The 113,459-nt window shown below is 67.6% G+C and carries 104 protein-coding genes, 1 tRNA gene and 1 pseudogene; 51 read left to right on the forward strand and 55 right to left on the reverse strand.

The features are described 5' to 3' along the window. Nucleotides 1–113: 113 nt before the first annotated feature. The 11 genes from aspS to LMA02_RS14075 form a co-directional block, all read right to left on the reverse strand. A complete protein-coding gene (aspS, locus tag LMA02_RS14025) occupies nt 114–1,916 on the reverse strand; it encodes an aspartate--tRNA ligase (protein WP_011657896.1) in 1,803 nt (600 codons plus the stop codon). A 67-nt stretch (nt 1,917–1,983) separates the two neighbouring features. Then, nucleotides 1,984–2,634 (reverse strand): DUF502 domain-containing protein, encoded by a 651-nt coding sequence (locus tag LMA02_RS14030; RefSeq protein ID WP_006751501.1) that lies wholly within the window; start codon nt 2,632–2,634, stop codon nt 1,984–1,986. A 61-nt stretch (nt 2,635–2,695) separates the two neighbouring features. Next, on the reverse strand, nt 2,696–3,031 hold the full coding sequence (locus LMA02_RS14035; RefSeq protein WP_228905666.1) for an FmdB family zinc ribbon protein: 336 nt from the start codon (nt 3,029–3,031) through the stop codon (nt 2,696–2,698). A gap of 94 nt (nt 3,032–3,125) precedes the next feature. Continuing rightward, the gene (locus tag LMA02_RS14040) at nt 3,126–3,752 is read right to left on the reverse strand and encodes a TPMT family class I SAM-dependent methyltransferase (protein ID WP_228905672.1); all 627 of its coding nucleotides are present in this window, start codon (nt 3,750–3,752) and stop codon (nt 3,126–3,128) included. 17 nt (nt 3,753–3,769) lie between these two features. Then, on the reverse strand, nt 3,770–5,347 hold the full coding sequence (gene ubiB / locus LMA02_RS14045; RefSeq protein WP_228905674.1) for a ubiquinone biosynthesis regulatory protein kinase UbiB: 1,578 nt from the start codon (nt 5,345–5,347) through the stop codon (nt 3,770–3,772). 12 nt (nt 5,348–5,359) lie between these two features. Beyond that, nucleotides 5,360–5,986, reverse strand: a complete 627-nt coding sequence (locus tag LMA02_RS14050) for a ubiquinone biosynthesis accessory factor UbiJ (RefSeq protein ID WP_175730449.1) — start codon at nt 5,984–5,986, stop codon at nt 5,360–5,362. Nucleotides 5,987–6,148: 162 nt separating this feature from the next. After that, nucleotides 6,149–7,183, reverse strand: coding sequence for a Tim44 domain-containing protein (locus tag LMA02_RS14055; protein ID WP_228905678.1), 1,035 nt, complete (start codon nt 7,181–7,183; stop codon nt 6,149–6,151). A gap of 41 nt (nt 7,184–7,224) precedes the next feature. Further along, a complete protein-coding gene (ubiE, locus tag LMA02_RS14060) occupies nt 7,225–7,956 on the reverse strand; it encodes a bifunctional demethylmenaquinone methyltransferase/2-methoxy-6-polyprenyl-1,4-benzoquinol methylase UbiE (RefSeq protein ID WP_006751940.1) in 732 nt (243 codons plus the stop codon). A gap of 52 nt (nt 7,957–8,008) precedes the next feature. Beyond that, nucleotides 8,009–8,422 carry a gamma-butyrobetaine hydroxylase-like domain-containing protein gene (locus LMA02_RS14065; RefSeq protein WP_011657903.1) on the reverse strand — a complete coding sequence of 138 codons (414 nt, stop codon included), beginning with the start codon at nt 8,420–8,422 and terminating at the stop codon, nt 8,009–8,011. Further along, nucleotides 8,419–8,862 (reverse strand): HIT family protein, encoded by a 444-nt coding sequence (locus tag LMA02_RS14070; RefSeq protein WP_166725169.1) that lies wholly within the window; start codon nt 8,860–8,862, stop codon nt 8,419–8,421. The genes LMA02_RS14065 and LMA02_RS14070 overlap by 4 nt, the downstream gene beginning before the upstream one ends. An 85-nt stretch (nt 8,863–8,947) precedes the next feature. Then, complete coding sequence (locus LMA02_RS14075; RefSeq protein WP_228905680.1) at nt 8,948–12,970, reverse strand: DUF3683 domain-containing protein; 4,023 nt, start codon at nt 12,968–12,970, stop codon at nt 8,948–8,950. Nucleotides 12,971–13,545: 575 nt separating this feature from the next. On the opposite strand from LMA02_RS14075, the gene ilvA reads away from it, so the two are divergent. Continuing rightward, nucleotides 13,546–15,069 carry a threonine ammonia-lyase, biosynthetic gene (gene ilvA, locus LMA02_RS14080; RefSeq protein WP_166725167.1) on the forward strand — a complete coding sequence of 508 codons (1,524 nt, stop codon included), beginning with the start codon at nt 13,546–13,548 and terminating at the stop codon, nt 15,067–15,069. A gap of 12 nt (nt 15,070–15,081) precedes the next feature. After that, entirely contained in the window at nt 15,082–15,906 is an 825-nt protein-coding gene (gene queF, locus LMA02_RS14085; protein ID WP_228905681.1) for an NADPH-dependent 7-cyano-7-deazaguanine reductase QueF, read from the forward strand. 104 nt (nt 15,907–16,010) lie between these two features. On the opposite strand, the gene LMA02_RS14090 is transcribed toward queF, so the two are convergent. The 6 genes from LMA02_RS14090 to LMA02_RS14115 all read right to left on the reverse strand — a co-directional run bounded on the left by LMA02_RS14090 (nt 16,011) and on the right by LMA02_RS14115 (nt 20,594). After that, complete coding sequence (locus LMA02_RS14090) at nt 16,011–16,430, reverse strand: bleomycin resistance protein (RefSeq protein WP_228905682.1); 420 nt, start codon at nt 16,428–16,430, stop codon at nt 16,011–16,013. A gap of 97 nt (nt 16,431–16,527) precedes the next feature. After that, complete coding sequence (locus LMA02_RS14095; protein WP_228905683.1) at nt 16,528–16,878, reverse strand: DUF1493 family protein; 351 nt, start codon at nt 16,876–16,878, stop codon at nt 16,528–16,530. Beyond that, on the reverse strand, nt 16,878–17,312 hold the full coding sequence (locus LMA02_RS14100; RefSeq protein ID WP_228905684.1) for an STM2901 family protein: 435 nt from the start codon (nt 17,310–17,312) through the stop codon (nt 16,878–16,880). The genes LMA02_RS14095 and LMA02_RS14100 overlap by 1 nt, the downstream gene beginning before the upstream one ends. A 353-nt stretch (nt 17,313–17,665) precedes the next feature. After that, the gene (locus LMA02_RS14105; protein ID WP_006751946.1) at nt 17,666–18,052 is read right to left on the reverse strand and encodes a RidA family protein; all 387 of its coding nucleotides are present in this window, start codon (nt 18,050–18,052) and stop codon (nt 17,666–17,668) included. Nucleotides 18,053–18,174: 122 nt separating this feature from the next. Further along, nucleotides 18,175–19,656, reverse strand: a complete 1,482-nt coding sequence (locus LMA02_RS14110) for an N-acyl-D-amino-acid deacylase family protein (RefSeq protein ID WP_228905685.1) — start codon at nt 19,654–19,656, stop codon at nt 18,175–18,177. A gap of 2 nt (nt 19,657–19,658) precedes the next feature. Continuing rightward, nucleotides 19,659–20,594: a MurR/RpiR family transcriptional regulator gene (locus LMA02_RS14115; RefSeq protein WP_228905687.1), complete on the reverse strand. Its 936-nt coding sequence runs from the start codon at nt 20,592–20,594 to the stop codon at nt 19,659–19,661. A gap of 117 nt (nt 20,595–20,711) precedes the next feature. Between LMA02_RS14115 and LMA02_RS14120 the strand changes: the two genes are divergently transcribed. Then, on the forward strand, nt 20,712–21,992 hold the full coding sequence (locus LMA02_RS14120; protein WP_228905688.1) for an amino acid deaminase: 1,281 nt from the start codon (nt 20,712–20,714) through the stop codon (nt 21,990–21,992). Nucleotides 21,993–22,157: 165 nt separating this feature from the next. Next, on the forward strand, nt 22,158–22,739 hold the full coding sequence (locus LMA02_RS14125) for a DJ-1/PfpI family protein (protein ID WP_006751950.1): 582 nt from the start codon (nt 22,158–22,160) through the stop codon (nt 22,737–22,739). A gap of 139 nt (nt 22,740–22,878) precedes the next feature. Here LMA02_RS14125 and LMA02_RS14130 read toward each other — a convergent pair whose 3' ends face one another. Both LMA02_RS14130 and LMA02_RS14135 read right to left on the reverse strand, forming a co-directional pair. Next, nucleotides 22,879–23,325 (reverse strand): MarR family winged helix-turn-helix transcriptional regulator, encoded by a 447-nt coding sequence (locus tag LMA02_RS14130; RefSeq protein WP_166725161.1) that lies wholly within the window; start codon nt 23,323–23,325, stop codon nt 22,879–22,881. Nucleotides 23,326–23,360: 35 nt separating this feature from the next. Then, nucleotides 23,361–24,956: an MDR family MFS transporter gene (locus LMA02_RS14135; protein ID WP_228905689.1), complete on the reverse strand. Its 1,596-nt coding sequence runs from the start codon at nt 24,954–24,956 to the stop codon at nt 23,361–23,363. Nucleotides 24,957–25,063: 107 nt separating this feature from the next. Between LMA02_RS14135 and LMA02_RS14140 the strand changes: the two genes are divergently transcribed. Next, nucleotides 25,064–25,906 (forward strand): EcsC family protein, encoded by an 843-nt coding sequence (locus tag LMA02_RS14140; RefSeq protein ID WP_011657912.1) that lies wholly within the window; start codon nt 25,064–25,066, stop codon nt 25,904–25,906. Here the strand turns inward: LMA02_RS14140 and LMA02_RS14145 are convergent. From LMA02_RS14145 to LMA02_RS14165, 5 genes are all read right to left on the reverse strand, one after another. Beyond that, nucleotides 25,876–26,838 carry an alpha/beta hydrolase gene (locus tag LMA02_RS14145; protein ID WP_228905690.1) on the reverse strand — a complete coding sequence of 321 codons (963 nt, stop codon included), beginning with the start codon at nt 26,836–26,838 and terminating at the stop codon, nt 25,876–25,878. The genes LMA02_RS14140 and LMA02_RS14145 overlap by 31 nt on opposite strands. A 102-nt stretch (nt 26,839–26,940) precedes the next feature. Continuing rightward, on the reverse strand, nt 26,941–27,375 hold the full coding sequence (locus LMA02_RS14150; protein ID WP_228905691.1) for a CHRD domain-containing protein: 435 nt from the start codon (nt 27,373–27,375) through the stop codon (nt 26,941–26,943). A 289-nt stretch (nt 27,376–27,664) separates the two neighbouring features. Beyond that, nucleotides 27,665–28,438: a class II aldolase/adducin family protein gene (locus LMA02_RS14155; protein WP_228905692.1), complete on the reverse strand. Its 774-nt coding sequence runs from the start codon at nt 28,436–28,438 to the stop codon at nt 27,665–27,667. Nucleotides 28,439–28,682: 244 nt separating this feature from the next. After that, nucleotides 28,683–30,305: a phospholipase D family protein gene (locus LMA02_RS14160; RefSeq protein WP_228905694.1), complete on the reverse strand. Its 1,623-nt coding sequence runs from the start codon at nt 30,303–30,305 to the stop codon at nt 28,683–28,685. Nucleotides 30,306–30,509: 204 nt separating this feature from the next. Continuing rightward, a complete protein-coding gene (locus LMA02_RS14165) occupies nt 30,510–31,223 on the reverse strand; it encodes a FadR/GntR family transcriptional regulator (RefSeq protein ID WP_228907648.1) in 714 nt (237 codons plus the stop codon). A 140-nt stretch (nt 31,224–31,363) separates the two neighbouring features. On the opposite strand from LMA02_RS14165, the gene LMA02_RS14170 reads away from it, so the two are divergent. The 4 genes from LMA02_RS14170 to LMA02_RS14185 are packed head-to-tail and all read left to right on the forward strand — an operon-like array spanning nt 31,364 to nt 36,079. Then, nucleotides 31,364–32,164 carry a (Fe-S)-binding protein gene (locus LMA02_RS14170; protein ID WP_228905695.1) on the forward strand — a complete coding sequence of 267 codons (801 nt, stop codon included), beginning with the start codon at nt 31,364–31,366 and terminating at the stop codon, nt 32,162–32,164. After that, nucleotides 32,161–32,886, forward strand: a complete 726-nt coding sequence (locus LMA02_RS14175) for a LutC/YkgG family protein (protein WP_228905696.1) — start codon at nt 32,161–32,163, stop codon at nt 32,884–32,886. Before LMA02_RS14170 ends, LMA02_RS14175 begins: the two co-directional genes overlap by 4 nt. Next, on the forward strand, nt 32,883–34,328 hold the full coding sequence (locus tag LMA02_RS14180) for a LutB/LldF family L-lactate oxidation iron-sulfur protein (protein ID WP_228905697.1): 1,446 nt from the start codon (nt 32,883–32,885) through the stop codon (nt 34,326–34,328). The genes LMA02_RS14175 and LMA02_RS14180 overlap by 4 nt, the downstream gene beginning before the upstream one ends. A gap of 50 nt (nt 34,329–34,378) precedes the next feature. Continuing rightward, on the forward strand, nt 34,379–36,079 hold the full coding sequence (locus LMA02_RS14185; RefSeq protein WP_228905698.1) for a lactate permease LctP family transporter: 1,701 nt from the start codon (nt 34,379–34,381) through the stop codon (nt 36,077–36,079). A 113-nt stretch (nt 36,080–36,192) separates the two neighbouring features. Here LMA02_RS14185 and LMA02_RS14190 read toward each other — a convergent pair whose 3' ends face one another. The 5 genes from LMA02_RS14190 to LMA02_RS14210 form a co-directional block, all read right to left on the reverse strand. Continuing rightward, nucleotides 36,193–36,954, reverse strand: a complete 762-nt coding sequence (locus tag LMA02_RS14190; RefSeq protein WP_006751965.1) for a M48 family metalloprotease — start codon at nt 36,952–36,954, stop codon at nt 36,193–36,195. Nucleotides 36,955–37,104: 150 nt separating this feature from the next. Next, entirely contained in the window at nt 37,105–37,911 is an 807-nt protein-coding gene (locus LMA02_RS14195) for a glycosyltransferase family 2 protein (protein WP_228905699.1), read from the reverse strand. A gap of 125 nt (nt 37,912–38,036) precedes the next feature. Continuing rightward, entirely contained in the window at nt 38,037–39,326 is a 1,290-nt protein-coding gene (locus LMA02_RS14200; RefSeq protein ID WP_228905700.1) for an endoribonuclease L-PSP, read from the reverse strand. Between the two features lie 97 nt (nt 39,327–39,423). Further along, nucleotides 39,424–40,140: a 3-oxoacyl-ACP reductase FabG gene (fabG, locus tag LMA02_RS14205; protein WP_228905702.1), complete on the reverse strand. Its 717-nt coding sequence runs from the start codon at nt 40,138–40,140 to the stop codon at nt 39,424–39,426. Nucleotides 40,141–40,247: 107 nt separating this feature from the next. Continuing rightward, nucleotides 40,248–40,532 carry a phosphopantetheine-binding protein gene (locus LMA02_RS14210; RefSeq protein WP_006755109.1) on the reverse strand — a complete coding sequence of 95 codons (285 nt, stop codon included), beginning with the start codon at nt 40,530–40,532 and terminating at the stop codon, nt 40,248–40,250. A gap of 564 nt (nt 40,533–41,096) precedes the next feature. On the opposite strand from LMA02_RS14210, the gene LMA02_RS14215 reads away from it, so the two are divergent. The 10 genes from LMA02_RS14215 to LMA02_RS14260 all read left to right on the forward strand — a co-directional run bounded on the left by LMA02_RS14215 (nt 41,097) and on the right by LMA02_RS14260 (nt 51,494). Next, the gene (locus LMA02_RS14215) at nt 41,097–41,741 is read left to right on the forward strand and encodes a hypothetical protein (RefSeq protein ID WP_228905703.1); all 645 of its coding nucleotides are present in this window, start codon (nt 41,097–41,099) and stop codon (nt 41,739–41,741) included. 65 nt (nt 41,742–41,806) lie between these two features. After that, nucleotides 41,807–43,558 (forward strand): AMP-binding protein, encoded by a 1,752-nt coding sequence (locus LMA02_RS14220; protein ID WP_228905704.1) that lies wholly within the window; start codon nt 41,807–41,809, stop codon nt 43,556–43,558. Beyond that, complete coding sequence (locus tag LMA02_RS14225; RefSeq protein WP_228905705.1) at nt 43,555–44,529, forward strand: acyl-CoA synthetase; 975 nt, start codon at nt 43,555–43,557, stop codon at nt 44,527–44,529. Before LMA02_RS14220 ends, LMA02_RS14225 begins: the two co-directional genes overlap by 4 nt. Then, a complete protein-coding gene (locus LMA02_RS14230; RefSeq protein ID WP_228905706.1) occupies nt 44,526–45,182 on the forward strand; it encodes an outer membrane lipoprotein carrier protein LolA in 657 nt (218 codons plus the stop codon). Before LMA02_RS14225 ends, LMA02_RS14230 begins: the two co-directional genes overlap by 4 nt. Beyond that, nucleotides 45,182–47,662 (forward strand): MMPL family transporter, encoded by a 2,481-nt coding sequence (locus LMA02_RS14235; protein ID WP_228905707.1) that lies wholly within the window; start codon nt 45,182–45,184, stop codon nt 47,660–47,662. The genes LMA02_RS14230 and LMA02_RS14235 overlap by 1 nt, the downstream gene beginning before the upstream one ends. After that, on the forward strand, nt 47,659–48,543 hold the full coding sequence (locus LMA02_RS14240; protein WP_228905708.1) for a polysaccharide deacetylase family protein: 885 nt from the start codon (nt 47,659–47,661) through the stop codon (nt 48,541–48,543). The genes LMA02_RS14235 and LMA02_RS14240 overlap by 4 nt, the downstream gene beginning before the upstream one ends. A gap of 63 nt (nt 48,544–48,606) precedes the next feature. Further along, nucleotides 48,607–49,830: a beta-ketoacyl-[acyl-carrier-protein] synthase family protein gene (locus LMA02_RS14245; RefSeq protein WP_228905709.1), complete on the forward strand. Its 1,224-nt coding sequence runs from the start codon at nt 48,607–48,609 to the stop codon at nt 49,828–49,830. Then, nucleotides 49,827–50,645: a beta-ketoacyl synthase chain length factor gene (locus LMA02_RS14250; RefSeq protein WP_228905710.1), complete on the forward strand. Its 819-nt coding sequence runs from the start codon at nt 49,827–49,829 to the stop codon at nt 50,643–50,645. The genes LMA02_RS14245 and LMA02_RS14250 overlap by 4 nt, the downstream gene beginning before the upstream one ends. Continuing rightward, nucleotides 50,642–51,181, forward strand: a complete 540-nt coding sequence (locus LMA02_RS14255; RefSeq protein ID WP_228905711.1) for a hotdog family protein — start codon at nt 50,642–50,644, stop codon at nt 51,179–51,181. The genes LMA02_RS14250 and LMA02_RS14255 overlap by 4 nt, the downstream gene beginning before the upstream one ends. A 22-nt stretch (nt 51,182–51,203) precedes the next feature. After that, nucleotides 51,204–51,494 carry a hypothetical protein gene (locus LMA02_RS14260; RefSeq protein WP_228905712.1) on the forward strand — a complete coding sequence of 97 codons (291 nt, stop codon included), beginning with the start codon at nt 51,204–51,206 and terminating at the stop codon, nt 51,492–51,494. Nucleotides 51,495–51,575: 81 nt separating this feature from the next. Here LMA02_RS14260 and LMA02_RS14265 read toward each other — a convergent pair whose 3' ends face one another. The 4 genes from LMA02_RS14265 to phaP all read right to left on the reverse strand — a co-directional run bounded on the left by LMA02_RS14265 (nt 51,576) and on the right by phaP (nt 54,971). After that, a complete protein-coding gene (locus LMA02_RS14265) occupies nt 51,576–51,776 on the reverse strand; it encodes a hypothetical protein (RefSeq protein ID WP_228905713.1) in 201 nt (66 codons plus the stop codon). Between the two features lie 198 nt (nt 51,777–51,974). Next, complete coding sequence (phbB, locus tag LMA02_RS14270) at nt 51,975–52,718, reverse strand: acetoacetyl-CoA reductase (protein WP_228905715.1); 744 nt, start codon at nt 52,716–52,718, stop codon at nt 51,975–51,977. Between the two features lie 211 nt (nt 52,719–52,929). Next, on the reverse strand, nt 52,930–54,111 hold the full coding sequence (locus LMA02_RS14275) for an acetyl-CoA C-acetyltransferase (RefSeq protein ID WP_228905716.1): 1,182 nt from the start codon (nt 54,109–54,111) through the stop codon (nt 52,930–52,932). 278 nt (nt 54,112–54,389) lie between these two features. Beyond that, nucleotides 54,390–54,971 carry a TIGR01841 family phasin gene (gene phaP, locus LMA02_RS14280; RefSeq protein ID WP_228905717.1) on the reverse strand — a complete coding sequence of 194 codons (582 nt, stop codon included), beginning with the start codon at nt 54,969–54,971 and terminating at the stop codon, nt 54,390–54,392. A 223-nt stretch (nt 54,972–55,194) separates the two neighbouring features. On the opposite strand from phaP, the gene LMA02_RS14285 reads away from it, so the two are divergent. Next, nucleotides 55,195–55,446 carry a hypothetical protein gene (locus LMA02_RS14285; RefSeq protein WP_228905718.1) on the forward strand — a complete coding sequence of 84 codons (252 nt, stop codon included), beginning with the start codon at nt 55,195–55,197 and terminating at the stop codon, nt 55,444–55,446. A gap of 11 nt (nt 55,447–55,457) precedes the next feature. On the opposite strand, the gene LMA02_RS14290 is transcribed toward LMA02_RS14285, so the two are convergent. Further along, complete coding sequence (locus LMA02_RS14290) at nt 55,458–56,222, reverse strand: ParA family protein (protein WP_228905720.1); 765 nt, start codon at nt 56,220–56,222, stop codon at nt 55,458–55,460. A gap of 214 nt (nt 56,223–56,436) precedes the next feature. On the opposite strand from LMA02_RS14290, the gene LMA02_RS14295 reads away from it, so the two are divergent. After that, complete coding sequence (locus LMA02_RS14295) at nt 56,437–56,658, forward strand: hypothetical protein (protein ID WP_228905721.1); 222 nt, start codon at nt 56,437–56,439, stop codon at nt 56,656–56,658. A gap of 284 nt (nt 56,659–56,942) precedes the next feature. On the opposite strand, the gene LMA02_RS14300 is transcribed toward LMA02_RS14295, so the two are convergent. Next, complete coding sequence (locus LMA02_RS14300; RefSeq protein WP_228905722.1) at nt 56,943–57,512, reverse strand: single-stranded DNA-binding protein; 570 nt, start codon at nt 57,510–57,512, stop codon at nt 56,943–56,945. 103 nt (nt 57,513–57,615) lie between these two features. Continuing rightward, nucleotides 57,616–58,803: an MFS transporter gene (locus tag LMA02_RS14305; RefSeq protein WP_043173922.1), complete on the reverse strand. Its 1,188-nt coding sequence runs from the start codon at nt 58,801–58,803 to the stop codon at nt 57,616–57,618. Nucleotides 58,804–59,066: 263 nt separating this feature from the next. Between LMA02_RS14305 and uvrA the strand changes: the two genes are divergently transcribed. Both uvrA and LMA02_RS14315 read left to right on the forward strand, forming a co-directional pair. Next, nucleotides 59,067–61,952, forward strand: coding sequence for an excinuclease ABC subunit UvrA (uvrA, locus tag LMA02_RS14310; protein WP_166723790.1), 2,886 nt, complete (start codon nt 59,067–59,069; stop codon nt 61,950–61,952). A 258-nt stretch (nt 61,953–62,210) separates the two neighbouring features. Next, nucleotides 62,211–63,293 (forward strand): AI-2E family transporter, encoded by a 1,083-nt coding sequence (locus tag LMA02_RS14315; protein WP_228905723.1) that lies wholly within the window; start codon nt 62,211–62,213, stop codon nt 63,291–63,293. A 104-nt stretch (nt 63,294–63,397) separates the two neighbouring features. Here LMA02_RS14315 and purU read toward each other — a convergent pair whose 3' ends face one another. From purU to LMA02_RS14340, 5 genes are all read right to left on the reverse strand, one after another. Continuing rightward, a complete protein-coding gene (purU, locus tag LMA02_RS14320) occupies nt 63,398–64,282 on the reverse strand; it encodes a formyltetrahydrofolate deformylase (RefSeq protein ID WP_166723792.1) in 885 nt (294 codons plus the stop codon). A gap of 50 nt (nt 64,283–64,332) precedes the next feature. Continuing rightward, a complete protein-coding gene (locus LMA02_RS14325; RefSeq protein WP_228905724.1) occupies nt 64,333–65,190 on the reverse strand; it encodes an NUDIX hydrolase in 858 nt (285 codons plus the stop codon). A gap of 5 nt (nt 65,191–65,195) precedes the next feature. Then, nucleotides 65,196–65,810, reverse strand: coding sequence for a LysE family translocator (locus tag LMA02_RS14330; protein WP_212120918.1), 615 nt, complete (start codon nt 65,808–65,810; stop codon nt 65,196–65,198). 26 nt (nt 65,811–65,836) lie between these two features. Further along, complete coding sequence (locus LMA02_RS14335) at nt 65,837–66,403, reverse strand: adenine phosphoribosyltransferase (protein WP_228905725.1); 567 nt, start codon at nt 66,401–66,403, stop codon at nt 65,837–65,839. 79 nt (nt 66,404–66,482) lie between these two features. Further along, complete coding sequence (locus LMA02_RS14340; RefSeq protein ID WP_228905727.1) at nt 66,483–68,489, reverse strand: cation:proton antiporter; 2,007 nt, start codon at nt 68,487–68,489, stop codon at nt 66,483–66,485. Between the two features lie 125 nt (nt 68,490–68,614). On the opposite strand from LMA02_RS14340, the gene kdsD reads away from it, so the two are divergent. The 11 genes from kdsD to LMA02_RS14395 all read left to right on the forward strand — a co-directional run bounded on the left by kdsD (nt 68,615) and on the right by LMA02_RS14395 (nt 77,858). Beyond that, complete coding sequence (gene kdsD, locus LMA02_RS14345; protein ID WP_166723797.1) at nt 68,615–69,598, forward strand: arabinose 5-phosphate isomerase KdsD; 984 nt, start codon at nt 68,615–68,617, stop codon at nt 69,596–69,598. After that, nucleotides 69,598–70,134, forward strand: coding sequence for a KdsC family phosphatase (locus LMA02_RS14350; protein ID WP_228905728.1), 537 nt, complete (start codon nt 69,598–69,600; stop codon nt 70,132–70,134). Before kdsD ends, LMA02_RS14350 begins: the two co-directional genes overlap by 1 nt. A 3-nt stretch (nt 70,135–70,137) precedes the next feature. After that, nucleotides 70,138–70,752, forward strand: a complete 615-nt coding sequence (gene lptC / locus LMA02_RS14355; protein WP_228905730.1) for an LPS export ABC transporter periplasmic protein LptC — start codon at nt 70,138–70,140, stop codon at nt 70,750–70,752. A gap of 20 nt (nt 70,753–70,772) precedes the next feature. Further along, on the forward strand, nt 70,773–71,438 hold the full coding sequence (gene lptA / locus LMA02_RS14360; RefSeq protein WP_228905731.1) for a lipopolysaccharide transport periplasmic protein LptA: 666 nt from the start codon (nt 70,773–70,775) through the stop codon (nt 71,436–71,438). Then, entirely contained in the window at nt 71,435–72,211 is a 777-nt protein-coding gene (lptB, locus tag LMA02_RS14365; protein ID WP_166723800.1) for an LPS export ABC transporter ATP-binding protein, read from the forward strand. The genes lptA and lptB overlap by 4 nt, the downstream gene beginning before the upstream one ends. A 170-nt stretch (nt 72,212–72,381) precedes the next feature. After that, nucleotides 72,382–73,887, forward strand: coding sequence for an RNA polymerase factor sigma-54 (locus LMA02_RS14370; RefSeq protein WP_228905732.1), 1,506 nt, complete (start codon nt 72,382–72,384; stop codon nt 73,885–73,887). A 158-nt stretch (nt 73,888–74,045) separates the two neighbouring features. Then, nucleotides 74,046–74,405: a ribosome hibernation-promoting factor, HPF/YfiA family gene (gene hpf, locus LMA02_RS14375; RefSeq protein WP_006477786.1), complete on the forward strand. Its 360-nt coding sequence runs from the start codon at nt 74,046–74,048 to the stop codon at nt 74,403–74,405. A 169-nt stretch (nt 74,406–74,574) separates the two neighbouring features. Then, complete coding sequence (locus tag LMA02_RS14380) at nt 74,575–75,114, forward strand: PTS sugar transporter subunit IIA (RefSeq protein WP_006752627.1); 540 nt, start codon at nt 74,575–74,577, stop codon at nt 75,112–75,114. Between the two features lie 129 nt (nt 75,115–75,243). Further along, entirely contained in the window at nt 75,244–76,212 is a 969-nt protein-coding gene (gene hprK, locus LMA02_RS14385) for an HPr(Ser) kinase/phosphatase (RefSeq protein WP_010090664.1), read from the forward strand. A 75-nt stretch (nt 76,213–76,287) separates the two neighbouring features. Further along, nucleotides 76,288–77,196 (forward strand): RNase adapter RapZ, encoded by a 909-nt coding sequence (gene rapZ, locus LMA02_RS14390; RefSeq protein ID WP_228905733.1) that lies wholly within the window; start codon nt 76,288–76,290, stop codon nt 77,194–77,196. A 26-nt stretch (nt 77,197–77,222) separates the two neighbouring features. Then, entirely contained in the window at nt 77,223–77,858 is a 636-nt protein-coding gene (locus tag LMA02_RS14395; protein ID WP_228905734.1) for an LON peptidase substrate-binding domain-containing protein, read from the forward strand. A gap of 122 nt (nt 77,859–77,980) precedes the next feature. On the opposite strand, the gene mutY is transcribed toward LMA02_RS14395, so the two are convergent. Further along, nucleotides 77,981–79,087: an A/G-specific adenine glycosylase gene (mutY, locus tag LMA02_RS14400; protein ID WP_228905735.1), complete on the reverse strand. Its 1,107-nt coding sequence runs from the start codon at nt 79,085–79,087 to the stop codon at nt 77,981–77,983. Between the two features lie 35 nt (nt 79,088–79,122). Next, nucleotides 79,123–79,950 carry a bifunctional DNA-formamidopyrimidine glycosylase/DNA-(apurinic or apyrimidinic site) lyase gene (mutM, locus tag LMA02_RS14405; protein ID WP_006752632.1) on the reverse strand — a complete coding sequence of 276 codons (828 nt, stop codon included), beginning with the start codon at nt 79,948–79,950 and terminating at the stop codon, nt 79,123–79,125. Between the two features lie 86 nt (nt 79,951–80,036). Here mutM and LMA02_RS14410 point away from each other — a divergent pair, with 86 nt between their 5' ends. From LMA02_RS14410 to hisC, 8 genes are all read left to right on the forward strand, one after another. Further along, a complete protein-coding gene (locus LMA02_RS14410; protein ID WP_228905736.1) occupies nt 80,037–81,860 on the forward strand; it encodes a tetratricopeptide repeat protein in 1,824 nt (607 codons plus the stop codon). Then, complete coding sequence (gene lolB / locus LMA02_RS14415) at nt 81,860–82,480, forward strand: lipoprotein insertase outer membrane protein LolB (RefSeq protein WP_228905738.1); 621 nt, start codon at nt 81,860–81,862, stop codon at nt 82,478–82,480. The genes LMA02_RS14410 and lolB overlap by 1 nt, the downstream gene beginning before the upstream one ends. 27 nt (nt 82,481–82,507) lie before the next feature. After that, nucleotides 82,508–83,389, forward strand: a complete 882-nt coding sequence (gene ispE, locus LMA02_RS14420) for a 4-(cytidine 5'-diphospho)-2-C-methyl-D-erythritol kinase (RefSeq protein WP_228905739.1) — start codon at nt 82,508–82,510, stop codon at nt 83,387–83,389. A gap of 53 nt (nt 83,390–83,442) precedes the next feature. After that, nucleotides 83,443–83,519: transfer RNA gene (locus LMA02_RS14425), tRNA-Gln, on the forward strand. Nucleotides 83,520–83,563: 44 nt separating this feature from the next. Continuing rightward, complete coding sequence (locus LMA02_RS14430) at nt 83,564–84,526, forward strand: ribose-phosphate pyrophosphokinase (RefSeq protein ID WP_011657974.1); 963 nt, start codon at nt 83,564–83,566, stop codon at nt 84,524–84,526. Between the two features lie 162 nt (nt 84,527–84,688). Further along, the gene (locus tag LMA02_RS14435; RefSeq protein ID WP_228905740.1) at nt 84,689–85,297 is read left to right on the forward strand and encodes a 50S ribosomal protein L25/general stress protein Ctc; all 609 of its coding nucleotides are present in this window, start codon (nt 84,689–84,691) and stop codon (nt 85,295–85,297) included. Between the two features lie 118 nt (nt 85,298–85,415). Continuing rightward, complete coding sequence (gene pth / locus LMA02_RS14440; protein WP_006760396.1) at nt 85,416–86,015, forward strand: aminoacyl-tRNA hydrolase; 600 nt, start codon at nt 85,416–85,418, stop codon at nt 86,013–86,015. A gap of 125 nt (nt 86,016–86,140) precedes the next feature. After that, nucleotides 86,141–87,208 (forward strand): histidinol-phosphate transaminase, encoded by a 1,068-nt coding sequence (gene hisC / locus LMA02_RS14445; protein WP_228905742.1) that lies wholly within the window; start codon nt 86,141–86,143, stop codon nt 87,206–87,208. An 82-nt stretch (nt 87,209–87,290) separates the two neighbouring features. Here hisC and LMA02_RS14450 read toward each other — a convergent pair whose 3' ends face one another. The 3 genes from LMA02_RS14450 to rsmD form a co-directional block, all read right to left on the reverse strand. Then, nucleotides 87,291–87,557, reverse strand: coding sequence for a YfhL family 4Fe-4S dicluster ferredoxin (locus tag LMA02_RS14450; protein WP_006760398.1), 267 nt, complete (start codon nt 87,555–87,557; stop codon nt 87,291–87,293). Nucleotides 87,558–87,616: 59 nt separating this feature from the next. Continuing rightward, nucleotides 87,617–88,114 carry a pantetheine-phosphate adenylyltransferase gene (gene coaD / locus LMA02_RS14455; RefSeq protein ID WP_006398238.1) on the reverse strand — a complete coding sequence of 166 codons (498 nt, stop codon included), beginning with the start codon at nt 88,112–88,114 and terminating at the stop codon, nt 87,617–87,619. Nucleotides 88,115–88,225: 111 nt separating this feature from the next. Continuing rightward, a complete protein-coding gene (gene rsmD, locus LMA02_RS14460) occupies nt 88,226–88,840 on the reverse strand; it encodes a 16S rRNA (guanine(966)-N(2))-methyltransferase RsmD (protein WP_228905749.1) in 615 nt (204 codons plus the stop codon). A gap of 201 nt (nt 88,841–89,041) precedes the next feature. On the opposite strand from rsmD, the gene ftsY reads away from it, so the two are divergent. Beyond that, nucleotides 89,042–90,202, forward strand: a complete 1,161-nt coding sequence (gene ftsY, locus LMA02_RS14465; protein ID WP_228905751.1) for a signal recognition particle-docking protein FtsY — start codon at nt 89,042–89,044, stop codon at nt 90,200–90,202. Between the two features lie 104 nt (nt 90,203–90,306). Here ftsY and maiA read toward each other — a convergent pair whose 3' ends face one another. Beyond that, complete coding sequence (maiA, locus tag LMA02_RS14470) at nt 90,307–90,951, reverse strand: maleylacetoacetate isomerase (RefSeq protein ID WP_006760402.1); 645 nt, start codon at nt 90,949–90,951, stop codon at nt 90,307–90,309. A gap of 190 nt (nt 90,952–91,141) precedes the next feature. Between maiA and ybiB the strand changes: the two genes are divergently transcribed. Together ybiB and leuA are read left to right on the forward strand one after the other, a co-directional pair. After that, nucleotides 91,142–92,116: a DNA-binding protein YbiB gene (gene ybiB / locus LMA02_RS14475; protein ID WP_228905753.1), complete on the forward strand. Its 975-nt coding sequence runs from the start codon at nt 91,142–91,144 to the stop codon at nt 92,114–92,116. Between the two features lie 410 nt (nt 92,117–92,526). Further along, nucleotides 92,527–94,173 carry a 2-isopropylmalate synthase gene (leuA, locus tag LMA02_RS14480; protein WP_228905754.1) on the forward strand — a complete coding sequence of 549 codons (1,647 nt, stop codon included), beginning with the start codon at nt 92,527–92,529 and terminating at the stop codon, nt 94,171–94,173. A 143-nt stretch (nt 94,174–94,316) separates the two neighbouring features. Here the strand turns inward: leuA and LMA02_RS14485 are convergent, their stop codons facing one another. Both LMA02_RS14485 and LMA02_RS14490 read right to left on the reverse strand, forming a co-directional pair. Further along, on the reverse strand, nt 94,317–94,700 hold the full coding sequence (locus LMA02_RS14485) for a nuclear transport factor 2 family protein (protein ID WP_228905756.1): 384 nt from the start codon (nt 94,698–94,700) through the stop codon (nt 94,317–94,319). 45 nt (nt 94,701–94,745) lie between these two features. Continuing rightward, nucleotides 94,746–95,315 (reverse strand): acyloxyacyl hydrolase, encoded by a 570-nt coding sequence (locus tag LMA02_RS14490; protein ID WP_228905758.1) that lies wholly within the window; start codon nt 95,313–95,315, stop codon nt 94,746–94,748. Between the two features lie 360 nt (nt 95,316–95,675). Here LMA02_RS14490 and rpoH point away from each other — a divergent pair, with 360 nt between their 5' ends. From rpoH to LMA02_RS14520, 6 genes are all read left to right on the forward strand, one after another. Beyond that, complete coding sequence (rpoH, locus tag LMA02_RS14495; protein WP_166723814.1) at nt 95,676–96,611, forward strand: RNA polymerase sigma factor RpoH; 936 nt, start codon at nt 95,676–95,678, stop codon at nt 96,609–96,611. A 328-nt stretch (nt 96,612–96,939) separates the two neighbouring features. Further along, nucleotides 96,940–97,218, forward strand: a complete 279-nt coding sequence (gene cydP / locus LMA02_RS14500; protein ID WP_416378709.1) for a cytochrome oxidase putative small subunit CydP — start codon at nt 96,940–96,942, stop codon at nt 97,216–97,218. Then, on the forward strand, nt 97,208–98,785 hold the full coding sequence (locus LMA02_RS14505) for a cytochrome ubiquinol oxidase subunit I (RefSeq protein WP_228905759.1): 1,578 nt from the start codon (nt 97,208–97,210) through the stop codon (nt 98,783–98,785). The genes cydP and LMA02_RS14505 overlap by 11 nt, the downstream gene beginning before the upstream one ends. A 31-nt stretch (nt 98,786–98,816) precedes the next feature. Further along, nucleotides 98,817–99,953: a cytochrome d ubiquinol oxidase subunit II gene (cydB, locus tag LMA02_RS14510; RefSeq protein ID WP_228905760.1), complete on the forward strand. Its 1,137-nt coding sequence runs from the start codon at nt 98,817–98,819 to the stop codon at nt 99,951–99,953. A 54-nt stretch (nt 99,954–100,007) separates the two neighbouring features. After that, nucleotides 100,008–100,130: a cytochrome bd-I oxidase subunit CydX gene (gene cydX, locus LMA02_RS14515; protein ID WP_124615840.1), complete on the forward strand. Its 123-nt coding sequence runs from the start codon at nt 100,008–100,010 to the stop codon at nt 100,128–100,130. Between the two features lie 584 nt (nt 100,131–100,714). Further along, nucleotides 100,715–103,198 carry a family 20 glycosylhydrolase gene (locus tag LMA02_RS14520; RefSeq protein ID WP_228905761.1) on the forward strand — a complete coding sequence of 828 codons (2,484 nt, stop codon included), beginning with the start codon at nt 100,715–100,717 and terminating at the stop codon, nt 103,196–103,198. A gap of 200 nt (nt 103,199–103,398) precedes the next feature. Here LMA02_RS14520 and nagE read toward each other — a convergent pair whose 3' ends face one another. From nagE to LMA02_RS14550, 6 genes and pseudogenes are all read right to left on the reverse strand, one after another. After that, a complete protein-coding gene (nagE, locus tag LMA02_RS14525) occupies nt 103,399–105,162 on the reverse strand; it encodes an N-acetylglucosamine-specific PTS transporter subunit IIBC (RefSeq protein WP_228905762.1) in 1,764 nt (587 codons plus the stop codon). Nucleotides 105,163–105,249: 87 nt separating this feature from the next. Beyond that, entirely contained in the window at nt 105,250–107,832 is a 2,583-nt protein-coding gene (gene ptsP, locus LMA02_RS14530; RefSeq protein WP_228905763.1) for a phosphoenolpyruvate--protein phosphotransferase, read from the reverse strand. Between the two features lie 15 nt (nt 107,833–107,847). Continuing rightward, nucleotides 107,848–108,855, reverse strand: a complete 1,008-nt coding sequence (locus LMA02_RS14535; protein ID WP_228907650.1) for an SIS domain-containing protein — start codon at nt 108,853–108,855, stop codon at nt 107,848–107,850. Further along, nucleotides 108,848–109,951 (reverse strand): N-acetylglucosamine-6-phosphate deacetylase, encoded by a 1,104-nt coding sequence (gene nagA, locus LMA02_RS14540; RefSeq protein WP_175656256.1) that lies wholly within the window; start codon nt 109,949–109,951, stop codon nt 108,848–108,850. The genes LMA02_RS14535 and nagA overlap by 8 nt, the downstream gene beginning before the upstream one ends. A gap of 107 nt (nt 109,952–110,058) precedes the next feature. After that, nucleotides 110,059–110,793: a GntR family transcriptional regulator gene (locus LMA02_RS14545; protein ID WP_228905764.1), complete on the reverse strand. Its 735-nt coding sequence runs from the start codon at nt 110,791–110,793 to the stop codon at nt 110,059–110,061. Between the two features lie 328 nt (nt 110,794–111,121). Then, nucleotides 111,122–113,134 (reverse strand): annotated as a pseudogene (locus LMA02_RS14550) (error-prone DNA polymerase); the annotation flags it as partial. Between the last annotated feature and the right edge of the window lie 325 nt (nt 113,135–113,459).

The following is a 113,459-nucleotide window of genomic DNA, read 5'->3' on the forward strand; positions in this document are numbered from 1 at the left end:
GAACGTGCGGCAAGTGGTGCGACTGTACCGCAAAAAACGAAACAGGCGCATCGCGGCGCCTGTTTCGTTGGGCGTCGTGCGCGCGTCGCCGCGCACACGACCTGCGACAGGCGTTACGCCTTCGGCTGTTCCGGCTGACGCAGACGGATGTGCAGTTCGCGCAGCTGACGCTCGTCGACCGGGCTCGGCGCCTGCGTGAGCAGATCCTGCGCACGCTGCGTCTTCGGGAACGCGATCACGTCGCGGATCGAGTCGGCACCGGCCATCATCGTGACGATGCGGTCGAGACCGAACGCGATACCGCCGTGCGGCGGCGCGCCGTACTGCAGCGCGTCCAGCAGGAAGCCGAACTTCAGCTGCGCTTCTTCCGCGCCGATCTTCAGCGCGCGGAACACCTTGCTCTGCACTTCCTCGCGGTGGATACGCACCGAGCCGCCGCCGATTTCCCAGCCGTTCAGCACCATGTCGTACGCCTTCGCGAGGCAACGGCCCGGATCGGTCTCGAGGTATTCGAGGTGCTCGTCCTTCGGGCTCGTGAACGGGTGGTGCGCCGCGACGTAGCGCGCGTCTTCGTCGTCGTATTCGAACATCGGGAAATCGACGACCCACAGCGGCTTCCAGCCGGCCTGGACGAGGCCGTTCGCCTTGCCGAATTCCGAATGGCCGATCTTCAGGCGCAGCGCGCCGAGGCTGTCGTTGACGACCTTCGCGCGGTCGGCCGCGAAGAAGATGATGTCGCCGTCTTCAGCACCGGTGCGCTCGAGGATCGCCGCGATCGATGCGTCGTGCAGGTTCTTGACGATCGGGCTCTGCAGGCCGTCGCGGCCCTTCGCCTTCTCGTTGACCTTGATCCATGCGAGGCCCTTCGCGCCGTAGATGCGCACGAATTCCGTGTAGCCGTCGATGTCGCCGCGCGACAGCTCGCCGCCCTTCGGCACGCGCAGCGCCGCGACACGGCCGTCCTTCGCGTTGGCCGGCGTGCTGAACACCTTGAAGTCGACGTCCTTCATCGCGTCGGTCAGCTCGGTGAATTCGAGCTGCACGCGCAGGTCCGGCTTGTCCGAACCGAAACGCGCCATCGCTTCCGAGTACGGCATCACCGGGAATGTCGCGTCGAGTTCGACGTCGATCGTCGTCTTGAAGATGTGACGGATCATGTCTTCGAACAGGTCACGGATTTCCTGCTCGCCGAGGAACGACGTCTCGCAGTCGATCTGCGTGAATTCCGGCTGGCGGTCGGCGCGCAAGTCTTCGTCGCGGAAGCACTTGGTGATCTGGTAGTAACGGTCGAAGTTCGCGACCATCAGCAGCTGCTTGAACAGCTGCGGCGACTGCGGCAGCGCGAAGAACTGGCCCGCGTTCACGCGCGACGGCACGAGGTAGTCGCGCGCGCCTTCCGGCGTGCTCTTCGTCAGCATCGGCGTTTCGATGTCGATGAAGCCCTGCTCGTCGAGGTACTTGCGCGCTTCGATCGCGACGCGGTAGCGCAGGCGCAGGTTGTGCTGCATCTGCGGACGGCGCAGGTCGAGCACGCGGTGCGTGAGGCGCGTCGTTTCCGACAGGTTGTCGTCGTCGAGCTGGAACGGCGGCGTGACCGACGCATTCAGCACGTTCAGTTCGTGACACAGCACTTCGATCTTGCCGCTCTTCAGGCCGGCGTTGACCGTGCCTTCCGGACGGTTGCGCACGAGACCCTTGATCTGCACGCAGAACTCGTTGCGCACGCCTTCGGCGGTCGCGAACATTTCCGCGCGATCCGGGTCGCACACCACCTGCACGAGGCCTTCACGATCGCGCAGGTCGATGAAGATCACACCGCCGTGATCGCGGCGGCGCTGCACCCAGCCGCACAGCGACACGGTTTGGCCCAGCAGGTGTTCGGTCACGAGACCGCAGTATTCAGTACGCATCGACATGATGTTTGCTTTCGTTCGGTTTGATCAACGGGTGCCGCAACGCGCGGCCCGGGCGATGATTCTTTACTTACAGCGGCGGCTCGACGGGGCGGCGGGCGGGCACCGGAGCCGGCGCCGAAGGCGCCACGACGCCCATCGAGACGATGTACTTGAGCGCGGCATCGACCGACATGTCGAGTTCGATGACTTCGCTCTTCGGGAGCATCAGGAAGAAGCCCGACGTCGGGTTCGGTGTCGTGGGCACGTACACGCTCACGTACTCTTCCGTCAGATGGTTGACCACGTCGCCGCCGGGCGCGCCGGTCAGAAACGCGATCGTATACGAGCCGCGACGCGGGTATTCGATCAGCAGCGCCTTGCGGAACGCGTTGCCGCTGCTCGACAGCAGCGTGTCCGACACCTGCTTGACGCTCGTGTAGATCGGCCCGACGACCGGGATGTGACGCACGACCGCGTTCCACCACGTGACGAGCTTCTGGCCGATGAAGTTCTGCGTGGCCAGCCCGACGACGAAGATGAACGCGAGCGTCAGCACCGCGCCAAGCCCCGGCAAGCGGAAGCCGAGCGCCCGCTCCGGCTGCCACGATTCGGGCAGCAGCAGCAGCGTCTGGTCCATCGTGCCGATGATGAGACCGAGCACCCACAGCGTGATCGCGAGCGGGACGAGAACCAGCAGGCCGGTCAGAAACACCGATTTCAGGGTCGTCTTTTTCATCATCTGCCGTCAATGAACCGCGCCGGAAGCGCGGTGTGGACGCGGCCCGGACGGACCGCGACTGTCAACTGCCGGCGGCGGGCGCCGCAGCCGGGGCCGGCGCGGCGCTCGTCGTCGTACTCTCGGAACTCGTGGCGGCTGCCGCCGGCGCCGCGGCGGCAGGTGCCGCAGCTCCTGCATCGCCCGTCGCCGTCGACGGCGCGCTGGTGCCGCCCGAGCCACCGCGGAAATCGGTGACATACCAGCCGGAGCCCTTCAGCTGGAAGCCGGCGGCGGTGACCTGCTTGCGAAAAGCATCCTTCCCGCATTCGGGGCACTGCGACAGCGGCGCATCGCTCATCTTCTGGAGCATGTCCTTGGCGAAACCGCACGCTTCGCATCGATAGGCGTAGATCGGCATGATATTTTTCCCGCGGAAACTGGAAACGGCTTGCAAAACCTTGAATTATATCCGAAACCCAGGCGCGCTCCGGCAACGGCCGCGACGCCCGGCTTCAGCGACGGCGCCACGTGAGCCAGCGCTCGTGCCCTTCGAACACGGCCAGCGAATCGGTCACGGGCAGATCCTCGATCAGCTCGAAGTGCGGCGCGAGCAGCGCATCGAGTTCGGCACGCTCGATGCCGAACGGCGGGCCCTTCGGTTTCTTCGCCACGAAGAAATAACCGGCCAGCAACGCGCCGGCGGGCAGCAGTTCGGCCATCCGCGCCGCATAGCCGGCGCGCAGGCTCGGCGGCAGCGCGCACAGGAACGCGCGCTCGTACATCCACTGCACGTCGAACGGCGGCCGGTACATGAAGAAATCGGCCTGCTCGACGACGTCCGCATGCGCGCCGAGCTGCGCCTTCGCGGCCGCCACCGCCTGCGCGGCGAAATCGATCGCGCGCACGGGCCAGCCGGCCTGCGCGAGCCAGCCGGCCTCCCGCGCACTGCCGCAGCCGGGAATCAGCACCGCGCACGGCCCGAGCCGCTGCGCAAACGCGCGAAACCCGTCCGGCACGCCGCTGAATTCCCACGGCGTCACGCCGCGCGCGAAACGCTCGTCCCAGAACGATGCATCGCCGGGGTCGCGCGTCGCGAAATCGGCGGCGCCCGGCGCGGACGGCTGTTTCGGTTCGGACATCGCGCGGCTCCTTTCGGTCACGCGCCGTACGCGAGCGCGAGCAGCACGCGGGCGACGAGCGCCCCGACGCCGACGGCAAGACCGAAGATCAGCAATGCCTGCAACAGCCGGTTGGTCCGTTTCTGCTCGACGAGGACCTGACGCATCAAGTCCTCGCTCGCCGCACGCGGCGCATCGTGGCGCGCCGCCATCGCGTGGTGGATCAGGCGCGGCAGTTGCGGCAGCGTCTTGCTCCATTGCGGCGCCTCGACCTTGAAACGCTCGTACCAGCCGCGCAGGCCGATCTGCTCGGTCATCCAGCGCTCGAGATACGGCTTCGCGGTCTTCCACAGGTCGAGTTCGGGGTCGAGCGAGCGGCCGAGCCCCTCGACGTTCAGCATCGTCTTCTGCAGCAGCACGAGCTGCGGCTGGATCTCGACGTTGAAGCGGCGCGACGTCGAGAACAGGCGCATCAGCACCTGGCCCAGCGAGATGTCCTTCAGCGCGCGGTCGAAATACGGCTCGCACACCGCGCGGATCGCGCTTTCGAGTTCCTCGACGCGCGTCTCGGGCGGCACCCAGCCCGATTCGAGGTGCAGCGTCGCGACGCGGTGGTAATCGCGCTTGAAGAACGCGAGGAAGTTCTGCGCGAGGTAGTTCTTGTCGAAATCCGACAACGCGCCGACGATCCCGAAATCGAGCGCGATATAGCGACCGAAAGTCTTCGGGTCGAGACTCACCTGGATGTTGCCCGGGTGCATGTCCGCATGGAAGAAACCGTCGCGGAACACCTGCGTGAAGAAGATCTCGACGCCTTCGCGCGCGAGCTTCTTGATGTCGACGCCCGCGGTGCGCAGCGTCTCGACCTGGCTGATCGGCACGCCGGTCATGCGCTCCATCACCAGCACCTGCGACGTCGAGAAATCCCAGAACATTTCGGGCACGAGCAGCAGGTCGAGGCCCGCGAAGTTGCGGCGCAGCTGGCTGCCGTTCGCGGCCTCGCGCATCAGGTCGAGCTCGTCGTGCAGGTACTTGTCGAATTCGGCGACGACTTCGCGCGGCTTCAGGCGCCGGCCGTCGGCCCACATGCGCTCGGTCCACGTCGCGATGTCGCGCATCAGCGCGAGGTCGGAATCGATCACCGACAGCATGTTCGGGCGCAGCACCTTGACCGCGACGGCCTTGCCCGCGTGCACGCCCTGCTTCAACTTCGCGAAATGCACCTGCGCGATCGACGCGCTCGCGATCGGCTCGCGCTCGAATTCGTCGAACAGCTCGTCGACCGGCGCGCCAAGCGACTTCTCGATGATCGCTATCGCGACAGCCGAATCGAACGGCGGCACCTGGTCCTGCAGCTTCGCGAGTTCGTTCGCGAAATCGACCGACAGCAGGTCGCGGCGCGTCGACAGCACCTGGCCGAACTTCACGAAGATCGGGCCGAGGCTTTCGAGCGCGTGACGCAGCCGCACGGCGGGCGGATCGGAATAGCGGCGGCCGATCGTCGTGATCCGCAGCAGCAGCTTCACGCGCCGGTCGTCGATCCGGGACAGCATCACCTCGTCGAGGCCGAAGCGGATGACGGTGTAGACAATCTTGATGAAACGGAAAATGCGCATGCCCTGCGGCCCTCAGTGCGCGCCGCGCGGGCCGGAACCCGTGCGCGCGCCGATTTTTTGTTCGAGTCGCTCGATCCGTTTTTCGACCCGCGCGAGCGCATCGCGCGCACGCGCCAGTTCGGCGTCGAAGCCGCCGAGCACCGTGCGCCGAACGACTTGCGGGTTCTCGTCGAGCCAGTACTCGGCGACGGAATCGAGCACGTTGCGGCCGGTGCGGCGCGCGCGCGCGCCGGCGTCGCGCACGACCGTCGCGATCCGGTGCGCCGCCGCGTCGCCGACCAGCTTCGCGAGATCTTCTTCAGGTTCCCAGCGCAGGTGCTCGGCCAGCTTCGCGATCTGCGTCGCGAACTCCGCGTCGCCCTCGATCTTCACGTGCTTCATCACGGCGGGCTGGCCGCCCTGCAGGAATGCGGCGACCGTGTCGCCCGCGAGCGCGATCGACACGTCGACGTGTTGCGCATCGTGCGCGTCCACCGCGGACAGATAACCGTCGGGCTGCACGAGCAGCGTGAGCGTGACGGGCGGCACGTCGAGCCGAGCGGTCTTGCCCGCGTAGGGGATCAGGCGGTCGCGCGCCCACGATTCGCGCGCGAGCAGGTGATTGACAGCAGCAGCAAAAGGCTTGGCGGCAAAGGTCATCGGGCTGGGAAAGAAAAACCCGCGCAGGCCGGGCGCCTACGCGGGTTTCTATTGTAACGTCGGATCGTCGGCAGACCGCGGCCAACCGCACACCCGGGCGGCAAGCGGTCGCAGTGCGGCGACCATCGCCCGGGCAGCCGGCAAGCCGGCCGCCGGTCACGCTCAGTGCGTGTTGATCTGCTGGATACCCGCGAGCAGCCAGCCCTGGCTGCCCGACTTCGACAGGTTCCACACCTCGTCGAGCGGCGCGGCCGGCGCATTCGCCGACTCGCGGATCAGCCCGTGGAAGCGCACGCTCGCCGACTGCTCGATACCGCGATCCTCGATCGCGACCAGCTCCGCGTCGAGCTGCACGACATCGGTCTGGTTCGCGTCGTTGCCGCGCGAATCGAGATCGATCTTGATCTCGGCGAACATTTCCGGCGTCGTGAACTCGCGGATGTCGGCCAGGTTGCCCTGGTCCCATGCCGCCTGCAGGCGCACGAAGTAGACCTTCGCGCTACGCAGGAACGCTTCGGTGTCGAAGCCGGCCGGCACCTGCAGCGGTGCGGCCGCCATCGCGCCCGCCGCACCGGCAGCCGCTGCGCCGCCGCCGAACACGCCTTGCGCTTCGTTCGCATAGCTGCTGCCGCTGCCCGCATAGTTGTTGCCGGTGCTGCCCTGCTGGAACGACGGGCTTTGCGAGTAGCTGCCCGACGACGATGCCGAGCCGCCGACCGAATACGCCGGCTCCTGCGAACGGCGGCGGTTCATGAACTTGCGAACCAGCCAGATGCCGACCATCGCGAGCAGTGCGATCACGATGACGTTCGCCATCATGCTGGCGAACGCGCCGCCCAGGCCGAAGTGCGACAGCAGCGCCGCGATGCCGAGGCCGGCCGCGAGACCGGCGATCGGGCCGAGCCAGCGCGAGCGGTTCGGCTGCGCGGCCGGCGCCGGTGCGGCCGGGTTCGCGCGCTGCGCCTGCGCCGGTGCGGCCTGCTGCATCGGCTGCTGCGCGGGCGGCGTGGCCTGGCGCTGCGTGACGGTGGAATTCTGACGGCCGATGCTGCGCCCGCCGCCCATGCGCTTGGCCTCGGCGTCGAGCGATGCGAACGTGCCGGCCGTGAGCAGGCCGACCATCAGCAGCGTGCCGGCCCGTCGAGCCCACGGCTTCGACGGCTTGCTACGGTTGAACAACGAACGCGATGCGGACATCAGCTTCTCCAAATGTAAGGCGAATGTATGGGAAGAACCCCTTAGTACTTGGTTCCTAGGTGTAAAGCTACCACGCCACCTGACAAATTGTAATATTTGACGGCATCGAGGCCCGCTTGTTCCATCATCGTCTTCAGCGTGTCCTGATCGGGGTGCATCCGGATAGATTCAGCAAGATACCGGTAACTTTCAGCATCTTTCGCGAACTTGTCGCCAAGCCACGGTAATACTTTGAAAGAATACAGATCGTACGCTTTTTTCAGCGGATCCCACACTTTCGAGAATTCCAGCACCATCACGCGGCCGCCGGGCTTCGTCACGCGGCGCATCTCGGCGAGCGCGGCGTCCTTGTGCGTCATGTTGCGCAGCCCGAACGCGACCGTGACCACATCGAAGTAGTTGTCCGGAAAGGGCGTTTTCTCAGCGTCGCACAGCAGCGACGGCGTCACGATGCCCTTGTCGAGCAGCCGGTCGCGGCCGACGCGCAGCATCGATTCGTTGATGTCGGTATGCCAGACTTCGCCCGTCGGCCCGGCCGCCTTCGCGAACGACTTGGTCAGGTCGCCCGTGCCGGCCGCGATGTCGAGCACCTTGAAGCCGGGGCGCACGTTCGCCTGCGCGATCGTGAATGCCTTCCACGCGCGGTGCATGCCGGCCGACATCAGGTCGTTCATCAGATCGTAGTTGCTCGCGACCGAATGGAACACGCCCGCCACTTTCTTCGCTTTTTCGGTTTCCTCGACGCTTTCGAAGCCGAAGTGGGTTTTACTCATCGCGTTGATCCTCAGTAAATGGCAAGACGGCGCCGAGCGGGCGCCGTCGCTTTCAGTGGCAGTGGCCGTGCGGCGCGGGTGCCGCCTGCATCGGCGCGTCGCGCTCGACGCCCGCCGCCTTCAGTTTGTCGAAATAGTCGCGCCACAGCGCGTCCTGCTGCGTCGCCAGTTCGTACAGCAGATCCCACGAGTAGATGCCGGTCGAATGGCCGTCGGAGAACGTCGGCTGCAGCGCGTAGTTGCCCACGCCCTCGAGCGCGGTGATCGTCACCTCGCGCTTGCCGGTCTGCAGCGTCTCCTGGCCGGGCCCGTGGCCGCGTACTTCGGCCGACGGCGAATAGACGCGCATCAGCTCGAACGGAATCCGGAAGTTCTCTCCGTTCGGGTACTGCAATTCGAGCACGCGCGACACCGCGTGCACGACGACGCCGGACGGAATCGGCGTCGTGGAAGTCAAACCGCTCATGGCTGCCTCGGATCGGTCGTTCGTTGAATTTCCTCGCGCACCGCATTGTGCAGCAGCGAGGCCTGCGCCGCGCGCGAGCGCAGCAGCGCCTCGGACACGCTGCGCTGGCGCGGCGCCCACACGGGCTGCGGGAAATGGGCGTCGTTCGAGAAGCGCGGGATCACGTGCCAGTGCACGTGCGGCACCATGTTGCCGAGGCTCGCGAGATTCACCTTGTTCGGCTGCATCACGCGGCGCACGGCACGCTCCACCGCGTACACGATGCGCATCAAATGTGCCCGCTCGGGCTCGCCGAGATCGGAGAACTCGGCCACGTGCGCGCCCCAGATCACCCGACAGAAGCCCGGGTAGTCGTGCTCGCCCGCCGCGAGGACGACGCGCAGCATGTCGTCCTGCCAGAGCACCTCGCCGCCGTCTTCACGGCAAAACACGCATTCCATCGTCGCTCCCATGTGGACGGGCGCCGGCGCTGGTGCGCCGGCGCCCGCTCATCCCAAGCCCGGCCGGGCGGTCGTCATGCCCGCATTAGACCAGCACGCGCTCGATCCCGCCATTGTTCGCGTGGGCGACATAGTCGGCCATCCAGTTCTCGCCGAGCACCTGGCGCGCGATTTCGACCACGATGTAGTCGGCCTCGACGTTCGCGTCCTCGTTGTAGCGCGACAGGCCCTGCAGGCACGACGGGCAGCTCGTCAGGATCTTCACGTCCGGGCCGTTCGCGGCCGCGGCCGGCGCCGGCGCGTTGCCGGCCACGACCGGGATGCTGCGCAGCTTCGCGGCACCCTTGCGGATTTCCTCTTCCTTGCGGAAGCGGACCTGCGTGGAGATGTCCGGACGCGTGACCGCGAGCGTGCCCGATTCGCCGCAGCAGCGATCGTTCTTCTCGATCTTGTAGCCGTCCTTCTCCGCGCCCATCAGCTCGTTGACGAGCTTGACCGGATCCATCGTCTTGATCGGCGTGTGGCACGGGTCGTGATACATGTAGCGCGTGCCCGTCACGCCGTCGAGCTTCATCCCCTTCTCGAGCAGGAACTCGTGGATGTCGATGATCCGGCAGCCCGGGAAGATCTTGTCGAATTCGTAGCCTGCAAGCTGGTCATAGCAGGTGCCGCACGACACGACCACCGTCTTGATGTCGAGGTAGTTCAGCGTGTTGGCGACCCGGTGGAACAGCACGCGGTTGTCGGTGACGATCTTCTCGGCCTTGTCGTACTGGCCCGAGCCGCGCTGCGGATAACCGCAGCACAGGTAGCCCGGCGGCAGCACCGTCTGCACGCCCGCTTCCCACAGCATCGCCTGCGTCGCGAGGCCGACCTGCGAGAACAGGCGCTCGGAGCCGCAGCCCGGGAAGTAGAACACCGCTTCCGAATCGACCGTGGTCGACTTCGGGTTGCGGATGATCGGCACGATCTTGTTGTCCTCGATGTCGAGCAGCGCGCGCGCCGTCTTCTTCGGCAGGTTGCCCGGCATCTTCTTGTTGACGAAGTGGATCACCTGCTCGACGACAGGCGGCTTGCCGACCGTCGCCGGCGGGTGCTGCGTCTGCTTCGTCACGACCTTCTTCAGCATGTCGTTCGCGAAGCGCTGCACCTTGTAGCCGACGCCCATCATCGCGCCGCGCGCGATGTTGATCGTCTGCGGGTTGGTCGCGTTCAGGAAGAACATGCCCGCCGCATTGCCGGCGTTGAATTTCTTCTTGCCCATCTTGCGCAACAGGTTGCGCATGTTCATCGTGACGTCGCCGAAGTCGATCTTCACCGGGCACGGCGTCGCGCACTTGTGGCACACCGTGCAGTGGTCGGCCACGTCGTTGAACTCGTCCCAGTGCTTGATCGACACGCCGCGGCGCGTCTGTTCCTCATACAGGAACGCCTCGACCAGCAACGAGGTCGCGAGGATCTTGTTGCGCGGGCTGTACAGCAGGTTCGCGCGCGGCACGTGGGTCGCGCACACCGGCTTGCACTTGCCGCAGCGCAGGCAGTCCTTCACCGAATCGGCGATCGCGCCGATGTCGGACTGCTGCATGATCAGCGACTCGTAGCCCATCAGCCCGAAGCTCGGCGTGTACGCGTTGCGCAGGTCGGCGCCGTCGAGCAGCTTGCCCTTGTTGAAGCGGCCGTGCGGGTCGACGCGCTGCTTGTACGCGCGGAATTCGGCGATCTCGTCGTCGGTCAGGAACTCGAGCTTCGTGATGCCGATCCCGTGTTCGCCGGAGATCACGCCGTCGAGCGAGCGCGCGAGCTTCATGATGCGTGCGACCGACGCGTGCGCGTCCTGCAGCATCTCGTAGTTGTCGGAGTTGACCGGGATGTTGGTGTGGACGTTGCCGTCGCCCGCGTGCATGTGCAGCGCGACGAACACGCGGCCGCGCAGCACGCGCTTGTGGATCGCCTGCGCTTCGTCGAGGATCTGCTTGAACGCGCCGCCATTGAAGATCGCGCGCAGCTCCGCGCGGATCTCCTGCTTCCACGAGATGCGGACCGTGCGGTCCTGCGTGATGTGGAACACGGTCGCGCCCGGCTGCTCGTCCGCCCGATCGGCGAACTTCTCGGCGAGCGCCTCGTAGCCGAGCTGCACGAGGTAGTGCTGCGCCTCGCGCAGCGGCTGGTCGAGCCGGTCGCGCACGAATTCCCAGCGTGCACGCACGCGCTTGAGCAACTCCAGCGCCTGCTGGACGCGATCCTCGAGCAGTTCGGCGCTCGGGATCTCGTTCGCGTCGTCGGTCTTGCCGAGCGGCAGGTTGCCGGCGCGGAAGAACGCCTCGAGCGCGTCGACCAGTTGCAGCTTGTTCTTCAGCGACAGCTCGATGTTGATCCGCTCGATGCCGTCGGTGTACTCGCCCATCCGGTTCAGCGGGATGACGACGTCCTCGTTGATCTTGAACGCGTTCGTGTGCTTCGCGATCGCGGCCGTGCGGCTGCGGTCGAGCCAGAAGCGCTTGCGCGCCTCCGCGCTGACCGCGACGAAGCCTTCGCCGCTCTTGCCGTTCGCCATCCGGATCACTTCGGACGTCGCTTGCGCGACCGCATCGGCGTCGTCGCCGACGATGTCGCCGATCAGCACCATCTTGGGGAAGGCGTTGCGCTTGCTCTTGGTCGCGTAGCCGACCGCGCGCAGGTAGCGCTCGTCGAGGTGCTCGAGGCCCGCGAGGATCGCGCCGCCCTGCTTCGACGTCTCGAACAGGTAGTCCTTGATTTCGACGATGCTCGGGATCGCCTCGCGCGCCTGGCCGAAGAATTCGAGACAGACGGTGCGCGTGTGCGCGGGCATCTTGTGCAGCACCCAGCGCGCGGACGTGATCAGCCCGTCGCAGCCTTCCTTCTGCACGCCCGGCAGGCCGGCGAGGAACTTGTCGGTGACGTCCTTGCCGAGGCCTTCCTTGCGGAACCGGCGGCCTTCGATCTCGAGCATCTCGCTCTTCAGCAGCTTCTCGCCCGGCGCATACGCGCCGTCGAACCACTTCAGCTCGAAGCGAGCGACCGGGATGTCGTGGATCTTGCCCTGGTTGTGCTCGTGGCGCGTGACTTCGAGCCAGTTGCCGTCCGGGTCGACCATCCGCCACCAGGCCAGGTTGTCGAGCGCGGTGCCCCACAGCACGGCCTTCTTGCCGCCGGCGTTCATCGCGACGTTGCCGCCGATGCACGATGCATCGAGCGAGGTCGGATCGACCGCGAACACGTAGCCGGCCGCTTCGGCCGCTTCCGTCACGCGGCGCGTGACGACGCCCGCGCCGGAGAAGATCGTCGGCACCTTGTGCGCGACGCCCGGCAGTTCGGTGAGCTCGACCGCGCCGAGCTGTTCGAGCTTCTCGGTGTTGATCACCGCGGAGAACGGCGTGAGCGGCACCGCGCCGCCCGTGTAGCCGGTGCCACCGCCGCGCGGGATCACGGTCAGGCCGAGCTCGAAGCAGGCCTTGATCAGTGCCGCGATCTCGGCTTCGGTATCGGGGGTCAGCACGACGAACGGGTATTCGACGCGCCAGTCGGTCGCATCGGTCACGTGCGACACGCGCGACAGCCCGTCGAAGCGGATGTTGTCCTTCTGCGTGCAGCGGCCGAGCGCCTTGGTCGCGCGGCGGCGCAGGTCGGCCATCTTGTCGAATTCGTCGGCAAATTCGTCGACCGCGCGCTGCGCGGCGGCCTCGAGCATTTCGACACGTCCCGCGCGTTCGCGGCCCGCGTCGTCGTGGTGCGCGGTGAGGTCGGCGCGGCGGCGCTTGCCGATCTCGGTCAGACGGTGGTTCAGCGCCTCGATCAGGAGCGCGCGGCGCTTCGGGTTGTCGAGCAGGTCGTCCTGCAGGTACGGGTTGCGGCGCACGACCCAGATGTCGCCGAGCACTTCATACAGCATCCGTGCCGAGCGGCCCGTGCGGCGTTCGGCGCGCAGCTCGTCGAGCACCGACCACGCCTCCGCGCCGAGCAGGCGGATCACGATCTCGCGGTCGGAGAAGGACGTGTAGTTATAGGGAATCTCGCGCAGTCGGGGCGCGGGTTCGGCGGCGACGGCGGCGGCCGCGCCATGCGGATCGAAAACTTGTGGTGCGTTCATGTTCGGACGACTCGGAGGGCCGATACACCGTGCACGGGCGTCGGCAAGCGCGTAGGCGCAATCTTGGGGAAATCTGTTCTGGTGCCAGGCGCGCGACTATCTCGCATGGGGCCGGAGCGGGTCTGGACTCACCGTTCCGGGTTGGCAGGGCCTGGCGGCACTCGGAGCCATCAGCACGATCGCGCGCGGCGCGCATGCCGCTCCGCCGCAGGGCTGGCTGCGCGCGGCGTCGGCTTCAACGGGGCGATCCGAGGGTGCCTCTGCATCTTCCGATCCTTGATTCAAAACAGAATTCTAACCCATGATCGGCCCGTCCGTGACAGGCCGGACAGGTCGTGGGGCTTTCGCCGCAACCCGCACCAGGCCTGGTTCGGCACGATTTCGCGGCGGCATTTGCCGTCCGTCCGGTCGGTAACCATGCGGTTAAGCCGGTAAACAGGGACGCGTCGCGCGGCAAACACGCCCGCCGGCGCGGTTTCGCGACGGGGCGCCCGGCATGCCGCTTGCATGCGGGCGGACCCTTGGCGCTATCATTGATCCTTTACCGTCTGCTTCCGCACCGCACGCGAGCGCCCATGGCATCCCACGATTACCTGAAGAAAATCCTCACCGCGCGCGTCTACGACGTCGCGCTCGAGACGGAACTCGAACCCGCCCGCAACCTGTCGGCCCGGCTGCGCAACCCCGTGTACCTGAAGCGCGAGGACAACCAGCCGGTGTTCTCGTTCAAGCTGCGCGGCGCGTACAACAAGATGGCGCACCTTCCGGCCGACGCGCTCGCGCGCGGCGTGATCACGGCATCGGCCGGCAATCATGCGCAGGGCGTCGCGTTCTCGGCGGCCCGGATGGGCATCAAGGCGGTGATCGTCGTGCCCGTCACGACGCCGCAGGTGAAGGTCGACGCGGTGCGCGCGCACGGCGGCCCGAGCGTCGAGGTGATCCAGGCGGGCGAGTCGTACAGCGATGCGTACGCGCACGCCGTGAAGGTACAGGCCGAACGCGACCTCACGTTCGTCCACCCGTTCGACGATCCGTACGTGATCGCCGGCCAGGGCACGATCGCGATGGAAATCCTGCGGCAGCACCAGGGCCCGATTCACGCGATCTTCGTGCCGATCGGCGGCGGCGGCCTCGCGGCCGGCGTGGCTGCGTACGTCAAGGCGGTGCGGCCGGAGATCAAGGTGTTCGGCGTGCAGGCCGAGGATTCGTGCGCGATGGCGCAGTCGCTGCAGAAAGGCGAGCGCGTCGAGCTGAGCGAGGTCGGGCTGTTCGCGGACGGCACCGCGGTGAAGCTGGTCGGCGAGGAAACCTTCCGGCTCTGCCGCGAATTCCTCGACGGCGTCATGACGGTCGACACCGACGCGCTGTGCGCGGCGATCAAGGACGTGTTCCAGGATACGCGCAGCGTGCTCGAGCCGTCCGGCGCGCTCGCGGTCGCGGGCGCGAAATGCTACGCGGAACGCGAAGGGATCGAGAACCAGACGCTCGTCGCGGTCACGTCCGGCGCGAACATGAACTTCGACCGGATGCGTTTCGTCGCTGAACGCGCGGAAGTCGGCGAGGCGCGCGAGGCCGTGTTCGCGGTCACGATCCCCGAGGAGCGCGGCAGCTTCAAGCGCTTCTGCTCGCTCGTCGGCGAACGCAACGTCACCGAGTTCAACTACCGGATCGCCGATGCGCAAGCCGCGCATATCTTCGTCGGCGTGCAGATCAAGCGGCGCGGCGAATCGGCCGAGATCGCCGCGAATTTCGAGTCGCACGGCTTCAAGACCGTCGACCTGACGCACGACGAGCTGTCGAAGGAACACATCCGCTACATGGTGGGCGGCCGCTCGCCGCTCGCGCTCGACGAACGCCTGTTCCGCTTCGAATTCCCGGAACGGCCGGGCGCGCTGATGAAGTTCCTGTCGTCGATGGCGCCGGACTGGAACATCAGCCTGTTCCATTACCGCAACCAGGGTGCGGACTACAGCTCGATCCTCGTCGGGCTGCAGGTGCCGCAGGCCGATCGCGCCGAGTTCGAACGCTTCCTCGCGGCGCTCGGCTATCCGTATGTCGAAGAGAGCGCCAATCCGGCGTACCGGCTCTTCCTGTCGTAAAGGCTTCGTGCAATGAATCCCGAACACTCCCCGCTCGGCAAGGCCACCGTCTATGCCGCCCAGTACGACGCGTCGCTGCTGTTCCCGATCCCGCGCGCCGGCGCGCGCCAGCAGCTCGGCATCACGTCGGCGCCGCCGTTCTTCGGCACCGACATCTGGAACGCGTACGAACTGTCGTGGCTCAACGCGCGCGGCAAGCCGCAGCTCGCGGTCGCGACGTTCTACGTGCCGGCCGAATCGCCGAACATCGTCGAATCGAAGTCGTTCAAGCTGTATCTCGGCTCGTTCGCCCAATCGAAGTTCGACTCGGTCGACGCGGTGCGCGACACGTTGAAGCGTGACGTGTCGGCCGCGTGCGGCGCGAGCGTGTCGGTGCAGCTCGTGTCGCCGCACGACTTCGGCAAGCTCCAGATGGAAGAGCTCGACGGGCTGTCGCTCGACCGGCTCGACCTCGACACCGACGTGTACGAACCGGATCCGTCGCTGCTGTCGGCCGCCCAGGACGAAGCGCCGGTCGAGGAGACGCTCGTGTCCGACCTGCTGCGCTCGAACTGCCCGGTCACCGGCCAGCCCGACTGGGGCAGCGTGCAGATCCACTACGTCGGGCCGCAGATCGACCATGCGGGCCTGCTGCGCTACATCATTTCGTTCCGCAATCACACGGGCTTTCACGAGCAGTGCGTCGAGCGCATCTTCCTCGACATCCTGCATGCGTGCAAACCGTTGAAGCTGGCGGTGTATGCGCGCTATACGCGCCGCGGCGGGCTGGACATCAACCCGTTCCGCACGAATTACAACCAGCCGATGCCGGATAATGCGCGGACCGCGCGGCAGTGAAGGCGGCCTGCGCCGCCGCAGTTCACGGCACGCGAGGCAACCACGAAAAAGAGCAGCCCGGCCGGGCTGTTTTCAATGCAAGGAGAAGCGCAGCCGGCCCCCGGTCATCCGCTCACCGGACGCTCCGAAAGGATCTCCACTAGGCGCAACAGGTAGCCGTCGGGGTCCTGCACAAGCATCTCGATCTGGCCGTGCTCGATATCGTCCTGTCGGTACCAGGACACTCGCGGTTCGACAAACAGCGCCACGCCTGCGCTGCGGGTCCGGTCAAGGATGGGATCAAGCGAATCAACCTCGATCTGAAGATTGATCCCGCGCCCGAACGGCCGTTCCAGCCGGCCGATCAGCCAGCCGTCCCGGCTGTACTGCTCGAGCATGAGTTGAGCCCGCCCGATTTCAAGATACGCGAACCCGTCTTCCGGACGCTCGAAGCGAATCCTGAATCCCAACACGTCACGATAGAAGCGAACGCTTTCGGCCAGGTCCGAGCAGATCAGCTCCGGTACCAGGGCAGCCCATTCCATGCTTTTCCTCTCGGTATGGCCAGGGGCATACTACGGAAACGGGCGGGATGCATTGTGGCGGTCGCTGCCTCGATACGCGCCGAAACCTGCCCTTTCACTACAGTGCGGCCAATCGTGCGGCATCCCATCTTCCTTCGACGGCCGCACGATGCAGCATCGCGAGCGTAATCGCTTCCCGCTTGAAGTCGTGTGGCTTTCGAAGCACCCATCGCTGGAATAGCGAATAGAGCAACCCCTCGCCTTCCATCAAGAAATACCGGTGGAAATCGAAATCGCCCGTGTCAACGGCAAACCGCTCAAAATAGCGTCCCATGAAGTCATTGGCTTCATCGCCGGTTTGCCCCAGATCTTCCCAGAGACGAGTGCCGGCGGAGAGCGGCTTCGACGGGCCGAGCCCTACCTCCGACCTGGCAAAGGCTTCGATCTCGTCCCAACTCACGTTTTCCATCAGAACACCCTATCCTCAGGCTTGACGAGGCCGTTGTATCGGAAGACGGTGCCGCGAACGATCCCGAACACGTCGCGCGCAAGCAGCGTCCAGCCGAGGCCCGGAACGGCACGCCCCACGAATACACTGAGCTTGCGCGTCAGGATGATGCGAAACGACTTGATACTTTGAAGCGTCACGGTTGGCAGAATCTTCCTGCCGAGCTGGTAGCGAAAAATCGAGCGAGCCATCACGGATGCTACGGACGTCCCTTTCGTCGCGCCGCCGAATTTTTGCCGCGTTGGCAAAACGGGCCATCCGGCCAGAATCAGGATCACGGCTTCGACATCGTCGATCCCGATCCGCGCGCATGTCTCTTCCACTGCGACGAAAAAGAAAAGCTCGGCGGGCGTGAGATCCGCATGAACGCCGTAGCGGTATGTATTGCTCGTCATGATTCGATTTCACAAAATCGTTGATCGGAATGACAACCATACCCAGCGATCCACCTGATTTGCCCTATCGAAAATCATCGACGCTATTCGAGTACTACGCGGCAATCACCACCGCCGCCCGCCTGACGGACGTATCGCGTCGCGCTCTCGTCGCGAAGATTCTATTCAAAGTGTGAAAATCCGGCACCACTCGCATCAATAGCGAACGTATTTCCACGCGCATTATCGCGACTGTCACGAGACGTGACACTCGCGATACCAAGCGCCGGCGACGCATCGCTTCCGCCACAACACAACAAGGCCGGCGCACGCCAATGCACCGGCCTTGTTGTAGAGTCTTTTCCCTTGCCGCGTTACTTCGCCGGCGCCTTGTAAGCGATGCAGTCGACCTCGACCTTGCAGTCGATGACCATGCTCGACTGCACGCACGCGCGTGCCGGCGGATGCTCGCCGAAGTACGACACGAACACCTTGTTGAACGACGCGAAATCGCGTGCGTCGTCGAGCCACACGCCGCAGCGCACAACGTGCTCGAGGCCGTAGCCGGCTTCCTTCAGGATCGCGATCACGTTCTCGATCGTCTGCTTCGACTGCGTGACGATCCCGCCTTCGACGACCTCGCCGTTCACCATCGGCGTCTGGCCCGACACGTACAGCCAGCCGTCGGCCTCGACCGCGCGTGCAAACGGCATCACCTGGCCGCCGGTACCCTTCGCTTCGCCCACGCCATATCGCTTCATCGTTTCACTCCTGGTTTGTCGACCGGCATCGGCACGTCAGCGCCCGCGCCAGCCCATGCAACGCACGGTTGCGGATGCGCGCGCCGACATGGCGCACGCGGCAAATCGGTTGGAGACCGCGCTCAGAACGCGGCGTCGGCACTCGCCGGCACGCGCTCGCCGCGTGCGACGAAACCGCCGGCGCGCTCGCCGGTCGGCTGGCCGTTCTCATAGGTCAGCACGCCGTTCACCCACACCGCGTCGATCCCGTGCGCGGGTTGCTGCGGCTTGTCGAACGTCGCGGCATCGATCACGCGCGCCGGATCGAACAGCACGAGATCCGCGTGGTAGCCGACATGCACTTCGCCGCGCCCCGCGATCCCGTAGCGGCGCGCGGACAGCGACGTCATCTTGCGGATCGCTTCCTCGAGCGGCAGCAGGTTCGTGTCGCGCACGTAATGGCCGAGCACGCGCGGGAACGCGCCCCACAGCCGCGGGTGCGGCAGCGGATCGTTCGGCAGGCCGTCCGAGCCGACCATCGTCGCCGGGTGCGACAGGATCCGGCGCACGTCGTCCTCGGACATGTTGTGGTACACGGCGCCGGCCGGGCGGATCCGCTGCGCGGCCTCCTGCTCGGTCACGCCCCAGTCGGCCGCGATCGCCTTCAACAGCTTGCCGGCGACTTCCGGATGCGGCTCCGACCACGTGATCGTGATGTCGATGTCGCCCGTCACCTGCTTCAGGTCGAGCGTCGACGAGCTGCGGCTGTACGGATAGCAGTCGCAGCCGACCGGCTGGTAGCGGCGCGCGCCCTCGAGCGACGCGAGCACCTCGGTGCTGCGCCCCCAGTTCGACGGGCCCGCGCACTTCAGGTGCGAGATCACGACCGGCACCTGCGCGTGACGGCCGACGCGATAGGCCTCGTCCATCGCGTCGAGGATCGCGTCGAACTCGGTCCGCATGTGCGTCGTGTACAGCGCGCCCGCATTCGCGAGCGGCTCGGCGAGCGCCATCACTTCCTCGGCCGGCGCCGCGAACGCGGAGCCGTAGGCCAGGCCCGACGACAGCCCGAGCGCCCCGTTCGCGAGCGCCTCCTCGAGCTGCGTGCGCATCCCGGCGATTTCGCCGTCGGTCGCCGCGCGGTCGAGGCGATCCATCTGGTTGTTGCGCAGCGCGGTGTGCCCGACGAGCGCCGCGACGTTGACGGCCGGACGCGCATCGTTCACGGCCGCGACATAGGCGGCGAAGGTCGGGTAGCGGAACGCGTCGCGATCACCGAGCAGGTTCATCGGATCGGGCGGATCGCCCGCGAGCGTCACCGGCGACGCGCTGATCCCGCAGTTGCCGACGATCACGGTCGTCACGCCCTGCGAGATCTTCGGCAGCATCTCCGGCGCGCGGATCACGTGCGTGTCGTCGTGCGTGTGCACGTCAACGAAGCCCGGCGCGAGCGCGCGGCCGTTCGCATCGACGACGGTTTCGGCGAGCCAGTTCGACAGGTTGCCGATCGCCGCGATCACGCCGTTGCGGATCGCGACGTCGCGCGTGACGGGCGGTGCGCCGGTGCCGTCGTACAGCTGCGCACCGACGATCAGCGTATCGGCGGCTTCGGGATGCGAATGCATGGTCAGTCTCCTACCGGTTGACGGTCTCCGCCGCCGCGGTGCGCATCGAGCGCATGCTTGATGCGGCGCAGCGATTCTCGGCCCGCATCGCCGAGCCGCAGCGCGACTCCGGTGACGAGCACGTCGATCGCCATCATCATCGCGTAGCGCGATGTCGAAGGCTTGTAAATGAAATCGGTTTCGAACGCGACGACCGGGATCAGGTGGTCGGCGAGCTTCGCGAGCGGCGAAGCCGGCGCGCTGATCGCGATCAGCGTCGCGCCGTAGCGCTTCGCGAGGCGGCAGCTCTCGAGCAGCTCGGGCACGCGCCCGCTCACCGACAGCGCGACGACCACGGCGTCGCGCGACAGCGTCGCGGCCACCATGCGTTGCAGCAGGCTGTCCTGGTAGCTCGCGACCGGCCGGCCGAAGCGCACGAGCCTGAAGCGCAGTTCGTCGGCGAGCGCGGTCGAACCGCCGCCCTGCCCGTACACGTAGACCATCTTCGCGCCGGCCAGCCGGTCGGCCGCCGCGTCGAACGACGTGTTGCGCAGCAGCTGGTGGTTGTGCGCGAGCGCCACGCGGATCTCGTCGTAGACGACCGACGCCGGGCTCGCGTCTTCTTCGGGATGCGCGTCGGACGGCACGAGGAAGCGCTGACCGACGGCCGCGGCCTGCGCGACGAGCACCTTCAGTTCGCGCACGTCGCGGCAGCCGACGGCCTTCGCGAAACGCGTGACCGTCGCGACGCTGACCCCCGCGTCGCGCGCCAGCGCGCCGATGCTCGCATGCGCGGCGCGCGCGAGATCGGCGAGGATGAATGCCGCGACCTTGCGTTCGGCTTCGCGCAGCTCGGGCGCGCATTCGGCGATCCGCGCGACGATGTCGAGGAGCGGCTGGGCGGCCGGAGCCGGGTGCTCGGCGGCGAATGGCGCTGACGGGGTGGCGGGCGAATTCATCTGCTGAAAGGGTGGGCGCTTTATGTTACTAAATAACATCACCGCGCCGATGCTACTTTCTGTACCATCGGCATGTCAACTTTAGTGCAATGCATAGTGATGATGGAGCGGGATGACATGAAAGTTACAAACTATCAGGAACCGACAATCAATCCGTTGGGCAAGGGCCTCGGCAACCTGCCGAGCGCGAGCGTGCCGCTCGGCGACGCAAGCCGCCTCGAGTGGAACCTGCTCGCGGAAGACGTCAGCCTGCCGGCCGCGGTGCTGTACGCGGATCGCATCGAACACAATCTGAACTGGATGCAGGCGTTCGTCCAGCAGTACGGCGCCCAGTTCGCGCCGCACGGCAAGACGACGATGGCGCCGCAACTGTTCCGCCGCCAGCTCGCCGCCGGCGCATGGGGCATCACGCTCGCGACCGCGCACCAGACGCTGGCCGCGTATCACGGCGGCGTGCGGCGCGTGCTGCTCGCGAATCAGCTGGTCGGCCGTCAGAACATGACGATCATCGCGGAGCTGCTGTCCGACCCCGACTTCGAATTCTTCTGCCTCGTCGATTCGGCCGACAGCGTCGACCAGCTCGGCCGCTTCTTCGGCGACGCGAAGAAGACGCTGAACGTGCTGATCGAGCTCGGCGTGCCGGGCGGCCGCGCGGGCGTGCGCGATGCCGCGCAGCGCAAAGCCGTGCTCGACGCGATCGCGCGCTATCCGGACACGCTGAAGCTGGCCGGCATCGAACTCTACGAAGGCGTGCTGAAGGAGGAAGGCGAGATCCGCGCGTTCCTGCAGGACGCGGTCGCGCTCACGCGCGAGCTGGCCGAAGCCGGCCGTTTCGCGCGCACGCCGGCGATCCTGTCGGGCGCCGGCTCGGCGTGGTACGACGTGGTCGCGGAGGAATTCGCGAAGGCGTCCGACGCCGGTTTCGCGGAAGTCGTGCTGCGTCCGGGCTGCTACCTGACGCACGACGTCGGCATCTACAAGAAGGCGCAGACCGACGTGTTCGCGCGCAACCCGATCGCCCGCAGGATGGGTGAAGGGCTGCTGCCGGCACTGCAGCTGTGGGCGTACGTGCAGTCGGTGCCGGAGCAGGATCGCGCGATCATCGCGCTCGGCAAGCGCGACGCGGCGTTCGACGCGGGCCTGCCCGAGCCGGCGCGCCACTTCCGCCCGGGCCGCGACAGCACGCCGCGCGACGTCGCCGCGAGCGAAGGCTGGGCCGTCACCGGGATGATGGACCAGCACGCGTACCTGCAGATCCCGCCGGGCGCAGACGTGAAGGTCGGCGACATGGTCGCGTTCGACATTTCGCACCCGTGCCTGACCTTCGACAAGTGGCGCCAGCTGCTCGTCCTCGATCCGCAATTCCGCGTGACGGAAATCGTCGAAACCTTCTTCTGACACATTTGCGCACGCCGCCCCGCCGCCGCGCGGGGCGGCCGTCACGCGCGCTTCAATCTGCCGGAGTACACTGCGCTTTCGTCCTCGGGGCCGCTTCGCCGCCGTAGCGCCCGTCTGCCGCACACGGCGCGAACGGACCCTCAACGCTGTTCAATGGAGAAAGCCATGGCCGCGAAGAAGATCCTGTTCCTGACCGGTGATTTCGCCGAAGACTACGAAACGATGGTGCCGTTCCAGGCGCTGCAGGCCGTCGGCCATCACGTGGATGCAGTCTGCCCGGGCAAGCGCGCGGGCGACAAGATCAAGACCGCGATTCACGATTTCGAGGGCGACCAGACCTACACCGAAAAACCCGGCCACCAGTTCACGCTGAACGCGACGTTCGACGACGTCGATGCGTCGGGCTACGACGCGCTCGCGATCGCGGGCGGTCGTGCGCCCGAATACCTGCGCCTGGATTCGAAGGTGATCGCGCTGGTGCGCGCGTTCGCGGAAGCCGGCAAGCCGATCGCCGCGATCTGCCATGCGGCGCAGCTGCTCGCGGCCGCCGACGTGATTCGCGGCAAGCGCATCTCGGCCTACCCGGCCTGCGCGCCCGAAGTGAAGCTCGCGGGCGGCGAATACGCGGACATCCCGGTCGATGCGGCCGTGACCGACGCGCCGTTCGTCACCGCACCCGCGTGGCCCGCGCATCCGGCATGGCTCGCGCAATTCCTCGTGCTGCTCGGCACGCGCATCGAGCTGTAAATGAAGTTGCAATGAGATGAAGTGAAACGCTGGGCGGCGGCGGGTTGGTGCGCCCTGTGCGCCCCGCCCGCCCCAGGTGCCGCGCCGGCCGCGATCTGCCGACGCGTGCGCGCCGTCGCGTTGCTTGCCGCGCGGCGCTTCAATGCGATGCCGGCGGCGAGCCGACATCCGCGATCCGCGACTCCAGCATCGCCAGCGCGCCCGACAGCGCATTCAGCACGTCGTCCGGCAGTTGCGCCATCGTCTGTTCGAGGAACGCCTTGCGACGCGGCAGGCACGCGTCGAACGCGGCGCGGCCGGCGTCGGTCAGCGTGACGTTGGTCACGCGGTTGTCGCGGGCATCGGACGCGCGCTCGATCCAGCCGAGCGCATCGAGCGATTTCAGCTGGCGCGTGAGCGCGCCCGGATCGATGCGCAGCACTTCGACGAGCTTCTTCTGCGACGAATGCCCGCCCATCGTGTGCAGCGCGACCATGATCCGCCAGCGCGGCATCGGCTGCCCGACGTTCGTTTCGAACGCGGTCATGAACGCGCGATACGTGCGTCCGAATTGCTGCAAGATCGCGACGCGGTCCTGTTCTTCCATGCGCTGAATTCGTGTCCGGTGAATCGTTGAATCGGTCAATCGGCCGCGACATGCGGCTCGATCTTGTGCCGCAGCGCGATCGGCGGGACGCGGCGGCACTGCCACACCGACACCACGGCGACGACGGCCGCCATCGCGACCCCCAGGTGAATCGCGCCGACCAGCGATTCGCGGGCCGCTTCCAGCAGCAGCGCGCCATTATGCCCGGCGCGGGTCAGCTCCGCGACGAGACCGCCTTGCGCGGCGCGGTCGATCAGGATCTGCGGATCGGCGAGCCGCGCATGCCATTGCAGCGCGTGGTCGCCCGACAGCGCATCGCGCACGCCGCTCGAATACATCTGGTTGACGAGCGTGCCCGTCAGCGCCGTGCCGAGCATCCCGCCGACCATCCGCAGCGACTGCAGCAGCGCGGTCGCGATGCCGAGGTGCTCGCGGCCGGCCGTCTGCTGCGCGAACACGGTGAGGTTGGGCAGCACGAAACCGAGACCGATGCCGCCGGCGACCATCAGCGCCATCAGCATCCAGGTCGGCGTCGCGTGCGTCGACACGACGATGCCCGCGCATGTGATCGCGAACAGCACGAAACCGACGTGCAGCATGGCGTTCGGATTGCGGATGCGCGTGACGACGCGGCCGTTCATGATGCTGCCGATCGTGATGAACACGACGAGCGGCGTGATCACGAGCCCCGCCTCCTTCGGCGACATCCCGAAGCCGCCCTGGAACAGCAGCGGCGCGTAGAACAGCAGCGAGAACATCGAGAAGCCGGCGAGGATCGCGAGCACGAACAGCGCCGACAGCGCGCGGTTGCCGAACATGTCGAACGGCAGGATCGGCTGCGCGCAGCGCTTCTCCCAACGCCACAACCCGACGCCGGCGCCGACCGCGACGACCAGCAGCAGCGACGCCCAGCTCATGACGCCGTACTTCGGTAGCCATTCGACGAACAGCTGCAGCGCGCCGAGCGACAGCGCGATCAGCAGCGCGCCGGGCCAGTCGAGCCGCATCTTGCGGTCGTGCTCGACATGCCGCAGGTGCGGCAGGTAGCGCCACACGAAGAACAGCGACAGCAGGCCGACCGGCAGGTTGACGTAGAACACCGAGCGCCAGCCGAACGACTGGGTCAGGATCCCGCCGAGCGACGGCCCGACCGCGTTCGCGATGCCGAACGCGGAACTCATCAGCACCTGCCAGCGCAGCCGCACGACGGAATCGGGGAACAGGTCGGGAATGCATGCGAACGCGGTGCCGACCAGCATCCCGCCGCCGATCCCCTGCAGCCCGCGCGCGAGCACCAGGTACAGCATGTCGTTCGCCATTCCGCACAGCACCGACGCGCAGGTGAACACGACGATCGACACGACGACAAACGGCTTTCTGCCGTAATAGTCGCCGAGGCGGCCGAAGATCGGCACGGTGATCACGGAACTGAGCAGGTACGAGGTCGCGACCCACGCGTACAGGTCGAAGCCCCTGAGTTCGGCGACGATGGTCGGCAACGCGGTGCCGACGACCGTCTGGTCGAGCGCGACGAGCATGGTGACGAACGAGATCCCGATCATCGCCAGCAGCGATTCACGGAACGGCAGGACTTGCCCGCTCGAATGGTGGGCGGCAGTATGGACGGCCATTTTTTGCTGATGCAACTTTTGACGAGTCAAACAATCTCAAAATTCTAGCACGCCGGAGTAATCTAGGCTGGCGACGGTTCAACCCGCCCCGGCCGCCAAGGAGAAAGATGGAACCGATTTCAATCACGCCTGCCGCGACGCTGTCGCCGGAAGATCAGGACGCCCTGCGGCGCGCGAAGCAGGTGCTGGAAAGCCCGTCGCTGACGATGAAGCTGACGGGCATGCTGGGCGCGCCGGTCGAGAAGATGATCGCGCGGCTGCCGGACTTCGCGACCGGCAAGATCAACGACGCGACGCAGCTCGCGTTGCGCAAGTGCCTGAACATCGCGCTGCGCACGCTCGGCAAGCCGCAGACGCCCGATGCCGAGCCGGACAAGCCAAGCAATCTGCTGCACAAGCTCGCGGTCGCGACCACAGGCGCGGCGGGCGGCGCATTCGGCTTCCTCGCGCTGCCGGTCGAGCTGCCGGTGACGACGACGCTGATCTTCCGCTCGGTCTGCGACATCGCGCGCAGCGAGGGCGAGGACCTTGGGTCGGTGGATACGCAGCTGCAGTGCCTGGCCGTGCTCGGCATGGGCGGCAACCCGGACAAGGACGAAGAGGACGCCGATCTCGGCTATTTCGTGCTGCGCGGCGCGCTCGCGCAGGCGATTTCGAAGGCGTCGTCGGACATCACGACGAAAGGGATCGCCGCGCACAGCTCGGCGGCCGTGTTCAAGCTCGTGCAGACGGTCGCGTCACGCTTCTCGGTGCAGGTCACCGAGCAGATGGCCGCGAAGTCGATCCCGGCGATCGGCGCGGTGCTCGGCGCGACCGTCAACACGCTGTTCATCGACCACTTCCAGCAGATGGCGCACGGCCACTTCACCGTGCGCCGGCTCGAGCGCAAATACGGCTCGGTGGCCGTGAAAGCCGCGTATCAGGCGATCGACGGCTCGCCGACGCGCTGAACCGCGCGCTCGACCGCGACGCGGCGCAGGAACGCGGCCGCCCGGTCGAGCGCGTCGCGCGCCTCGGGCACCATCGGCGCGTACAGCTGCCACACGTGCGGCATGTCGGGCCACACCTCGATCTCCACCGGCACGCCGGCCGCCTTCGCCTTGTCGGCCACGCGGCGCGAATCGTCGAGCAGCACCTCGGTGCTGCCGACCTGGATAAAGAGCGGTGGCAGCCCGGTGAAATCCGCATAGAACGGCGACGCGTACGGATGCGTCGCCGAGGCATCTCCCAGATACAGCTTCGCCGCCTTCGGCAGCGCCGCGCCCGCGAACATCGGGTCGGGGCCGTCGTTGCTGCGCATCGTGCCGCCCGTGCCGGCCAGGTCGGTCCACGGCGAGAACAGGATCGCGCCGGCCGGCAACGGTTCGCCGCGATCGCGCAGCGCAACGAGCGTCGCGAGCGCGAGGCCGCCGCCTGCCGAATCGCCGCCGAACACGATCGATTCGGGCGGCGTGCCGAGCGCGAGCAATTGCCGGTAGGCGGCCAGTGCGTCGTCGAGCGCGGCCGGGAAGCGGTTTTCGGGTGCGAGCCGATAGTCGAGCGAGAAGGAGCGCACGCCCGCGCGCTTCGTGAGGCCGAACACGAGCGGCCGATGGGTTTTCGTCGAACAGAAGTAGTAGCCGCCGCCATGGAAATACAGCAGCGTGCGGCCGGGCCCGCGAGCGGCGACGGCGTCGGTGCGTTCGAGCCATTCGCCCCGCAGCGGCGCGTCGCCGGGACCGTAGCACTCGCGCAGCCGGTAGCCCGCCGGCGCGCGACGCGGCACGATCATTCTCAGGTCGGTGAAGCGCCGCGCGCGGGCAGGATCGAGCACCGGGCGCGTGGTCTCGGGACGAAACTGCCAGCGCAGCAGCCAGCACGCGAACTTGCTTTGCCAACTCATCGAACATACTCCGTCATCGCAGTGTGACGATGGTACGTGCGATCGCCGCCGCGCCGCTCGACGGGAGCCTCTATATCAAACGCCGGCGCGCGCGTGGCCGGCTCAGTTCGCCGGCATCATCTGGCCGCGGATCTCGCCGGACGGATGCTCCTTCGTGTGCACGTTGAAGTACCACTTGCCGCCCATCAGGTCGGTCACCTGCGCGTCGGTGAGCTCCTTCGCGCCCTTCATCGGGCTCGCGAGCTCGTCCTTCGGGACCGGCACCTGCACGCCGGCGTTCTGGCCGACCGGCGCGGGCCCGTGGAAGTGCGCGGCGGTCGCCGGCCCCGTGAGGTGTTCGTACTTCGCCGTCCAATGCAGCATGTGGGTGGCGGTGTCGTAGGTGGCGTCGACGGCGCCGGAGCCCTTCGTCGCGGTGGGCGGCACTTCGCTCGACGGCTGCAGGTTGGCGGACAGGCGCACCGTTTCGGCAGCGGCACCGCCGGCGGCCAGCACGCCCGCGAGCAACGCCACCTGGAGCAAACGCAGCTTCGGCATGAATCCTCCTTGAACGACGTGGTACGCCACCCGGACGGGGACGTGACATGATGGTAGTCGATCGCCGCCGATCCGGCAGCCCCGCGCGTCGTCGGCGAGCCTGCCGGAACCTGGAAGAGACCTTTGCAGCGGGAGCCCTGAATCCGCGCACGGCCTTTCGCTACACTTCGTCTCACAGTTGCTTGTTTCCTTCGTCCGAAGGAGTCTGCGAGTATTCACGCGGCCATCCGGCCGCGTTTTTTTTGCCTGCACGGCATGCGCGCATCGTCACCGGCGCGCGCCGCCTGCATCACGCGCGATAGCCGGGATCGATGCGATCGACGATGCGCTGCAATGCGTCGAAAGCGTCCTGCCCCGCACCGTGCTTCGGATCGAAATTCAGCGAATCGCGCACGCAGCCCTCGAGCACCGGCGGCGCGATCGGCAGTGCGTCGCCGATCGCATGGGTCGCGACCTGCACCTCGCACGCGCGATTGAGCAGCCACATCAGCGAGAAGGTCTGCGCGAGCGTCGCACCGATCGTCACGGGCCCGTGGTTGCGCAGCAGCAGCACGGGCCGCCCGCCGGCGCTCTCGACGATGCGCCGCCCTTCCTCGAGATGCACGGTGATGCCCTCGAAATCGTGATACGCGATCTTCCCGTACAGCTGCGCCGAATAGAAGTTCGAGAACGACAGCCCGTCGCGCGAGCAGCACACGGCCATCGTCGGCGTCGTATGCACGTGCATCACGCAGTGCGCGTCGGGCAGCGCCGCATGGATCGCGCTGTGGAACGTGAAGCCCGCCGGGTTGATCGGCCAGTCGGAATGGCCGATCACGTTGCCGTCGATGTCGATCTTCACGAGGTTCGACGCGCATACCTCACGGTAATGGAGCCCGAACGGATTGATCAGGAAATGGCCGTCCTCGCCCGGCACGCGCAGCGAGATATGGTTGTAGATCAGCTCGGTCCAGCCGAGATGGTCGAAGATCCGGTAGGCGGCCGCGAGCTGCACGCGCGCCTGCCATTCGGCGTCGGAGAAACGGGCGGGACGCGTGAACGGCTGGTTCGGTACACGTTGCATGGGGCACTCCGGTGGCGGACTGGCGTGGCCGCGCGGGCGGCTGCACGCATCGTCGGTCGTCTGGTGGCGTCGCACGCGGCGCGGGCTGCGTGGCGGCTCGTTCGGCGTCGTTCGGCGCCGGTCCGGCCCGCATTGCGCGAGCCGTCCGCCGGTGCCGTCACGATGCGTATATCGTTGCGCACACAACCATATCACCTTTCCCCGCGCACCGGAATCGCGGGTTTGGCCTGAGTCGTTCCGGCCCTTACAACTGGTCGTCGACCGGCAGCAACATGAAGATGCCGGTCATCACGTTGCGCTTCAGCCCGGCATGCGGATCGACGTGATAGGTGGCCGGCTGACCGTCGTCGACGCCGGTCCATTCGAGCGCGGGCCGGCCGCCGTCAGTCTGCTTCGCGAGCGTGACGCGATAGCTTTCGTCGGGCTGCGTCACGCGCGCGAAGATCGCCGCGGCCTGCTGCGCGAGCACCGGGCTGTGGATCACGAGCGCGAGCTCGGTGTTGAGGTGCGCCGAGCGCGGGTCGAGGTTCAGCGACCCGATCACGAGGATTTGCCGGTCGATCACGTACGCCTTCGCATGCAGGCTCGCCCGCGAGCGCGAGCCGAACAGCCGGGTCGGCTGCTGGTCCGGCTGCGCCTTGAATTCGTACAGCTCGACGCCGCGCTGCAGCAACGGGACGCGATAAGGCGCATAGCCGGCCTGCACCGCGACCGCGTCGGTCGCCGCGAGCGAATTCGTCACGATCGCGACGCGCACGCCGCGCGCGGTCGTATCGCCGAGGATCTTCACGCCGGCGTCGTGCGGCACGAAGTACGGCGAGAACGCGAGGAATTCCTTGCGCGCGCCGCGCGTCAGCTCGGCCAGGCGCTGCATCGGCGGGCTCACGTACGTGTCGGTCGGCCGCGCGACCTTGTCCGGCGCATCGACCTTGAATTCGGCCGGCGCCCACACGAGTTCGAGTTCGTTGCGCGCGATCTGCTGCGCGAGCGGCGTCGCGTTCAGCGGCTTCGCGTTGTACGGATCGGCGTTCTTGCGCCAGTGGTCGCGCAGCTCGTCGCGCATCGCGTCGAGATCCTTCGGATCGAACTTCTGATGATTCAGCGCGCGCAGCGGATAGCTGCTCGCGCTCGCCCAGTAGTCGTCGAAGCTCTTCGAGATGTCGTTCGTCACGGGGCCGGCCGCGAGCACGTCGAGATCGCGGAACTGCAGCGTCGGGCTCGCGCTGAAGTATTCGTCGCCGAGATTGCGGCCGCCGACGATCGCGAGCTGGTTATCCGCGATCATCGCCTTGTTGTGCATCCGGCGCGTGAAGCTGTCGATCCGCGTGAAGAAGTTGGCCGTGCGCTCGGCCACGCCGCGCTGCGACGCGCCGAACGGGTTGAACACGCGGATCTCGATGTTCTGGTGCGTATTCAGCGCGGCCATCACGCGGTCGATGTCGTGGAAGTTCAGGTCGTCGACCAGCATCCGCACGCGCACGCCGCGATCGGCCGCGTACAGCGCCGCGCCGAGCAGCAGCTTGCCGGTCGTATCCTCGGTCGCGATGTAGTACTGCATGTCGAGCGTCTTCGTCGCCGCGCGCGCGAGCGCGATGCGCATCTGCAATGCGGTGGCGCCGTCGGCCAGCAACCGGAAGCCCGACTGCCCCGCATGCGCGGCTTCCGGCGCGGCCAGCGCATCGCGCAGCGGGGTCGCGGTATCGGCAGACAACGCGTGGGAGACGGGGCGATCGAGCGAGGTGGCGGGCGGGTGCGTCGCGCAGGCGACGAGCGGCAGCAGCGCGCAGACGATCAGCGCGCGGGCCGGGCGGCACACGGCGCGCCACGACAGCGCGGCCGGCGCGCGCCGAATCAAAGACGTAAGCACGGAAGCTTCCTCGACAGGCGGATCAACGGGTCCGCGATCGCCGCGGCGCGCGGCTGACAGGCGGTTCCAGCCGATTCTAGTGGGCGCCGGATGAACCGGTCAATCGCGCGGCCGGCGCAGGCGGCGCCGCGCAGCAGCCAAACGCGCGTCGCCCGCGGCGCGCGCCCGGCACGGCGGCCTGGGGCGGCCATGGTCCAACCAATCTCACGGCGCGTCGCCGCTTCGCTCGAAGTGGCTGCGCACGTAGTCGATATGCGTCTGCATCGCGGTGCGCGCCTCCTCGGGCCGCTGCGCGCAGATCGCGTCGCAGACCACCCGGTGCTGCTGCAGCAGCAGCTCCGATGCCTGCTCGTGCGTCGTCATCCCCGCGACGTTGATCGAGATGTGCTCGCGCAGCATCCCGATCACGCTCGTGTGCAGGTGCAGGAACATCGTGTTGTGCGACGCGAGCGCGATCGCCTCGTGCAGCTTCGCGTCGGCCGACGCCTCGACGGCCGCATCGTCGTTCGCGTGCGCGGTTTCGAGCTCGCGCAGCAGGTTGCGGATCCGGCGCCGGTCGTTCGCGTCGGCGCGCAGCGCCGCGAAATACGCGGTCGCGCCTTCGAGCACGCGACGGAATTCGAGAATGTCGTCGCGCAACGCCGGGTGGTCGGCGACCAGCTGACCCCACGGCGACGCGATGCCCGCGCGCAACTGGTCCGTCACGTACACGCCCGCGCCGCGCCGGCTCTGCAGCAGCCCGCGCGCGACGAGCCGCTGAGTCGCCTCGCGCACCGTATTGCGCGCGACGCCGTACTGCTGCGCGAGCACGCGCTCGGCCGGCAGCCGCGCGCCGGCCTGCCACGTGCCGTCGAGCAACGCCGTCTCGATCTTGCGCATCACCACTTCGGTCCGGCCCCGTGCCGTCATCGCCGCCATCACCGTCTCCCTATCCGCCATACCCGTCGCGCCGATTGGCCCAACCAATTTGAGCTTCGGCGTCGTCGCGGGAATTATGCAGCGAAAGCGAAATCGTCGTCCCGCATGTGCATGCCGGGCCGCCGCCCCTGGAGCGAGACATGAACGAAAGGCACTACCCCACCGCCGCCCCCGCGCACGTCTACCTGTTCGCGACCTGCCTGGTCGACCTGTTCGTCCCCGAAGCCGGGCTCGACACGGTGCGCCTGCTGGAACGCGAAGGTCTGACCGTGCACTATCCGCGCGGCCAGAGCTGCTGCGGGCAGCCTGCCTACAGCAGCGGCAATCCCGACGAGGCACGCCGCGTCGCGGCCGCGCAGCTCGACCTGTTCGCCGAGCCCTGGCCGGTGATCGTGCCGTCCGGCTCCTGCGCGGGCATGATCCGGCACCATTGGCCGGCGCTGTTCGCCGACGATCCCGTGCACGGCCCGAAGGCCCGCGCGATCGCGGAGCGCACCTATGAACTCGCCGAATTTCTCGTCCATGTGCTCGACGTGCGGCTCGACGCCGTCACCGCGAACGCCGGCCCGGACGAACGCGTGGTCCTGCACACGTCGTGCGCGGCCCGCCGCGAGATGGGCACCCGCGTGCACGGCGTCGCGCTCGTCGACGCGCTGCCGGGCGTCACGCGCATCGAACACGAACGCGAATCCGAATGCTGCGGCTTCGGCGGCACGTTCTCGCTGAAACATCCCGACATCTCCGGCGCGATGGTGAGCGACAAGGTCGCATCGGCCTGCGCGACGGGTTGCGAGCGGCTCGTGTCGGCGGACTGCGGCTGCCTGCTGAACATCGGTCACGCGGCCGAGAAGGCCGGCGCCGCGCTGCCCGTCGAGCATCTCGCGAGCTTCCTGTGGCGCCGCACGGTAGGTGCCGGCTCGCTGCGCGGGGATTCGCAATGAGCGCGCGCGACGCCATCCTCGCGCGCCTGCGCGCCGCCGCGCCCGGTGTCGCCACGAACGCCGCACCGGCGCTCGATGCGCGCATCGACACGCATTACGCCGCGCGGCGCGCGCCGGCCGCACCCGACCCGCTTGCGCTCGCGCAGACGATGCAGGCCGCGCTCGCCGCGTCGCATGCCGACGTCTGGTGCGCCAGCGCCGACGCGTGGCCCGCGCAGCTTGCCGCGCGTCTCGCCGACGCCGGCGTGCGCCGCCTGCTGCTGGACCCGGCCCGCCCCGAATCCGCGGCGCTCGCGCGGGCGCTGCCCGACGCGGTCGCGCCGGTGCCGTTCGACCGGCCGATCGATGCGTGGAAAGCCGAGCTGTTCGACACGATCGACGCGGGCTTCACCGTCGCGCGCTCGGGCATCGCGACGACCGGCACCGTGGTACTCGCGCCCGATGCCGGCACGCCGCGCACGGTGTCGCTGGTGCCGCCGCTGCACGTCGCGCTCGTCCATGCGAACACGCTGCATGCCGACCTTCACGCGGCCGTGCACGCGGAGCGCTGGCACGCCGGCATGCCGACCAATGTCGTGCTGGTGTCGGGCCCGTCGAAGACGTCCGATATCCAGCAGACCCTCGCGTACGGCGCACACGGCCCGCGCCACCTCTGGGTCGTGATCGTCACCGAACCGGCCGCCGAACCGACCGCAACCGCCTGCGAGGACCTGCCGCGATGAGCGACCAACCGCTGCAATTCGTCGCCCCCGGCGACTTCAAGGCCCGTGCGCGCGCCGCGCTCGACGATCCCGCGCTGCGCCAAAGCTTTCGCGGCGCGATGGACTTCCTGCAGGGCAAGCGCGCGACCCAGTTCCCCGACGACACCGAGCTGCAGCAGCTGCGCGATCTCGGCGAAGCCGTGCGGCAGCACGCGCTCGCGCAACTGCCCGCGCTGCTCGAGCGGCTGGAGGCAAAGCTCACCGCCGCCGGCGTGCAGGTGCACTGGGCCGAGACGGCCGCCGACGCGAACGCGATCGTGCTCGGCATCGCGCAAGCGAACCACGCGCGCCGCGTGATCAAGGGCAAGTCGATGGCGAGCGAGGAAATCGAGCTGAATCATTACCTCGCGGATCACGGCGTCGACTGCATCGAGTCCGACATGGGCGAGTTCATCGTGCAGCTCGCGGGCGAGAAGCCGTCGCACATCGTGATGCCGGCGATCCACAAGACGCGCGGCGACATCGCCGAGCTGTTCGAGCAGCACATCCCGGGCACGCGCTACACGGAGGACGTCGACGAGTTGATCCAGACTGGCCGGCGCGCGCTGCGCCGCGCGTTCGCCCAGGCCGACATCGGCCTGTCCGGCGTGAACTTCGCGGCGGCCGACACGGGCACGCTGTGGCTCGTCGAGAACGAGGGCAACGGCCGGCTGTCGACCACCGTACCCGACACGCACGTCGCGATCATGGGGATCGAGAAGGTCGTCGAGAAGCTCGAGCACATCGTGCCGCTGTCGAGCCTGCTGACGCGTTCGGCCACCGGCCAGGCGATCACGACCTACTTCAACCTGATCTCGGGCCCGCGCCGCGACGGCGAGCGCGACGGCCCGCGCGAGCTGCATCTCGTGCTGCTCGACAACGGCCGCACGCAGGCCTACGCGGACGAACAGCTGCGCGCGACGCTGCAGTGCATCCGCTGCGGCGCGTGCATGAACCATTGTCCCGTCTATACGCGCATCGGCGGCCACGCCTACGGGACGACCTATCCCGGCCCGATCGGCAAGATCATCTCGCCGCACCTGCTCGGCCTCGACGCGACGGCCGACCTGCCGACCGCGTCGACGCTATGCGGCGCGTGCGGTGAGGTGTGCCCGGTCCGGATTCCGATCCCGCAGCTGCTGGTGCGGCTGCGCACCGAGGCGAACCGCAAGCCCGACGAACCCGTCGCGCATCCGCTGCGCGGCCAGGGCGCGAACTACAACCGCGCGGAAGACCTCGTGTGGCGCTTCTGGTCGGGCGCGTTCGCGCATCCGCGCGCGTATCGCGCGTTCCGCTGGACCGCGACCCGGCTGCGCGCGCTGACGCCCGCGAAGCAGTTGGGCTGGACGCAGCATCGCACGCCGCTCGCGCCGGCGCCGCGCAGCCTGTCCGACCTGCTGCGCGCGCGCGGCCAGCCCGAATAGACACCCCGCTTTCAAACCCGTACCCCGATAAATCCATGGAGGAGACAACCATGCAGGTTTGGCATCAGATCTACACGCCGCTCGGCAGCCTCGGGCTGTCGGCGTTCGTCGCCGCAATTCCGATCATCTTCTTTTTCATCGCGCTCGCCGCCCTCCGGATGAAGGGGCACGTGGCCGCGGCGATCACGCTGCTGCTGTCGCTCGGCGTCGCGATCCTCGCGTACGGGATGCCCGTGCCGCAGGCGCTCGCGGCGGCCGGCTTCGGCTTCGCGTACGGCCTGTGGCCGATCGCGTGGATCATCGTCGCGGCCGTGTTCCTCTACAAGATCGTCGTGAAGACCGGCCAATTCGACATCATCCGCGCCTCGGTGTTGTCGATCACCGACGACCAGCGGCTGCAGATGCTGCTGATCGGCTTCTCGTTCGGCGCGTTCCTCGAAGGCGCCGCCGGCTTCGGCGCGCCCGTCGCGATCACGGCCGCGCTGCTCGTCGGCCTCGGCTTCAAGCCGCTGCACGCGGCCGGACTGTGCCTGATCGCGAACACCGCGCCGGTCGCGTTCGGCGCGATGGGCATTCCGATCATCGTGGCCGGGCAGGTGACGGGCATCGACCCGCTCCACATCGGCGCGATGGCCGGCCGCCAGTTGCCGCTGCTGTCGCTCGCGGTGCCGTTCTGGCTCGTGTTCATGATGGACGGGCTGCGCGGCGTGCGCCAGACGTGGCCCGCCGCGCTCGTCGCGGGCGGCAGCTTCGCGATCACGCAGTACTTCACGTCGAACCACATCGGGCCCGAGCTGCCGGACATCACGTCGTCGCTCGTCAGCCTCGTGTCGCTGGCCGTGTTCCTGAAGGTGTGGCAGCCGAGCAGCGCGAAGCAGACGGCAGGCGGCCTCGTCGCGTCCGGCGGCGGCGCGGCGCTCGCGGGGTTCGGCGCGGGCGGCAACGGTTCGGGCGCAAGCCGCCAGGCGTCGCCGTACACGCTCGCGCAGACCGTGCGCGCGTGGTCGCCGTTCCTGATCCTGACGGCCGTCGTCACCGTGTGGAGCATCGCGCCGTTCAAGGCGCTGTTCGCCGCGCACGGCGCGCTCGCGTCGACCGTCCTGAAGTTCCACGTGGCCGGGCTCGACCAACTCGTCGTGAAGACCGCGCCGATCGCCGCGACGCCGAAGGCACTCGACGCGGTGCTGAAGCTCGACCTCGTGTCGGCGGTGGGCAGCGCGATCCTCGTGACCGCGCTGATCTCGATGGCGCTGCTGCGCATGAAGCCGCGCGACGCGCTCGTCACGTTCGGCGAGACACTGAAGGAACTCACGCGCCCGATCCTGTCGATCGGCCTCGTGCTCGCATTCGCGTTCGTCGCGAATTACTCGGGGATGTCGTCGACGCTCGCGCTGATGCTGGCCGGGACCGGCGCCGCGTTCCCGTTCTTCTCGCCGTTCCTCGGCTGGCTCGGCGTGTTCCTGACCGGCTCGGACACGTCGTCCAACGCGCTGTTCTGCTCGCTGCAGCAAGCGACCGCGCACCAGCTCGGCGTGCCCGAGACGCTCGCGGTCGCCGCGAACACGACGGGCGGCGTAACCGCGAAGATGATCTCGCCGCAGTCGATCGCGGTGGCATGCGCGGCGACCGGCCTGGTCGGCAAGGAGTCCGATCTGTTCCGCTTCACGGTGCGCCACAGCCTGCTGTTCGCGGTGATCGTCGGCCTGATCACGCTCGTGCAGGCCTACGTGCTGCCGGGGATGGTGCCGTAAGCAAGCGGCGCGGCCGCTTTCCGGAGCCCCCGAAAAACAAAACCCCACGCCCGAAAGAGCGTGGGGTTTTGTTCATCCGGGGCGCCGGACGAAGCCGGCGCCTCGATCGGCGATCAGCTGCCCTTCGCGATGCGATCCTGGATGTGCTGCGCACGGCTCGACGACGACGGGTGCGAGCTCATCATCGAGCTCTTGCCGCCATCGAGCTGCGCGAGTTTCTGGAACGCGGTGACGAGGCCCTTCTGGTTCATGCTCTTTTGCTTCATCAGGTCGAACGAGTAGTCGTCGGCCGCGCTTTCCTGCGTCTGCGAGAACTGCGCGTTGATGAACTTCTCGGTGATGTCGCCGAGCTGCGAGCTCGTCAGGGTCGCGACGCCCGGCGATGCCGCGCCGGCCGCGGTGCGCGCCGCGCTGACCGCGTAGGCGGTCTGCATCGCCTTCTTCGAGTGACCCAGTGCGACGTGGCCCATTTCATGACCGATCACGCCGCGCAGTTCGTCGTCGTTCATCATGTCCATCAGGCCGCTGTACACGCGCACGCAGCCGTTGCCCATCGCCCACGCGTTGACGTCCTTGGTCATGTAGACCTTGTAGTTGATCTTCTGGCCGTTCAGCGTCATGTCGCCGAAGCCCTTCATCACCTTCGTCAGGCGCTTCGCGTACGCGCTGTTCGGCGCGGCGATCTTCGATTCGGCGTCGCTCGTCTTGCACGAGTCGTTCGACAGTGCCGCGATGTCGCTGTCCGACAGCGTCGCCGCCTTGTACAGGTTGGTCCCCGCCGACGTCAGGCTGTTCGCGTCGAGATTCTGCACGCCGCCGCATGCGCTCAACAGGAACGCCATGCCACATGCTGCCGCCGCTTTCTTGATATGCATCCCGGATCCCTCGGTAGTTGTAGTTGGGAGCGGCGATTTTGCATAATCCGGCAGAAAATTACCAGATGTTTACATCGAATGACAGGTTGATTACCGACCGATACGGCATGAACGGCGCGATTGCTTAACGGATTGCTGACAAAAGGGTAGTCAATCGCCGCGGCCGTGCGACCGGCTGAACGCGGAACGCGGCCGGCGCATCAGCCGCCGCGCGGCCAGCATCGGCAGCCGCACCACGAAACCGGCGAACAGCCGCAGGTGCATCCACGCGAGCAGCGCGTTGTCGCGGCCGTAGTGGAAATGCGACACCCCGCCCTCGTGCGCGCCGAAGTAGCGCACCGGCGCCTCGATGCGGATCGGCCGCACGCCGGCCCAGCACAGCCGCACGGCCGCTTCCGGATCGAAGTCGAAGCCGCGCATCCACGGCTGCCGATGCATGATCGCGGCGAGCGGCGCGACCGGATACACGCGAAAGCCGTACAGCGAATCGCCGATCCCGGCCCATAGCGTCTCGAGGTCGGCCCATCCGTTCGACAGCCGCCGGCCCTGCACGCGCAGTTGCGGCGCGCTCGCGTCGAACTTCGGCAGGCCCAGCACCATCGCGTCCGGGCTCGCCTGCGAGGCGGCCATGAATTCGGGAATCAGCTCGGCCGGATGCTGGCCGTCGGAATCCATCGTCAGCACGTGCGTGAAGCCGCTCGCAGCGGCCGCGTCGAGGCCGGCCAGCACCGCCGCGCCCTTGCCGCGGTTCTCCGGCAGGACGATCACGCGCAGCCCCGGATCGCGCTCGGCCAGCGCCTGCAGCCGCTCGGCGCTGCCGTCGGTGCTGCCGTCGACGACGACCCACACCGGGTTCCACTGCGCGCGGGCGTTGCGCACGGTCGTGTCGACCTTGATGCCCGGGTTGTAGCTCGGAATCAACACGAGATGGGTGGACGAGGCGTGCAGCTTGGACATGGGAACGGCCGATTGCGAAGACGATGATCCTGACAAAAGTTTATGACCTGCGGGTGAGCGCCGACAGGCTTCCTCGACGTCGCCCGCATGCGGCGACGGTTCGCGCAGCGACAGGCCCGCGCGCTTCACGACAGTTGCTCCAGCGAATGGCCGGCGCTCGCCTCGATCTCGACCAGCAGATCGTCGCGGCACACGTGCGCGTGGACGAACAGGGTCCGCACGTCGGAGCCGGCCGCATCGCGCAGCACGCGTTCGATCGCGGCGAGCGCCGCGGCATCCCCCGCGTCGCGCACGTAGACGCGATAGCTCAGGTCCGCGAGCGTGAACGGGCCGTGCCCCTGCCGCGCGGCCTGCTCGAGCACGGCCGTCAGGTTCGCGATCGTCTCGCGCGTTTGCGCGACGACGTCGCCACGATGCAGGGTGCGGTGCCCGACGATGCTGGCGGTGCCCGACACGAACAGCAGCGGTGCCGCAGCGCCGTCGGTCCATGCGGCCGCGCGCGCGAACGTCGGGGCACGCGGGCCGTACTCGGCCGGGTAGTGATACGCGCTGACCTGGCGCGGGTTCTCGACCGGATCGGCCGGCGTGCGGCTCGCGATGAAATGGATCGCGAGCGGCGCGGCCGGCGGCGCGTCGCCCGCGACCGGCACGACCGAACCGAGCGCGCAGGCGGCCGGCACGCCGCCCGTCAGCGCGCGGCGGCACGCGTCGAACGCGCGCTGCCGGCCGATATTGAACTGACGATAGCGTTCGATCCCGAACTGCTGCGCATTGATCGCCGGCACTGTATTCCAGATCCGCAGCGGATGCGGGAGACCGAGCGTATCGAGCACGTCGAACAGCGCGCGGTAGGCATCGTATGTCGCGCGTTCGAGCGGCGTGCCGCCGTCGCGATCCATGTCGGTCGTTTCCTGCGTTTCCTGCACGACGATGCTGCCGAACACGAGCCCCGCGGTTTCGCTGTAGCGATACTGCAGCGGGCCGTGTCGCGCGCTGCGCAGGTCGGGCGCGTCGCACTGCCAGATTTCGCAGACCGCGCCGGCGCGTGCGTGGCCGCCGACATCGAGCAGCGTCATCGGCACCGGTGCGAGCGGCAGGTCGGGCGCGGCGACGGCGAGCATGCGTGCCATCGCATCGGCCGGCGAGCCGGCCGCGCCGATGCACACCGCGCCCAGCGCACCGGGAAACAGGTGCTCGAATGCGTCGCCCCGCTGCTGCGCGGCGTGCAGCAGCGCGGCCAGCCGTGCGTGATCGATCCGGGCGAGCCGCAGCGCACGGCTGCCGCCGTTCGCCGCGCGCGGGATGCCCGCTCGCGATGCGGCAGGCGCGGCTGCCGTGTGTCCGGGCGCGACCACGGTCGGGGCGGACGACAGGGAACACGCTCGCCGTTCGGCGTCGACTGGATGCACTGACACTTCGATTTCCTCACTATGCGGCGCAGGCTCGCGGCACCGGGGCCACGCGCCGCGTTGCGCGCCGTTGCTTCGCGTCAGGCCGACGCTGCGCGCGTCGTCATGCGAGCCCGCCGTTGACGGACAGCACTTGTCCCGTCACATAGGCGGCCGCATCGGATACCAGATACGCGACCATCGCCGCGACTTCGTCGGGCCGGCCCGCGCGTTGCGCCGGCACGAGCTGCTTGATCCGTTCGGCGGGAAACGCATGGTCGGCCATCGGCGATTCGATGATGCCGGGCGCGACCGCGTTCACCGTGATGCCGCGCGACGCAAGCTCCAGCGACAGCGACTTCGTCGCGCCGATCAGCCCCGCCTTCGCGGCCGCGTAGTTGACCTGTCCGCGGTTGCCGGTCACGCCCGCGACCGACGCGATGTTGACGATCCGTCCGCGCCGCGTGCGGATCATCGGCAGCAACAGCGGCTGCGTGACGTTGAAAAAACCGTTGAGCGTCACGTCGATCACGCTGTGCCATTGCTGGCGCGACATGCCGGCCATCGGCGCGTCGTCGTGAATGCCCGCGTTGTTGACGAGGATCTGCACCGGCGCGTCGTCGACGAACGGCGCGAGCGCGGCGAGCGTCGCGTCGCCATCGGTCACGTCGAACGCGATCGCGTGCGCGGTACCGCCGGCCACGACGATCTGCTGCGCAACCGCCTGCGCCTGCGCGAGGTTCCGGTTCGCGTGCACCCAGACTTCGTGACCGGCCTGCGCGAGCGCCGTGCAGATCGCCTGCCCGAGTGCGCCGCTGCCGCCCGTTACGAGCGCCCGCATCGAATTGCTCCGTTCATCGCGTTTCACCTCGATCGACGCGGCGGCATGTCGTCCAGCGACGGCCGCCGCGTGCCGTAATCATCTGTGTGCCGCGCCGTGTACGCCCGTCACTTCGTGCGATGCGCGGCGACGTACGCGGCAAGCGCGCCGAGCGTCGCGAAGATCTGTTTGTTGTCCGGATTGTCCGAGCGCAGCTCGAAGCCGTATTTCTTCGAGATCAGCAGCGCGATTTCCAGGATGTCGATGGAGTCGAGCCCGAAGCCCTCGCCGTACAGCGGGGTCCCGGCCGTCACCGTTTCGAGCGGGACGTCTTCGAGATTCAATTCGCCGATGATCAGCGTGGCGAGCTCTTGTTCCAGTGCGTTCATCATGCTTGCGGGCAGGCGGCCCATGGCAGCGGGAGGCACCCGGAAACGGCAACCGTCATGCATGCCCGGCGCGTGCGAAGCACGCGCGAATCTCCGTCCCTCCGGCGTCTGCCGGCTTCCCCGCCTGCGTTATTGGGGGTCGTTTGTAAAAGTTACGCGGATTCTAGACGATGGGTATCGGTGCGTATACCGCGAATGGTTACAGACTGAAGGGCCGCGCCGCGGCCGGTTTCGGGCCCCGATCGCAGCAGACGCTTGAGCCGCTTCGGATGGAAATGGATCGCCGTTGCGAAAGCGTCAGTGCGCTGCCATACATTCGGTTACAAAACCCGGCCGCGCCCCTCTCGAACCGCCACGCCGCGGCCCTAAAATGGCGTGCACGACAGCCGGCCCGGACAAGCGTCCCGGCCGCCATTCATATGATGTTTGACGGCCCGACGAACGCGTCCGGCCCCCGATACGCCCGATGTTTCCAGCACCCATGCCGCGCCCGTCCGTTTGCCTCGCCGCCGTTTGCCCGCCCGTGCGCCGCCCTGCCGCGGCCGCCGGGGGCGATGCGCGCCCGCATCGCGCGCCTGGAGCGGCGCGATGAGCACGCCGCTCGCCATCGTGCGCGGCGTCGGCGCGGTCGCCGCGGTGGCGGCGTACCAGGTCGGCGCGCATTACGCGGCCGCGACGCCCGGCGCGCATGGCTTCGGCCTCGCGATGGCGCTCGTGCCGCCGCTGCTGCTCGCGCTCGGTGCGGCATGGCGCTCGCCGAGGCGCGCGTGGCTCGTGCCGGCGTGGCTATTGATCACCGCCGCGCTGTGGGCCGCGCGCATCCCGCTCGCGCGCCATTTCGAATGGGGGCTGTATCTGGAACACGCGAGCTTCAACCTCGCGATGGCGCTGCTGTTCGGCCGCACGCTCGCGGCCGGCCAGGTGCCGCTGTGCACGCGTTTCGCGACGATGATCCACGGCACGATCACGCCGGCCGTCGCGCGCTACACGCGGCGCATCACGCTCGCGTGGACGCTGTTCTTCGTCGCGATCGCCGCCGTGTCGACGCTGATGTTCGCGACCGCGCCGATCGTCGCGTGGTCGACGTTCGCGAACTATCTGTCGCTGCCGCTCGTCGCCGTGATGTTCGCCGCCGAGCATGCGTGCCGGCGCTTCGCGCTGCCGCACGAAGCGCGGCCGCGGATGGTCGACGCGGTGCGCGCGTACCGCGCGTCGACGCAACCGTCACGATGAATTCATGGCCGGCGCGGCACCGCATCGCGGCCGCGCAGGTCACCGCTTCCCGCTCTAGCCGATTTATGCCGACTCACCCGCTGGTATTCCATTCCTCGCCGGACCAGACGATCGCCTGGCGCGACGGCACGCCCGTCACCGTGCGCGCGTTCGTCGCCGACGTCGCGCGCGTGGCCGCCGCGCTGCCCGCCGGCGGCCACGTGTTCAACGTGTGCCGCGACCGCTACCGCTTCGCGGTCAGCCTGTGCGCGGCGCTCGTCGCCGGCAGGATCAGCCTGCTGCCGTCGACGCACACGCCGGAGATGGTGCGCCAGCTCGCGTCGTTCGCACCGGACGCGTTCTGCCTGCACGACGCGCCGGACTGCACGATCGACCTGCCGCGCTTCGCGTATCCGGACGCCGCTGCCGGCGACCTCCCCGACGACGCACCCTGCGTGGTGCCGCAGATCGACGCGGCGCGGATCATGGCGTACGTGTTCACCTCCGGCTCGACCGGCGCGCCGGTGCCGCACCGCAAGACCTGGGGCTTCCTGGTCGGCTGCGTGCGCGCCGCGGCCGACCGCCTCGGCCTGCTCGACGGCCGCGCGGCCACGCTGATCGGCACCGTGCCCGCGCAGCACATGTACGGCTTCGAGTCGACGGTGCTGCTCGCGTTGATCGGCGGCCTCGCGTTCAGCAACCGCCAGCCGTTCTATCCGGTCGACATTCGCGACGAACTCGACGCGATCCCGCAGCCGCGCGTGCTCGTCACGTCGCCGATCCACCTGCGCGCGCTGCTGTCGGCCGGCCATGCGCTGCCGCCGGCCGCGCTCGTGCTGTCGGCCACCGCGCCGCTGTCGGAAAAACTCGCGTGCGAAGCCGAGGCCGCGCTCGGCGCGCCGCTCGTCGAGATCTACGGCAGCACCGAGACCGGCCAGATCGCGACGCGCCGCACGTCGCAGGGCGCGACCTGGCAACTGTTCCCGGGCATCCGGCTCGATGCGCATGACGCGCCGGATCGCGACGCCGCGGGCGACGACAGCGGCCCGACCGTGTGGGTATCGGGCGGACACGTCGAGGCTCCCGTGCCGATGGGCGACGCGCTCGAGTTGCTCGGCGACGGCCGGTTCCTGCTGCACGGCCGCAAGGCGGACCTCGTCAACATCGCCGGCAAGCGCACGTCGCTCGCCTATCTGAATCATCAATTGAATGCGATTGCCGGCGTCGTCGACGGCGTGTTCTTCATGCCGGACGAAATCGCGCCGACCGACGCCGATACGACCCGCGAACCGGTCACGCGCCTCGTTGCGCTCGTGGTCGCCCCGACGCTCGCCGCGGCCGATCTGCAACGCGCGCTGCGCGAACGGATCGATCCCGCGTTCATGCCGCGTCCGCTCGTGTTCGTCGATGCGTTGCCGCGCAACGAAACGGGCAAGCTGCCGCGCGACGTGCTCGCCGCGCTCGTCGCACGGCACACGCGCGCCGCCGCGGCCGACGTGCGCGATCGCAGCGAGACGGATGCGCTGCTCGCGTTCACGATTCCCGCCGATCACCCTGCGCTGCCCGGTCATTTCCCCGGTCATCCGATCGTGCCGGGCGTCGTGCTGCTCGATCACGCAATCGCCGCGCTCGGCGCATCGCTGAACCGCCCGCTGGATACGTGGCGGCTGGCTTCCGCGAAATTCCTGAGCCCGGTCGCGCCCGGCGAACCGCTCGATCTCGCGTTCGATGCGGCGGCCGGCGGTGCGATCCGCTTCACGCTGCGCGCCGGCGCGCGCGACGTCGCGACCGGCGTGCTGTCCGCGCCGCCGGCCGCACGGGAAGGCGCGCAGCCATGAAGCGCACCGCATGGGCCGAGCGCGAAGAACGCAGCAACGAGGCGCTGCTGCGCGCGATGACCTGGATCTCGCTGCGGTTCGGCCGACGGCCGTCGCGCGTCGTGCTGCACGCCATCGCAACCTATTTCGTGCTGTTCTCGCCGGTCGCCCGCGCGGCGTCGCGCGACTACCTGCGTCGCGTGCTCGGCCGTCCGGCGCGCTGGCGCGACGTGTACCGGCACGTGTTCACGTTCGCGGCGACGATCCACGACCGCATCTACCTGATGAACGGCCGCTTCGACCTGTTCGACATCCGGCTGCACGGCGAAACGCGGGTGGACGACGCGCTCGCCGGCGGGCGCGGCGCATTCCTGATGGGCGCGCACCTCGGCAGCTTCGAAGTCGTGCGGGCGATCGGCCGCACGCGTCCGGACCTGCGCGTCGTCGTCACGATGTTCGAAGAGAACGCGCGCAAGATCAATGCGACGCTCGCCGCCGTGAATCCGGCCGCGAAGCCGGAAGTGATTCCGCTCGGGCAGGTGGACTCGATGCTGAAGGTGCGCGAGCGCCTCGACGCGAACTGCATGGTCGGGATGCTCGCCGACCGCACGCTGCTCGATGACGCGGCCGCGTCGCTGCGGCGGCTGCCGCTGCTCGGCGCGCCGGCCGCGTTCCCGCTCGGGCCGCTCTACATGGCCGCGATGCTGCGGCGCCCGGTGCTGTTCATGACCGGCCTCTATCGCGACGGCAATCGCTACGATGTGCACTTCGAGACGCTCGCCGATTTCTCCGACGTGCGCCGCGACACGCGCGCGGCGGCCGTCGACGCGGCGCTCGCGCGCTACGTCGCGCTACTCGACCGGTATTGCCGCGCGGCCCCGTACAACTGGTTCAACTATTTCGATTTCTGGCAGACCGGCAACGCCGCCGCGCGCCGCGACGATGCGCGCGCGTGCACCGGGCTGTCCACCCCGAGGGATTCCGACGCATGACCGCCGTTCGCCGCTTCCTGCCGCCGTTCCAACTGCCGCTCCCGCTGTCGTTCCTGCTTGCGCCGCGCCGCGCCGCGCGCCTGTTCGCCGTCACGGCCGCCGTCGCGCTCGCGCTGCCCGCGCATGCAGCCGACACCGGTTCGGCATGGACCCTCGACCGGCTGATGTCGACGCTCGCGCAGCACAAGTCCGGGCGTGCAACCTTCACCGAGACCAAGACGCTGTCGATCGCCGCGCAGCCGCTCGAATCGTCGGGCGAGCTCGTGTTCGTCGCGCCCGACCATCTCGAGAAGCACACGCTGAGCCCGAAGCCCGAACATCTGGTCGTCGACGGCGACATGCTCACCGTCGAGCGCAACAACCGCAAATTCACGCTCGCGCTCGCGCGCTACCCCGAGCTCGGCGCCTTCATCGACAGCATCCGCGCGACGCTCGCCGGCAACCGCTACGCGCTCGAGCAGGTCTACAAGGTCGCGCTCGCCGGCCGTGGCGACGACTGGACGCTGACGCTCACGCCGCTCGATTCGCGGATGCTGAAGGTCGTCAGCACGATCACGCTCGACGGCACGCGCGACGTGTTGCGCAGCGTCGCGATCCGGCAGGCCGACGGCGACCATTCGACGATGCGCCTGCAACCCGTCCCGGCGAACTGATGGACGAACGCACCCGGCCGACCGCCCCCGTCACCCGGCGCCTGCCCGCGTGGCGGCAACGCGCGGTGCTCGTGTGGCTGCTCGCGCTCGTCGCATGCGGGATCGCGATCGCCCGCGCGAATTTCACGGCCGACCTGTCCGCGTTCCTGCCGCGCGCGCCGAGCGCCGGGCAGCGCGTGCTCGTCGATCAACTGCGCGACGGCATCGTGTCGCGGCTGATCCTCGTCGCGATCGACGGCGGCGACGCGGCCGCGCGCGCCGCGCTGTCGCGGCGCGTCGCCGGCACGCTGCGCGCCGACCGGCAATTCTCGGCGATCAACAACGGCGAGGCCGTGAACGACGCACGCGACCAGCAGTTCGTGTTCGCTCATCGCTACCTGCTGAGCCCCGCCGTCACGCCGCGGCGCTTCAGCGCGGACGGCCTGCACCAGGCACTCGGCGACAGCCTCGACCTGCTGGGCTCGTCGGCGGGCCTCGTCGCGAAGGCGATGCTGCCGCGCGACCCGACCGGCGAAGTGACCGCGCTCGTCGACCCGCTCGACAGCGGCGCGCAGCCTGCCGTGCGCGACGGCGTGTGGGCGTCGCGCGACGGCACGCGCGCGGTGCTCGTCGTGCAGACGGCCGCCGCCGGCTCCGACACCGACGCGCAGGCACGCGCGATCGACGCGGTGCGCCGCGCGTTCTCCGCCGCGACGCAAACGCTGCCGAACCCGGCCGCGTACACGCTCGCGATGACCGGCCCCGGTGTGTTCTCGGTCGACACGCGCGATACGATCCGGCACGACGTCGAGCGGCTGTCGACCGCGAGCATCGTGCTGATCGTCGCGCTGCTGCTGACGCTGTATCGCTCGCCGCGCACGCTCGCGCTGGGGCTGCTGCCGGTGCTGACGGGCATCGCGGCCGGCATCGCGGCGGTCAGCGTCGCGTTCGGCACCGTCCACGGGCTGACGCTCGGCTTCGGCACGACGCTGATCGGCGAGGCCGTCGACTATTCGATCTACCTGTTCGTGCAATCGGCGCAGGCCGGCTCGCGCGGCGCCGCGCGGCCCGCCGACGCGATGCGCGCGTGGCTCGCCGCATACTGGCCGACGATCCGGCTCGGCGTGCTCACGTCCGTGTGCGGCTTCGCGTCGATGCTGTTCTCCGGCTTTCCGGGCCTCGTGCAGCTCGGGCTCTATTCAATCGTCGGGCTGACGGCCGCCGCGCTCGTCACGCGCTACGTGCTGCCGCACCTGCGCGGCGAGCACGTCGCGATTCGCGACGTGTCGCGCATCGGCGCGGTGCTCGCGCGTGCGGCCGCTGCGGCGCCACGGCTGCGCTGGCCGCTCGCCGTGCTCGTGCTCGCCGCGTGCGCGACGCTCGTGCTGCATCGCGAATCTCTGTGGAGCCGCGAGCTCGCGGCGCTCAGCCCCGTTCCCGCCCGCGCGCAGGCACTCGACGCGCGCCTGCGCGCCGATGTCGGTGCACCGGACGTGCGCTACCTCGTCGTGATTTCCGCGCCGACCGAACAGGCCGCGCTCGAACGCGCGGAACGGGTCGCCGCGCAATTGCAGCCGCTCGTCGATCGCGGCGCGCTCGCGGGTTTCGAAAGTCCCGCGCGCTACCTGCCGAGCGACGCCGCGCAGCGCGCGCGCCAGGCGAGCCTGCCGGAGGCCGACGAGCTTGCCGCGCGCATGCGCGCGGCCGTCGCGAACCAGCCGATCTCGGTCAGGCCCGAGTTGTTCGCACCGTTCGTCGCCGATGTCCAAGCCGCGCGCCACGCGCCGCTGCTCACGCGCGCCGACCTGCGCGGCACGTCGATGGCGCTCGCCGTCGACGCGCTGCTGACCGAGCGCGCGGGCCGCTGGAGCGCGATGCTGCCGCTGCGCGCGCCGGACGCCGCTCGCACCGCGTCAACGGCCGCGCCTGCACTCGATGCGGCGCCGATCCGCGCGGCCGTCGCGCGCGCCGGCGTACCCGACGCGCTGTTCGTCGACATGAAGGCCGAGGCCGACCGCCTGTACGTGAACTACGTGCACGAGGACATCCGGCTGTCGCTCGCGGGTTTCGCGGCGATCGCCGTGCTGCTGCTGATCGCGCTGCGCTCGCCGCGCCGCGTCGTGCGCGCGCTCGCGCCGCTCGTCGCGGCCGTGTTCGTGGTGACGGCCGGCTTCGCGCTCGCCGGCGTGCAACTGACGATCCTGCACCTCGTCGGGATGCTGCTGATCGTCGCGGTCGGCTCGAACTATGCGCTGTTCTTCTGCAAGCGCGACGACGCGCAACCGGTCACGCCGTACACGCTCGTCTCACTGCTGATCGCGAACCTCGCGACGGTCGCCGGCTTCGGCCTGCTCGCGCTGTCGCGCGTGCCGCTGCTCGAAACTTTCGGGCTGACCGTCGGCCCCGGCGCGATGCTCGCGCTGGCGTTCGCGGCGATTCTCGCGCCGCGCGCCGCGGCCGCGAACGACCGCCCCCATGATCCGACAGGAGCTCGCGCATGAACGCGCCGTCATCCGTTTCACCGCGGCAGCCCGGCGATACGCGCCGCTGGAAACCGACGCCGCTGATCGCGGGCACGGCCGCGCTGCATGCGGGCGCGCTCGCGGCCGTCGTCGCGCAGCCGGCCGCGTGGCCGTGGGCCGCCGGCGGCGTGGTCGCATCGCATCTCGCGCTGACGGCCGCCGGCCTGTGGCCGCGCAGCGCCTTGCTCGGGCCGAACTGGACGCGGCTGCCGGCCGATGCCGGCCGCCGGATCGCGCTGACGATCGACGACGGCCCGGACCCCGACGTCACGCCGCGCGTGCTCGACCTGCTCGATCGTTACGACGCACGCGCAACGTTCTTCTGCATCGGCGATCTCGCGCGCCGCCATCCGCAATGGATCGAAGCGATCGTCGCGCGCGGCCACGCGGTCGAGAACCACAGCCAGCGGCACCGGCATACGTTCTCGCTGTCGGGCCCCGCCGCGCTGCGGCGCGAAATCGCCGCCGCGCAGCAGACGCTGACCGAGATCGCCGGCACGCGACCGCGCTTCTTCCGCGCGCCGGCCGGCCTGCGCAATCCGTTTCTCGAGCCGGTGCTCTGCGAGCTCGGCCTGCACCTCGCCAGCTGGACGCGACGCGGCTTCGACACGCGCGCGCACGATGCGGACACCATCACGCGCCGCCTGCTGAACGGCCTGGCGCCACACGACATCCTGCTCGTGCACGACGGCCACGCGGCGCGCGATGCGCGCGGCGAACCGGTCGTGCTCGACGTGCTGCCGGCGCTGCTGCGCGCGGCCGCCGACGCGCGGTTGCAATGGACCACGCTGCGCGCCGCGCTCGCGCCCGAACCGCCCGGCCAGCCGGGCGTGCCGGCACCCCCGTTTGATAAAATCTGACCATGCCCGGCGCGCCCGCCAGCCCTGCTGCGGCGCCCGTTCCGGCCACCGGATGCGACCCTCGTGAAACCTCTGCTGCTCTCGCACTTCACCGCCACCAGCTGCATCGGCCGCGGCCTTGATGAGACCCTCGACGCGCTGCGCCACGCGCGCGGCGGGCTCACGCCGTGCGACTTCGAACGCGCCGAACTCGACACCTGGATCGGCTCGGTGGACGGCGTCGATGCGGAGCCTGTGCGCGCGGATCTCGCCGACTTCGACTGCCGCAACAACCGCCTCGCGCAGCTTGGCCTCGTCCAGGACGGCTTCGACACGCGCGTCGCTGCGGCCGTGTCGCGCCATGGCGCCACACGCGTCGGCGTGTTCATCGGCACGAGCACGTCTGGCATCCTCGAAACCGAACGCGCGTACGAGCAACGCGATCCGGCGAGCGGCGCACTGCCCGCCGGATTCCACTACGCGCACACCCACAACCCGTATTCGCCGGCCGCATTCGTGCGCGCGTATTTCGCGCTGCGCGGGCCGGCGATGGCGATCTCGTCCGCGTGTTCGTCCGGCGCGAAGGTATTCGGCTCCGCGCGCCGGATGATCGAAGCGGGGCTGATCGATGCGGCCGTCGTCGGCGGCGTCGATTCGCTGTGCCTGACGACGCTGTATGGCTTCAATTCGCTCGAACTGTTGTCGCGCCGGCCGTGCCGGCCGTTCGACGTCGCGCGCGACGGCATCTCGATCGGCGAGGCCGCCGCGTTCGCGCTGCTCGAACGCGTGTCGGACGCACGCGCCGCGCTCGACGATGACGCGATCCTGCTGCTCGGCGTCGGCGAATCGAGCGATGCGCATCACATGTCGTCGCCGCATCCGGACGGGCTCGGCGCGCGCCTCGCGATCGAACAGGCACTCGCATCGGCCGGCCTCGATGCGAGCGACATCGACTACGTGAACCTGCACGGCACCGCGACGCCCAGCAACGACGCCGCCGAAAGCCGCGCCGTGGGCGCGCTGCTCGCGCGCACGCCGTGCAGCTCGACGAAGGGGGCGACCGGTCACACGCTCGGCGCCGCCGGCGCGCTCGAAGCGGTCGTCGCCGCGCTCGCGCTGCGCGAGCAGTTCGTGCCGGCCGGAGTCAACACGACGCAACCCGACCCGGCGCTGACCGCCGACTACGTGCTCGCGAGCCGCGACGCGCACCTGCGTGCGGTCCTGTCCAATTCGTTCGGCTTCGGCGGCACGAATTGCAGCCTGATCCTCGGCCGCGCCGAGCACGCCCGCCGCCGGGAGCCGACATGACACTCACCGCCTTCATCGAAAGCGTCGGCCTCGTCGGGCCGGGACTGAACGACTGGCCGCACGCGGCCGACGTGCTCGCGGGCCGCACGGCCTATGCGAGCGCGCGCACCGTGCTGCCGCCGCCGGCCGGCCTGCCGCCGGCGGAACGTCGCCGCACCGGCCCCGTGGTGCGCGTCGCGCTCGCGGTCGGGCTCGAAGCGGCAGCCGCGAGCGGGCGCGATGCCGCCACGCTCGCGACCGTGTTCAGCGCGTCCGGCGGCGACGGCCAGAATTGCCACGCGATCTGCGAGACCCTCGCCGGCGACGACCGCCACCTGTCGCCCACGCGCTTTCACAACTCCGTGCACAACGCGCCGGCCGGCTACTGGAGCATCGCCACCCGGGCGATGGCGACGTCGAACGTGCTGTGCGCGCACGACGGCAGCTTTGCCGCGGGCCTGCTCGAGAGCCTGTGCCAGGTCGCGGTCGATCGCGTGCCGAGCCTGCTGATCGCCTACGACACCGACTATCCGGAGCCGCTGCGCGCGGTGCGGCCGATCGTCGACGCATTCGGCGTCGCGTTCGTGTTCGCGCCCGACGCAAGCGAACGCACGCTCGCGCGCATCGATGTGCAGTTGACCGACGCGCCGGCGACGACGCTCGCGAACCGCGAACTCGACGCGCTGCGCACCGGCAATCCGGCCGCGCGTGCGCTGCCGCTGCTCGACGCGCTCGCCGCGCGGCGTACGACGCGCGTTGTGCTCGACTATCTGGAAGACGCGCGCGTGCAGGTCGATATCGCGCTGCCGGATGCCGCCGCGGAGCACGCGCCATGACGACGCCCGTCTCGACGCCGATGCAGCCGCCGCCGACGATGACGACGCTCGATCGCGCATGGATCGCCGCGCACATTCCGCACGACGGCGCGATGTGCGTGCTCGATCGAGTCGAAGCATGGGATGCCGCACGCATTCGCTGCAGCGCGACGAGCCACCGCGATCCGCACAACCCGCTACGCTCGCGCGGCCGGCTCGCGTCGGTCTGCGGGATCGAATATGCGGCGCAGGCGATGGCCGTGCACGGCGCGCTGCTCGGCGCGCAACAGGAGCAGACGGAACAAACGCGGCCGCGCGCCGGCTATCTCGCGAGCGTGCGCAACGTCGACGCGTTCGTCGATCGGCTCGACACGTTCGCGCTGCCGCTGATCGTCGACGCCGAACGCATCGGCGGCGACGCTTGCACCGTGCTGTACGGCTTCGCGCTGCGCTGCGGCGATCGCGTGCTGCTCAGCGGCCGCGCCGCGGTGATGCTCGATGCATCGGCGGCCGGCGCACTCGTTCCGCCGCCGGCCGGCCACGCGGGCCCCCGATGAATTTGCCCAAGGAAACCAGGTCGTGAAAGCACGTCAGTTCATTTACACCGCAATCGTTCTCGCACTGATCAGCCCGATCGCGCACGCGGACATGTCGGAAGTGAAGCAGGACATCAAGCGCGATTCGAAGGAAGCCGCGCACAAGACCGGCGACGCCGCGCGCAGCTTCGGCCATGCGACCGCGAGCGCCGCGAAGACAGTCGGCCACGGCATCGCGCATGTGTCGCGCGAGGGCTGGGATGCCACCAAGCGCACGACGAAACGAATCTTCCACAAGAACGATTCGGGCGAAGGCGCGCAGAAGGGCGATTGAGTGTGAGCGTCCCGCGCACCGCAGACGGGCTGCGCGGGATGCGGCACGACGCTTGAGTACGCCGCTGCCGCACCGCCACCGTCATCGCGCGCCGCTGCGCGTGCGGTGCGCCGGCCTGCGCGCGAGGCACTTGCCGTACGCGACGAACCAGCAATCGCGATGATCGAAATTTCGCAGCAGCCGCGCGCGGCGCCGCTCGAGCCAGTGAAGCGCGATCGCCATCGTCAGCGCGACGGCCAGTGCCGAGCCGCCGATCGCGAGTCCCATCCAGGTTTCACCCATGCCTCCTCCGGAATGCGAGGCCGGTGCGGCACGCATGCCGCGACGCGGTGGCCGGAGCGCGGACGCATACGGCCCGCCGCCTGTACGGCGAACCTGCGTCCGTGATCCATCACCGCGTGCGTGCGCGCTGCCCCGGCGCTGGATACAGCGGGAGCACGGCCCGGACGCGCGCGCGAACGCCGCCCGGGCCGTCGCGCGTCAGTGCATGTGCTGGCCGCCGTTGATCGCGATGTTGGAGCCCGTCACGAAGCCGGCCTCCTCCGAGCACAGATATGCGACCAGCGCCGCGACTTCCTCGGGCTTGCCGAGCCGGCCCGCCGGAATCTGCGGGAGGATCTTCGTATCGAGGATGTCCTGCGGGATCGCCGTCACCATCTTCGTCGCGAGATAGCCCGGCGACACGGTGTTCACCGTCACGCCCTTGCGCGCGGTCTCGAGCGCGAGCGATTTCGTGAAGCCATGCATGCCGGCCTTCGCGGCCGCGTAGTTGGTCTGGCCGACGGAACCCTTCGAGCCGTTGACCGACGCGATGTTGACGATGCGTCCCCAGCCGCGCTCGACCATGCCCTCGCAAACCGGCTTCGTCATGTTGAACACGGAATCGAGGTTGGTGCGGATCACCGCATCCCAGTTGACTTTGTCGAGCTTGCGCAGCGTCATGTCGCGCGTGATGCCCGCGTTGTTCACCAGGATGTCGACCGGGCCGACTTCCCGGACGATTTTCTCGATGCATTGCTGGCACGAATCGTAATCGGCCACATCCACCGGATACGCGTGGAATTCGCGACCGGCCGCGTGCATCTCGGTCAGCCAGCGATCGGCACCGGTATTGTTCGGCGAATACGTGACAACGACCTGGTAGCCAGCGTCGTTCAACCGGATGCTGATCGCTTCGCCAAGACCGCCCATCCCACCCGTCACAACTGCAATTCGCTTAGTCATCCTATGAGTTACCGAGAAGAAAAGTAATCAATGGTGCGCAGCGACGGCATGGCACCTGCCGCCGCCCCACCGCTTCGGTGCGCCCGCGTCGCTGACGCGGCGCGCACCGGAACATCACACCTGTTGCGGGTTGCTCGTTCCGCGCGAACGCTGCTTCGCGCGTGCGCGGCGCAGGCCTGCGCCGTACGCTTGCATGCTCGTCAAGCCCCGCTCAACCGCGCTCGACCGCGAGTGCGACACCCATCCCGCCGCCGATGCACAGCGACGCCAGCCCGCGCTTCGCATCGCGCTTGACCATCTCGTGCAGCAACGTCACCAGGATCCGGCAGCCCGACGCGCCGATCGGGTGGCCGATCGCGATCGCCCCGCCGTTCACGTTCACCTTCGACGTGTCCCAGCCCATCTGCTTGTGCACCGCCAGCGCCTGCGCCGCGAATGCCTCGTTGATTTCCATCAGGTCCAGGTCGCCCGGCGTCCAGCCCGCACGCTCCAGGCAACGGCGCGATGCCGGCACCGGACCCATGCCCATCACGCTCGGATCCACCCCCGCATTCGCGTACGCCTTGATCCGCGCCAGCGGCGTCAGCCCCAGCGCCGCCGCCTTCTGCGCCGACATCACCAGCACCGCCGCCGCGCCGTCGTTCAGCCCCGACGCGTTCGCCGCCGTCACCGTGCCTTCCTTCGCGAACGCCGGCTTCAGACCCGCCAGCGATTCCGCCGTCACGCCGTGACGCACGAACTCGTCGGTCGCGAACTGCAGCGGCTCGCCCTTGCGCTGCGGAATCGACACCGGCACGATCTCGTCGTTGAAGCGGCCGGCCTTCTGCGCGGCTTCCGCCTTGTTCTGCGACAGGGCCGCGAACGCATCCTGCTCGTCGCGCGTGATCCCGTATTCCTTCGCGACGTTCTCCGCCGTGATGCCCATGTGGTACTGGTTGTACACGTCCCACAGGCCGTCGACGATCATCGTGTCGACCAGCTTCGCGTCACCCATCCGGAACCCGTCGCGCGAGCCCGGCAGCACGTGCGGCGCCGCGCTCATGTTTTCCTGGCCGCCCGCGATCACGATCTCCGCGTCGCCCGCCGCGATCGCGTTCGCCGCCAGCATCACGGCCTTCAGGCCCGAGCCGCACACCTTGTTGATCGTCATGCCCGGCACCGCGCTCGGCAGGCCGGCCTTGATCAGCGACTGACGCGCCGGGTTTTGCCCCGAGCCTGCCGCCAGCACCTGCCCCATGATCACTTCGCTCACCTGCTCGGGTTTCACGCCCGAGCGCTCCAGCACCGCGCGAATCACCGTCGCGCCCAGTTCCGGTGCCGCGATCTTCGCGAGCGAGCCGCCGAATTTGCCGACCGCGGTCCGCGCGGCCGATACGATCACTACGTCCGTCATGTTCAGTTCCTGCTTTGAAATCAGTGGGTCGATCTGAAAATTGTGTGCCGGTGCCGGTACGGCACTGCGGCCGGCGACGGCGCGTGAGCGCCGCGCGGCTCGCGATGCGGCAGCACGTTCGCGCGCGCATGCGCGCGGCACATCCGCGTGTTCCGGCCGTGCCCGGGCACGCCGCGGCGAGCCGGAAGATTGCCGGCCGCCACGCGGCACACGCGGCGGCCGGCGCCTCACGGCGCCGCTCACTCTTCACTCGTGTCGCGCTTGCGCGCGACACGCGCTCATGCAGCGGATTCGCGCGAAGCCGCGTCCTTGCGTGCGGCGGTGGCCGTCTGCTTGGCACCGCGCGCCGTCGTTTCGCTGACCGCGTCGAAACCGCTTTGCGCGGCCTCGATCGCCTGCCCCGCCGCTGCGCGCACGGAGTCGGCCGCGGCCGTCGCCGCGGACAGCGCCGAGTTCAGCGCGGCGACCACCGGGGCCGAGCCGGCCGGCGCGTGCTTCGACAGTTCGCCGAACACGTCCTTCATGCGCTTGTCGTTCTGCTCGTACTGAACCTGCGCGACCTTCGCCCACTCGGCCTGCGTCGACACCGCGATGTCGAACAGGTGGCGGCCGTACGCGACGGCCTTGCCGGCTGCTTCCTGCGGGACGGCAACCTGCTGCGCGAAGCCCACGGCCGGGTTGCTGGTGTTGAACGCGTTCTTCAGCTTGTCCTCGTACTCCTCCAGCGCCGTCTTGGCCGCCTGTACATTGAGTTCGACGACAGCCTCGAAACCGTTGATCGCCGGACGGGCAAGTGCGAACCATGCGGCGATTCCGGACTGATAATCGGCGGCGAATTTTTCGGGGGCAAATACGGACATCGGGTATGCTCCTGTTGGCAATTGCGAGAGACGACACAAAGGAAATGGAAGTCAGATCGACAGCCTGCTCCCTTATTTTCAACCCGCAGACGGCATTGAATGCGAGAAGTTGAAGAAGGCATTTTAGATGCATTAATTGTCAATTAAATGGCATTAATGCTAGGTAAAAACCCTTAAGGGTTGGAATAACCGCCTCGCGGCGGACGCATGCGCAGGTGGGGTCATGCTGCAACGCCTTGCGCCAAAAAGATTTTTTACTTTCTTACAGCAGCACGCGCCGTCCGACCCGCAATATTTACCCCGTCACCATTTCCGTTATTGGAAAAAAGGTGCGCATGAAAACAGAACAACCATCCGTGTAATCGTTTTTCTGCGGATTTATTCTGAAATCGTTACCAGGATTATTTCCGAAATCGGAATCGGAATCGGAATTATTAACAACGAATTAAATTATCGGATGAATTGCCGCACTTAATGGCGCGGATCTCACTCGACCAGCTCGCGATGCAGCGCGCGAAACTCCTGCGCGAGCTTGTGCGCCGGCTCGAGATGGATCACCGGCGTCGACTGCTGATGCGACTCGCGGATCTTCACCGAAGCCGACAGCCGCGACGCCAGCACCGGCAACCCTTCCTCGATGAGTTCGTCGACCAGCCGCTGCGGGAGACTCGCGCGCGGCTGGAACTGGTTGATGACGATCCCTTCGACCTCGAGCGCCGCGTTATGGTCCTGCTGGATTTCCTTCACGTTCTCGAGCAGCGTGTACAGCGCGCGGCGCGAGAAGTCGTCGCAGTCGAACGGAATCAGGCAGCGCTCGACCGCGATCAGCGCCGAGCGCGTGTAGAAGTTCAGCGCGGGCGGCGTGTCGATGTAGACGGCGTCATAGGTGTCGAGCTCGTTCAGCGCGTCGCGCAGCTTGTAGATCTTGTAGCGCGACTCGAGCTTGCCGTGCAGCGTGTCGAGATCCGGATGCGCGGGCATCACGTCGAGCCCGTCGAACGGCGTCGGATGGATAAACGACGCGACGTCGACCGGCCGGAAGTTGAACGTCAGCGCCGTCTCGAAGAATTCGGCGACGCCGGGATGCACGTCGCTCGCGCGGTCGCCGAGCAGATAGCGCGTGGAATTCGCCTGCGCGTCGAGGTCGATGACGAGCGTGCGTATTCCTTCGCTCGCGCTGATCGCCGCCAGGTTGCAGACGATCGTCGATTTGCCCACGCCGCCCTTCTGGTTGAATACGACCCGCCGCATGGTGTCTCCTTCGATCGAAACGTCGAAAGAAGCAGTTTAGCCGGTCAATCATGGCGACGGGGTGACATAAGTCAGATGCGCGGCACTGCACCACAAATGAAAACGTTGCCGGCACGCCGCGCGCCCTCGGCGCAAGGGGCCGAAATGTTGCAGTGCCGCATGCGCGATGCTAAACTAGGGAAAACCCTTAGTTCAAGCTCGCGAAGGAGCAATCGTGTACCCCGTATTTTCGTTCCTGATGGACATGCTGCCGGGCCGCAGCAAGGCGTCGTTTGCGCCCGCGGCCAAAGTGAACCGCGTCACACTCACGGGCACGGTCGACCGCAGCGACGGTGTGGTCCTGTCGATCGATGGCGGCGACGCCTTGGTTCGCTGGCCGAAGGGCGGAAAGTCGGTTGAGCGCGTCAGCAATCTGGTCGCGATCGCGGAAGCGTAATTCGCTGGTTCTCCGGCGCGCTCGGCGCCAGTTAGTTCAGCGTGCACGCGCGACGCCATCGCATCGATGGCTCCGCCCAAGGCCTTGGTCAATGCCATCGGCACTTCACGACTTGCGTATCGAGTCACGTCAGGCTCCATTCGACGGAACGGAATCATCCGGTTAGGCACGTTCCAGCCGAATCGAAAAACGTGCACACGCAAAAAGACCCGAAGCTCCAGGCCAAATCACTGATTTAGCTCGGAAGTTCGGGCCTATCCGTACAGCGGGAACTAACGTTCCTCTTAGAACGGAATATCGTCGTCCATCTCGTCGAAGCCGCCGCCTGCCGGCGCGCTCGGGCGGCTCTGGCCACCGCCTGCACCGCCGCGCGGTGCGCCGCCGGCACGACCGCCAGCACCGCCGCCACCGCCGCGCTCCATCTGCTCGCCGCCGCGACCGCCGCCGCCGCCGCCACCACCACCGTAGCCGCCGCCGTAACCGCCTTCGTCACCGCCACCACCGCCGCCGCCCGCGCCGCCACGGCCGCCGAGCATCTGCATCTGGTCGGCGACGATTTCGGTCGAGTAGCGATCCTGGCCGTCCTGGCCCTGCCACTTGCGCGTGCGGATGCGGCCTTCGATATAGACCGACGAGCCCTTCTTCAGGTATTCGCTGACGATTTCGGCGAGACGGCCGAAGAACGCCACGCGGTGCCACTCGGTCATTTCCTTGAAATCGCCGCTTGCCTTGTCCTTGTAGCGATCGGTCGTCGCGAGACGGATGTTCGCAACCGCGTCGCCGCTCGGCAGGTAACGGACTTCAGGATCGGCGCCGAGATTGCCGACGAGGATGACCTTGTTGACGGATGCCATGTGTTTCTCCAGTAAATTCGATGCCGGGCCGCCCGCGAAAGTCGTCGGAGCGGCCCGCCGGACAAGCCGGCGAGCGCCGCCCGTGCGTGTCCGAAAAGAAGGTTCAGGCCTTGCGCGGCGGCGCTTTCATGCTGGCCGCGATTATAAGCCACGCCGCCACGAGCCCAGAACACGCATAGAAGACGGTGTTCGCGCCGCCGTGTTTCAGCAGCCAGCCGCCTACGATGCCGCCGAGCGCGAGCCCGATCGATTGCGTGGTGTTGTAGACACCGGTGGCCGCGCCCTTGCGCGAACCGGGCGCGAGCTTCGACACGAGCGACGGCTGCGATGCTTCCAGGATGTTGAAGCCGAGGAAGTACACGAACAGGATCGCCGCCACAATCAGAATGGTATGCGGTGCGCTGCCGAGCAACAATTGGCCGATCAGGATAGCGAGGATCCCGCCGAGCAGCACCGGCTTCATCTTGCCCCGTTTTTCCGCGACGATGATCGCCGGGACCATCATCACGAACGCGAGCCCCATCACCGGCAGGTAGATCTTCCAGTGCGCGGCGACCGGCAGCCCGCCGTCGACCAGCAGGCGCGGCACGACGAGGAACAGCGCCGTCTGCGTCGCGTGCAGCACGAGCACGCCGAAGTTCAGGCGCAGCAGCTCACCGTTGTGCAGCACCTCGGCGAACGGCGCCGGCACGTGCACGGGCTTCGCCGCGTCGGGCACGATCCACACGACGACGCCGATCGCGAGGATCGACAGCACGCCGACGATCGCGAACAGCCCGCTCATCCCGACCCAGTGGAACACGATCGGCGCGCCGACGATCGCGACCGCGAACGACACGCCGATCGAGCCGCCGACCATCGCCATCGCCTTCGTGCGGTTCTGCTCGGAGGTCAGGTCGGCGATGAACGCGAGCACCGCGGACGACACGGCGCCCATCCCCTGGATCACGCGACCGACGATGATCCACGTGATGTCGTGCGCGAATGCGGCGACGAAGCTGCCGAGCGCGAAGATCACGAGGCCCGTGGCGATCACCGGCTTGCGGCCGAACTTGTCGGACGCCCACCCGTAGAAGATGTAGAACAGCGACTGCGTGACGCCGTAGGCCCCGAGCGCGATGCCGACGAGCAGCACGTTGTCGCCGCCCGGGATGGTTTTCGCGTAGACCGAGAACACCGGCATGATCATGAACAGACCGAGCATGCGCAGCGCGAAAATCGCCGCGAGCGACGTGGTCGCGCGCAGTTCGGGCGCACTCATGCGGGAAGACGTGGCGGACGGATTGGACATCGGGAATGAATTTCGAATGATCGGAATGTCCGCCCGGCGGCGGGCGGCGGAAGATCAGGGCCACCGGCCCGGCAGGCCTGGCAGGCGCTTTCCGGGACGTCCCACGGGCAGCCTGCGGGCCGCCCGAAGCCGTGCGGCGCGGCCGCTTCCCCGGCGTGGGCACCGCCTTGCTGCCAGTTGCTGCAAAGGCTGGGGGCCCCCAACGACGGCCTCGAAAAGCCGTTATAGTAGCAGGTTTGGTTCCCTCCATTTTCGCCAGGTTCATGGAACAGATCCGTATCCGTGGGGCACGCACCCACAACCTGAAAAACGTCAATCTCGACCTGCCGCGCCACAAGCTGATCGTGATTACCGGGTTGTCCGGGTCGGGCAAGTCGTCGCTCGCGTTCGACACCCTTTATGCAGAGGGCCAGCGCCGCTACGTCGAAAGCCTGTCCGCATACGCCCGCCAGTTCCTGCAGTTGATGGAGAAACCCGATGTCGACCTGATCGAGGGCCTGTCGCCCGCGATCTCGATCGAGCAGAAGGCGACGTCCCACAACCCGCGTTCGACCGTCGGCACGGTCACCGAGATCCACGACTACCTGCGACTTTTGTTCGCACGTGTCGGCACGCCGTACTGCCCCGACCACGACATCCCGCTCGAGGCGCAGAGCGTGTCGCAGATGGTCGACGCGGCGCTCGCGCTGCCCGAGGAAACCAAGCTGATGATCCTCGCGCCCGTCGTCGCGAACCGCAAGGGCGAGCACGCCGAGCTGTTCGAGGACATGCAGGCGCAGGGCTTCGTGCGCTTTCGCGTGCGCTCGGGCGGCGGCACCGCGAACGAAGGCGTCGCGAAGATCTACGAGGTCGAGTCGCTGCCGAAGCTCAAGAAGAACGACAAGCACACGATCGACGTCGTCGTCGACCGCCTGAAGGTGCGCCCGGACATGAAGCAGCGCCTCGCGGAATCGTTCGAGACCGCGCTGCGCCTCGCCGACGGCCGCGCGATCGCGCTCGAGATGGATACCGACCACGAGCACCTGTTCAGCTCGAAGTTCGCGTGCCCGATCTGCTCGTACTCGCTGCAGGAGCTCGAGCCGCGCCTGTTCTCGTTCAACAACCCGATGGGCGCGTGCCCGGAATGCGACGGCCTCGGCCAGATCACGTTCTTCGACCCGAAACGGGTCGTCGCGCACCCGTCGCTGTCGCTCGCCGCGGGCGCCGTGAAGGGCTGGGACCGCCGCAACCAGTTCTACTTCCAGATGCTGCAGAGCCTCGCGGCGTTCTACGAATTCGACATCGACGCCGCGTTCGAGGATCTGCCGGAAAAGATCCGCAAGGTGCTGCTGTTCGGTTCGGGCAAGCAGACGATCCCGTTCTCGTACATCAACGAGCGCGGCCGCACGACGATCCGCGAGCACGTGTTCGAAGGGATCATCCCGAACCTCGAGCGCCGCTACCGCGAGACCGATTCGGTCGCGGTGCGCGAAGAACTCGCGAAGTACCAGAACAACCAGCCGTGCCCGTCGTGCGAAGGCACGCGGCTGCGCCGGGAGGCGCGCCACGTGCGGGTCGGCGCGGGCGACTACGCGCGCGGCATCTATGAAATCAGCGGCTGGCCGCTGCGCGATGCGCTCGGCTATTTCGCCGGCCTGTCGCTCGACGGCGCGAAACGCGAGATCGCCGACAAGGTGATCCAGGAAATCGTCGCGCGCCTGACCTTCCTGAACAACGTCGGCCTCGACTACTTGTCGCTCGAGCGCAGCGCCGAGACGCTGTCCGGCGGCGAGGCGCAGCGGATCCGGCTCGCGTCGCAGATCGGCTCGGGCCTGACCGGCGTGATGTACGTGCTCGACGAGCCGTCGATCGGCCTGCACCAGCGCGACAACGACCGCCTGATCGCGACGCTCAAGCACCTGCGCGACCTCGGCAACTCGGTGATCGTCGTCGAGCACGACGAGGACATGATCCGCACGGCCGACTACGTCGTCGACATGGGCCCCGGCGCGGGCGAGCACGGCGGCGTGGTGGTCGCCGAAGGCACGCCGAAGCAGGTGCAGTCGAACCCGCAGTCGCTGACGGGCCAGTATCTGGTCGGCAAGCGCACGATCGAGTATCCGGACGAGCGGCTCGCGCCCGATCCCGAGCGGATGCTGCGCATCGTCGACGCGCACGGCAACAACCTGAAGCACGTCGACCTCGAGTTGCCGGTCGGCCTGCTGACCTGCATCACCGGCGTGTCGGGCTCCGGCAAGTCGACGCTGATCAACGACACGCTGTATCACGCGGTCGCGCGCCACCTGTACGGCTCGTCGGCCGAGCCGGCGCCGCACGAGGCCATCGAGGGCCTCGAGCACTTCGACAAGGTGATCAACGTCGACCAGTCGCCGATCGGCCGCACGCCGCGCTCGAACCCGGCCACCTACACGGGCCTGTTCACCCCGATCCGCGAGCTGTTCTCGGGCGTGCCGACCGCGAAGGAGCGCGGCTACGATCCGGGCCGCTTCTCGTTCAACGTGAAGGGCGGCCGCTGCGAGTCGTGCCAGGGCGACGGCGTGCTGAAGGTCGAGATGCACTTCCTGCCGGACGTCTACGTGCCGTGCGACGTGTGCCACGGCAAGCGCTACAACCGCGAAACGCTCGAAGTGCATTACAAGGGCAAGAACATCAGCGAAGTGCTCGACATGACGGTCGAACAGGCGTACGAATTCTTCAGCGCGGTGCCGGTGATCGCCCGCAAGCTGAAGACGCTGCTCGACGTCGGCCTCGGCTACATCCGCCTCGGCCAGTCGGCCACGACGCTGTCGGGCGGCGAGGCGCAGCGCGTGAAGCTGTCGCTGGAGCTGTCGAAGCGCGACACGGGCCGCACGCTGTACATCCTCGACGAGCCGACCACCGGCCTGCACTTCCACGACATCGCGCTGCTGCTCGAGGTGATTCACCGGTTGCGCGACCAGGGCAACACGGTCGTGATCATCGAGCACAATCTCGACGTGATCAAGACGGCCGACTGGGTGATCGACCTCGGCCCCGAAGGCGGCGCCGGCGGCGGCCAGATCATCGCGCAGGGCACGCCCGAGGAGGTCGCGAAGACCAAGGCGAGCTTCACCGGCAAGTACCTCGCGCCGCTGCTCAAGCGTTCACCCCGCAAGGCGGCAGCCGGTTGACCGCTTCCGTTCCCGCGCGCGGCCGCCCCGGCCGCGCCCCTGCCGGCGCCCGCCGCGGCGCCGGTCTCCTCGTTTTCCCTTGTGCGGTTTTCCCTTCTGCGTTTACACCACGAGCCAAACTGTCCCGTGACAGACCATAATGGCAGCTATACTTTACGGTCGTAAGGTTCGCTATCCGCACCAATCCGGTGCGACGCCGGGCGAGCACCGTCCTGCCGCCCACCGCGCGGCGCGACACACGAACGACAGGAATCCACGATGGAGAAGCAACAAGAGTCGCGCGACGCGCAGAGCCGCGAGCCCCACCTGCGCAGCGTGCGGCTGACGAGCGACTTCAGCCTGCCGAAGCTGTCGGCGATCGAGGGCGGCAGCTATCTGTTCGCCCTCGTCTCGATGGTGCTCGTCATCGAACTCAAGCTGCTGGGCGGGCTGCTGGCCGGCCTGCTGGTCTATCAGCTGATCCACACGATCGCCCCGGTGATCGAACGTCACACGACGAGCATGCGCGCGCGCTGGGTCTCCGTCGTGCTGCTGTCGATCGCGATCGTCGGCGGGCTCACGGGCCTGACGATCGGCATCATCGATCACTTCGAGCACACGGTGCCCAACCTGCAGAGCCTGCTCGGCCAGCTGATGCAGATCGTCGAGCAGACGCGTGCCCGCACGCCGGCCTGGATCGCGAACCTGCTGCCCGTCGACGTCGAACAGATGAAAACCAAGGCGGCGCTGCTGATGCACTCGCACATGGATCAGCTCCAGCAAGGCGGCAAGAGCGTCGCGCGCGGCTTCGGCCATGTGCTGTTCGGGATGATCATCGGCGCGATGATCGCGATCGGCGTCGAGCACGGCAAGGTGCGCCGGCCGCTGTCGACCGCGCTCGTCACGCGCGTGTCGCGCTTTGCCGAATCGTTCCGCCGGATCGTGTTCGCGCAGATCAAGATCTCGGCGATCAACGCGGCCTTCACCGGCATCTACCTGCTCGTCGCGCTGCCGATCTTCCACCAGCGGCTGCCGTTGTCCAAAACACTCGTGCTCGTCACGTTCATCGTCGGGCTGCTGCCGGTGATCGGCAACCTGATCTCGAATACGCTGATCGTCGCGGTGTCGCTGTCGGTCAGCATGGGCACCGCGATCGCATCGCTCGCGTTCCTCGTCGTGATCCACAAGCTCGAATACTTCCTGAACGCGAAGATCATCGGCGGCCAGATCGAGTCGCGCGCGTGGGAGCTGCTGCTCGCGATGCTGATCATGGAAGCCGCGTTCGGGCTGCCGGGCGTGATCGCCGCGCCGATCTTCTATGCCTACCTGAAACGCGAGCTGTACATGCTGCGGCTGATCTGACGCGCCGCGCATCACGCGATAAAAAAAAACGCCGCGCCCCATCCAGGGCGCGGCGTTGTTACTTGCGGGCCGGCTGACGGCTAGCGGCCGACGCGAACCGCCGATCAGCGGAACACGACGGTCTTCGTCCCGTTCAGCACGATCCGGTGCTCGACGTGCCACTTCACCGCCCGCGCGAGCGTCACGCACTCGACGTCGCGGCCGATCGCGGTGAGCTGGTCGGGCGTCATGCTGTGGTCGACGCGCTCGACTTCCTGCTCGATGATCGGGCCTTCGTCGAGGTCGGTCGTCACGTAGTGCGCGGTCGCGCCGATCAGCTTCACGCCGCGGTCGAACGCCTGGTAATACGGCTTCGCGCCCTTGAAGCTCGGCAGGAACGAATGATGGATGTTGATCGCGCGGCCGGCGAGCTGCTGGCACATGTTCGGCGACAGGATCTGCATGTAGCGCGCGAGCACGACGAGATCGGCCCGGTGCTCGTCGATCACTTCCAGCACGCGCGCTTCCTGCGCGGCCTTCGCCGCATCGGACGAGCCACCCACGAGCGGGAAGTGATGAAACGGGATGTTGTAGCTCGCGGCGAGCTGGTAGAACTCCTTGTGGTTCGACACGATCGCCGGGATCTCGATCGGCAGCTGGCCGGTGCGGTAGCGGAACAACAGGTCGTTCAGGCAGTGGCCGATCTTCGACACCATGATCACGACGCGCGGCTTCACGGCCGCGTCGTGCAGCTCCCAGCGCATCGCGAACTGCTCGGCGAGCGGTGCGAATTCCTGGCGAAGCGTGTCGAGCGCCGACGCGGCATCCGCGCCGTCGGCATCCTGCTCGAAGTGCACGCGCATGAAGAACTCGCCGGTGCGGCTGTCGCCGAACTGCGCCGAGTCGAGAATGTTGTTGCTGCGCTCGAACAGGAAGCCCGAGACCGCGTGAACGATGCCGTGCCGGTCGGGGCACGACAGTTTCAAGATAAAGCTGTGATCGGTCGACATGACCGCTACTCCCTTCGTTTCGGTATTCGTCAAATAGGCCGTTCGGCGCGTTACGCGGCCGGCGCGAACAGCGCGTCGATGCCCGCCGCGTCGGCCGCCGCGAGCCAGCGGTGGCGCAGCAGCGTGTCGAGCATCGCGAGGCTCGCATCCATCGTCGCGCGGCCTTCGCGCAGCCAGCCGATCACCTCGGGCACACCGGCCAGCACGTGCTCGGCCACTTCGCCGTCCTGGTTGTGCGGCGCGAAGTCGCGCGGCAGCGGCAGGTCGTACACGAAGATCAGTTCGGACTGCGTGCCTTCCGGCAGCGAGCACAGCACCTGCACAGCCCGGCCCGCGATCGCGCGCGCCGCCAGTTCGGCCGGCATGCCGGCCTCTTCCCAGCATTCCTTCGTGAGCGTCTCGTGAACGCTCAAGCCCCAGCCAATGCCGCCCGCGACGACGTTGTCGAGCATGCCGGGGTCGGTGGCCTTGGTCGCGCTGCGGCGGCCGAGCCACATCTGCGGCGCGGCGGGCGAACCCGGCGCAGCCGCATATTCTACGATGCCGTTCAGGTGCACCGCATAAGTCTGCGTGCCGAAAAAACGCGACGCGGCGCGCTCGATATACGCGAGCGGCGGATCGTCGAAGCGGTTGCGGATCGCATAGATCTCGTCGCGCCAACCGGGAATCGCGCCTTCGGCCGCCAGCGCGCCGATCGCGCTCGCGAGCGCCATGCTGCGTGCATCGACCGTGTCATAGCGCGCCGACAGCACGACGCGCTCGTCGGTCAGCTCGAACACGTCGGGCCAGCGCTCGAGCTTCGCGACGTCCCGGCGACGCACCCAGCCGACCTGCTCGCCCGCGATCTCGAAACGCAGGTGCGCGAGCGGATCGAAGCGGCGCGCGGCCGCAATGCACGGAAACGTCATCGGGTTCAGTCCTTCAGCGCGACGCGAATGCCGATCGCGATGAAGGTCGCGCCGGCAATGCGGTCGAGCCACACGCCGGCCTTCGGACGGCGCTTCAGCCATGCGCCGATCGCGCCCGCGCCGACGCCGAACAGCGAGAAGATCGCGGCCGTCTGCAGCATGAACAGCGCACCGAGCTCGAACATCTGCAGCGTCACGCCCTGCGCGCCGTGCGGATCGACGAACTGCGGCAGGAACACGACGAAGAACAGCGTGACCTTCGGGTTCATCAGGTTGCCGATCACGCTCTGCCGGAAAATCGCGCGAAGCGGCTGCGGCGCACGCGCATGCGCATTCGCGAGGCCCTGGCTGCGCAGCGCCTTGATGCCGATCCACACGAGGTACGCGGCGCCCGCGAGCTTCAGCGCCTGGAACGCGACCGGCGACGAGCGCAGCACGGCCGCGACGCCGAGCGCCGCGAGCGTCGTATGGAACAGGATCCCGGCCGTGAAGCCGAGCGCCGCGACGAAGCCGGCCGCACGGCCCTGCGAGATGCCGCGTGCGAGCACCTGCAGGTTATCGGGACCGGGCGCGAACGTGATCGCGATCGACGTGGCGAGAAACAGCATGAAGTTGGGCATCGTGACCTCGTGGCGTAGGCCGGCGTTCAGTGACCGGGGAATTCGGTGACGGTATAGACGGGCAGCCCCGCGTTGCGCAGCAGCGTCGAGCCGCCGAGATCGGGCAGGTCGATGATCGACGCGCCCTCGACGACGACCGCGCCGAGCCGCTGCAGCAGGTTGCGCCCCGCCATCATCGTGCCGCCGGTCGCGATCAGGTCGTCCATGATGATCACGCGGTCGCCGGGGCGACACGCGTCTTCGTGGATCTCGACCGTCGCGCTGCCGTATTCGAGGTCGTAGGATTCCGAGCGCGTCTTGTACGGCAGCTTGCCGACCTTGCGGATCGGCACGAAACCGACGCTCAGCTCGTACGCGACGATCGGCGCGATGATGAAGCCGCGCGCGTCGAGCCCCGCGACGTAGTCGAGCTTCGCATCGACATAGCGTTCGACGAACAGGTCGACGAGGATGCGCAGCGCCTTCGGGCTCTGCAGCAGCGTCGTAATGTCGCGGAACATCACGCCCGGCTGCGGCCAGTCGGGCACGGTGCGGATCTGGCTGTGGATGAAGGCGACCGGATCGAGCGGTGCGCCCGACGACGAATGCGGCATGAAACTCTCCGAAAAAAACGGTGCGCGAAGATCGGGCACCGTTTCGAATCAATACGGGTCAGGTCAACGAAATCGCGACTCAGGCGACCGCGGCCGGCGGCTCGCGCCGATGGCGCGACAGCCGCTCCTCCGCGAGCGCGAGCGCCTCGGGCAGCCCGCGCAGCACGACGATGTCGCTCGCGCGCAGCTTGGTCAGCGGGTCGGGTTCGACGCCGCGAATCCCGTGCCGGCGGATCGCCGTGACTTCCAGCCCGAGCGCATACAGCCCGAGCTCCTCCAGCGAGCGCCCGACCGCGTCCGCGCGCGCGTCGACCGGCACCGATTGTAGCCGCACCTGCTCGTGATCGTCGTCGTCCGCGTCGTCCGCGCCGTGGAAATAGCCGCGCAGCAGCCGGTAGCGCTCGTCGCGCATCTCCTCGACGCGCCGCACGACCTTGCGCATCGGCACGCCGACCAGCACCAGCGTGTGCGACGCGAGCATCAGGCTGCCCTCGACGATTTCCGGAATCACCTCGGTCGCGCCGGCCGCGAGCAGCTTCTCGAGATCGGCGTCGTCGACCGTGCGCACGATCGCCGGCAGCGTCGGCTCCAGCTCGTGCACGTGGTGCAGCACGCGCAGCGCGGACGGTGTGTTCGCATACGTGATCGCAACGGCCGCCGCGCGATGGATACCGGCCGCGACCAGCGACTCGCGACGCGCGGCGTCGCCGAACACGACCGATTCGCCGGCCGTCGCGGCCGCGCTCACGCGATCGGGATCGAGGTCCAGCGCGACGTACGAAATGCCTTCCTGCTCGAGCATGCGCGCCAGGTTCTGGCCCGCGCGGCCGTAGCCGCAGATGATCACGTGGCCGCGCTGCTTGAGGCTTTGCGTCGCGATCCGCGTCATCTGCAGCGACTGCTGCATCCATTCCGTCGACGACAGCCGCATCACGATCCGGTCGGCGTTCTGGATCAGGAACGGCGCGGCCAGCATCGACAGCAGCATCGACGCGAGGATCGCCTGCAGCAGCGTCGAATCGACGAGATGCCGGTCGAGGATCAGGTTCAGCAGCACGAAGCCGAATTCGCCGGCCTGCGCGAGCCCGATGCCGGTACGCATCGCGACGCCCGGCGTCGCGCCGAACAGGCGCGCGAGCCCCGCGATCATCGTCCCCTTGAACAGGATCTGCCCGACGAAGAAGCCGAGCACGAGCAACGGGTGCTCCCAGATCACGCGCGGATCGAGCAGCATCCCGGTCGTCACGAAGAACAGCCCGAGCAGCACGTCGCGAAACGGCTTGATGTCTTCTTCCACCTGGTGACGGAACGGCGTCTCGGAGATCAGCATCCCCGCGATGAACGCGCCGAGCGCGAGCGACAGGCCGAAGCGGTCGGTGATGAACGCGGCGCCGAGCGTGATGAGCAGCAGGTTCAGCACGAACAGTTCCTGCGAGCGGCGCCGCGCGACCACGTTGAGCCAGCGCGTCATGAAGCGCTGGCCGATGACGAGCAGCAGCGCGAGCGCGATCACGATCTTGACCGCCGCGAAGCCGAGCGTGATCGCGAGATCCTTCGACGACTCCGCGCCGAACGCGGCGATCACGATCAGCAGCGGCACCACCGCGAGATCCTGGAACAGCAGCACGCCGAAGATGTTGCGGCCGTGCTCGGTCTCGATCTCGAGCCGCTCGGCGAGCATCTTCGACACGATCGCCGTCGACGACATCGCGAGCGCGCCGCCGAGCGCGACACTGCCCTGCCACGTGATGTGCACCCAGCGCTCGAACAGCGCGCCGAGCGCGACCGCGAGCACGAGCGTCACGACCACCTGCAGCAGCCCGAGTCCGAACACGAGCCGCTGCATCGCCCTCAGCTTCGCGAGCGAGAATTCGAGGCCGATCGAGAACATCAGGAATACCACGCCGAATTCCGCGAGGTGCTCGGCCCGCTCGAGGTCCGCGGCGATGCCAAGTGAGTGCGGGCCAACCAGGATGCCGACGGTCAGGTAGCCGAGCATTGGCGGCAGATTCAACGAGCGAAAGACGACGACGCCCACCACCGAGGCCAGCAGCAGCAGCAGGGTCATTTCGAGCGGGGAAATCACGGGCAAAGCGTCCTCGTTCGTCGGGGCCACGGCAATGCGGGCGCGGGTGGTGGCGGGGGGCAAGCGACCTCGGACGAGTCCGAAGGTGCGGCGCGGCGAACAAACGCCTTTGCTATACTCCGCGCATGATAGCGAAAATCAATGATGATCGGGCGCTCGCGCTCGCCCGCGACGTGCTCGACATCGAGGCGGACGCCGTGCGCGCGCTGCGCGACCAGCTCGACGGCGACTTCGTGCAGGCCGTCGCGCTGCTGCTCGGCTGCCGCGGGCGCGTCGTGGTATCCGGCATCGGCAAATCGGGGCACATCGCCCGCAAGATCGCGGCGACGCTGGCGAGCACCGGCACGCCGGCCTTCTTCGTCCACCCGGCCGAGGCCAGCCACGGCGACCTCGGCATGGTCACATCGGACGACGTCTTCATCGGCATCTCCTATTCCGGCGAGTCGGAAGAGCTCGTCGCGATCCTCCCGCTCGTCAAGCGGATCGGCGCGAAGCTGATCGCGATCACGGGCCGTGCGGAATCGAGCCTCGGCACGCTTGCCGACGTGAACCTGAACGCCGCGGTGTCGAAGGAAGCGTGCCCGCTGAACCTCGCCCCCACCGCGAGCACGACCGCCGCGCTGGCGCTCGGCGACGCGCTCGCCGTCGCGGTGCTCGACGCGCGCGGCTTCGGCTCCGAGGATTTCGCGCGCTCGCATCCGGGCGGTGCGCTCGGCCGGCGCCTGCTCACCCATGTGCGCGACGTGATGCGCTCGGGCGACGACGTGCCGCGCGTCGGGCTCGATGCCACGCTGTCGGACGCGCTGTTCCAGATCACCGCGAAACGGCTGGGCATGACGGCCGTGGTCGACGCCGACGGCCGCGTGGCCGGCATCTTCACCGACGGCGACCTTCGCCGCGTGCTCGCGCGCGAAGGCGATTTCCGCACGCTGCCGATCGTCGACGTGATGACCCGCGAACCGCGTACGATCGGCCCCGAACATCTCGCGGTCGAGGCCGTGGAACTGATGGAGCGCCACCGGATCAACCAGATGCTGGTGGTCGATGCCGACGGCGCGCTGATCGGCGCGCTGAACATGCACGACCTGTTTTCGAAGAAGGTGATCTGATGAGCGCAGCGCTGACTGCGGCCGAACGCGCGAGCCGCGTGAAGCTGATGATTTTCGATGTCGACGGCGTGCTGACCGACGGCGGCCTGCTGTTTACCGCGTCCGGCGACGCGATGAAGTCGTTCAATTCGCTCGACGGCCATGGCGTGAAGCTGCTCGGCGAGGCCGGCATCGCGACCGCGATCATCACCGGCCGCCGCTCCGAGATCGTCGCGGCGCGCGCGAAGGAAATGAAGATCGCGCACCTGTTCCAGGGTGTCGAGAACAAGCTCACCGTGTTCGCCGACCTGATCGCGTCGCTCGACATCGGCGCCGACGCATGCGGCTACATGGGCGACGACTGGCCCGACCTGCCGGTGCTGCTGCGCTGCGGCTTCGCGACCGCGCCGGCCAACGCGCACCCCGAAGTGATCGCCCGCGCGCACTGGGTGGCCGAGGCCCGCGGCGGCCACGGCGCGGTGCGCGAAGTCTGCGACGCGATCCTGCGCGCGCAGCGCCGCTACGACGCGCTGCTCGCGGCTGCCTGCGGAGCCTGACGGATGAACACGCATTTCCGCTGGACCCAGTTGCTGCCGCTCATCGCGGTCGCCGCGCTCGCGGGCATCACGTGGTGGCTGCTGCAGGCAACGCTGCCGCCGCCCGGCGAGGGCACCGCGCAGCCGAAGCGCCATACGCCCGACTATTTCGCGGACAACTTCTCGGTCACCGAGCTCGACCAGTCGGGCACGACCCAGTACCGGCTGACGGCCGCGAAGCTGATCCACTATGAAGACACCGACAACAGCGACCTGACCGATCCGGCCATGCGCGCATTCCAGCCCGGCAAGCCGGTCGTCACGACCACCGCGAAGCGCGGCACCGTCAACGGCGACGTGTCGATCGTCGACTTGTACGACGACGCGCGCATCCTGCGCGTGGCCGGCGGCGGCGATCCGCAGATGCAGGCCGATTCCCAGCATTTCCGGATCTTCGTCAATGACGATGTGATCAAGACCGAAAAGCCGGTTAAACTTCAGCGCGGCCTGTCGCTCGTCAACGCGACCGACGGCATGAAGTACAACAACGTCACCCGGGTCATCGAGCTTTACGGCAACGTGCGCGGCACGATTGCCGCGGCGGACACGTCCGGCGGCTCGAAAGGTCAATCCAGGTAACGCATCCCTCACGTGACTGCATGAACGAACCGTTCCCTCGACAGAATTCCGGCGGCGCTGCGCGCGCCGTCCGCGCCGCGCTCGCCGCGACGCTCGTGGCGCTCCCGCTCGTCGGGCTGGCGCCGCTCGCCCATGCCGAGAAGGCTGACCAGAACAAGCCGATCAACGTCGAGGCGGACAACCTCACCTACGACGACCTGAAGCAGGTAACGGTCGCGACCGGCAACGTCGTGATCACGAAGGGCACGATCATCATCAAGGGCGATCGCGTCGAAGTGCGCCAGGATCCGGAAGGCTATCAGTACGCGACGTCGTTCGGCAGCGGCAAGAAGCACGCGACGTTCCGTCAGAAACGCGAAGGTCTCGACGAGTACATCGACGGCGACGCCGAGCGCATCGACTACGACGGCAAGCAGGACCTGACGACCCTGACGACCGCCGCGACCGTGCGCCGCCTGCAGGGCTCGTCGACGATCGCCGACACCGTGCACGGCAGCGTGATCACGTACGACGGCCAGCGCGACTTCTACACCGCGAAGGGCGGCAAGGACGTCGCGGCGCCGGGCAATCCGAACGGCCGCGTGCGCGCGATGCTGTCGCCGAAGAGCGGCGGCCCCGGGCAGTTGAACGGCGCGCCGGCGAAGCTGTCGCCGTCGACCACGATCCAGGGAGCGCCGGGACAATGAACGCGCTACCGAACCGCCAGCCGGCCGGCACGACGAGCTCGCTCGTCGTGCGCAACCTGAAGAAACGCTACGGCTCGCGCACGGTCGTCAAGGACGTGTCGCTCGACGTGAAGAGCGGCGAAGTCGTCGGCCTGCTCGGCCCGAACGGTGCCGGCAAGACGACGTCGTTCTACATGATCGTCGGCCTCGTGCCGCTCGACGCGGGCGAGATCTCGCTGAACGGCAGCTCGATCAGCCTGCTGCCGATCCACAAGCGTGCATCGCTCGGCCTGTCGTACCTGCCGCAGGAAGCGTCGGTGTTCCGCAAGCTGACCGTCGAGGAAAACATCCGCGCGGTGCTCGAGCTGCAGCACGGCGACGACGGCAAGCGACTGTCGAAGGACGCGATCGCAGCGCGCACCGAGGAACTGCTCGACGAGCTGCAGATCGGCCACCTGCGCGAGAACCCGGCGCTGTCGCTGTCGGGCGGCGAACGTCGTCGTGTCGAGATCGCGCGTGCGCTTGCGACCAGCCCGAACTTCATCCTGCTCGACGAACCGTTCGCCGGCGTCGACCCGATCGCGGTGCTCGAGATCCAGAAGATCGTCAAGTTCCTGAAGCAGCGCAACATCGGCGTGTTGATTACCGATCACAACGTCCGCGAAACGCTCGGCATCTGCGACCACGCATACATCATCAGCGACGGTTCGGTGCTCGCCGCCGGCGCGCCGAGCGAAATCATCGAAAACGAAAGCGTGCGCCGCGTGTACCTCGGCGAACACTTCCGCATGTAACCTCCCCCTTTTATGGCTGGCTGCACCCCGCCCGGCATCGCCGCGCGGGGCTGCGCCCGCGTGCCCCGCGCGGCGGCCCTGCCCGCGGCCGGGCGCCGCGCCGCGCGTAATCGCCGATGGCTCAATGCGGCTCGGTCGTGGCAAACTGCCGGTATGACTCCCTCTCTGCCATGAAAGCCAGCCTTCAACTCCGCCTGTCGCAACACCTGGCGCTGACCCCGCAACTGCAGCAGTCGATCCGGCTCCTGCAACTGTCGACGCTCGAACTGCAGCAGGAAGTCGCGATGGCCGTCGCACAGAATCCGCTGCTCGAGAACGAAGACGAATGGATCTCGAGTCCGCTGCGTGTCGCGTCGGACGGATCGCTGATTGCGCAGGCGCCTTCCGGACAGAACATCGAGCCGGGCCCCGCGAACAGCAGTAGCCAGTCGAGCGATCGCGCCGAGCGCGACGAGCCGGCCGGCGCCGACGAATACGACGGCTACGGGTCGGGCGACGCCGGCGACGGCCCGCAGTGGAATCTCGACGAGTACGGCCGCTCGAGCGGCGCCTCGGACGACGACGACCTCCCGCCGCTGCAGGTGCAGGAAGCCGCGACGTCGCTGCGCGACCACCTGTCCGCGCAATTGCGCGTCACGCAGGCTGGCCCGCGCGATCGCGCACTCGTGATGTTCCTGATCGAATCGCTCGACGACGACGGCTATCTGACCGCCTCGCTCGACGAAGTGCTCAACGACCTGCCGCCGGAACTGGAAATCGACTGCGACGAACTGAATGCGGCGCTCGCGCTGCTGCACAGTTTCGACCCGGCCGGGGTCGGGGCCCGCTCGGCCTCCGAGTGCCTGAAGCTGCAGTTGCTGCGCCTCGATCCGTCCCCCACCCGCACGCTCGCGCTGGAGATCGTGTCGCAGCACCTCGAGCTGCTCGCCGCGCGCGACTTCACGCGGCTGCGCAAGCACCTGAAGGCGAGCGACGACGCGCTGCGCGACGCACACGCGCTGATCCGCTCGCTGGAGCCGTTCCCCGGCGCCGCATACGGCAAGGCCGAGGCCGACTACGTCGTGCCCGACATCATCGTGAAGAAGGCCGGCCAGGGCTGGCTCGCGGAACTCAATCCGGAAGTGATGCCGCGCCTGCGGATCAACAACCTGTACGCGAACATCCTGCGCAACAGCCGCGGCGATCCGTCGGCCGGATCGCTGAAGCAGCAGCTCCAGGAAGCACGCTGGCTGATCAAGAACATCCAGCAGCGATTCGACACGATTCTGCGTGTCGCGCAGGCCATTGTCGAACGTCAAAAGAATTTCTTCGCGCATGGTGAAATTGCCATGCGCCCCTTGGTTTTGCGGGAAATAGCTGATACGCTGGGCCTACACGAGTCGACTGTCAGCCGTGTGACAACAGGCAAGTACATGCTGACCCCGTTCGGTACGCTGGAATTCAAGTACTTCTTCGGGTCACACGTTTCGACCGACACCGGGGGCGCCGCATCGTCGACCGCCATCCGAGCCCTCATCAAGCAACTGATAGGAGCTGAAGACCCAAAATCGCCACTTTCGGACAGCCGCATTGCCGAGCTGCTGGCAGAACAGGGTTTCGTGGTTGCGCGCCGCACGGTTGCCAAGTATCGCGAAGCCCTCAAAATCCCAGCAGTGAATCTGCGCAAGTCTCTTTAGCCTGCTGCCTGCCCGGCGGCGGGCGTCTTCCGGCCACCGCGCACACGGGGGACAAGCCGGGCGACCTGTCCGCGAATTTGCCGTCACGTACGGCAAGGGCAAGTCGACCGGAGCGCCGCCTCGATGCGGCCGGGTGGTCACTCGCTTGGAGAAGCACTATGAACCTGAAGATCAGTGGACATCATCTCGAAGTCACGCCTGCAATTCGCGAATACGTGATCACCAAGCTGGACAGGGTGCTACGGCATAGCGATCAGGTGATCGATGGCACTGTGATCCTCTCGGTCGACAACCACAAGGAAAAGGACAAGCAGCAGCGCGCGGAAATCAATCTGCACCTGAAGGGCAAGGATATCTTCGTCGAAAGCGCAAACGGCAACCTCTACGCTGCGATCGATCTGCTGATCGACAAGCTGGACCGCCAGGTCGTCAAGCACATGGAGCGTCTGCAGACCCATGCGCACGACCCGATCAAGCTGCAGCCGTCGATCGACCAGATCGAACTGCCGCCGCAATAACGTTCACCGCAACACCCACGCCGCCCGGTTCGCCGGGCGTTTTTTTTGTGTCCGTGCGGCAGTGGTGCAACCGGTCCGTCCATGCCGCGCCACGCACGCGGCTGTGCTCTATAATGTCCCGGTTATCGCCGGGGGGCGTTGGGTGCGGTAGCTGCCTTGCAGGTTGCCGATGCCAAACGCCTTGATATCGCCGAACATGGAAAATCAGTCTGCCGCCGCAAGGAGACCCCAGGCCGCCCAATCGCCTGCCAACATGAATCGCCTAGCCAAAATCCTGCCCATAGAGAACGTCGTCATCGACCTCTCCGTCACCAGCAAGAAACGCGTCTTCGAACAAGCCGGGCTGATGTTCGAGAATCAGAACGGCGTCGCCCGCAGCACCGTCACGGACAACCTGTTCGCGCGCGAGCGCCTCGGCTCGACCGGGCTCGGCGAGGGCGTCGCGATTCCGCACGGGCGCATCAAGGGGCTCAAGCACCCGCTCGCCGCGTTCGTGCGGCTCGCCGACGCGATCCCGTTCGAAGCACCCGACGGCCAGCCGGTCGGTCTCCTGATTTTCCTGCTCGTCCCCGAGCAAGCTACCCAACAGCACCTCGAGATCCTGTCGGAAATCGCGCAACTGCTATCCGATCGCGACGCGCGCGAGCGTCTGCACAACGAAACAGATCTCGCCGAGTTGCATCGCGTGCTCACTCAGTGGCAACCTTGAGTTGATCCGGGCGGAATATTTTCCCGAACGAGGCGGCACGCGCCGCCGTCCAGGGCCGCCCGGCGCCGGTCCGGCATGGCGACGCCCGTCGCCGCGCGCATGCACCGGCTCATTGGAGTGACGAAAGTCATGGATACGTCCAGCATCAACGCCCAGAGCATCTTCGACGACAACGCGGCCACGCTGAAACTGAGCTGGCTGACGGGGCATGAAGGCTGGGAGCGCGGTTTTTCGGCCGATACCGTCGCCAACGCGACGTCGAGCGCCGACCTCGTCGGCCACTTGAACCTGATCCACCCGAACCGGATCCAGGTGCTCGGCGAAGCCGAAATCGACTACTACCAGCGGCAGACCGACGAAGACCGCTCGCGCCACATGGCCGAGCTGATCGCGCTCGAACCGCCGTTTCTCGTCGTCGCCGGCGGCGCCGCCGCGCCGCCCGAACTCGTGCTGCGCTGTACGCGCTCGTCCACGCCGCTGTTCACGACGCCGATGTCGGCCGCCGCGGTGATCGACAGCCTGCGGCTCTACATGTCGCGCATCCTCGCACCGCGCGCGACGCTGCACGGCGTGTTCCTCGACATCCTCGGGATGGGCGTGCTGCTCACCGGCGACTCCGGGCTCGGCAAGAGCGAACTCGGCCTCGAACTCATCAGCCGCGGCCACGGCCTCGTCGCCGATGACGCCGTCGACTTCGTCCGACTTGGCCCCGATTTCGTCGAAGGCCGCTGCCCGCCGCTGCTGCAGAACCTGCTCGAAGTGCGCGGCCTCGGCCTGCTCGACATCAAGACGATCTTCGGTGAAACCGCCGTGCGCCGGAAAATGAAGCTGAAGCTGATCGTCCAGCTCGTGCGCCGCCCGGACGGCGAATTCCAGCGGCTGCCGCTGGAAAGCCAGACGGTCGACGTGCTCGGCTTGCCGATCAGCAAGGTCACGATCCAGGTGGCGGCCGGCCGCAACCTCGCGGTGCTGGTCGAGGCAGCCGTGCGGAACACGATCCTGCAGCTGCGCGGCATCGACACGTTGCGCGATTTCATGGATCGGCAACGACTTGCGATGCAAGATCCCGACAGTCAGTTCCCCGGCAAGCTCGTGTAACTTCCCCGCGCCGGCCTCGCAGCGCCGACGCGTCGAGCCGGTGCTATGATGAAACGTCAGGATTCTCTGCTTCCCATGCGTATCGTCCTCATCACCGGCATCTCCGGCTCAGGCAAGTCCGTCGCGCTGAATGCGCTTGAAGACGCAGGCTACTACTGCGTCGACAACCTGCCGCCGCACGTGCTCCCCGAACTCGCCCGCTACCTTGCCGACGGCGGCCAGCATCGGCTCGCGGTCGCAATCGATGCGCGCTCGAGCGCGTCGCTCGACGAATTGCCCGGCCTGATCCGCTCGCTGTCGCTCGAGCACGATGTCCGCGTACTGTTCCTGAACGCGAGCACGCAGGCGCTGATCCAGCGCTTCTCCGAAACGCGCCGACGCCACCCGCTGTCCGGTTCGCCGTCGCACGACGCGAACATCGGGCTGCTGTCGTCGCTCGAGGAAGCGATCGAGCGCGAGCGCGACCTGGTCGCGCCGCTCGCCGAATTCGGCCACCAGATCGATACGAGTACCCTGCGCGCGAACGTGCTGCGCACGTGGGTCAAGCGCTTCATCGAGCAGAAGAACAACGACCTGATGGTGATGTTCGAGTCATTCGGCTTCAAGCGCGGCGTGCCGCTCGATGCCGACCTGATGTTCGACGTGCGCGCGCTGCCGAATCCGTACTACGACCATGAGCTGCGCCCGCTCACCGGGCTGGACCAGCCGGTCATCGCCTTTCTCGACGCACTGCCGATCGTCCACCAGATGATCGACGACATCCAAGCGTTCCTGATGAAATGGCTGCCGCACTTTCGCGAAGACAACCGCAGCTACCTGACCGTCGCCATCGGCTGCACGGGCGGTCAGCATCGCTCGGTATTCATCGCGGAAACGCTCGCCGCGCGCCTCGCGCACGATGCGAACGTGATCGTGCGGCATCGTGACGCGCCAGTGGATGTCGACGCGTCGTCGCGGCTCGTCACTGAGGTCGACCGACCTTAGCGACACCACCCTCTCACCGGCGCGCCATGTCCACCCTATCGACCACCCTGATCGACCTGCCGCTGTTTCCGCTGCACACGGTGCTGTTTCCCGGTGGCTGGCTGCCGCTCAAGGTGTTCGAGGCGCGCTACCTCGACATGTCCCGCGCATGCCTGCGCGACGACGCACCGTTCGGCGTGTGCCTGCTCAAGAGCGGCCCCGAAGTCGCGCAGGACGGCGCCGTGTCGGTGCCCGAGACCATCGGCTGCATGGCGCGCATCACCGAGTGCGACACCGGCGAATTCGGGATGCTGTACCTGGAGGCGATCGGCACGCAGCGTTTCGAGCTGCTGTCGTATCGTGTCCAAGGCAACGGGCTGTTGGTCGGGATCGCGGAGCCGCTGCCCGACGACATCCCGCTCGAAGGCGAGCAGGCGCTCGCGCAATTCGGCTCGTGCGCCGAGGTACTCGAGCGCATCATCGAAGCGCTGAAGAAATCCGAACCGGGCAAGCTGCCGTTCGCCGAACCGTTCCGCCTCGACGATCCGAGCTGGGTGTCGAACCGCCTCGCGGAACTGCTGCCGCTCGACCTGCGCGCGCGGCAGAAGCTGATGGAGTTTCCGGATGTCGGCGCGCGGATCGATGCCGTGCACCACGTGCTCGACCGGCACGGATGGCTGTAGGCATCGGCCACCCGGTCACATCGTAGCGTCGCAGCGGTGCCTACGCCGTGCGTCGCCCAACGGATGGATGCCCCGCGGCGGCCGGGCGTCGTCCCGAGCGCGCCCCGCCCCATCCCCTTTCGTTACAGCAGCGGCCCGCTCAGCGCATCGAGCAGCTTGCGCACCGGCGCCGGCACGCCGTACGCATCGAGCCCGCTTAGCGGCACCCACGCCGTCTCGGCATCCTGCGCGTGCGCGGCCGACAGCCCGCCGTTCGTCATGTCGCTCAGCCGCGGCTCGATCTCGAGCCGGAAATGCGTGAACGTGTGCGTGAACGGAGCGAGCGGCACCGGGCCGCCACCGCCGAAGCCGCGTGCGAGTGCCGCAAGTGCGGCATCGCCGTCCGCCTGCGGCAGGCACCACAGGCCGCCCCAGATGCCGGCGGGCGGACGCCGCTCGAGCAGCACGGCGTCGCCGTCGCGCAGCACGAGCATCCAGGTCTTGCGCGTCGGCACGGCCTTCTTCGGCCGCGCGGCCGGCAGTTCGCGCTGGCGGCCCGTCGATTGCGCGACGCAGTCGCCCGCGAACGGACAGCGCGCGCAATCCGGTTTGCCGCGCACGCACAGCGTCGCGCCGAGATCCATCAGCCCCTGCGTATAGGCACTCACGTCGGCCTCGTTCGCGGCATCCGGCAGCAGCGATTCGGCCAACGCCCACATGTCGTTCTCGACACGCTTCTCGCCCGGAAAGCCTTCGACACCGAACACCCGCGCGAGCACGCGCTTCACGTTGCCATCGAGGATCGTCGCGCGCGCACCGTACGCGAACGACGCGATCGCCGCGGCCGTCGAGCGCCCGATGCCCGGCAGTTCGGCGAGCGCGTCGGGCGTCGACGGGAATACCCCGCCATGCTCGGCGACGACGACCTGCGCGCAGCGGTGCAGGTTGCGTGCGCGCGAGTAGTAGCCGAGGCCGGCCCACAGCGCCATCACGTCGTCGGCCGGGGCGGCCGCGAGCGCGGCGACGTCGGGAAAGCGTTCGAGAAAGCGCAGGTAGTACGGGATGACGGTCGATACCTGCGTCTGCTGAAGCATGATTTCCGACAGCCAGATCCAGTACGGATCGCGGGTGTTCTGCCACGGCAGGTCGTGGCGGCCGTGCATGCGCTGCCATGCGATCAGGCGCGTGGCGAACGTGCGGTGCAGCGGCGTGACGGGGAATGGAGCGGGAGCAATGCGGGGCGGCTTCAAGTGTTCGAATCTTTGAAAAAAGGTTTCAACGGGGCTCAACGCTGGCAGGTCGGGCAGAAATAGGTCGAGCGCTGACCCTGCACGATCTGGCGGATCGGCGTGCCGCATACGCGGCAAGGCAGCCCCGCACGGTCGTAGACGAAGCAGTCGAGCTGGAAATAGCCGCTTTCGCCGTTGCTGCCGACAAAATCGCGCAACGTGCTGCCGCCGCGCTCGATCGCGTCGGCGAGCGTCGCGCGCACCGCGTCGGCCAGTCGCTCGTAGCGCGGCAGCGATACCTTGCCGGCGGCCGTCGTCGGCCGGATACCGGCGCGAAACAGGCTCTCCGACGCATAGATGTTGCCGACGCCGACGACCATGTCGCCCGCGAGCAGCGCCTGCTTGACCGACACCGTGCGGCCGCGCGTGCGCGCGTGCAGCAGCGCGCCGGTGAACGCCGGCGAGAACGGCTCCACGCCGAGGCTCGCGAGCAGCGGATGCGCATGCACGTCGCCCGCCTCGCGCGGGTGCCACAGCACGGCGCCGAAGCGGCGCGGATCGCGAAAGCGCAGCACGAACTCGTCGAAGATCCAGTCGATGTGGTCGTGTTTCGCGGCGACCGGCACGCCGGCCGCGGGCAGTACGCGCAGCGTGCCCGTCATCCCGAGATGAACGATGAACCAGCCCGCGTCGACCTCGAACAGCAGGTACTTGCCGCGACGCTCGACGGCGAGCACCTCGCGTGCGCGCAATTGCTCCGCGAGCCCCGCCGGCACGGGCCAGCGCAACATCGCGGTACGGATGTCGACACGCTCGACGCGGCGGCCCGCGACAAAGGGCTCGATGCCCCGGCGCGTGACTTCGACTTCTGGCAACTCTGGCATATTTTGCGGGTCTGAAACGGGATTCACGATCGTGCGTGTATTGTAGCGAGCGCGTTACAATCGGTTGAAACATCGAACGGATTTCCATGACTCTGCCCTCGAAGCTGCTTCTGAAGCGCCCCGCCGCCGAGCACGGCGCGCGCGCCTTCCCGGTCCGCCGCGCGCTCGGCGCCGCGCTGTTCGCCGCCTGGACCCTCACCGCCTTCCCGGCTCACGCGCAGGATCCGGCATCGGACGACGCGCAGCCGCAGGGCGCGTTCGAGCATGTGATGGCGGACGAGCAGAAGAATCTCCCCGGCGTCCCGCTGACGAGCCAGATCGTCTATCAGGTGCTGGCCGCCGAAGTTGCGCTCCAGCGCAACCAGCCGGCGCCGGCCTACCAGACCTACCTCGCCCTCGCCCGCGACACGCGCGATCCGCGCATGGCGCAGCGTGCGACCGAGATCGCACTGGGCGCGCAAAGCCCGGCCGACGCGCTGTCCGCGGCCAATCTGTGGCGCCAGTACGCGCCCGATTCGAACCGCGCATCGCAAGTCGACGCCGCGCTGCTGGTGCTCGCCGGCAAGCCGGCCGACGCGCAGCCGCTGCTCGCGCGCGAGCTGGCCCGCGCGACCGGCGAAACGCGCGGTCCCGCGATCCTCGCGCTGCAGGCGCTGCTGGTGCGCGGCTCCGACCGCGTCGCTGGCCTCGCGGTGCTGAAGGACATGCTGAAGAACGACATGAACCGCCCCGAGGCGCAGCTCGCGATCGCGCGGCAGCAACTGGCGGTCGACGACAAGGAAGGCGCGGCGCGGTCGCTGAAGCAGGCACTGCAGATCCGTCCTGACTACCTGCCGGCGGCGCTGATGCTGTCGCAGATGGGCCCCGCGGAGCGCGCGACCGGCATCGCGTCGTTCGAGAAATATGTTCAGCAGAATCCGAAGTCGCGCGATGGGCGACTCGCGCTGTCGCAGCTCTATCTCGCCGACGACCGCCTCGACGACGCGCAGAAACAGTTCGAGACGATGCGCAAGCTCGACTCGAAGGACCCGACGCCGCTGATGGCGCTCGCGCTGATCAAGATCCAGCAGAAGAAGCTCGACGACGCGAGCGCGTACCTGAAACAATACGTGCAGCTCGGCGACAAGCAGTCGAACCTCGACGTCGGCCAGGGCTACATCTACCTCGCGCAGATCTCGATCGAGCAGGGCAACGACGCGCAGGCGTCGCAATGGCTCGACAAGGTCGACCAGACGAGCCAGCACTACCTGCCGGCGCAAATCACGCGCGCGCAGCTGCTGCAGAAACAAGGCAAGACCGACGAGGCCCGCAAGGTGCTCGACGATCTGCCGATCAGCGATCCACGCGATGCGGCCGTGGTCGCACGCACCGACGCGTCGATCCTGTTCACCGCGAAGCGCTATCCGGAAGCCGAGGCGCGGCTCGGCCAGGCGGTCCAGGACTTCCCGGACGATCCGGACCTGCGCTACGACTACGCGATGGCGGCCGAAAAAACCGGTCACTACGCGACGATGGAAAAGCAGCTGCGCGAGCTGATCCGCACGCAGCCCGACAACCCGCAGGCGTACAACGCGCTCGGCTATTCGCTGGCCGATCGCAATCAGCGCCTGCCGGAGGCCAGCAAGCTGATCGACAAGGCACTGTCGCTCGCGCCGAACGACGCATACATCATGGACAGCCTCGGCTGGGTGAAGTACCGGATGGGCGACACGACCGGCGCGACCAAGGTGCTGCAGCGCGCGTTCGAGTTGCAGCCGAATGCCGAGATCGGCGCGCACCTCGGCGAAGTGCTGTGGAAAAGCGGCGCGCAGGACGACGCGCGTATCGCATGGCGAGCCGCGCAAAAGCTCGAGCCCGACAACGACACGCTCGTGCAGACGCTGAAGCGCCTCCAGATCAACGGCCTCTGATGCGGATGTTCCCGATGCTTTCCCTGTCTTCCCGCGCGCAGCGCACGCTGGCCGCGGCCGGCGCGGCGCTCGCGCTCGCCGGCTGCGCGAGCACGCCGCCGTCGGCGAACGCGCCGGCTGGCGCCGCGTTGCAGACGGCCGCGACGCATGCGTACCATGGCCGTTTCGCGGTGCAGTACAACGACCGTCTCGGCAGGCAGCAAAACGTGTACGGCAACTTCGACTGGCTGGAGCACGGCGACGACGTGTCGCTCGAACTGCGCAGCCCGCTCGGCCAGACGCTCGCAGTCGTGAAAGCGACGCCGCAGGCCGCAACGCTCGAACTGCCGAACCGCCAGCCGCAGTACGCGACCGACGTCGGCGAGTTGATGCAGAACACGCTCGGCTTCTCGCTGCCGCTGGCTGGCCTGCGCTACTGGCTGCTGCCGACGCCCGCGCCCGCCACGCCCGCGCAGACGGTGCGCGACCCGGCCGACGCGACACACGTCAAGCAGATTCGCCAGGACGGCTGGACGATCGACTACCTCGCCTACGCGGACGCACCGGCCACCGGCGTCAAACGCGTCAACCTCGTGCGCGCGACGCCGCCGCTCGACATCAAGCTCGTGCTCGACCAGTAAGCACGTGAACCTAGCCCCGACATACGCATGACCGATTCGACCCGCTCGCTGCGCAACTGCCTTGCGCCCGCGAAACTCAACCTGTTCCTGCACATCACCGGCCGTCGTCCGAACGGCTATCACGATCTGCAAAGCGTGTTCCAGCTGCTGAACTGGGGCGACACGCTCCACTTCACGCTGCGCGACGACGGTCGCGTCGCACGCGTCACCGACGTGCCGGGCGTGCCCGAGGAAAGCGATCTCGTCGTGCGCGCGGCCAACCTGCTGAAAGCGCATACGGGCACCGCGGCCGGCGTCGACATCGAGATCGACAAGTGCCTGCCGATGGGCGCGGGCCTCGGTGGCGGCAGCTCCGACGCGGCGACGACGCTGCTCGCGCTGAACCGCCTGTGGCAGCTCGACCTGTCGCGTACGGAACTGCAATCGCTCGCGGTCAAACTCGGCGCCGACGTCCCGTTTTTTGTTTTTGGAAAAAATGCGTTCGCAGAGGGTATCGGAGAAGAATTAGCTGAGGTAGAATTGCCGACTCGCTGGTTCCTGGTTGTGACGCCGCGAGTTCATGTCCCCACCGCTGAAATTTTTTCAGATGAGTTGTTGACAAGAAATACGAAGCCAGTCACAATTGCTGACTTTCTTGCACAGCAAAACAGCGATGCGGGATGGCCAGACAGTTTCGGCCGGAACGATATGCAGCAAGTTGTGACAAGTAAGTACGCGGAAGTTGCGCAGGTGGTCAAATGGTTGTATAATGTGACCCCCGCGAGGATGACCGGCTCCGGAGCAAGCGTGTTTGCAGCGTTTCAAAGCAAGCACGAGGCAGAAGCGGCGAAAGCCAAGCTGCCCACCGGTTGGAACGGTGCAGTTGCCGAGAGTCTGAACGAGCATCCGCTCTTCGCTTTCGCGTCATGAAGTTTTGCTTTACCGGATGGCCTACAACTCCGGTGAAGTTATCAGTTGAGTGTAGGGGAGTCGCCAAGTTGGTCAAGGCACCGGATTTTGATTCCGGCATGCGAGGGTTCGAGTCCTTCCTCCCCTGCCAAAAATTTTCCCGCATTTCCCGCCCAAGCCTGAAGCAGGTGCACGATGAGCAGCCACAGCCTTGATGGCCTGATGGTCTTTACTGGCAACGCGAATCCCGCGCTCGCCCAGGAAGTCGTCAATATCCTTGGAATCCCCCTCGGCAAAGCAATGGTCAGCCGTTTCTCCGACGGCGAGATTCAAGTCGAGATCCAGGAAAACGTGCGCGGCAAGGACGTCTTCGTCCTGCAATCGACGTGCGCGCCGACGAACGACAACCTGATGGAACTGATGATCATGGTCGACGCGCTCAAGCGTGCGTCCGCCGGCCGGATCACCGCTGCCATCCCCTACTTCGGCTATGCCCGCCAGGACCGTCGCCCGCGCTCGGCGCGTGTCGCGATCTCGGCGAAGGTCATCGCGAACATGCTGGAAATCGCCGGCGTCGAGCGGATCATCACGATGGATCTGCACGCCGACCAGATTCAAGGTTTCTTCGACATCCCGGTCGACAACATCTACGCAACGCCGATCCTGCTGGGTGACCTGCGCAAGCAGAACTACTCGGATCTGCTCGTCGTGTCGCCGGACGTCGGCGGCGTGGTCCGCGCCCGGGCACTCGCGAAGCAGCTCAACTGCGATCTCGCCATCATCGACAAGCGTCGTCCGAAAGCGAACGTCGCCGAAGTGATGAACATCATCGGTGAAGTCGAAGGCCGCACCTGCGTGATCATGGACGACATGGTCGATACGGCCGGCACGCTCTGCAAGGCCGCGCAAGTCTTGAAGAATCGCGGTGCGAAGCAAGTGTTCGCGTACGCGACGCACCCGGTTCTGTCGGGTGGCGCCGCCGAGCGTATCGCCGCATCGGAGCTCGACGAGCTGGTCGTCACCGATACGATCCCGCTGTCGGCCGAATCGCTGGCCTGCTCGAAGATCCGCTCGCTGACGAGCGCGAGCCTGCTGGCCGAAACGTTCTCGCGAATCCGTCGCGGCGACTCGGTGATGTCGCTGTTCGCGGAATCCTGATCGCGTAACGACACAAAAAAGCATGCGCAGAAAGCGAAGCGGCAACGCTTCGCTTTTTGCACAATCGGACGGGATAGACGAAACCCCGCCCGTTTCATCAGGGGCCGCCATTTCGCAGGCCCCGTTTTACTGCCTGGTCGCGGGCAGCTAATGGAGAATCACATGAAAGTCGTCGCTTTCGAGCGCCAAGAGCAAGGTACGGGTGCGAGCCGCCGCCTGCGCAACGCTGGTAAGACCACGGGTATCGTCTACGGTGGCGAAGCAGCCCCGCAAAAGATCGAACTCGATCACAACGCGCTGTGGCACGCACTGAAGAAGGAAGCCTTCCACTCGTCGATCCTCGATCTCGAAGTGGCCGGCCAGTCGCAACAGGTTCTGCTGCGCGACGTGCAATACCACCCGTTCAAGCAACTCGTGCTGCACGTGGACTTCCAGCGCGTCGACGCGAAGAAGAAGCTGCACACGAAGGTGCCGCTGCACTTCCTGAACGCTGAAGTCAGCCCGGCAGTGAAGCTGTCGAGCGCAGTCGTCTCGCACGTCGCGACGGAAATCGAAGTCGAGTGCCTGCCGTCGGCTCTGCCGGAATTCCTCGAAGTCGACCTGTCGAAGATCGAAGCAGGTCAGTCGCTGCACGCGAAGGACATCACGCTGCCGAGCGGCGTGGCACTGGTCGCGCACATCGACGCGGAAAACCCGGTTGTCGCATCGGCGACGATCCCGGCTGGCGCCGTGTCGGACGCAGCAGGCGAAGGCGAAACGCCGGCTGCCTAAGGGCTGCCCACGCGCCCGTTCGATCCGTTTCACGAAACGGTCGACGCAACCCGCCGCGGCTCGCCCGGCGGGTTTTTCTTTTTCTGCGCCCAGGCGGCGCTGCCGCCTACGAAACGTCATGATCAAACTGATCGTCGGCCTCGGCAACCCCGGGGCGGAATACACTGCGACGCGCCACAATGCCGGCTTCTGGCTGGTCGACCAGCTCGCCCGCGAAGCCGGCGCGACGCTGCGCGACGAGCGCCGCTTCCACGGCTTCTACGCGAAAGCGCGCCTGCACGGCGAGGAAGTCCACCTGCTCGAGCCGCAAACCTACATGAACCGCTCCGGCCAGTCGGTCGTCGCGCTCGCGAGTTTCTTCAAGATCCTGCCCGACCAGATCCTCGTCGCTCACGACGAGCTCGATCTGCCGCCCGGCACCGTGAAGCTCAAGCTCGGCGGCGGCAGCGGCGGCCACAATGGCCTGAAGGACATCTCCGCGCACCTGTCGTCGCAGCAGTACTGGCGGCTGCGCATCGGCATCGGCCATCCGCGCGACCTGATCCCGGAAGGCGCGCGTGCCGGCGCGAAGCCCGACGTCGCGAACTTCGTGCTGAAGCCGCCGCGCCGTGAAGAGCAGGACGTGATCGACGCATCGATCGAGCGCGCGCTCGCCGTGATGCCGATGGTCGTCAAGGGTGAGCTCGACCGCGCGACGATGCAGCTGCATCGCAACTGAAGCCGCACCGGCATGGTGCAACGTGCCGTCCGGCGGCGCCGGGCGGCCTCTCGGCCCCGTGCAATTGCGCACCGCGTCGCCCACATGCGGTAATCTGGTCGTTTTTGCCCGTCAGGAGCCAAGCGGTGAGCCGTTACTGGAGCGACGTCGTTCAGCAACTCGTGCCTTACGTGCCGGGCGAACAGCCCGCACTCGCACACCCCGTCAAGCTGAATACCAACGAGAATCCCTATCCGCCTTCGCCGCGCGTCGTCGCGGCGATCGCACGCGAACTCGGTGACACCGGCGACACGCTGCGCCGCTATCCCGATCCGCTCGCGCGCGCACTGCGCGAGACGGTCGCGGCCCATCACCGCATCAAGCCCGAACAGGTCTTCGTCGGCAACGGCTCCGACGAGGTACTCGCGCACGCATTCCAGGCACTGCTCAAGCATGACCGGCCGCTGCGCTTTCCCGACATCTCGTACAGCTTCTATCCGACCTACGCGCGCCTGTACGGCGTCGAGACCACGGTCGTGCCGCTCGCGGACGACTTCTCGATCCGTGTCGAAGACTATCTCGACGACGCGGGCGGCGTGCTGTTTCCGAACCCGAACGCGCCGACCGGGCGCGCGCTGCCGCTCGCGGACATCGAACGTATCGCGGCCGCGAACCCGTCGTCGGTCGTACTGATCGACGAAGCGTATGTCGATTTCGGCGCGCAATCCGCGATCACGCTGATCGACCGCTATCCGAACCTGCTCGTCGTGCACACGACGTCGAAGGCGCGTTCGCTCGCGGGCATGCGCGTCGGCTTCGCGTTCGGCGATGCGGCGCTGATCGACGCGCTCAATCGCGTAAAGGACAGCTTCAACTCCTATCCGCTCGACCGGCTCGCGCAGGTCGCTGCCCAGGCCGCATACGAAGACACCGACTATTTCGACGCGACCTGCCGGCGCGTGATCGATACCCGTGCGCGCCTCACGCACGCGCTCGAGGCGCTCGGCTTCGACGTCGTGCCGTCGGCCGCGAATTTCGTGTTCGCGCGCCACCTCGCGCACGATGCGGGCGCGATCGCGGCAAAGCTGAAGGATCGGGAAATTTTCGTGCGGCACTTCCGCGCGGCGCGCATCGACCAGCACTTGCGCATCACCGTCGGCACCGACGCGGAATGCGATGCGCTCGTCGCGGCGTTGCGCGACTTGATCGGCTGAAGCACAAGCGGGAAGCGTAACCGGCGCCGAGGGGCGCCGGTCGAGGAAATCGCGACGTCGTGACGCGCGCGTCACGGCGGGGTCACTGCGCGTCGTCGCCCTTCGCGGCGGTCAACGCGTGATACTTCTCCATCAACTGCGCGTGCGATTCGTCATGCTGCGGATCGCGCGGAATGCATTCGACCGGACACACCTGCTGGCACTGCGGTTCGTCGAAATGGCCGACGCACTCGGTGCACTTGTTCGGGTCGATCACGTAGATATCCGGGCCCATCGAAATCGCGCCGTTCGGGCACTCGGGCTCGCACACGTCGCAATTGATGCACTCGTCGGTAATCATCAAAGACATACTGATCTCACTTCTTCAGGCCGGCGGCCGGCTTCGCGACGAAACCGGCCGGCGCCGCGTCACGCGGCCGGGCCTCCCATCGCGGCGACTTTCTCGGTCAACCACTTCTCGACGGACGGGAACACGAATTTGCTGACATCGCCGCCCAACTGCGCGATTTCGCGCACGATCGTCCCCGAGATGAACTGGTATTGATCGGACGGCGTCATGAACATCGTTTCGACGTCGGGCAGCAGATAGCGGTTCATCCCCGCCATCTGGAACTCATACTCGAAATCGGACACGGCACGCAGGCCGCGCACGATCACGCGCGCGTTGTTGGTGCGGACAAAGTCCTTCAACAGGCCCTTGAACCCCATCACCTTCACGTTCGGATAATGGCCGAGCACCTCGTTCGCAATCTTCAGACGTTCTTCCAGCGAGAAGAACGGCTTCTTCGCGCGGCTGTCGGCCACACCGACCACCAGCGTATCAAAAATGCTCGACGCACGCCGCACGAGGTCTTCGTGCCCGCGCGTCAGCGGATCGAACGTACCGGGATACACGGCGACTACCATGTCGCTCCTCCTGTCATCACGCAAACGGGTTGGCAGCCGTGCGATGCGCACGCCACTGCCGAGATGGGCATGCGTCGCCTTTCCGGCGCGCCGCCTCGTATGGAACGCGCATTATTCATCATTTTCGCGCTGCAGCAAATGGTAGTGAACCGCACCGGCCTTGCCGTGCTTGACCACCTGCCAGCCGGCGAGCGCTTCGTGCGCGGCCGGGTCGAGCTCCGCCCCCGTCTCGACGTAGAGCAAGCCATCCGGCGCGACGAGCGGCGCCGCCAGCACGATCGCGCGATCGAGCACGGCCGCCTCGCCGAACGGCGGATCGAGGAACACGACGTCGAACGCGCCCGGGGTCAGCCCGGCCGCGAGCCGCAGCGCATCGGCTTCCGCGACCTCGACCGAGCGCGCGCCGAGCTTGTCCTTGATCGCGCGCAGCTGCTGCGCGGCGCGCGGGTGGCGCTCGACCATCACGACGCTCGTCGCGCCGCGCGACGCGGCCTCGAACCCGAGCGCGCCAGTGCCCGCGAACAGGTCGAGGCAGCGCCGGCCTTCGAGATCCTGGCCGAGCCAGTTGAACAGCGTCTCGCGCACGCGATCGGGCGTCGGCCGCAGGCCGTCGAGATCGAGCACGGCGAGCGGCGTGCGTTTCCAGTCACCGCCGATGATGCGGATCGTGTGCGGCTTGCCGCGGCCGGAGGGGGCCGCCGGGCGGCCGGAAGAGGAACGGGACATACGGAATATCGACGACGGAGGGACCGGGTGCGCACGGGGGCGCACCGCCAAACAGGCGCACGTTACCACAGCGGCGGCACCGGCTGACGCGAGTGCCGCGCCGCACTGATAAAATGCACGGTTTCGGCCGCCGTGCGCACGCCCGACAGCCCCTGTCGCGCGCCGCCCCGCGGCGCCCCGCCCTCTTCCCGACGTCAGACCATGTTCAGCTTCTTCAAACGATTCAAGAAAACGCAGGAGTCCGACTCCACGGAATCGCAATCGGCCGACGCGCTGCAACCGGACGAGCCGTCCGACGCGCCCGCCCGCGATGCCCGTCAGGCGATCGAAGCACCGCCCGCCCCCGCGCAACCGCAACCGGCCGCGCCGGCCGTCGTGATGACGGTCACGCCGACCAACAACGGCACCGACGAAGTCGTCGAAGCGGTCGAGATCGTGCCGCCGCCGACGCAGGACGCCTCGGCGAAGAAATCGTGGCTCGTGCGCCTGAAAACGGGCCTCGCGAAGACGGGTTCGAGCATCACCGGCGTGTTCGTCAACACGAAGATCGACGAGGACCTGTACGAAGAACTCGAAGCCGCGCTGCTGATGTCCGACGCCGGCGTCGATGCGACCGAGTACCTGCTCGGTGCGCTGCGCGAGAAAGTGCGAACCGGCCGGCTGACCGATCCGCAGCAGGTGAAGAGCGCGCTGCACGACCTGCTCGTCGAACTGCTGAAGCCACTCGAGAAATCGCTGATGCTCGGCCGCGCGCAGCCGCTCGTGATGATGATCACGGGCGTGAACGGCGCGGGCAAGACCACCAGCATCGGCAAGCTCGCGAAGCATCTGCAGAGCTTCGACCAGTCGGTGCTGCTGGCCGCGGGCGACACGTTCCGCGCGGCCGCGCGCGAACAGCTGGCGGTCTGGGGCGAACGCAACAACGTGACGGTCGTCCAGCAGGAAAGCGGCGACCCGGCCGCGGTGATCTTCGACGCGGTCAGCGCCGCGCGCGCGCGCAAGATCGACGTGATGATGGCCGACACGGCCGGCCGCCTGCCGACACAGCTGCACCTGATGGAAGAGCTGAAGAAGGTGAAGCGCGTGATCTCGAAGGCGCACGACGGCGCGCCGCACGAGGTGCTGCTCGTGATCGACGCGAACACCGGCCAGAACGCGCTCACGCAGGTGAAGGCATTCGACGATGCGCTCGGCCTCACGGGCCTGATCGTCACGAAGCTCGACGGCACCGCCAAGGGCGGGATCCTCGCCGCGATCGCGCGGCAGCGCCCGGTGCCCGTCTACTTCATCGGCGTCGGCGAGAAGGTCGAGGACCTGCAGCCGTTCAGCGCCGTGGAATTCGCGGACGCGCTACTCGACTGAACGCCGCCGGCCCGCATCGCACGGGGCGCCTCCGGGCGCCCTTTTTCATGCGCGCCGGAAACTGCCAGCCGGCGGCCGCGGCATCGCTCGGCGTCACTCGGCATTCACTCGGCGTCGGGCTGCACGCCGGGCTCGGCGGCCTTGAACGCGTCGAGCGTCGACGCGTAATCGGCCACCCGCTGGATCGTCGGGAAGCGCGTCGTATCGATCGAGAACCGGTTCGCGTTGAACACCTGCGGCACGATGCAGATATCGGCGAGCGTCGGCGTGTCGCCGAAGCAAAGCTTGCCGGTGCGCGGATCGTTCGCGAGGCGCGTCTCGAGCGACGCGAAACCCGCCTCGATCCAGTGCCGATACCATTCGTTCTTCGCTTCCTCCGGCACCTTCAGCGTGTGCTTCAGGTACTTCAACACGCGCAGGTTGTTCAGCGGATGGATCTCGCACGCGACCTGCAGCGCGATCGCCCGCACATACGCGCGGTCGCCCGGCTGCTTCGGCAGCAGCGCGGGTTCGGGATGCGTTTCCTCGAGATATTCGATGATCGCGAGCGATTGCTGCAGCGTGGCATCGCCGTCGATCAGCGTCGGCACGACGGCATCCGGATTCACCGCGCGGTAGGCGTCCTTCAGTTGCTCGCCGCCGTCGCGCAGCATGTGCACGGGGACCGTTTCGTACGGCAGCTGCTTCAGGTTCAGGGCGATCCGCACGCGGTACGACGCGGAACTGCGGAAATAGCTATAGAGCTTCATGGGATGTCTCTCGTAGTCATATTCGGCCGGCAACGCGATGCGCAGGGCACCGCCGGGAACCCGAGTTTAGCGCGCCGCGCGGTGCCGACGCGCGCGGCCGCGCCCTTGAGCGAGCCGCGCCCATGCGATACTCGGGGCATTCCTTACCGTTCACCGCGCGGCCCGATGCCGGCCGCCCGCCCCACGCCCGATGACCGCTCCCCACGACTCCGCAGCCTCGCCGTTCCCTTGCGCCCGCTTCATCAAGGAAATCGGCCGCGGCCCGAACGGCGCACGCGCGCTGTCCGCCGAAGACACGTTCGAGCTCTACCGCGCGATGCTCGATGGCCGCGTGTCGGACGTCGAGCTCGGCGCGATCCTGATCGCCTATCGCCTGAAGGGTGAAAGCGCCGACGAACTGGCCGCGATGCTCGCCGCCGCGCAGGCGTCGTTCGAACCCGTGCACGTGCAGGATGCCGCGTTCCGCCCGGTGTCGATTCCGAGCTACAACGGCGCGCGCAAGCAGCCGAACCTGGTGCCGCTGCTCGCGCTGCTGCTCGCGCGCGAAGGCGTGCCGGTGCTCGTGCACGGCGTCGACCGCGATCCGGGCCGCGTGACGAGCGCGGAGATCTTCTCGGCGCTGTCGATCGCGCCGTCGACGTCGCACGACGCGATCGAGGACACGCTCGCCGAGCGCCGCGTCGCATTCGCGCCGATCGATGCGCTGGCGCCGCGCATCGCGCGCCTGCTGTCGATGCGCCGCGTGCTCGGCGTGCGCAACTCCACGCACACGCTGGTGAAGATCCTGCAGCCGTTCGCGCCGGCCGGGCTGCGGCTCGTCAACTACACGCATCCGCCGTACCGCGAGAGCCTCGCGCAACTGTTCCGCGATCATCCGGACGCCGCGCTCGGCGGTGCGCTGCTCGCGCGCGGCACCGAAGGCGAAGCGGCGGCCGACACGCGGCGCCAGGTGCAGGTCGACTGGCTGCACGACGGCGTGTGCGACACGCTGATCGAGGCCGAGCGCTCGTCGACCGACGCGCCGCCCGTCACACTGCCCGAATCGCGCGACGCGGCGACGACGGCCGCCTGGACGGACGCCGTGCTGCGCGGCGAAATTCCGGTGCCCGACGCGCTTGCGCGGCAGGTCGCGACAATCGTGCGGATCGTCCGGACCGCACCGTAAACGGTATCCCGGGTCGGCCGCATCCGGGTCGGCCCCTTTCGCGCCGACCTTTGAACCGACCATTTGACACGCGCATGCATCCTGGCATAGAGTTGTCGCCATGCGTTCCTTTCCGAACACCCTCCGAATTACCTCCGGCCGCCTAGCGCGGTCGCTATCGCTACGACTAGCCTAAGGCTCTCGTAGCGCCGTGTGCTGTCCGCACGGTCCCTCCAGCAGTTCCTCGCAGCACCCTTCTCGCAGTTTTTACAACCCGAAGTCGTCAGCATTCGTCCGTCTATCCGTCGGTCGATTCGCGAAGATCATCCGCATCCGCGGCGCGTTTTTTCCTGCGCCACGGTGCGAGGCAGCGCCAACCGTCGCCCCTGCCGCCCGTCTTCGCTCGCGACTTGAGACCCGAGGTCCAGAAGATGAAGCGCAACCCGCAAGACAAGTACCGTCCGTTCGAACCCGTCCGCCTCAATGGCCGCCGCTGGCCGACCCGCACCATCGAGCGTGCGCCGGTCTGGATGAGCACCGACCTGCGCGACGGCAACCAGTCGCTGATCGAGCCGATGAGCATCGAGCAGAAACTGGAATTCTTCGACATGCTGGTTGCGATCGGTTTCAAGGAAATCGAAGTCGGTTTTCCGTCGGCGTCGCAAACCGACTTCGATTTCGTCCGCAAGCTGATCGACGACAAGCGCATCCCCGACGACGTGACGATCGAAGTGCTCGTGCAGTCGCGCGAAGACCTGATCGCACGCACCTTCGACGCGCTCGAAGGCGTGCCGCGCGCGATCGTGCACCTGTACAACGCGATCTGCCCGTCGTTCCGGCGCATCGTGTTCGGGATGTCGAAGGACGACGTGAAGGCACTCGCGGTCGACGGCACGCGCCTCATCAAGGAACATGCGGCGGCCCGCCCGGACACGCACTGGACCTACCAGTACTCGCCGGAAACCTTCAGCATGACCGAACTGACGTTCGCGCGCGAAGTGTGCGACGCGGTCGCGCAGGCATGGCGGCCGACCCGCGATCACAAGATGATCGTCAACCTGCCTGCGACCGTCGAAGCCGCGGGCCCGAACGTGTTCGCCGACCAGATCGAGTGGATGGACCGCAATCTCGCGTACCGCGACAGCATCGTGCTGTCCGTGCATCCGCACAACGATCGCGGCACCGCGGTCGCGGCCGCCGAACTCGCGCTGCTCGCGGGCGCCGACCGCATCGAGGGCTGCCTGTTCGGCAACGGCGAGCGCACCGGCAACGTCGATCTCGTCACGCTCGCGCTGAACCTCTATACGCAGGGCATCGACCCGGGCCTCGATTTCTCCGACATCGACGCGGTGCGCCGCGTGGTCGAGCGCTGCAACCAGATTCCGGTGCATCCGCGCCATCCGTACGCGGGCGACCTCGTGTTCACCGCATTCTCCGGCTCGCACCAGGATGCGATCCGCAAGGGCTTCGCGCAGCAGCGGCCCGACGCGGTGTGGGAAGTGCCGTACCTGCCGATCGACCCGGCCGACCTCGGCCGCAGCTATGACGCGGTGATCCGCGTGAACAGCCAGTCCGGCAAGGGCGGCGCGACGTTCCTGCTCGAACGCGGGATGGGCTTCACGCCGACGCGCCGCGTGCAGATCGAATTCAGCCACGCGGTGCAGACGCTCGCCGACGCGTCCGGCGAGGAAGTGACCGGCGATGCGATCTGCGCGCTGTTCGCCCGCGAATTCTTCGAGACCGCCGGCCCGGCCGCGCGCCACGGTGATGCCGCACGCTGGCAGAACCGCGACATCGCGGCTGCGCCGCCGGCCGACGCGACGCCCGAAGACGCCGTGCAACGGATGGCCGCAGCCTTCGCGACGGCGGCCGGCGCGACGATCGACGTCGCGTCGTGCGAACACGCGCGCACGACGGACGGCAGGATCGCGGTATCGGTCGGCTGCCGGATCGGCGATGCGCCGCTGCGGCATGGCGTCGGGGTGCACGCCGATGCGGCGAGCGCGGCGCTCGACGCGGTCGTCAGCGCGATCAACCGCTCGGCCTGGCATTGCGCCGACCGACGCGCGGCGGCCTGAGCACCGGGTTTCACTTCAGGGTTTGAACGTCAGGGAGCGGGGCGTGACCGCCCGTGCGCCGCGCGATCCGCGCCGCACGGGCCAGCAAAAAGCGGCCCAGGAGGCCGCTTCGGTGGGGACATGAAAAGGAGCGCCACGCGCGCTCATGTCTCGGTCGCGCACCGCGTCGCCTGCCACGCCAGCAGGCGCCAGTGGCCCCGCTCGTGGGTATGGACGGCCGTATAGGCGATCGGAAACACCAGCCCGCCGTTGTTCGTTTCCATCTCGATCAGCGCGCGCCCGGTGACGACGCAGGTGGCGTCGCCGACGGGCAGCAGGTCCTGCGACTGGATTTCGATCTGGCGATAGCGGCGGCGGCCGGCGACGATTGCGTCGATGAACTGCTGCTTGGTTTCGCGTTTGCCGTTGGTGTGCACGAAGAACACCTTGTCCGACAATTGCGCGTCAAGCGCCTCGCCGTCCCCGTCGACCATCGCCCGGAACCGATCGCGCTCGAGCGCGCGAATCGCATCGACCACCTTCGTCATCGCCTGACTCCTCGGCAACGCGCCCGCCGTGCGCGGGCGTGCGGATCAGAAGTTGTACTGCACGTAGAACTGGTGGAAATTTATACCAGGATTCGGCTCTTTGATACCCGCGTTAGACACATGTTGAAAACGGTAACCGAGCTGATACTGTTGGCGTTCTCCGAACTGCGCGCCGACGCCGACCACGTCCGCGAACTGGAAGGACGTCGACAGCGACAGATTGTTCGAGATCGTCGGGTGAGTCAGGAACCGGATGCCGGCGCCGGCCTCGATGAACGGGCGAACCTGGCCCGCGCTCTTGATGAAACGGAACATCGGCGTCGCGCCGAACTCCCCGATATTGGCGTGAACGTTGCCGCCGGTATGCCAGTAGCCGGCGTGGCCTTCCATCACGAACGCGAAGTGCCAGCCGCCGATTTCCCACCAGTTCCAGCCCGGATCCCACACCACGGCGAGATCGGCCTTGTCGATCCCGTGGCGATCGGAAAAACCGCCGCCCGCCTGGATCCCCCACCGGTCCGCGAATGCGGCCCCCGATCCGCCCAGCAGCGACGCCGCCAACAGCGCATGCAGCGCAAGCCGGGAATGGGACCGGCGATTCTTCTTATTGTTCATCTGACACTCCAACTTTGCGGGTTGAATGGAGCCTTGCCGCAGCGGCCGGCCCGAGCGAACTGAATGGTATGGTAAAGGACTTTTCGGATCGGCATCACGAAGCGAAATTGTTTGCTTCCAAAACTACAAAAATCGAAAACGTCTACTGATTACCATCTGAAACAAGGGTTTACGGAACTTCGTCCAGCGAGCCCTGTCGCAAATTAGACTATCGACTCGACAAGTTCGATAGAAAAACCGGGAACTTGGATGCCCACGCGCCCTCTAAGGATTAGCACTCGAATTACGGGAGTGCTAAGATGGGCCCCGGAATCTCATCCGAGACCAGGGGTTTGTCCCTGATTCCAAAGGAGTTTTTTAGTGAGCCACGCCCTGACCCTTCCGAACACCCTGAGCCCGACGCCGGCCAAGGCCGAATCGGCAGGCTCGCTGGCGCTCGCAACTCATTCGATGTTGCCGGGCCAGCTTGGCAACATCGACGCGTATATCCAGGCCGTCAACCGGATCCCGCTGCTGACCGCCGAGGAAGAACGCCGCTATGCGACCGAATTCCGCGAAGACAACAACCTCGACTCGGCACGCCGCCTCGTGCTGTCGCACCTGCGGCTCGTCGTGTCGATCGCGCGCAACTATCTCGGCTACGGCCTGCCGCACGGCGACCTGATCCAGGAAGGCAACATCGGCCTGATGAAGGCGGTGAAGCGTTTCGACCCGGCGCAAAACGTGCGCCTGGTGTCGTACGCGATCCACTGGATCAAGGCCGAGATCCACGAGTACATCCTGCGCAACTGGCGGATGGTGAAGGTCGCGACGACGAAGGCGCAGCGCAAGCTGTTCTTCAACCTGCGCAGCCACAAGAAGAGCATGCAGGCGATGACGCCCGAGGAAATCGACGGCCTCGCGCAAGAGCTCAACGTCAAGCGCGAAGACGTGACCGAGATGGAAACGCGCCTGTCGGGCGGCGACATCGCGCTCGAGGGGCAAGTGGACGACGGCGAGGAGTCGTATGCGCCGATCGCCTACCTGGCCGATTCGCACAACGAGCCGAGCGCCGTGCTCGCCGCGCGTCAGCGCGACATGCTGCAGACGGACGGCATCGCGCAGGCGCTCGAGGCGCTCGACGCACGCAGCCGCCGGATCATCGAGGCGCGCTGGCTGCACGTCGACGACGACGGTTCGGGCGGCTCGACGCTGCACGATCTCGCGGCCGAATTCGGCGTGTCGGCGGAACGCATCCGCCAGATCGAAGCGAGCGCCATGAAGAAGATGCGCACCGCACTCGCCGAATACGCATAAATTCGCGATTTAGAGCGCTTCACCGAAAACCGCTGCCCGACCGGCAGCGGTTTTTTTTCGTCTGTCGTTTCGCACATTGCTCCGCTAATTAATCGGCCTTATTGACCGGCTATCGGACGGATTCCAGCCCCATCCGCATACCCTTGATCTACCTCAAGTTTTGGCCCGCGATTCGCGACGGTCTGCCGCAGCGCGGCACTCGGCATCGGAAAGCCGGCGCTTTAAAATTGGCATGTCGGCTTAAAAGGATTAAAACAGCTCAAGTGCCGTCATAAATCCGACGTAAAGTCGCCCCAAAACCCACGTAAATCGATTCAGGATAATCGCCTTGATCTCGATCAACAAAGAGCCTGCGCCGCCTCCCCCGCGGGCCGCCGGCACGATCGGCTGGCGCGCGCGCATCGCCGCGTGGGCGCGCGGCCCGACCCTCATGCGCGACATCACGCTGGTGCTGATCGTCAAGCTGATCCTCCTGATGTCGCTCAAATACGCATTCTTCAATCATCCGCAGGCCGAGCACATGTCGCTGCCGCCTGCCGTCGTCGCCGAGAAGCTGCTCTCGGTGCCGGCTCCTGCATCTACCGAGGGAGACCACCATGATAAGTAGCGAAGTCGTCGATCTGTCACGTCTACAGTTCGGCATCACGGCGCTCTACCACTTCCTGTTCGTGCCGCTGACGCTCGGCCTGTCCTGGCTGCTCGTCATCATGGAAGCCGTCTACGTGATGACCGGCAAGCAGGTCTACAAGGACATGACCCAGTTCTGGGGCAAGCTGTTCGGGATCAACTTCGCGATGGGCGTGACGACCGGCATCACGCTCGAATTCCAGTTCGGCACGAACTGGTCGTACTACTCGCACTACGTCGGCGACATCTTCGGCGTGCCGCTCGCGGTGGAAGGCCTGATGGCGTTCTTCCTCGAATCGACGTTCGTCGGCCTGTTCTTCTTCGGCTGGAACCGCCTGTCGAAGATCAAGCACCTGATGGTCACGTTCCTCGTGGCGCTGGGCTCGAACCTGTCCGCGCTGTGGATCCTCGTCGCGAACGGCTGGATGAACAACCCGGTCGGCGCGGCGTTCAACTACCAGACGATGCGCATGGAGATGACGAGCCTGTTCGACGTGCTGTTCAACCCGGTCGCGCAGGTGAAGTTCGTGCACACCGTGTCGGCCGGCTACGTGTCGGCGGCGATGTTCGTGCTCGGCGTGTCGTCGTGGTACCTGCTGAAGAAGCGCGACGTCGACTTCGCGCTGCGCTCGTTCGCGGTCGCGGCCGGCTTCGGCCTCGCAGCGACGCTCTGCGTGATCGTGCTCGGCGACGAATCGGGCTATACGACCGGCGAAGTGCAGAAGATGAAGCTCGCCGCGATCGAATCCGAATGGGAAACGCAGCCGGCACCCGCGTCGTTCACGCTGATCGGCATTCCCAACCAGGAAGCGCAGCGCACCGACTATGCGATCAAGATCCCCTACGCGCTCGGCCTGATCGCGACGCGCTCGATCGACGAGCCGGTGATCGGCCTGCGCGAGCTCGCGAAGCACAGCGAGGAGCACATCCAGAGCGGGATGGTCGCGTACGGCGCGCTGCAGAAGATCAAGCAGGGCGACACGAGCGAGGCGACCCGCGCGTTGTTCGACCAGCACAAGGAATATCTCGGCTACGGGCTGATGCTCAAGCAGTTCACGCCGAACGTGACGGACGCGACGCCCGAGCAGATCAAGGCCGCCGCGAAGAAGACGATCCCGCCGGTCGCGCCCGTGTTCTTCTCGTTCCGGATCATGGTGGCCCTCGGCTTCCTGTTCGTCGCGACGTTCGTTGCCGCGTTCTGGTTCTGCGCGCGCCGCGAGCTGCTGCAGGACAACCGCCGCTGGTTCCTCCGCTACGCGGTGTGGGCGATCCCGCTGCCGTGGATCGCGATCGAATTCGGCTGGATCGTCGCCGAGCTCGGCCGCCAGCCGTGGACGATCGCCGGCGTGCTGCCGACGCACCTGTCCGCGTCGAGCCTGCAGCCGAGCGACCTGTACCTGAGTCTCGCCGGCTTCATCGTGTTCTACACCGCGCTGTTCGTCATCGAGATCAAGCTGATGTTCAAGTACGCGCGTCTCGGCCCGTCGTCGCTGCATACCGGCCGCTATCACCACGAACTCGCCGCCGGCGAGCGTGCCACGGTCTGAGCACGCCCCCGCAACGGAACAAGGAATCGCTATGGACTATGCAACTCTCAAGCTGATCTGGTGGCTGCTCGTCGGCGTGCTGCTGATCGGCTTCGCCGTCACCGACGGCTTCGACATGGGCGCGACCGCGCTGCTGCCGTTCCTCGGCAAGACCGACGACGAGCGCCGCATCATCGTCAACACGGTCGGCGCGACGTGGGAAGGCAACCAGGTGTGGCTGATCACGGCCGGCGGCGCGATGTTCGCCGCGTGGCCGCTCGTCTACGCCGCGTCGTTCTCCGGCTTCTATTTCGCGATGCTGCTCGTGCTGTTCGCCCTGTTCTTCCGGCCGGTCGGCTTCGACTATCGCAGCAAGCGGCCCGACCCGCGCTGGCGCGCGGGCTGGGACTGGGGCCTGTTCGTCGGCGGCTTCGTACCGGCGCTGGTGTTCGGCGTCGCGTTCGGCAACCTGCTGCAGGGCGTGCCGTTCAAGTTCGACAGTGACCTGCGGGTGACCTACTACGGCGGCTTCTGGGCGCTGCTGAACCCGTTCGCGCTGCTCTGCGGGCTCGTCAGCCTCACGATGCTCGTCGCGCACGGCGCCGCGTTCATCAAGATGAAGACCGACGGCGTGATCGCGCGCCGCGCGTCGATCGCACTGCGCGTGTCGGCGCTCCTGGCGGTCGTGCTGTTCGTGCTGGCCGGGGTGCTGGTCGCATCGACGATCGGCGGCTTCCACATCACGCACGCCGCGCCGAACGACACGGTCGCGAACCCGCTGCTGAAGGACGTCGCCGCCGGTTCGGGCCTGTGGCTCGCGAACTACGGCGAGTATCCGTGGATGATGGCGGCGCCGGTGGTCGGGATCGCGGGCGGCCTGCTCGCGCTGCTGCTCGCCGGCTCCAGACAGGAAAAGACGGCGTTCTTCTGCACCGGCCTGATGATCGCCGGCGTGATCCTGACCGCGGGCTTCTCGATGTTCCCGTTCATCATGCCGTCGTCGCTCGACCCGCGCAGCAGCCTGACCGTGTGGGATTCGACGTCGAGCCACATGACGCTGCAGGTGATGCTGTTCGCGGTGATCGTGTTCCTGCCGATCGTCCTGCTCTACACGAGCTGGGTCTACCGCGTGATGCGCGGCAAGGTCACGCGCCAGACGCTCGAAGAGAACGAGCACTCGATGTATTGAACCGGGCCGGGGCGCGCACACGCCCTCGCCCACCGTTTCGCAAGGAGTCGGATCATGTGGTATTTCAGCTGGATTCTCGGTATCGGCGTCGCGCTGTCGTTCGGCATCGTCAACGCGATGTGGCTCGAAGCGCGGCAGAAGCCGCAGGAAGCGCCGGCGCGCGCGCGCCGCGACTGACGCGTGCGCGGTGGCGGCGCGCACCTCGCCCGCCACCGCTGCGTCGGGAACGAACCTCGCTTCATGCGAGGTTTTTTTTCGTCCGGGCAGTGGGGGCACGCGCCGCAGGCCGATCCCAATTTAGCGCCAGATTGATACCACTTGAATACCAATAAAAGGTTTCATATGATCGTTGGACGCGGCCGCCGACAGGCCGAATCCATTTGAGTGGGGGAGACATGCGAATCCCGTGTGTGGCGCGCGCCTGCGCGTCGCGTCGCCGCTTGCGTGCGGCGGCCGGTTGCCGGGTGACGGCGCTCGCCGTTGCCGTCGGGCGCGACCACCCTGATACCGCCGGCGACGCACGCATCGACGCCGCCGCATCTGCTGCCCATTCCCGATGAACGCGCCGACGTGCCCTCGCCGATCGGATCGGCACGCGTGCCCGCCTCCCGTTCCGTAACGCACGCGACTCGCGTGCCGAATACGTCCGGCGCAACCGCCTCGCGCCGGGCGCTGGTGTCCCCGCAGCTCCGTTGAAAGACCCGACCGCAGCGACGTCGTCCCACGACGCCGCCACGCCCCCTTTTTTCTCAGGAGTTCGAATGAAGAGCCCGTTTCCCTCCCTGTTGACCGGCTTGCTGATCGCGGCGCTGTTGCCGGCCGCGACCTGCGCCGAGCCCGCGCAAACCGCCGCCGGCGCGATCGCCGGCACCGCCCGGCCGGCCACGCAGCCGGCCGATCTCGCCGCACTGCTGTCGAATGGCCTCGCGTTGCGCTTCACCGTGGACAACAACCACGCGGCCGCGGCCGGCGTGCCATGTGCCGACCTCGGCGCCGACGGCGCGGCCTGCGCGACGGGCCGCCTGTTCCTGCAGAACCGCGGCCACCAGCCGATCGCCGACGGCGGCTGGAAGCTCTACCTGCACAGCATCCGCCGCCTGCTGCGAATCGACCGTCCGGGCTTCGCGCTACGCCGGCTCACCGGCGACCTGTACGAGCTGACGCCGCAGCCGGGATCGGTACGGCTCGCGCCCGGCGAACGCATCGAGCTGCCGTTCGTCGCCGAATACTGGGTGCGGCGCTACAGCGACGTGATTCCGCGGCCGTACGTCGTCGTCGACGGCGCATCGCCCGCGGTGCTCCGCTACAACGACACCGACAACGAGCTTCGCTACGTCGAATCGCTGCCGGCTGACGCACAGAACAACTCGACGGGCAACGCGCCGGCCGTCGCCGCGCGGCCCGACGCGAGCCGCGCGCTGCCGAGCGTGAAGCGCGAGCAGCCGCTGCCCGGCGCGCTCGATCTGCGCGGCGTCGAGCTCTTGCTGGCCGGCCTGCCCGACGCGCAGGTCGCGGCGCTGCGCGAGCGCGCGACGACGCTCGGCCTGGACGGCGCACGCGTGCCGGTGCTCGGCGCGGTCGCACCGCGCCGGCTGCCGGCCGACATCGCGACGCCGGGCGGCTACCGGCTCGCGATCGGGCCGCGCGGCGTCCTCATCGAGGGCTACGATCGCGCCGGCCTCTACTACGGCGTGCAGACGCTGTTCTCGCTTGCGCCGGCCGGCGGCGGCACGATCCCGGCGCTGCTCGTCGAGGATGCGCCGCGCTTCACGCATCGCGGGATGCACGTCGATCTCGCGCGCAACTTCAAGCATCCGGCGACGCTGCGCCGCCTGATCGACCAGATGAGTGCGTACAAGCTCAATCGCCTGCACCTGCACCTGTCGGACGACGAAGGCTGGCGCATCGAGATTCCCGGCCTGCCCGAGCTGACCGACATCGGCGCGCGCCGCTGCCACGATCCGAGCGAGACGCGCTGCCTGCTGCCGCAACTCGGCTCCGGCCCCGACAACCGCTCGGGCGGCGGCTACCTGACGCGCGCCGACTACGTCGCGCTCGTGCGCTACGCGGCCGACCGCTTCATCGACGTGATTCCCGAAATCGACATGCCCGCGCACGCGCGCGCGGCCGTCGTGTCGATGGAGGCGCGCTACCGCCGGCTGCATGCGGCCGGCCGCGAACAGGACGCGAACGCGTACCGGCTGCTCGATCCGCAGGACACGTCGAATCTGACGACGGTGCAGTTCTACGACCGGCGCAGCGACCTGAACCCGTGCGTGCCGGGCGCGCTCAACTTCGCGTCGAAGGTGATCCGCGAGATCGCGGCGATGCATGCGGACGCGCAGGCGCCGCTGCGCATCTGGCACTACGGCGGCGACGAAGCGAAGAACATCCTGCTCGGCGGCGGCTTCCAGCCGTTGAACGGCACCGATCCGAACAAGGGGCGCATCGACCTCGCCGCGCAGGACAAGCCGTGGGCGCGCTCGCCCGCGTGCACGGCGCTGCTCCAGCGCGGCGAGATCAAGTCGATCGACGAGCTGCCGACGCGCTTCGCGAAACAGGTGAGCGCGGCGGTCGACGCGAACGGGATCGGCACGATGGCCGCGTGGCAGGACGGCATCAAGCATGCGAACGGGCCGCAGGACTTCAGCACGCGGCACGTGATGGTGTCGCTGTGGGACACGATCTTCTGGGGCGCGTCGGACAGCGCGCGCGACCTGAGCAGCAAGGGCTACCAGACGGTGCTGGCGCTGCCTGATTACCTGTACTTCGACTTCCCGTACACGCTGAACCCGCGCGAACGCGGCTATTACTGGGGCTCGCAGGCAACCGACGAGTACAAGGTGTTCTCGCTCGCGCCGGAGAACCTGCCGCAGAACGCCGAAGTGATGGGCGATCGCGACGGCAACGCGTTCGAGGTGACCGGCACGGGCCCCGCGCCGCGCATCGAAGGCATCCAGGGTCAGGCCTGGGGCGAGGTGATGCGCAACGACACGTTCCTCGAGTACATGGTGTATCCGCGCCTGCTCGCGCTCGCCGAACGCGCGTGGCACCGGGCCGACTGGGAGCTGCCGTACGCGGCCGGCGTGCGCTACAAGCGCGGCGACACGCACCGCGTCGACACGGCCGCGCTGCAGCGCGACTGGGCCGGTTTCGCGACGCTGGTCACGCAGCGCGAATTGCCGAAGCTCGATCGTGCCGGCATCGGCTACCGGAAGCCGACTTTCACGCTGACGAACCCGTGAACGTTAGACTGGCTGAGCGGCAGATTAGTCGACAAGCGGCCGAGCGGCTGACCGCTGACCGCTGACCGGCTGACCGGCTGAGCGATGCAGATGAACGCATCGCGCATACGCCCCGCCAATGAAAAACGGCTTGCGACGCATCGCAAGCCGTTTTCGTTTTGCTGCCCTGCGACCCGGCGGACCGGGCCGGCCTCAGCGCATCAGGCCGGTTGCGCGGCCGCGCCGCCGTCCGTCGACGGCAGACGTGCGCCGAGCTGTTCGGCGTAGCGTGCCGCCGCGTTGCCGCAGACGATGTGGAACGTGTCCGGCGACACCCATGCGACGTCGAGTGCACCGAGGCGATCACGATCGACCGCCGATGCGTCGCGCACGACGACACGCAGGCGCGTGGTCGCGATCGCGTCGAGCGCGACCACGTTGGTCGCGCCGCCGAACACCGCGAGCCAGCGCAGCGGATCGGGATCGAGCGGGCCGCCCGTCGCGCCCGCGCCCGTGCCCGGCTGCGCGGCCGTGGCCGGCGCCGCGGCACCGGTCGCGCCGCTGCCGATCGCCGAACGCATTTCGTCGGCAATGATGTCGGCCTCGGGCCCGATGATCACCTGCACGCTGTTGCCGCCGCGCTTGAGCACACCGCGCGCGCCGATCGACTTCAGTTCAGGCTCCGACACCTTCTCCGGGTCGACGACGCTCAGGCGCAGGCGCGTCGTGCATGCGTCGACGACCGTCAGATTGCCCGCACCGCCGAGCGCGGCGATGTAGCGCAGCGCACGCGGCGCTGCCGCCGCGGCACCGGCAGCCGGTGCGACGAAACCGCCCGATGCGAACGACTCGGTCGCCGCATCGGCCGAGGCCGGCTCGCGGCCCGGCGTCGCCATGTTGAACTTGCGGATGAAGAAACGGAACAGCCCGTAGTACGCGACCCCGTACGCGATGCCGAGCGGAATCGCGATCCAGCCCTTGGTCGACAGCCCGTAGTTCAGCACGTAATCGATCGCGCCGGCAGAGAACGTGAAGCCGAGCTTCACGCCGAGCAGCTGGCAGATCGCGAGCGACAGCCCGGTGAGCACCGCGTGGATCACGTACAGCACCGGCGCGAGGAACATGAAGCTGAATTCGATCGGCTCGGTCACGCCGGTCAGGAACGACGTGAGCGCCATCGAGAACAGCAGGCCGCCGACCATCGCGCGGCGTTCCTTCGGCGCTTCGTGCAGCATCGCGAGACACGCGGCCGGCAGGCCGAACATCATGATCGGGAAGAAGCCGGCCATGAAGGTGCCCGCGGTCGAATCGCCCGCGAAGAAGCGGTGCAAGTCGCCGTGCACGATCTCGCCGCCGGCCGGCGGCGTGAAGTTGCCGAACACGAACCACGCGAGCGAGTTGATGATGTGGTGCAGGCCCGTGACGAGCAGCAGGCGGTTCAGGAAGCCGAACACGAACGCACCGATCGCGCCCGCCGTCGTCAGCCACTGGCCGGCCGCGTCGATCGCATGCTGGACCGGCTGCCACACGTATCCGAACACGATGCCGAGTATCACGCACACCAGCCCCGTGATGATCGGCACGAACCGCTTGCCGCCGAAGAACGCGAGGTAGTCCGGCAGCTTGATGTCCTTGTAGCGGTTGTACAGCAGCCCCGCGACCACGCCCGCGATGATCCCGGACAGCACGCCCATGTTCAGCTTGGGATCGATGTCCTTCATGATCGCGGTTTCGATCAGGTAGCCGATCGCGCCCGCGAGCGCCGCCACGCCGTTGTTGTCCTTCGCGAAACCGACCGCCACGCCGATCGCGAACAGGAGCGGCAGGTTGTCGAAGATCGCGCCGCCGGCGTCGGCGATCATCTTGATGTTGAACACATCCGGCTGCCCGAGCCGCAGCAGGATGCCGGCGACCGGCAACACCGCGATCGGCAGCATCAGCGCCCGGCCCAGGCCCTGTATCTTCAGAAACGGATTCCCGTCCATTCAGTCCTCCAGTCCATGTCTCGTCGTTAATCGTCGTTGAACGAATTGCTTTCGTAGTGAAACGGGTCGCGCGCCCGCCGTCGACGTTCAGTCGAGCGGCCAGACCTCGCGGCTTGCTGCCCTTACCGCCTGTGCCGAGTCGAGTGCGAGCAGATCCTGCGCACGCTGGCGACACAGCTGGTAATCGAGACGGCGCACGCGCGCCTTGATGCCCGGCACCGACACCGGGTCCACCGACAGTTCGGTCACGCCGAGGCCGACGAGGATCGGCACCGCGAGCGGATCGCCGCCCAGCGCGCCGCACACGCCGACCCACTTGCCATGCTTCGCCGCGCCGCGCACCGCGATGTCGATCAGGCGCAGCACGGCCGGATGCAGGCCGTCGGACTGCGCGGCCAGATCGGCCTGGCAGCGGTCCATCGCGAGCGTGTACTGCGTCAGGTCGTTGGTGCCGATCGACAGGAAATCCGCGTGCTGCGCGAGCTGGTCGGCAAGCAGCGCCGCCGACGGCACCTCGATCATCGCGCCGACCTCGATCGGCTCGGTGCGGCCCTGCGCACGCGCGAATTCGTCGATGCGCTTGCGCAGCCGCACGAGTTCGCCCGCATCCGTGACCATCGGCAGCAGGATGCGCACCGCGCCGAACGGCTGCACCGCGAGCAGGCCCTGCAGCTGATCGTCGAGCAAGTCGGGGCGCACCTGCGCGAGGCGGATGCCGCGCAGGCCGAGCGCCGGGTTCGGTTCGGGCGGCAGCGTCAGGTAGTCGACTTCCTTGTCGGCACCGACGTCGAGCGTACGGATGATCGCGGTGCGGCCCTGCAGCGCGTCGACGATCGACTGGTAGCTCTGCTGGTGCTCGACGACGCTCGGCGCGGCCTGGCGGTGGATGAACATCAGCTCGGTGCGCAACAGGCCGATCGCGTCCGCGCCGTTGTCGACCGCGGTGTTCGCGTCATCGAGCGTCGCGATGTTCGCGGCGACCTCGATCGCGCGGCCGTCGGTGGTCGCGGCGGCGGCACCGGCCAACTGCCGGTTCGCTTCGCGCACGCCGTCCAGACGCTGGCGTTCGTGGCGCGCGCGCTCGACGTCGAGCGCGGTCGGTGCGTGTTCGAGACGGCCCGCGCTCGCATCGACGACGACCTGCGTGCCGTCCGGAATCGCGTACAGCGCGTCGCCGACCGCGACGAGCGCCGGAATGCCGAGCTGGCGCGCGATGATCGCCGCATGCGACGTCGCGCCGCCGCGCGCCATCACGAGCGCGGTCACGCGCTGGCGATCGAGCGACGACAGGTCCGACGGCGTGAATTCCTCGGCGGCGAGCACGGCCTCGTCGGGCAGTGCGCGCGTCGCGCCGCTGGTGTGGCCGAGCGCGCGCAGCACGCGCTTCTCGATGTCGCGCAGGTCGGCCGCGCGCTCGGCGAGCAGCGTGTCGTCGAGCTTCGACAGCGTGTCGATCTGCGCGCGGATCGTCGCGCGCCACGCGAAGCCCGCGCTCTTGCCGAGGCTGATCTGGTCGCGCGCCGCGTCGACCAGCGTCGGGTCCTCGAGCAGCACGCGATGCACCGCGAAAATCCCCGCCTCGCCCACCGCGCCGCGTGCCGACGCGTTGCGGACCGTTTCGTCGAGTTCGGCGTCGACCGCCTTCAGCGCCTGGTCGAGCCGGCGGCTTTCCGACGCGGGCGTGCCGGACGCCTGTTCGGGCGGCACGATTTCCGCATCGTCGAGACGCACGAGCGTGCCGACCGCGATGCCGGGCGCCGCGCATACGCCCGCGAGCGTGTTCGGGTCGAGCGGCGCGCCGGTATTGCGCACGACCATCTGCGGCGCCGGCGAACGCAGCCGCGCCGGCTTCTCCTCGACTTCGCCGTGCGCTTCGCGCAGCAATTCACGTTCGACCGCTTCGACGGCTTGCTGCGCGTGCGCGCCGCGGCCGATCAGTTCGATCGTCGCGCCTTCGCCGGCGCCGAGGCCGAGCAGGCCCACGACGCTCGTGATCGACGCCTTGCGGCCGTCGAACTGCACGTCGACCGTCGCGTCGATGCCGCGCACGGATTCACGCGCCCGTGCGGCCGGGCGTGCATGCAGGCCGCCCGGCTGCGTCAGCACGAGCTCGCGGCGCACTTCGTGCATCGCCGCGGCGCCGGCCTGCGCCGCCTGCGCGGCGGCTTCGCCCTTGCCGCGCAGCGTCAGCAGCGGCGTCTCGCCGGCGGTCGCGAAACCGCTCGCGCGCTCGACGATCTCGAACGCGTCGGAGTTCGCGATCGCGATCACCGACACCAGCGAATGCGCGCTGCGCGCGACCGCGTCCTGGTCGAACTCGATCAGCAGGTCGCCCGCCGCGACCCGCGCGCCGGCTTCGACATGCGCGGTGAAACCCTGCCCGTTCAGCTCGACGGTGTCGATGCCGATGTGCAGCAGCACTTCCGCGCCTTGCGGCGTCGTGATGGTCACTGCATGGCCGGTGCGCGCGAGATGCGACACGACGCCGGCGCACGGCGCGACGAGCTTGCCCGCGAGCGGGTCGATGCCGATGCCGTCGCCGAACATCCCGCCGGAGAACACCGGATCGGGCACATCGGCCAGCGCGACGATCGGCCCGGTCAGCGGGGCATGCAGGACGATCGGATCATGGGTGGAACTCTTCAACTGGGACTCCTCGGCGCGTCTCATCGGCGGTCTCGGCTATCAGTGCGTTTCGGTGACTTTGTTCAGGTGGCGCGGCGTGTCGGGATTGCGGCCGCGCGCGACGGCGAGATCCGCCGCCATCACGTAGAACGAAAGAATGGCGGCGATCGGGTCGAGCGCCGAATGGGCAGACTGCGCAAGTGGCAAGGTCGCGCCGGGCGTGCCGGCAGGCGCCGCGAGCAGCACGGCGGCGCCGCGTGCGCGCATGTCCTGCGCGAGCTGCAGCAGCCCGGCCTGCTCGGGCCCCGGCGGCGCGAACACCAGCAGCGGATAGTCGCGGTCGATCAGCTCCATCGGGCCGTGACGGACTTCGGCGCTCGAGAACGCCTCGGCCTGGATGCCGGAGGTTTCCTTCAGTTTCAGCGCGGCTTCCTGCGCAATCGCAAGACCGAGGCCGCGGCCGATCACGATCATCCGCTCGATGTCCGCGAGCGCGGCGACGGCCGGCGACCAGTCGAGCTGGCCGGCTTGCGCGAGCACGTCGGGCAGGCCGCGCAACGCGGTGATCAGCGCGGCGTCGCGCTGCCAGTACGCGACGATCTGCGCGGACAGCGACAGCATCGCGATATAGCTCTTGGTCGCGGCGACCGACAGCTCGGGGCCGGCCAAGAGCGGCAACTGGTGCTCGCACGCGTCGGCGAGCGGCGACGGCAGCACGTTGACGGCAGCGACGGTGCGCGCGCCGGCTTCGCGCAGCGCGGCCATCGTGTTGACGAGATCGGGGCTCTTGCCGGACTGGGAGAAGGCGAGCGCGAGCTGGTCCTGCACCTTCAGCGGCGCCTGCTGCAGCGTCGCGACCGACATCGGCAGCGACGCGACGGGCACGCCGAGGCGGCTCATCGTCAGGCTCGCGAAATAGCTGGCGGCGTGATCCGAGCTGCCGCGCGCGACCGTCAGCGCGACGGCCGGCGGGTGATCGAGCAGCTGGCCGGCGAGCGCTTCGACGCGCGTGGTGTCGGCGAGTTGCGCGGCGACGACCTGGGCGGACTCGCGCGCTTCGTTAAGCATATTCGACAATCGATTCTCCTTCGACGTAGGTCGCGGTGAGGTTCAGGTCGCGATCGAACACGACGAGGTCGGCCCATGCGCCGCGCTGGAGGCGGCCGCGATCGGCGATGCCGAGGTAGTCGGCCGCATAGCGCGACATCCGGTTCGACACGTCGGCGATCGGCAGACCGAGCGACACGAGATTGCGCAGCGCCTGATCCATCGTCAGCGTGCTGCCGGCGAGCGTGCCGTCGGCGAGCCGCACGCCGCCGAGACACTTCGTCACGTGCTGGCTGCCGAGCCGGTATTCGCCGTCGGGCATGCCGGTGGCCGACGTGCTGTCGGTCACGACGTACAGGCGCGGGATCGCGCGCAGCGCCGCACGAATCGCACCGGGGTGCACGTGCAGCAGGTCGGGGATGATTTCCGCGTACTCGGCATGCGCGAGCGCCGCGCCGACGAGGCCCGGATTGCGGTGATGCAGCGGCGACATCGCGTTGAACAGGTGCGTGAAGCCGCATGCGCCGTGCTTGAGCGCGGCGACGGCGTCGTCGTAGGTCGCGAGCGAGTGGCCGAGCTGCACGCGCACGCCGCGCGCGGCCATCTCGCCGATGATCTCGATGTGGCCGGCGATTTCCGGCGCGAGCGTGACGACGCGGATCGGCGCGATCGACAGGTACTTCAGCACTTCGTCGAGCACGGCCGACACGGCCGCGTCCGGCTGCGCGCCGAGCTTGCCGGGGTTGATGTACGGCCCTTCGAGGTGCACGCCGAGCACGCGTGCGCCACCGGGCGTACGGGTGCGCGCGACGCTGCCGAGATTGGCGACGACCTGCATCAGTTCGTCGCGCGGCGCGGTCATCGTCGTCGCGAGCAGGCTCGTCGTGCCGAACTGCGCATGGGTGCGGGCGATCGTCTCGATCGCGTCGCCGCCTTCCATCACGTCGGCGCCGCCGCCGCCGTGCACGTGCAGGTCGATGAAGCCTGGCAGGATGTACGGTGCGTCGTTCTTCGCGGGATCGGCGGGCGTGCCGTCGAGCGTGGTGATGCGGCCGTTCTCGCTATCGAGCGAACCGTGAATCCAGCCGTCGGGGGTAAGGATGTTTCCAGTCAGCATGACGTTTCTCTTGATGATCTGGTGACGCGGACATCCGCGTCGCGATTTGCAAATCCGTTGCGCTTCGTCGTGTTCGGTCGCGCACGGCGCGCGGGCAGTCTCGCGCGTCAGCGTTTCAGTTCCGCGACGAAGTCGTAATAGTCGTCGCGGCAATACGTTTCGGTCACTTCGATCGCGCGCTGGTCGACGCCGTAGCCGATGCGCGTGATCACGAGCAGGGCCGAGCCCGGCTTCACCCCCATCCACTTTGCGATCTCGTGCGTCGCGTTCGCCGCGCGAAAGTGCTGCAGCGCGCGCACCACGGTCATCCCGCGCGCCTCGAGGTATTCGTACAGCGACGCGCCGAGCGCCTGCGGATCGGGCACCACCGCGGCCGGCAGCGTCGAATGCTCGACGGCCATCACGATGCCGTCCGCGCGGCGCAGCCGTTCGAGCCGCGCAACCGTCGCGCCGGGCGCGAGGCCGAGATGCGTGAGCTCGTCGCGGCTCGCGGCGCGCAGCTTGCGCGACAGCCACACCGAATCGGGCACGAAGCCGCGCTGCTGCATCTTCGCGGTGAAGCCGACGAGACGCGACAGCGGATCGGCGACACGCGGCGTGATGAAGCTGCCCGCGCCGCGCGCCCGCTTGATCAGCCCCTGCTCGACCAGCAGCGCGAGCGCACGACGGGCCGTGATCCGCGACACGCCGACCGACCCCGACAGCAGCCGCTCCGACGGCAGCGCCTCGCCGGCCCGCCACGCGCCGGCGTGAATCGCGCTCGCCAGGTTGCGGGCGAGCTGCAGATACAGCGGCGTGTCGTCGAGGGGATCGGGTGCCAGTTCGGACCAGCCGGTTTCCATGTGCCTCCGGGTGTCGGACGACGATCTCGGACCGTCGAAAGTGAACGCATTATATAACCACCATAATACCAGTCAACGAACTGGTATTAGCGAGGCGAAAATCGCCGGAAGCCTTGCCCGGCAAGCGTTTTAGTCGCGGGAAAGCCTTTGTTTACAATGCGATGCGGGATAGGGATTTACCCGGATTGGTATGCAAGGGGACAGTTCCGGCGCGCGATTCGGCCGGTTTTGGGCTGGAAATCCAAGACCCGAATAGAACCAGTTGAGCCGACTGGTATGCATGGGACGACACGCACCACGCGGAGCTGGCGACACGCGCCCGGGGACCTCAATGGAATTCGCGGCTCGACGTGCGCAGGCCGCCGAGCAGCGGCGTCAGATCCTCGAAATGCTGCGCGACGAGGTGCCTCACGTCGCTGACGACCTGCCATACGCCCGACACCGCGAGCAGCCGCGAATCGAGTGTTTCGCGGCGCTGCCGCGCGAGCAGCTCGGGCCGCACGATCACGTTCACGCACCCCGTTTCGTCCTCGAGCGTCATGAACATCACGCCTTTCGCGGTGCCCGGCATCTGGCGGGCCGTCACGATTCCGCACGCGCGCGCGAGCCGGCCGTCGGGGCGCTCGCGCAACTCGGCCGCGGACAACAGCCGCTGCGCGCGCAACGCGGGCCGCAGCAGTGCGACGGGATGGCGGTTCAGCGTCAGGCCGGTGGTGTCGTAGTCGGCGAGGATGTCGTCGGCTTCCGACGGTGCGCCGAGCGCGGGCTTCACGGGTTCGTCGATCGGCGCGGCGGCGAGCAGGTCGCGCTCGGGTGCCGCGGCGACCGCCTGCCACAACGCATCGCGACGATGGCCGGCGAGCGTCGCGAGCGCGTTCGCGGCGGCAAGTGCCTCGAGATCGCGGCGCTCGAGTTGCGCGCGGCGGGCCAGCACGTCGACGTTGTCGAACGGGCCGGCCGCGCGCGCCGCTTCGATCCGGCGCGCGGCGGCTTCGCCGAGGCCGCGCACGAGCGACAGGCCGAGCCGCACGGCGGGCTGGCCGTGGGGAGGCGGCTGGTCGGGCAGCGCTTCGAGCGACGCTTCCCAGTTACTGAGCGTGACATCGATCGGCAGGACCTGCACGCCGTGACGCTTCGCGTCCTGCACGAGCTGCGACGGCGGATAGAAACCCATCGGCTGGCTGTTCAGCAGCGCGGCGAGGAAGATCGCCGGTTCGTGGCATTTGAGCCAGCTGCTGGCATAGGCGAGTTTCGCGAAGCTGGCTGCGTGGCTTTCGGGGAAACCGTATTCGCCGAAGCCTTTGATTTGCTCGAAGATCTGTTCGGCGAATTCGCGTGTGTAGCCGCGCTCGAGCATGCCGTTCACGATCTTGTCGTGATACGGGCCGAGATCGCCCCTGCGCTTCCAGGCCGCCATCGCACGACGTAACTGGTCGGCCTCGCCGGGCGTGAAACCGGCTGCGACGATCGCGATCTGCATCACCTGTTCCTGGAAGATCGGAACGCCGAGCGTGCGTTCGAGCACGTCCCTGAGCGCATCGCTCGGATAGGTGATCTCCCCTTCCTCTTCTCCCGCCTTGATCCTGCGCCGCTTCAGGTACGGATGCACGGCGCCACCCTGGATCGGCCCCGGCCGCACGATCGACACCTCGACCACCAGATCGTAATAATCGCGCGGCTTCAGGCGCGGCAGCATCGACATCTGCGCGCGCGATTCGATCTGGAACACGCCGACCGTATCGGCGCGGCAGATCATGTCGTAGGTTGCTTCGTCATCCTGCGGAATGTGCTTCAGCGTGAACGGCTGGCCGTCCTCCTGCGGCCCGCGCCACGCAGTGCGCAGATCGAAGGCGCGATGCAGCGCCGACAGCATGCCGAGCGCGAGCACGTCCACCTTCATCAGCCCGAGCGCCTCGAGATCGTCCTTGTCCCACTGGATCACGCGCCGCCCGTCCATCGCCGCGTTCTCGACCGGCACGAGCCGCGTGAGCTTGCCGCGGCTGATCACGAAGCCGCCCGAGTGCTGCGACAGGTGGCGCGGAAAGTTCAGCAATCGACCGGCCAGTTCGGCCCATGCGCGAATGATCGGCGTCGCAGGGTCGAGCCCGGTCGACGCGAATTGCTGCAGCAGGTCGCGACTGCCGTCGAACCAGCGATGCGCCTTCGCGACGCGATCGACCAGCATCGGATCGACACCGAGCGCCTTGCCGGTTTCGCGCAGCACGCCGCGCGGGCGATACGTCGAGACGGCCGCCGCGAGCGCGGCGCGATCGTGTCCGTATTTTGCGTAGATATGCTGGATCACCTCTTCCCGGCGCTGATGCTCGAAGTCGACGTCGATATAGAACCCTAGCGGGCTCTACCGATTCGTTCGGCGGTGCTCGAGCAATGAAGGTCCGGGTCCGCGCAGCATTCTTCGGCCAGTAGTACTTTGACGATTCCGGTAGCGGGGACGCCACTGCATCAATCCAATACATCGACCTGGGGTTCGGGCGCCTGCGGCAGTGCCGGGTGTCGTATAGCTAAGCCGTGCGGACGAATTGCCTATCCGGTGACGTGGCTGACTCGATCGATCGCGCTGGGTTCGCGTTAAAGGTCGCATGCCGCGGAAGCAATGAAAAAGGGCTCCAACGGCGTAAGCGATGGTCGCTTCACTGCCGCTGGAG

The organism is Burkholderia sp. B21-005 (assembly GCF_020843965.1).
Lineage (GTDB): Bacteria > Pseudomonadota > Gammaproteobacteria > Burkholderiales > Burkholderiaceae > Burkholderia > Burkholderia ambifaria.

Excerpts from the sequence above, each read along its gene's own strand:
- rapZ (WP_228905733.1), top strand. The coding sequence starts at position 76,288 with ATGCGTATCGTCCTCATCACCGGCATCTCCGGCTCAGGCAAGTCCGTC.
- LMA02_RS14240 (WP_228905708.1), top strand. The coding sequence starts at position 47,659 with ATGAACGCGCCGTCATCCGTTTCACCGCGGCAGCCCGGCGATACGCGC.
- LMA02_RS14130 (WP_166725161.1), bottom strand. The coding sequence starts at position 23,325 with ATGGAAGAACAGGACCGCGTCGCGATCTTGCAGCAATTCGGACGCACG.
- fabG (WP_228905702.1), bottom strand. The coding sequence starts at position 40,140 with ATGCGGGCGCTCGTAACGGGCGGCAGCGGCGCACTCGGGCAGGCGATC.
- LMA02_RS14100 (WP_228905684.1), bottom strand. The coding sequence starts at position 17,312 with ATGACGAGCAATACATACCGCTACGGCGTTCATGCGGATCTCACGCCC.
- lptB (WP_166723800.1), top strand. The coding sequence starts at position 71,435 with ATGAACGCGCTACCGAACCGCCAGCCGGCCGGCACGACGAGCTCGCTC.
- LMA02_RS14285 (WP_228905718.1), top strand. The coding sequence starts at position 55,195 with ATGCTGCAACGCCTTGCGCCAAAAAGATTTTTTACTTTCTTACAGCAG.
- LMA02_RS14290 (WP_228905720.1), bottom strand. The coding sequence starts at position 56,222 with ATGCGGCGGGTCGTATTCAACCAGAAGGGCGGCGTGGGCAAATCGACG.
- LMA02_RS14155 (WP_228905692.1), bottom strand. The coding sequence starts at position 28,438 with ATGCAACGTGTACCGAACCAGCCGTTCACGCGTCCCGCCCGTTTCTCC.
- ubiE (WP_006751940.1), bottom strand. The coding sequence starts at position 7,956 with ATGAGTAAAACCCACTTCGGCTTCGAAAGCGTCGAGGAAACCGAAAAA.
- LMA02_RS14055 (WP_228905678.1), bottom strand. The coding sequence starts at position 7,183 with ATGTCCGCATCGCGTTCGTTGTTCAACCGTAGCAAGCCGTCGAAGCCG.
- uvrA (WP_166723790.1), top strand. The coding sequence starts at position 59,067 with ATGGAACAGATCCGTATCCGTGGGGCACGCACCCACAACCTGAAAAAC.
- LMA02_RS14300 (WP_228905722.1), bottom strand. The coding sequence starts at position 57,512 with ATGGCATCCGTCAACAAGGTCATCCTCGTCGGCAATCTCGGCGCCGAT.
- LMA02_RS14335 (WP_228905725.1), bottom strand. The coding sequence starts at position 66,403 with ATGCCGCATTCGTCGTCGGGCGCACCGCTCGATCCGGTCGCCTTCATC.
- pth (WP_006760396.1), top strand. The coding sequence starts at position 85,416 with ATGATCAAACTGATCGTCGGCCTCGGCAACCCCGGGGCGGAATACACT.
- purU (WP_166723792.1), bottom strand. The coding sequence starts at position 64,282 with ATGTCGACCGATCACAGCTTTATCTTGAAACTGTCGTGCCCCGACCGG.
- hprK (WP_010090664.1), top strand. The coding sequence starts at position 75,244 with ATGGATACGTCCAGCATCAACGCCCAGAGCATCTTCGACGACAACGCG.
- lptC (WP_228905730.1), top strand. The coding sequence starts at position 70,138 with ATGAACACGCATTTCCGCTGGACCCAGTTGCTGCCGCTCATCGCGGTC.
- LMA02_RS14120 (WP_228905688.1), top strand. The coding sequence starts at position 20,712 with ATGAAAGTTACAAACTATCAGGAACCGACAATCAATCCGTTGGGCAAG.
- LMA02_RS14430 (WP_011657974.1), top strand. The coding sequence starts at position 83,564 with ATGAGCAGCCACAGCCTTGATGGCCTGATGGTCTTTACTGGCAACGCG.
- LMA02_RS14035 (WP_228905666.1), bottom strand. The coding sequence starts at position 3,031 with ATGCCGATCTACGCCTATCGATGCGAAGCGTGCGGTTTCGCCAAGGAC.
- LMA02_RS14325 (WP_228905724.1), bottom strand. The coding sequence starts at position 65,190 with ATGACGTTTCCGTGCATTGCGGCCGCGCGCCGCTTCGATCCGCTCGCG.
- LMA02_RS14330 (WP_212120918.1), bottom strand. The coding sequence starts at position 65,810 with ATGCCCAACTTCATGCTGTTTCTCGCCACGTCGATCGCGATCACGTTC.
- rsmD (WP_228905749.1), bottom strand. The coding sequence starts at position 88,840 with ATGTCCCGTTCCTCTTCCGGCCGCCCGGCGGCCCCCTCCGGCCGCGGC.
- LMA02_RS14350 (WP_228905728.1), top strand. The coding sequence starts at position 69,598 with ATGAGCGCAGCGCTGACTGCGGCCGAACGCGCGAGCCGCGTGAAGCTG.
- LMA02_RS14520 (WP_228905761.1), top strand. The coding sequence starts at position 100,715 with ATGAAGAGCCCGTTTCCCTCCCTGTTGACCGGCTTGCTGATCGCGGCG.
- LMA02_RS14210 (WP_006755109.1), bottom strand. The coding sequence starts at position 40,532 with ATGGGCCGCCTGCCCGCAAGCATGATGAACGCACTGGAACAAGAGCTC.
- nagA (WP_175656256.1), bottom strand. The coding sequence starts at position 109,951 with ATGCTGACTGGAAACATCCTTACCCCCGACGGCTGGATTCACGGTTCG.
- LMA02_RS14065 (WP_011657903.1), bottom strand. The coding sequence starts at position 8,422 with ATGAGCGGTTTGACTTCCACGACGCCGATTCCGTCCGGCGTCGTCGTG.
- ilvA (WP_166725167.1), top strand. The coding sequence starts at position 13,546 with ATGGCATCCCACGATTACCTGAAGAAAATCCTCACCGCGCGCGTCTAC.
- LMA02_RS14380 (WP_006752627.1), top strand. The coding sequence starts at position 74,575 with ATGCCAAACGCCTTGATATCGCCGAACATGGAAAATCAGTCTGCCGCC.
- kdsD (WP_166723797.1), top strand. The coding sequence starts at position 68,615 with ATGATAGCGAAAATCAATGATGATCGGGCGCTCGCGCTCGCCCGCGAC.
- LMA02_RS14115 (WP_228905687.1), bottom strand. The coding sequence starts at position 20,594 with ATGAATTCGCCCGCCACCCCGTCAGCGCCATTCGCCGCCGAGCACCCG.
- LMA02_RS14315 (WP_228905723.1), top strand. The coding sequence starts at position 62,211 with ATGGAGAAGCAACAAGAGTCGCGCGACGCGCAGAGCCGCGAGCCCCAC.
- ptsP (WP_228905763.1), bottom strand. The coding sequence starts at position 107,832 with ATGAGACGCGCCGAGGAGTCCCAGTTGAAGAGTTCCACCCATGATCCG.
- LMA02_RS14075 (WP_228905680.1), bottom strand. The coding sequence starts at position 12,970 with ATGAACGCACCACAAGTTTTCGATCCGCATGGCGCGGCCGCCGCCGTC.
- nagE (WP_228905762.1), bottom strand. The coding sequence starts at position 105,162 with ATGGACGGGAATCCGTTTCTGAAGATACAGGGCCTGGGCCGGGCGCTG.
- LMA02_RS14150 (WP_228905691.1), bottom strand. The coding sequence starts at position 27,375 with ATGCCGAAGCTGCGTTTGCTCCAGGTGGCGTTGCTCGCGGGCGTGCTG.
- lolB (WP_228905738.1), top strand. The coding sequence starts at position 81,860 with ATGCGGATGTTCCCGATGCTTTCCCTGTCTTCCCGCGCGCAGCGCACG.
- LMA02_RS14040 (WP_228905672.1), bottom strand. The coding sequence starts at position 3,752 with ATGTCCGAACCGAAACAGCCGTCCGCGCCGGGCGCCGCCGATTTCGCG.
- LMA02_RS14215 (WP_228905703.1), top strand. The coding sequence starts at position 41,097 with ATGAGCACGCCGCTCGCCATCGTGCGCGGCGTCGGCGCGGTCGCCGCG.
- ftsY (WP_228905751.1), top strand. The coding sequence starts at position 89,042 with ATGTTCAGCTTCTTCAAACGATTCAAGAAAACGCAGGAGTCCGACTCC.
- LMA02_RS14265 (WP_228905713.1), bottom strand. The coding sequence starts at position 51,776 with ATGGGTGAAACCTGGATGGGACTCGCGATCGGCGGCTCGGCACTGGCC.
- leuA (WP_228905754.1), top strand. The coding sequence starts at position 92,527 with ATGAAGCGCAACCCGCAAGACAAGTACCGTCCGTTCGAACCCGTCCGC.
- LMA02_RS14140 (WP_011657912.1), top strand. The coding sequence starts at position 25,064 with ATGGAACCGATTTCAATCACGCCTGCCGCGACGCTGTCGCCGGAAGAT.
- lptA (WP_228905731.1), top strand. The coding sequence starts at position 70,773 with ATGAACGAACCGTTCCCTCGACAGAATTCCGGCGGCGCTGCGCGCGCC.
- LMA02_RS14535 (WP_228907650.1), bottom strand. The coding sequence starts at position 108,855 with ATGCTTAACGAAGCGCGCGAGTCCGCCCAGGTCGTCGCCGCGCAACTC.
- LMA02_RS14070 (WP_166725169.1), bottom strand. The coding sequence starts at position 8,862 with ATGGAATGCGTGTTTTGCCGTGAAGACGGCGGCGAGGTGCTCTGGCAG.
- ispE (WP_228905739.1), top strand. The coding sequence starts at position 82,508 with ATGACCGATTCGACCCGCTCGCTGCGCAACTGCCTTGCGCCCGCGAAA.
- queF (WP_228905681.1), top strand. The coding sequence starts at position 15,082 with ATGAATCCCGAACACTCCCCGCTCGGCAAGGCCACCGTCTATGCCGCC.
- LMA02_RS14250 (WP_228905710.1), top strand. The coding sequence starts at position 49,827 with ATGACACTCACCGCCTTCATCGAAAGCGTCGGCCTCGTCGGGCCGGGA.
- LMA02_RS14395 (WP_228905734.1), top strand. The coding sequence starts at position 77,223 with ATGTCCACCCTATCGACCACCCTGATCGACCTGCCGCTGTTTCCGCTG.
- ybiB (WP_228905753.1), top strand. The coding sequence starts at position 91,142 with ATGACCGCTCCCCACGACTCCGCAGCCTCGCCGTTCCCTTGCGCCCGC.
- hpf (WP_006477786.1), top strand. The coding sequence starts at position 74,046 with ATGAACCTGAAGATCAGTGGACATCATCTCGAAGTCACGCCTGCAATT.
- LMA02_RS14165 (WP_228907648.1), bottom strand. The coding sequence starts at position 31,223 with ATGGCGGCGATGACGGCACGGGGCCGGACCGAAGTGGTGATGCGCAAG.
- LMA02_RS14305 (WP_043173922.1), bottom strand. The coding sequence starts at position 58,803 with ATGTCCAATCCGTCCGCCACGTCTTCCCGCATGAGTGCGCCCGAACTG.
- LMA02_RS14170 (WP_228905695.1), top strand. The coding sequence starts at position 31,364 with ATGAACGAAAGGCACTACCCCACCGCCGCCCCCGCGCACGTCTACCTG.
- LMA02_RS14450 (WP_006760398.1), bottom strand. The coding sequence starts at position 87,557 with ATGTCTTTGATGATTACCGACGAGTGCATCAATTGCGACGTGTGCGAG.
- LMA02_RS14110 (WP_228905685.1), bottom strand. The coding sequence starts at position 19,656 with ATGCATTCGCATCCCGAAGCCGCCGATACGCTGATCGTCGGTGCGCAG.
- LMA02_RS14145 (WP_228905690.1), bottom strand. The coding sequence starts at position 26,838 with ATGAGTTGGCAAAGCAAGTTCGCGTGCTGGCTGCTGCGCTGGCAGTTT.
- LMA02_RS14410 (WP_228905736.1), top strand. The coding sequence starts at position 80,037 with ATGACTCTGCCCTCGAAGCTGCTTCTGAAGCGCCCCGCCGCCGAGCAC.
- LMA02_RS14230 (WP_228905706.1), top strand. The coding sequence starts at position 44,526 with ATGACCGCCGTTCGCCGCTTCCTGCCGCCGTTCCAACTGCCGCTCCCG.
- LMA02_RS14050 (WP_175730449.1), bottom strand. The coding sequence starts at position 5,986 with ATGACCTTTGCCGCCAAGCCTTTTGCTGCTGCTGTCAATCACCTGCTC.
- coaD (WP_006398238.1), bottom strand. The coding sequence starts at position 88,114 with ATGGTAGTCGCCGTGTATCCCGGTACGTTCGATCCGCTGACGCGCGGG.
- aspS (WP_011657896.1), bottom strand. The coding sequence starts at position 1,916 with ATGTCGATGCGTACTGAATACTGCGGTCTCGTGACCGAACACCTGCTG.
- LMA02_RS14505 (WP_228905759.1), top strand. The coding sequence starts at position 97,208 with ATGATAAGTAGCGAAGTCGTCGATCTGTCACGTCTACAGTTCGGCATC.
- LMA02_RS14235 (WP_228905707.1), top strand. The coding sequence starts at position 45,182 with ATGGACGAACGCACCCGGCCGACCGCCCCCGTCACCCGGCGCCTGCCC.
- LMA02_RS14370 (WP_228905732.1), top strand. The coding sequence starts at position 72,382 with ATGAAAGCCAGCCTTCAACTCCGCCTGTCGCAACACCTGGCGCTGACC.
- LMA02_RS14030 (WP_006751501.1), bottom strand. The coding sequence starts at position 2,634 with ATGATGAAAAAGACGACCCTGAAATCGGTGTTTCTGACCGGCCTGCTG.
- phbB (WP_228905715.1), bottom strand. The coding sequence starts at position 52,718 with ATGACTAAGCGAATTGCAGTTGTGACGGGTGGGATGGGCGGTCTTGGC.
- phaP (WP_228905717.1), bottom strand. The coding sequence starts at position 54,971 with ATGTCCGTATTTGCCCCCGAAAAATTCGCCGCCGATTATCAGTCCGGA.
- LMA02_RS14090 (WP_228905682.1), bottom strand. The coding sequence starts at position 16,430 with ATGGAATGGGCTGCCCTGGTACCGGAGCTGATCTGCTCGGACCTGGCC.
- ubiB (WP_228905674.1), bottom strand. The coding sequence starts at position 5,347 with ATGCGCATTTTCCGTTTCATCAAGATTGTCTACACCGTCATCCGCTTC.
- mutM (WP_006752632.1), bottom strand. The coding sequence starts at position 79,950 with ATGCCAGAGTTGCCAGAAGTCGAAGTCACGCGCCGGGGCATCGAGCCC.
- LMA02_RS14125 (WP_006751950.1), top strand. The coding sequence starts at position 22,158 with ATGGCCGCGAAGAAGATCCTGTTCCTGACCGGTGATTTCGCCGAAGAC.
- LMA02_RS14105 (WP_006751946.1), bottom strand. The coding sequence starts at position 18,052 with ATGAAGCGATATGGCGTGGGCGAAGCGAAGGGTACCGGCGGCCAGGTG.
- cydX (WP_124615840.1), top strand. The coding sequence starts at position 100,008 with ATGTGGTATTTCAGCTGGATTCTCGGTATCGGCGTCGCGCTGTCGTTC.
- LMA02_RS14135 (WP_228905689.1), bottom strand. The coding sequence starts at position 24,956 with ATGGCCGTCCATACTGCCGCCCACCATTCGAGCGGGCAAGTCCTGCCG.
- cydB (WP_228905760.1), top strand. The coding sequence starts at position 98,817 with ATGGACTATGCAACTCTCAAGCTGATCTGGTGGCTGCTCGTCGGCGTG.
- LMA02_RS14485 (WP_228905756.1), bottom strand. The coding sequence starts at position 94,700 with ATGACGAAGGTGGTCGATGCGATTCGCGCGCTCGAGCGCGATCGGTTC.
- LMA02_RS14225 (WP_228905705.1), top strand. The coding sequence starts at position 43,555 with ATGAAGCGCACCGCATGGGCCGAGCGCGAAGAACGCAGCAACGAGGCG.
- LMA02_RS14255 (WP_228905711.1), top strand. The coding sequence starts at position 50,642 with ATGACGACGCCCGTCTCGACGCCGATGCAGCCGCCGCCGACGATGACG.
- LMA02_RS14190 (WP_006751965.1), bottom strand. The coding sequence starts at position 36,954 with ATGCATATCAAGAAAGCGGCGGCAGCATGTGGCATGGCGTTCCTGTTG.
- LMA02_RS14095 (WP_228905683.1), bottom strand. The coding sequence starts at position 16,878 with ATGGAAAACGTGAGTTGGGACGAGATCGAAGCCTTTGCCAGGTCGGAG.
- LMA02_RS14275 (WP_228905716.1), bottom strand. The coding sequence starts at position 54,111 with ATGACGGACGTAGTGATCGTATCGGCCGCGCGGACCGCGGTCGGCAAA.
- LMA02_RS14220 (WP_228905704.1), top strand. The coding sequence starts at position 41,807 with ATGCCGACTCACCCGCTGGTATTCCATTCCTCGCCGGACCAGACGATC.
- LMA02_RS14435 (WP_228905740.1), top strand. The coding sequence starts at position 84,689 with ATGAAAGTCGTCGCTTTCGAGCGCCAAGAGCAAGGTACGGGTGCGAGC.
- LMA02_RS14175 (WP_228905696.1), top strand. The coding sequence starts at position 32,161 with ATGAGCGCGCGCGACGCCATCCTCGCGCGCCTGCGCGCCGCCGCGCCC.
- LMA02_RS14180 (WP_228905697.1), top strand. The coding sequence starts at position 32,883 with ATGAGCGACCAACCGCTGCAATTCGTCGCCCCCGGCGACTTCAAGGCC.
- LMA02_RS14490 (WP_228905758.1), bottom strand. The coding sequence starts at position 95,315 with ATGAACAATAAGAAGAATCGCCGGTCCCATTCCCGGCTTGCGCTGCAT.
- maiA (WP_006760402.1), bottom strand. The coding sequence starts at position 90,951 with ATGAAGCTCTATAGCTATTTCCGCAGTTCCGCGTCGTACCGCGTGCGG.
- LMA02_RS14195 (WP_228905699.1), bottom strand. The coding sequence starts at position 37,911 with ATGTCCAAGCTGCACGCCTCGTCCACCCATCTCGTGTTGATTCCGAGC.
- LMA02_RS14185 (WP_228905698.1), top strand. The coding sequence starts at position 34,379 with ATGCAGGTTTGGCATCAGATCTACACGCCGCTCGGCAGCCTCGGGCTG.
- LMA02_RS14545 (WP_228905764.1), bottom strand. The coding sequence starts at position 110,793 with ATGGAAACCGGCTGGTCCGAACTGGCACCCGATCCCCTCGACGACACG.